Source organism: Peribacillus sp. SRI_006, assembly GCF_057586375.1.
The window spans coordinates 346,028-461,370 of record NZ_JBYCZT010000001.1 but is presented as its reverse complement, the minus strand read 5'-3'; the positions used below and the strand labels follow the sequence as shown (position 1 = coordinate 461,370).

Genomic DNA, 115,343 nt, shown 5'->3' with positions numbered 1-115,343 from the left:
GCGAAACACTCGGCGTTGAAGAACGCGGGCGTTATTATGAAACCAGCGGTGCCCTAAGGGATATGGTCCAAAACCACCTGCTGCAAATGGTGGCCTTACTTGCAATGGAACCCCCGATCGCTTTGACGACTGAAGAGATTCGAAGCGAAAAAGTACGGGCATTGCGTTCACTTCGACCAATGAAGGTCGACGAAGTCAACCAATACTTCGTTCGTGGCCAGTATGGTGAAGGAACGATAGACGGTCAAATGCTTCCGGGCTACCGAAATGAACATAATGTAAATCCCGAATCCAACACAGAGACCTATGTTGCGGGTAAATTGATGATTGATAACTTCCGTTGGGCCGGTGTTCCTTTTTATATCCGTACCGGTAAGAGAATGGATGTCAAATCAACGAATATCGTTGTTCAATTCAAAGATATTCCAATGAATCTGTATTATAAAACGGAAGAAACGCTGAACCCGAATCTTCTCGTCATCAATATCCAGCCTGACGAGGGTATCACATTGTACTTAAATGTCAAAAAATCCGGGACGACATCCAATACAAAGCCAATGAAGCTGACCGTCTCGAACAAAGGGATCGAACACATCAATTCTCCCGAGGCATATGAAAAGCTATTGTTTGACAGCATGCGCGGGGATGCTACAAACTTTACGCACTGGGACGAGGTTGCCCTCTCATGGAAGTTCGTCGATACCATTTCCAATGCATGGGAAAATACTAAAGACGAGTCTTTCCCTAACTATGAAGCGGGATCAACAGGTCCACTTGCATCCGATGAACTTCTGGCGGAAGATGGACATATTTGGTGGCAAGTCAAGAAAAACGAAAATAATAATTGAAATGAAAAAGGGATGCAGATTTGAATCTGTATCCCTTCTTCTTCATGAAACACTCTTCCTCAGCAATTTATTCCGGATAATATGAAACAATTGCTTGGACTTGGACATTTCTTCCTCTTTTTCTGAATTAAGCCAAAATGAAACACCGGATTCTAAGGCAATGAAAAATAAAAAAATGGCTAAAGCCCACCAGATGATGAACATAAAGTCCTCCGCTCCTTCTCTCTTCCTACCTACTGTATCCTACGGTCCGCCCATCTCTTTCAATGTTTATATTCCTTTTTCCACAGGTGTTTAAACCTAAAAAGCAGGAATGAATGTCATACATCATACTACGATTTCCCTAAAAAAGGTAAATTAATTGGAACTATTTACAACTAGTTCGTTTTTACTATTTTCACCTTATCTATAAAGAATGGTAAGCCTTTGCTGAGGATACACTAAAAAAGGTGCTTAGTGACAGTACCGCTAACTTCGATGTGGAGGGATTAAACGATGGACATTCGTGAAGGGTTAATTCCAACAGCGTTGGGCACAGCCGTGACAGCTGCGGGTTATGCAATGAAGCAGACCCGGGGTTCAAACAAAATGGTAGCTAATACGGTTTTTGGTTTCGGTTTGGCACATGTTGTATTAGGGGTCATTGATCTTGTAGAGCATCGGAGATAGTAATAAAAGGGGGCGCCAAGCGCCCCCTTTTTACATGAAACAAAAAAGCCGGCTTAAAGGGGATCTCCTTTAAGCCTGGCTTGAACTTTTTATTTTTCCATCCATTCGGTATGGAACGTTCCTTCTTTATCAATGCGTTGGTAAGTATGAGCTCCAAAATAGTCACGCTGAGCTTGAATCAGGTTGGCTGGCAGCGTTTCTGTACGATAGCTGTCGAAATAGGCAAGTGCCGATGACAAGCAAGGAACCGGGATTCCGTTCATCACAGCCGTTGATACTACCTCACGTAAAGCTCCTTGGTAACTTTCGACGATCCCTTGGAAGTAAGGATCTAGAAGAAGATTGTTCAAGTTCGCTTCACGATCGTACGCTTCCTTGATTTTTTGGAGGAATTGTGCACGAATGATACAGCCGCCACGGAAAATCATCGCGATTTCCCCATATTGCAAGTTCCAGCCATTTTCTTCTGATGCTGCTTTCATTTGTGCAAATCCTTGTGCATATGAACAGATTTTGCTCATATAAAGTGCTTTACGGATACTTTCAATCAAAGCCTTTTTGTCGCCTGTAAATGATTCGGTTTTTGGACCGCGAAGGATTTTACTCGCTTCGACACGCTCGTCCTTGATTGCTGAAATAAACCGGGCAAACACGGATTCCGTAATGATTGGAAGCGGAACACCAAGATCAAGCGCACTTTGACTTGTCCATTTACCTGTACCTTTTTGGCCAGCTTTATCTAAAATGACATCGACCATCGGCTTGCCGGTTTCTTCATCATATTTTTTGAAAATATCAGCAGTAATTTCAATTAAATAGCTATCAAGTTCCCCTTCATTCCATTCAGTAAAGACTTCATGGAATTCTTCAGCAGATAGTCCAAGGAGATTTTTCATAAGGAAATAAGATTCGGAAATCAATTGCATGTCCCCGTATTCAATACCATTATGTACCATTTTAACATAATGACCTGCCCCATCCGGTCCGATATACGTGCAGCAAGCATCACCATCGACCTTAGCTGAAATATCCTTCAAAATCGGTGCTACAAGTTCATATGCTTCTTTTTGACCTCCAGGCATGATGGAAGGACCTGTTAGAGCTCCTTCTTCCCCACCTGACACGCCTGTACCGATGAAATGGATGCCAAGTTTGCTTAACTCCTCATTGCGGCGTTGAGTGTCCTTGAAGAAGGTATTCCCTCCATCAATAACGATATCACCTTTTTCAAGCAACGGTTTTAATTGCTCGATTGTTGCATCCGTTGCGGCTCCGGCTTTAACCATCAATAAAATTTTCCGTGGTGTTTCCAAAGAATTGACGAATTCTTCAAGCGTATAAGCGGCTGTTACGTTTTTGCCTTCCGCTTCCTTCATCATCTCGTCCGTTTTTGATCCTGAGCGATTATATACGGAAATTGAATATCCCCTGCTTTCAATATTAAATGCAAGGTTCTTGCCCATTACGGCTAGTCCGATAACGCCAATCTGCTGTTTTGTCATGATTCATCTTCCCTTCTCTCTATCTTTACACAGCTTGTACGCTATTCTTTGTCAAAAGAAGGATCATTCCTCCTGGATTGCTCAAAGAAATCTTTGCTGAAGCTAGTGTCTGTTCCTATTGAACGTTTTTTCAAGGGTAATCCCTTTTTAATAATATTTTCTCCGTACTTATTTTGCAAGTGTTCCATCGCATCATACAGAGGTTCTTTTTCTGCATCCTCTTGAAAGGAGAAAATATCCAGTTGCTTGAAGGCCGACTCTTTTTCGATGACATCATAGGCTGTGACACCAAGAAGCCTGATTCCTTCCCCATTCCAATTTTTCATGAAGAGATCGATAGCTTCATCCAAAATATCCTTTTTTTCAAAAACTGGATTTGGAACCGTCCTGCTTCTCGTAATTGTCCGGCGGTCTTTGTAACGGATCGTCACACCTATTTTTTGACCAAGGAGGCGTTTATTTCTCAAGCGGACGGCAACTTTCCCGGAAAGCTTTTCCAATACACCGATCAATTCTTTTTGATTGGCGGAGTCATGCGGAAGAGTTGTCGAGTTCCCGATGCTCTTATGCTCAAAAATCGCTTCGGGATCCACTACCCTTGGGTCAATTCCATTAGCCCTATCTTTCAAACGGATGCCATTGATCCCAAGAAGCTGTTTAAGTTGACTATCATTGGCGTGTGCAAGGTCCCTGATCGTCATGATCCCGATAGTTTGAAGCTTTTCCGATGTCTTATCCCCGATGCCATGCATTTCGCCCACTTGTAAAGGCCAGAGCTTTTCCGGAATGTCCCGTTTCCTTAATACGGTGATCCCCATAGGTTTCTTCATATCAGAAGCCGTTTTGGCCAAAAATTTATTAGGGGCAATCCCGATACTGCAAGGGAGATCCATCGTATTAAAAATTCTTTCCTGAATGCTATTGGCTATATCTAAAGGCGAACCCAATTCGGCGCATTCACTGATATCCAGATACCCCTCATCAATCGAAACCGGTTCAACCATCTCTGTATATTGCCTCAAAACATCGAAAATAGCCAGTGATGCCTTTCGATAGCGCTCGAAATTCGGTTTCTGAATGACTAATTGCGGACATAATTTTTTCGCCTGCCAAATCGGCATGGTCGTTTTAACCCCGAACTTCCTCGCCTCATAGCTACAGGTGACGATTATGCCCCTTCTCTCTTCAACATTGCCTGCAATGGCAAGCGGTTTGCCTTTCAATGAAACATCATATGACATTTCCACTGAAGCATAGAAACTATTCATGTCTACATGGAGAATGACCCTGCCATTTTTGGGATACATGTCCTTCATGTTTGACCGTCACATCCTTGTAAAAATAAAAAACATTTCTATTAAAGTATCCCTATTTATCTTTGGTAACCACACTGAAAGATGCTTCCACTCCAAGAAAAACAGCCATCATATCATTGATGACTGTACATATATCCTTCAATACTTTGAACATCTTGACCTATTATGGGTGATTATTCCCCTGAAACTTCTTTGATGATAGTGATGACCATTTCAGCTAGCTTCGTTAATTCCTCAACTGGAATTCTTTCATTCGTAGTATGGATATCTTCATAGCCCACTGCGAGATTGACAGTAGGGATGCCAAAGCCTGCAATGACATTTGCATCGCTTCCACCGCCGCTTTTAACCAGCTCGCATGGACGGCCGATTTTCTCTGCTGCCTTTCTTGCGATTTCGACAACATGGTCACCAGCACCATATTTAAAACCAGGATACATGACGGTAACTTCAACTTCAGCACGTCCGCCCATTTCAATGGCTGCAGTCTCGAAAGCCTCTTTCATTTTCGCTACCTGTATTTCCATTTTTTCAGGGATCAAGGATCTTGCTTCTGCAAGGATTTCTACATGGTCACAAACAATATTGGTTTGCTGTCCCCCCTGGAAACGTCCGATATTGGCTGTCGTTTCTTCGTCGATTCTGCCTAATGGCATTCTAGAGATTGCTTTGGCTGCGATCGTAATGGCCGAAACGCCTTTCTCTGGAGCGACACCAGCGTGAGCAGTCTTGCCTAAAATGGTTGCGGACACTTTCGCCTGAGTAGGTGCAGCAACAACCACATTGCCCACTTTTCCATCACTATCAAGTGCAAAACCGAATTTAGCCGTTACAAGGGAGCGATCCAATGCCTTTGCCCCTACCAAGCCAGATTCTTCACCGACTGTAATGATGAATTCAATTGTACCATGTTCGATATTCTGTTCTTTCAACACTTTAAGCGTTTCTAACATGACCGCTAATCCAGCTTTGTCATCCGCCCCTAATATGGTCGTTCCGTCTGACACTATGTATCCATCTTTGATGGAAGGCTTGATTCCATTACCCGGTACAACCGTATCCATATGGGAGGTGAAATAAATGGTATCTACGCCTTCTTTCGTTCCTTTTAAAGTACATACTAAATTCCCTGCACCATGACCGGTGACTGCTGTTGTATCATCTTCAAAAACTTCTACACCAAGTGCCCCGAATTTTTCTTTCAGCACTTTGGCGATGGCTGCTTCATTTTTCGTTTCGGAATCGATCTGCACCAATTCCATAAATTCATTAACTAAACGTTCTTCATTAATCATAAAATAAAACCTCCAAAAAAGTTTTCCTCTTCAATTATACTTCTAAAAGCGGTGCCCCGGCAAATAATGTGGCATGCTGGTCCTAAGACCGTTTTAAAAAGTGAATGATGACTTATTTCAAAATGATATCTTCCCCCGTATGGAAAAGAGCCCAAAACAGATCGTTAGGGCTCCTGGCAAAGATTGATCACAACGGGATATTACCGTGTTTTTTCCATGGTCGAGTTTCTTTTTTGTTGCGTAGCATATCAAGAGATTGAATGATCTTAATCCTGGTTTCACGGGGATCGATAACATCATCCACCATCCCAAGACTTGCGGCGACATATGGATTGGCGAACTTCTCACGGTATTCTTCAATTTTAGCTGCTCGTGTCGCTTCCGGATCTTGGCTATTTTGAATTTCACGGGCAAAAATGATATTTGCCGCTCCAGCAGAACCCATTACAGCGATTTCAGCATTCGGCCATGCAAACGTAAGATCCGCACCGATGGATTTACTATTAAGAGCCACATAAGCACCTCCGTATGCTTTTCGCAGAATGATCGTCAATTTAGGTACTGTTGCTTCCGAATAAGCATATAGCAGCTTTGCACCGTGGCGAATGATTCCGCCATGTTCTTGTTTAACGCCGGGGAAAAACCCTGAAACGTCTTCAAACGTAATAAGCGGAATGTTAAACGAGTCACAAAAACGAATAAAACGGGCAGCTTTATCTGATGAATCTATATCAAGCCCCCCTGCCAATACCTTTGGCTGGTTACAGACAAGCCCCACTGATTTCCCTTTGATCCGCGCCAAGCCGACCACTATGTTTTTCGCAAAGCCCTCTTGCACTTCCATAAAGGAATCCTCATCGACAACCTGCTCCAATACTTTCCGAACATCATATGGCCGGATCCCTTCATAAGGGACTACATCCGTTAAGTCCGGCCGGTAGTCATCTCCCTCATCCGCTTCCAAAACCGGCGGCTTCTCTTCATTATTTTGTGGAAGATAGCTCAGGAGCCGTCTAACGTCTGCCAAAACTTGCTCCTCAGATGCTCCTTTGAAATGGGCATTACCGCTTATGGTATTATGTACAGCCGCTCCGCCCAATCCTTCGGATGAAATCTTTTCGCCTGTAACCGTTTCAATGACTTTAGGACCTGTTATGAACATTTGGCTCGTTTTTTCAACCATGAAGACAAAGTCGGTAATGGCTGGGGAATATACGGCTCCGCCTGCACAAGGTCCCATAATAACCGAAATCTGTGGAATGACCCCTGAATATATGGAATTCCGGTAAAATATTTGGCCATATCCGTCAAGCGAAACTACGCCTTCTTGAATTCGCGCCCCGCCAGAATCGTTTAAACCGATGAAAGGGGCTCCATTTTTCGCTGCCAAATCCATAACATTGGCAATTTTCAGGGCATGCATTTCACCGAGTGCACCGCCAAAAACAGTAAAATCCTGTGAAAACAGATAAATGTCGCGGCCGTTGACCTTTCCGTAACCGGTGACAACCCCTTCTCCCGGCCCTTCTTCCTTTTCCATGCCGAAATTGGTATTACGATGTTTGATAAAAGGATTAAGCTCGATGAAAGTACCTGGATCAACTAGAAGTTCAATTCTTTCCCTTGCCGTAAGTTTGCCCTTTTCATGCTGCTTATCGATTCTTTCTTCACCGCCGCCCATTTCCACTTTTCGGCGTCTGTCATATAGGTCATTGATCGTATCATAAATGTCTGTCATTTCTGCTCCTCCTTTGATAATGCTTGTTCACAAAGCTCATATAATACTCCCGCGGTAGACTTTGGATGAACGAAAGCAACATCAGCATTGTGCGCTCCCTTTCTTGATGAATCATCAATCATGCGCAATCCAGCTTCTTTGATTTCTTTTATTCTATCTTCGATGTCATCGACGCCTAGTGCCACATGATGAATCCCTTCACCGCGTTTTTCGATGAATTTGGCGATTGGGCTTGCAGGTGACAACGCTTCCAACAATTCCAAACGGGTATTGCCTGCCAGGATGAAGGCCACTTTCACTCCTTGGCTCTCCACTGTCTCGATTCCTTCAAGTTTCAATTTCAACGTTTCCGTGTAAAGCGGCAAGGCTTCATCTAGTGACTTGACGGCAATACCAATATGATCGATATTTTTAATCATCATAAAAACCCCCATGCTATGTATTATTGGATGACTCCATTAAAATACTACTAATCTTGCATTAAAGCCTTTTAAGATTCGGAATAATATGAACATTATACTTTTACTTGTTTCTACTAAATGTTCAAGTTAAAATAAAATCAATCAAACTGTATTAAGGGAGAGAGCATATGGGAAACAGGAAAATCAGAAAGATCGTCGTGTATTTAATGCTTATCTCAATGTTATTAATGAGCTTATTATCAGGGATCGCATTTCTTTTGTAATAGACAACGTATTGGGGAGGGGAGCAAAAAGCTTCCCTCTCTTTATTTTATCGCTCCATTTTTCTTAGCCAGCGTTTTGAAATCCTCGTTCGATAGGGTGATCAACACCTTAGTGCCGATGGGGACTTTTTCGTACAAACGCTCCACATCGGATTTATGCATCCGTACACAGCCATTTGAAATATATTCACCAATCGATGATGGCTGATTCGTACCATGTATGCCGTATATCCTCCCATCGGTATTTCGCGCATCGAATCCAATCCACCGCGACCCCAAAGGGTTCCTGGGATCACCGCCAGGAATATTCTTTTTCCGGTAATATGGATTGACCGCTTTCACTTTGACCGTGAAGATCCCTTCAGGTGTCAGTTCCTGACTCTTTCCCGTACCGACCGGCAGAATCTCCTTGACCTCGTTATCATCAATGAACGCCAATTTATTGTTGGCTTTATTGATGATGATAAATGGATCGCCAGGCTTAACCGATTGAGGCTGGGCCTGTACCTGTAACGGCCACAAAGATAGAATAAGCAACAAAGAAAGGATCCATTTCATTTGTATCATTCCTTTACTTTTTTGCTTAGTTTAAGCCAAGTGCCTCTTTTTCATTCGGTTGCCGGTCAGCTTGGGTAATCCCTTGAAGGAATGCTTCAACAATAAATAGCGCTCCATTTCCTTCATGAGCTGCAGTAATGCAGCCCTGGATTCGAACTCTTCACGTGTCTGCGGCAGTGGCATTCCCCTAAAATGAATCTCCATTTCTTCAAGCTTCCTCAGATAAAGGATGGCCGTATTTTGTGGGTGGACGTTTTCTGCCAAATCTTCTATAAAATCAGCCACTATCCCGCTTTGCTTGACGACCAACGGAATATTCGTGACCAGGGGAAGAATTCGTTCAATTATTTCAAATTGCTTTTCACGCATTTTGAAATAATGGTAATACAGGTCTTCTTCCCTTAAGAAATGATTTTCCACGTCCCTGAAGGCAAGGCTCTTGGCTTGATTAAGAAGGTTGGCTGTTTCGGTGATTTCCTTACCATCCCATGTGTGATCATTATCCCTCAAATAGCGGACAATTCCCATCAAGATCGCACTGAAGTTCGTTTCGATACTTTCCTGATAGGCCAGCAGTTTGTCATCGACACTGGGCATGTACAGATTCATGACAAGTGCCACTCCGACTCCCACTGCAATTAATATCGTTTCATTGATCAGCAGGGAAAAAGTGATGTCACCGGACCCGTATAGGTGCATGATGATGACGCTGCTCGTCACGATCCCCTCATTAATCTTCAAGGCAACAGCCGTTGGAATGAAAATCAAGAGAATCAAACCTATTATCAGCGGATGGAATGCGATGAACTGAAATAATAGGGATGCATAGGCCATTGCGATCAAACAAGCTAAAAACCGGTGCCAGGAGGCATACACCGACTTCTTTTTTGTAACTTGGATGCATAAGATCGCAATGATTCCCGCGGCAGAGAAATATTCGAGATTAAGCATTTGTGCAATAATAATTGCCAGGGTGGCCCCCAAAGCAGTTTTAATCGTCCTGTATCCGATTTTAAACATTGTTATGTATCACCTGGCTCTTTCTCCATCTATTATAATACTATCAGGAAATCAGAAATTTTTACAGTCCTTTGCGAGTTAAATTCCCAATTTTTCTAAATACACGCACGCAAAAATACATTATAGGAAAAAAATAAAAAAGGTAACTAAACGTTACCTTTTTTCACAATTATATACTATTTGCTTTAGCTTATAAAACTTTTTCCAAGAAGTCTTTTGCACGCTGGCTTTTCGGATTGGAAAAGAAATCTTCCGGAGCACTTTCCTCAACGAGCAGACCCCCGTCCAGGAATAGTACTCGATCGGCCACTTCTTTGGCGAAGCCCATTTCATGCGTTACAATCAGCATGGTCATCCCCGTATGTGCCAGTGACTTCATAACCTCGAGCACTTCTTTTACCATCTCGGGGTCAAGCGCTGAAGTCGGCTCATCGAAAAGCATTACTTCCGGGTTCATTGCCAATGCCCGTGCAATCGCGACCCTTTGTTTTTGTCCGCCTGACAGACGATTCGGATAAGTCGATTCTTTATCGGCCAAACCGACTTTAGTCAACAGCTCACGAGCTTGTTTTACAGCCTCGGCCTTTGATAATTTTTTCACCTTCATAGGTGCATATATCAGATTCTCCAGTACGGTTTTATGTGGAAATAAATGAAAATGCTGAAATACCATTCCGACATTTTCACGCACTTTCATGATATTGGTCTTTTTATCAGTGATGATTTGATCTTTAAACCTGATTTGACCATCAGTTGGAGTTTCAAGCATATTGATGCAGCGCAAGAAAGTTGATTTTCCCGAACCGGATGGACCGATGATCGCTACCACTTCACCCTGTCCTATCTCGGTGCTGATTCCCTTTAAAACCTCGAGCTTACCATAATTTTTTTTGAGTCCATCAATTTTAATCACTGCGTCTCATTCTCCTTTCAATCACTTTGCCTAAGATGGTGAGAATCATGACCATCACATAATAAATGAGACCGGCAAATAAAATCGGCTCGAAGAATTTATATGTCTCACCGCCGACAATATAAGCACGGCGCATGATATCCCCTAATCCAATAATTGTGACAACGGCTGATTCCTTCGTTAAGGAAATCAATTCGTTAACAAGGGATGGCAGGATGTTCTTGATGGCCTGCGGAAGGATAATATTAAGCATCATCCCTGAATAGGGAACCCCAAGTGCAAGTGCAGCCTCTCGTTGGCCTTTATCGACCGCTAAAATGCCTCCCCTGATAATTTCAGAGATATATGCAGCTGAATTTAGCCCGAATGCTAAAAATGCTGCTTGGAACGCTTCGATTTGAATCCCTAATATTTGTGGTGAACCAAAATAAATCAGCATTAATTGCAGCACCAAAGGGGTACCGCGAAAAATGGATGTATAAAAGTCAGCAATCCAATTCAATGGCTTGATTCTGCTGATTTTAAGTATAGATAATAATATTCCCAAAACAAATCCGATTACTGCCGCTACCGCTACAACCTTTAATGTAGTCGGCATACCCTCCAGGATATATGGAAGGGAAGGCATAATCCTTTCAAATTCCAGATTCACTCCATTCATCCTCTCTTATGAAGGCCGTTATCTTGGGCCTTCCTCCTGCTTCATTTTATTAACAATAAAGCGCGGAAAAACGTTCAGAAGGCATTCTGAACGCTTTTCATCTCTCTGTTTTATTCAGTTTCACTGCCACCGAACCATTTTAATATTAATTTTTCCATTTCACCATTTTCCATCATTTTTTTCAACTCGGCATTGAATTCTTCAGTTAACTTGCTTCCTTTTTGGAAAGCGATTGCCGAACCGGCATCTTGATCACCAGACTTGATCAAATGGCCAACCAATTCTTTATTATCTTTCAAGTAGCCTTTTGCAACAGTATCTTCCATGATCACGGCGTCAAAACGTCCTGTTGACATTTCTTGAACAACCTCAGGAATACGATTCCGTTTTTCAACTTTCATCCCGATATCTTGGGATTTATTCAAGTCATTTGCCAATGTCTCCTGAATGGATGCAAGCTGTACGCCTACCGTTTTCCCTTTTAAATCTTCAACAGTTTTGATTTTACTGTCCTTTGTGGTGATGATCATGTTTTTAGCTGTATAGTAAATATCACTGAAATCGACTGATTGCTCACGTTTTTCTGTTGGAGTCATTCCGGAGATAACGAAATCGACCGATTTATTTTCCAGGGCAGGTACAAGACTATTAAAGTCAATGTCCTTCACTTCGACCTCATAACCTAATTTTTTTCCGATTGCTTTAGCGATATCAATGTCAAATCCTTGGATTTCATCACTTTTAGATGTTTCAACAAATTCAAATGGCGGATAATCCGCAGATGTTCCCATTACCAGGACCTTCTTGTCTTCATTGTCAGCTGTGTTCTTATCTTCTTTCTCTGATGTTCCGCATGCCGCTAAAATACCTACTAATAAAATAGAAGTAAGCAACAATGCTAACTGCTTTTTCAACTTCATTATTATTCCTCCAAAATGATATTTTCAATTCTCTTGTTATTAAATTAGGTTAGTTTAATTTCGAATAACTAATATTCATACACTAATGTGTATTTTAACACACTCTAATAATTATTCAATAACGTAAATAATAGATTCATTTTTCAGAATATTATCATAATTCCACATCTGGGCTTCGTGCTTTCTCATCAAAGGTAATATATCCGCCTCCATATCTATCTTCTTTCCCAAAAGTTCCTGACTTATGCAATTTCATGAATAAAAAAACCCACCGATTGGGCGGGTTCAGACTGTAGACAAAATTCGAACAAAAGCCAGTTTTCATATAGTTTTTTTCTTAAAAAAGTATTTCTATTGATTCCAGAAATCCGCTCCCTTTCCGCCGACTGTCTGCCAATGCCTCATTAAAGCAAGCACCTAAAGGGGCATAAAAGCAAATTATCCGGGAGGGCTGTCGTAATCGCGGCATTCCAATTATGATTTAAAGTAATAACCACCTATGGTGATCTAGCCTTGTTTGAAGATTCTGTTCAGGATGAGATCATTCCGAATCTCTTTTTGTCGACAAACTAAAACCCGCCGATTGGGCGGGTTTTTAGTTTATCGATATGGATTAAACTTCTTCGCAATATTGATCGAAGTAGTCTTGTAATTTTTCTACTACAGACATCGGGTGGTGCCCTTCAATTTCATGGCGTTCTATCATGGTGATGATTTTTCCATCCTTCAGCAATGCAAATGATGGGGATGACGGCGGATATCCTTCGAAATAATCACGGGCTTTTTCCGTCGCCTCTTTATCTTGCCCAGCAAAAACGGTTACAAGCTGATCTGGGCGTTTATCATTATGGATTGCATGAGCAGCTGCAGGTCTAGCTATTCCCCCAGCGCAGCCACAAACGGAGTTTACCATAACAAGTGTCGTTCCTTTTTGCGCAAATACTTCCTCTACTTCTTCGGGAGTGGTCAGTTCTGTATATCCAGCAGTCTTAATCTCATCGCGAGCCTGTTTGACTACGTCGTTCATTAAAAAATTAAAATCCATATTCATGGCATTTGCTCCTTCCAAGTTTTCTCTTCAATCCTATCATAACAATTGCCTCTTCGTGATTCAATAAATTTACCTGTTAAAACCGCATAATCCGTTCCGAACATGTTTAAAACGAAAGGGGAGCGGGAATCATGTGTGTAACAACAAGACTTACAAAAGGATGGGGCAGGCGTGGGAATAGATCCATGCCTGCCCCATCCCATTTATTTTTCATTAGACTTAAATGTTTCTGCAAAAGATTGAAAGGCCTGCTTAACAGCAGCAGTGACCGTTTTATTCCCTGACATCACTTGATTCTCGAGCATAGGGAGAAGACTCTTGACGGTTTCATTTTTATAAAACATCGTTTTAAGCTGGTGATCGATCAATGAATAAAGCCATTCCCTAGATTGCATTCTTCTCCGTTCTTGAAAAACACCCGATTCCTTGGTCATTTGGGAAAATTCATTCAATACATCCCAAAGCTCAGGAATTCCTTTACCAGTTAGGGCGGAACAAGTATATGCCTTTCCTGCCCAACCCTTTGTGGCTGGCTGAAGGAAGTGCAAAATTCTGCTATATTCGGATTTCGTCCTAATCGCCAGGGGGAGGTTCTCGCCGTCGGCCTTATTGACAACAATTCCGTCCACAAGTTCCAGAATCCCTTTTTTCATCCCTTGCAATTCATCTCCGGCACCCGTTAGGACAAGGAGCATGAAGAAGTCGACCATACTTCGAACTATAGCTTCACTCTGCCCGACCCCGACAGTTTCTATCAGTATCACATCAAAACCTGCCGCTTCACAAAGCAACATCGTTTCCCTCGTTTTGCGGTGAACCCCGCCAAGAGTTCCTTCGGATGGTGAGGGTCTTATGAAGGCATGGGGGTTTCTAGCCAGTTCCTCCATCCTTGTCTTATCGCCCAGTATACTTCCGCCATTGACCGAAGAGCTTGGGTCGACGGCTAGAACGGCAACCTTATGGCCCCTGTCACATAAGTAGGTTCCGAACGTCTCGATGAAGGTACTTTTCCCGGCACCGGGCACTCCGGAAATCCCGATTCGCATTGAGTTCCCTGTATGAGGAAGGATGGCTTGCAATAATTCCTGTGCATGATCCAAATGGTGGGATGCATTGCTTTCAATCAATGTAATCCCTTTGGCTAGCTTGGCCCTGTCCCCTTTTATGATTCCCTCTTTAAGTTCATGGACCGGTATGTTTACATTATGTTTTTTGACGAATTTGCTTTTTGAAGGTTTGTTTTGGCTGGCTGCTAATTCCACACCTGGCTTTAATGAGGAAGCAAAACCTTCCTTATTGTTAAGATCGACCCATTCCGGCTTCTTGTCTTCACTCATTATTGGGCCACTTCCTCATATCCGAGGCGATTGTATATTTCCTGAAGCACTTTCTTTGCTGCCTGCGGAATGACCGTCCCAGGTCCAAAAATGGCTGTAGCGCCATTTTCCATAAGATAATCATAATCCTGTGCAGGGATGACGCCGCCTACGATCACTATGATGTCCTCTCGTCCCAAGTTCTTCAGTTCCGTCATAAGCTGCGGCAACAATGTTTTATGGCCGGCAGCTAGGGAACTCATTCCGACTACATGCACATCATTTTCCACGGCCTGGATGGCGGTTTCTTTCGGTGTTTGGAATAATGGACCGATATCGACATCATAGCCTAAATCCGCAAACCCCGTTCCGACTACTTTAGCTCCGCGATCATGACCGTCCTGGCCCATTTTAGCCATTAACAAACGCGGTCTTCTTCCTTCATTTTCAAGGAATTCTTCCGTCATGCGGACGACTTCCTCAATTTCCGCTTCTTTTGAGTAAGCCGAGCTGTATACGCCGCTGATAGAACGGATCGTTGCTTTGTGACGTCCAGCCACCTCTTCGATCGCATCGGAGATTTCCCCTAATGAAGCCCGTACTCTTGCTGCTTGCACAGCCAGTTCAAGAAGGTTACCCTCTCCAGTTCTGGCCGCCATTGAAAGCGCTTTAAGAGCTTCATCCACCTTTGCCTGATCACGTTTCGCCTTCAATTCGCTCAATCGCTTAAGCTGACTTTCGCGAACTGCTGTATTGTCAATCTCCAGTATTTCAATCGGATCTTCTTTTTTCAACCGATACTTATTGACGCCTACGATCGTTTCATCTTGAGAATCGATTTTAGCCTGACGCTTTGCAGCGGCTTCCTCGATCCTCATTTTTGGAAGGCCGGTTTCAATTGCCTTCGCCATTCCTCCCAGACCTTCGATTTCCTCTATGTGAGCCCAAGCCCGTTCGATCAATTCATTAGTGAGCGATTCTACATAGTAAGAACCTGCCCATGGATCGATTACTTTTGTGATTCCGGTTTCCTCCTGCAGATAGAGCTGTGTATTACGTGCAATACGTGCCGAGAAATCCGTTGGCAGGGCAATGGCCTCATCCAATGCGTTCGTATGGAGCGACTGTGTATGTCCAAGTGCAGCCGCATGCGCTTCAATAAGGGTCCTTGCGACATTGTTAAACGGATCCTGCTCGGAAAGGCTCCAGCCGGAGGTTTGGGAATGAGTCCTCAATGCCATCGCTTTATTATTTTTCGGTTCGAATTGTTTCATCAGTTTTGACCAAATGAAACGAGCCGCCCGCATTTTCGCCACTTCCATGAAATAGTTCATTCCTACAGCCCAGAAGAATGACAGGCGTGGTGCAAATTTATCGATATCAATGCCTGCTTTCATTCCGGTACGTGCATACTCAAGCCCATCCGCCAACGTATAGGCAAGTTCGATATCAGCCGGCGCCCCCGCTTCTTGCAGATGATAACCGGAGATGGAAATGGAATTGAACTTGGGCATATATTTGGAAGTATACTCAAAGATATCAGCTATGATTTTCATGGACATTTCAGGCGGGTAGATATACGTATTCCTAACCATGTATTCCTTTAAGATGTCATTTTGAATCGTGCCTGAAAGCTTATCCTGTGTTACGCCTTGTTCTTCAGCTGTCACGATATAAAACGCAAGGATCGGTAATACTGCACCGTTCATTGTCATTGACACGGACATCTGATCAAGCGGAATGCCGTTGAACAGGATCTTCATGTCAAGAATGGAATCAATGGCAACTCCCGCCTTCCCCACATCACCGACAACGCGCGGATGATCGGAGTCATAACCGCGGTGTGTAGCTAAATCAAAAGCAACTGAGAGCCCTTTTTGCCCCATCGCCAGATTACGTCTGTAAAACGCATTGGATTCCTCAGCAGTCGAAAAACCTGCATACTGCCGTACCGTCCAAGGACGATTGACATACATCGAAGGATAGGGACCCCTTGTAAAAGGAGCGATGCCTGGCACACTTTCCATATGCTCCAGGCCGCGAATATCTTCCTCAACATAAAGCGGCTTGATTTTTATTTGTTCATTGGTTTCAAACAGAAGATCCTCAATGTTTTTCCCAACGGCCTTTTCGACTTCCTTTTTCCATGCTTCCACTGTACCTTTCATCTCGGACTTAGCAGGATTTATAGCAGAAAAATTCGGTTTTTTCATTTCAGTTCACCCCTAGCTTCTGCAATAATTCAAGTAAAATGGATATTGCATTCATTTTAACATGGATAAAATCTTTGACCCCGGCTTCTCTTAGTGTAATCTCCAATTCTTCTTGCTGCTTGCCGGCACTATAAATAGTGATTTCAGGGAATTGCTTTTTAATTTCTTTGATGATGACTGGCGCTAATTCCGAATAGTCACCATCACTGCCGCAAAGACAATAGATTGGGAGCTTGGTCGCAGCTACATAATCGATTGCTTCCTCAACGGTTTGACATCCCTTACTGCCGATTGTTTCAATACCACCTGCTGCCGCAAGACTTTGAACGAAATCTGCACGAGGTTTATAGGATTTGAGATTTATCAAATTAATTAAACCGATAGTTGGAGCCATTCCGCTTATTCCTTTAAACTTTTCACTGCGCAGTCTTATCTGTTCGAACTGACTGGATACCCGTTCCAATTCAAGTGGGGTAATGCCAACCGGCTTCGCAACTTTCATATACGACACATGTTTATCCTTTGTGGTGTTTTTAATCTTATCAGCGGGATTCGGATATACATTCGTTCCGATGATACTTTCTTTTCTGAAAGCCGCATTTTGAACTCTTTCTTGGTAAACTTCAGCTATTTCTTTCTGAAGGGTACCTTGTTTAATTAGCTCCAGAATCCCTCCAGCTGCATCGATTTCAAGGAATTTTGCCCAAGCCTTTTCAGCCAATTCATCCGTTAGTTGCTCAACATACCATGAACCGCCAGCAGGATCGACAACTGTTGTAATATTTGTTTCTTCTTTTAAAATCAAGTGAGTATTACGGGCAATTCTTTCTGAAAACTCATCGGTTTCACCGGTTGCGTGTGTAAATGGATGGATTTGAAGATATTGAATGCCTCCAATAGCTGCTGCAAAAGCTTGGTTCGTGGTCCGAAGAATATTGACGTGCTGATCATATAGCGTTTCCGTCAACTCGGAAGTTACGGCATGTATCGTCATTTTAAAATGGTCCGATGCTGTATCGAAAGCTTCTGCAAGACCTGCCCAAAGCCTTCTGGCAGCCCTCAGTTTAGCGATGGACATGAAGTAATTAGAATCCACTGCAAACGAGAATACTATTTTTTCGGAAACCGCAGCAATAGAAAGCCCTTGCTTTTGCCCTTCCAATAGATATTGGACGGCTGCCGATAATCCGTAAGCTATTTCTTGTACGGCATTGGCTCCTCCATTATGGTAGACTGCCGTATTAATCAAAACTGTTTTTAAATCACTGCCTACCTTCTGATAATCCTGGATCGTCTTCAGCCATTCTGCAAAATGGTTATCCGTATCTTCTGGCAGCTGACCGCAAATGAGCCATTCTGCAATTGGATCTTCAGCAATGACGCCTGTCAATTGGGTATTTTGTGCTTCGGCAACAGCTTTGAATTGAGGGAATAATTCTTTTTGTTTCCCCTTAAGGTCAATGAAAACCGGCATTTCTTTTAATGGGATTTCCTTAAACAATGTTTCAGCCCTTGCTCCCCCGGAAAGCAATCGTGCAGGGTATGCCACGACATTTTGACCGCGTTTGAATGCAGCCCTCATCTTTTCATTTGCTTCTTCAGCCGTGATACCGCTTACAGGTTGAACGGCAAGCCAAGGTTTGTCATGATATCCCGTTGGGGACGTTCCTCGGGTGAAAGGGAAAAATCCTGGCAATTCAGCTACTTTTTCCGTTGATTCCGCCTTTTCTGTATAGAGTGGATATAAAGCGATGCCCTCATATGTATTCGTTTTAAGCTTTTCTACACTTTTCCCTTTTAAACTTGCTTCCGCAGCTTCTTTCCACTCTTCAAAAGAAGGCTTAGGAAAGGTTATGTTTTTTACATCTTTCAGTTCCATCTGTAATCGCTTTCTTATCCTCATACGCCCTGTTCCTTCATTGGGAGAACGAACGCTCAGTCAGTTTTGGATAAGAAAACCACCCTCCCGTCAATTTGATCTGGATTATACTAACATTCTACCATAATTTTCTTGAAATTTAAGACAATAGAAATTAGCAAACCTGTTATTAGGGAAATCACTAGCCTATTTTGCCTCTTCACATCAAGTACAGCCCCTGACCTGTATTAGAACAGCCCTTAATAAAATAATAGCAAAAATAAAATTTTTGTCGATGTTTTTCTACGGAAAAGCGAAGTGCAAAAAAAAAAGGAAGGACCTTCCGGCCTTCCTTTTCTTCATTTTAGTATATGGGAGTGTTGTCTTTGGAAATCTTTTCGATGATTTCTTTAACCCTCGCGAGGAATCGTCCGCATACCAGTCCGTCCAAAACACGATGATCAAGTGATAAACAGAGATTCACCATATCTCGTACTGCAATCATGTCATTAATGACCACTGGACGTTTTACAATCGTTTCAACCTGTAAAATGGCTGCCTGTGGATAATTGATGATTCCCATTGACTGGACAGAACCGAATGAGCCAGTGTTATTAACAGTGAACGTACCACCTTGCATATCCTCTGCTTTTAACTTACCTGACTTCACTTTGGATGCAAGTTCCTGTATTTCCCTTGCTATACCTTTGATTGATTTTTCATCTGCATTTTTAATGACCGGAACAAATAGGGCATCTTCAGTTGCAACGGCTATCGATATATTGATTTCTTTCTTTTGTACGATTTTTTCGCCGGCCCACATCGAATTCAGTTCTGGAAATTCCGTAAGGGCTTGAGCAACCGCTTTTACGAAAAAGGCAAAGTAAGTTAAATTATAGCCTTCTTTTTGTTTAAAATCGGATTTTAGATTATCACGCAACTTCACCATATTGCTGGCGTCAACTTCCACCATCGTCCAAGCATGCGGAATTTCGTGCTTACTTTTCAACATATTGGACGCAATTGCCTTACGGATGCCGGTGACCGGTATTTCCTTGTCACCAGCCGCAGTCGGCACGTTTGTTACAGGACTTGTTTGACGATTGACTTGAGGGGCGATCTCTTCAGGAGCCGCATCGTAAATTGCGGAAGGCTCATCCGCCTTAGGAAGATTCCCTGATTCAACAAGTTTCAGTAAATCTTTACGGGTGATCCGTCCCTCATTCCCCGTTCCTTTAACTTTTGATAGATCGATTCCATGCTCCTGGGAAAGTTTTAACACAGCTGGTGAATAGCGAGCTTTCCTTGATGGTTCTGCCGCTTGCTGTACATCTCTTATAACAGGTGCATCAACTTTTTCCTCATTATGAGAAATTTGCCCAGCATTTTCATTATCCGTCTTTCCCGTTTCAACTTCAATCGAGCAAATGACTTCTCCGACTGCCAATGTTTGATTCTCATCCGCTTTCAATTCCTTGATGATGCCGGTGAAGGAAGAAGGAACCTCAGCATTTACTTTATCCGTCATCACTTCAGCTAGCGGGTCGTATTTCGTGACATGATCTCCAGGCTTCACAAGCCATTTACTGATGGTTCCCTCTGTGACACTTTCGCCTAGTTGGGGCATCTTCATTAATTCCATAGCCATAATTCGTTCCTCCTTCTTAACAGTCATTAATACTCGGCCAATTCCCTCATTGCTTTTTCCACTTTATCGGGATTCACCATGAAATGTTTTTCCATCGTTGGCGCATAAGGCATGGCAGGTACATCCGGGCCGGCCAATCGTTTTACAGGGGCATCCAAATCAAAAAGGCAATGCTCGGCAATTATGGCTGCGACCTCACTCATGATGCTTCCTTCTTTATTATCTTCCGTAACCAGTAATACTTTCCCCGTTTTAGAAGCTGCTTCTATGATGGCATCCTTATCCAAAGGGTACACGGTACGCAAGTCAAGAACATGTGCAGAAATTCCATCTGCAGCTAATTTTTCTGCTGCCTGAAGGGCAAAATGCACACAAAGGCCATAGGAGATGACTGTAATGTCTTCCCCTTCCCTTTTCACATCCGCCTTACCGATTGGAAGTACATAATCTTCAGTAGGCACCTCACCCTTGATCAAGCGGTATGCACGTTTATGTTCAAAGAAAAGCACTGGGTCTTCATCGCGAATGGCAGCTTTAAGCAAACCCTTCACATCATACGGAGTGGAAGGCATCACAATTTTCAAGCCCGGCTGATTGGCAAAGATCGCTTCAACCGATTGCGAATGATAAAGAGCTCCATGAATTCCCCCTCCATATGGAGCACGGATTACCATAGGACAGCTCCAGTCATTATTGGAACGGTATCTGATTTTGGCTGCCTCTGAAACGATTTGGTTAATGGCTGGCATGATGAAATCAGCGAATTGCATCTCAGCTATCGGCCGAAGCCCATACATGGCGGCTCCAATTCCAACTCCTGCGATTGCAGATTCTGCGAGCGGGGTATCGATGACCCTGTCTTCACCGAATTGGTCGTATAAACCATTAGTGGCTTTAAAGACCCCACCTTTTTTTCCTACATCCTCTCCCAATACGAATACACGGGAATCTCGTTCCATCTCTTCCCTCATTGCCATTGTCACGGCATCTATATAAGAAATCACTGGCATTCTATTACCCCCTTACTTTTGTGCATACACATGATTCATAGCACTTTCAGCCTTTGGATATGGAGCATTTTCAGCATAATCGGTTGCTTCGTTGACTATCTTCATTACTTCATCATTCATTTGTTTCTCAAGGTCATCATCCATGATTCCCACTTCTTTTAAATAGGCTCCAAACGTCATTATGGAATCCTTCGTTTTGGCTTCGGCCACTTCGTCCGCCGTCCGGTAGCTTCGGTCATCATCATCACTTGAATGTGGTGTGAGCCTGTATGAGACGGTTTCCACTAGTGTAGGGCCTTCTCCCCTTCGTCCACGGTCAGCCGCTTCTTTCACCGCAGCATACACGGCCAATGGATCATTGCCATCCACCGTTATTCCAGGCATCCCATAGCCAATCGCCCTGTCGGAAACATTTTCACACGATAGCTGTTTCTCTATAGGAACGGAAATCGCATATTTATTATTTTCACACATGAAAATGACCGGTAGCTTATGCACACCTGCAAAGTTGGCCCCTTCATGAAAATCGCCCTGATTGGATGAACCTTCCCCAAACGTTACGAAAGTCACCAAATCCTTACCTTCCATCTTCCCTGCAAGGGCAATTCCGACTGCATGCGGGACCTGTGTCGTTACAGGCGATGAACCAGTGACGATCCTATTTTTCTTTTGACCAAAATGACCTGGCATTTGGCGCCCGCCGGAATTGGGATCTTCCTCTTTCGCGAAACCTGAAAGCATCAAATCTTTTGCGGTCATTCCGAAGGTAAGCACCACACCTACATCCCGGTAATAAGGCAGTACATAATCCTTTTGCCGATCAAGCGCAAACGCTGCCCCAACCTGTGCAGCTTCTTGCCCCTGGCAGGAAATCACGAAGGGAATTTTCCCGGATCGGTTTAGAAGCCACATGCGCTCATCAATTCTGCGGGACAAAAGCATTGTCCGGTACATATCTAAAACCGTTTCCTCATTTAAGCCTAATTGTTCATGACGTTTTTCTACCATCATAAAACCTCCTGACCTTATTCTTTAAGAATGTATGGCACGTCCATCGACAGCAAGGGCCGCCTCCCCGATTGCTTCGGAAAGACTTGGGTGCGGATGAATTGTCTTGCCTATCTCCCAAGGTGTCGCATCAAGCACTTTTGCAAGTCCAGCTTCTGAAATCATATCCGTAACATGTGGCCCGATCATATGAACGCCCAGTATATCATCCGTTTTCTTATCGGCGATGATTTTGACAAAACCATCCGCTTCCCCAAAAACAAGGGCCTTACCGACTGCACGGAATGGGAATTTCCCTATTTTAAGGTCATAGCCTTCCTTATTTGCCTGATCTTCCGTCAAACCGACACTTGCAGCCTCAGGGCTTGAATACACACATTTAGAAATGAGCGAATAATCCAGCGGTTCCGGTTTTTTGCCTGCAATATGTTCAACGGCCGTAATACCTTCATGGGAGGCAACGTGTGCCAATTGCAGACCGCCGATACAGTCACCGATCGCATAGATATGTGATTCCTTCGTTTGGAAGAAGTCATTGGTTTCAATAAAACCTTTTTCTTTCACAATCTCCGTATTTTCAAGGCCGATCCCTTCAACATTTGCTGACCTTCCTACGGAAACCAGCATTTTTTCAGCTGTGAATTCCTCTACCGAACCTTTGACTTCAGCAGAAATGGATACTGACTCACCCGTTTTCAGGGTTTCAGGCAATACCTTGGCACCTGTAACGAATTTGACGCCTTTTTTCGTTAGGAGACGAAGCATTTCACTGGAAATATCATGGTCTTCTGTCGGGATGATTCTATCTGCATATTCCAGTACTGTCACTTCCACACCAAAATCATTGAGCATCGAAGCCCATTCAATGCCGATAACTCCACCGCCTACAATAATCATCGATTTTGGCAGGCTCTCAAGCTTTAGAGCTTCATCCGATGTAAGCACCATTTCCCCATCAACCGCTAAACCAGGCAGTGTCCTCGGACGCGAACCGGTTGCAATGATGACATTCTGGGGAATGAGCATTTCATTTTCACTGCCATCATTCATTTCCACGGAAATTGTCCCAGGCATCGGTGAAAATATAGAAGGACCAAGTATACGCCCTAACCCTTCATAAACCGTTATCTTTCCTTGTTTCATCAAGTGCTGAACTCCTTTATAGAGTTGATCGACCACTTTAGTCTTTCTTTCCTGCACTTTAAGGAAATCTACCTTTACATCCCCGGTAACAATACCGAATTCCTCACTTTTCACTGCAGTCTGATAAACTTCCGCACTCCTTAAAAGTGCTTTCGAAGGGATACAGCCTTTATGTAAACACGTTCCGCCGAGCTTGCCTTTCTCCACGACAGCCGTTTTCAATCCTAATTGAGCAGCCCTTATTGCCGCCACATACCCGCCTGTTCCTCCTCCGAGGATAACGAGGTCAAATTCTTCAGCCAAAACCACTCCTCCTCACAAATACATACAATTTGTCACCATTTTTACTTGCCCTATGTTTATTACGTTATCCATGTTGAAAATTCCTGTGTTTATTTAAAAAAACACAGGAATCTAATCTTGTAAAATTACATTCATTTTCTTCCATTCAGGATATGTTTTTCATTTTGCAGGAATTGGCTCCTTGAATTCCTCATGCGAGCAATTCGCTCCTCTGCCATCCTATCCGCTGCTTTATAAGTTGGGATTTGATCACGTTTTGCAATCTCGATGACTCTTTCAATTGTATCATAAACCGTTTCCACTTTCTTAAGGGCTCTTTCCCGATTATACCCTAAAAGCTCATCGGCCACGTTTATGACTCCCCCTGCATTAATTACATAATCAGGAGCATATATAATCCCTTTTTCATGAATTTGATCGCCATGAACAGTTTCCTTTAATTGATTATTCGCAGCACCTGCAATGACCTTCGCCCTGATTTGATTGATTGTTTGATCATTTATGACAGCCCCTAATGCACAAGGTGCATAGATATCACATTCGACTCCATAAATTTCATCTGGATTCACTGCAGTCGCCCCAAAGGACTCAACCGCACGGGCCACGCTTTCTTTATTGATATCCGTAACGATAAGCTTGGCGCCCTCCTCATGAAGATGACGGCATAAGTTATAAGAAACATTCCCGACGCCTTGGACAGCAACCACCTTGCCTTCTAAGGAATCAGTTCCGAATGCCTCTTTTGCAGCAGCCTTCATACCGCGGTATACGCCATATGCCGTTACTGGGGAAGGGTTACCCGAAGAACCGAATGCAGGGGAAATCCCCGTGACAAAATCCGTCTCCTCATGAATGAGATCCATATCCTCAACCGTTGTACCTACATCTTCAGCTGTTATATAACGGCCATTCAGCCCTTGGATATACCTTCCGAATGCACGGAACATTTCTTCATTTTTATCCTTACGCGGATCGCCGATGATGACTGTTTTCCCCCCGCCTAAATTCAAGCCGGCAGCGGCGTTTTTATATGTCATTCCTCTCGAAAGCCTTAAGGCATCTTCAATGGCATCTTCTTCAGATGCATACGTCCACATCCTTGTGCCTCCAAGCGCAGGCCCTAATGTTGTATCATGAATGGCAATAATCGCTTTCAAACCCGATTGTTTATCCTGACAGAATAGCAGTTGCTCGTAATCATACTTCTCAAGATATTTAAAAATTTCCATAAAGGAATCCTCCCTAGATGTTTTAATACATGTCAGATATGAGACTAATGAATTTCTCCTCATTCTTACTTGTTCTTACGTTCGTTTTAAATAAAATCCGCTACTCACATGATATTTTCCCCATGGGGAATGGTTCCCTTGAAAAACCCATGCACCTTTAAATATGCAAATAACATGCCAATAAAATACATAATCAACATCTTTTTATCCAAAAAAAGGACATGCTGGTTAATATGTCGGGCAACTATAGCCTATAACAAATTCAAAAAAATTTCATGTCAGAAGTGGAGTCTCGCTTAAATTAAAATAAATCAGAAAATTCCATGCATTATTTTTCATAGTGTGCAAATAATTGCACGCAAAATTTTTCACAGTTTTAGTTTTTCCATTTTATAATATAGATTTCTAACTGAAATCCCCAGCGCTTTTGCCGTAAGTGTTTTATTTCCCTTGTGGGTATGGAACGCTTGCTCAATGATTTCGGCTTCATACTGGTCTATTATCTCCGAGAGCGGTTTCCCCGATACGTAGCCGGAAGGCTTCATTAATAATTTCTCTTGATTTAATGGAAGCTCTTCGATAAAATCCGGGATATGATGGATATCAATGATTGTCTCGTTCAATTTCATGAAAATGATTGCCCGTCCTAAGATATTTTCCAGTTCCCTCACATTTCCCGGCCAGTTATAGATTTGCATCTTATGTATAGCTGCTGCTGTAATTCCCTCTATGCTCCGTCCATACTCCTGATTGATTTTATTAATCAAATGCTCCGCCAATTCTCTCAAATCTTCTTTTCTCTTTCTTAATGGAGCAATGAAAATAGGCATGCGGTTCAGCCTGAAATATAAGTCTTCCCTGAATGATCCGTTTGCGATCGCCTGTTCAAGATTGATGTTCGTAGCGGCTATGACCCGGACATTGATGGGGATCGGCTTCGTCCCCCCCACCCTGACGATTTCCTTTTCTTGTAAAACCCGCAGTAATTTAGCTTGGATGTTGGCTGGCAATTCACCAATTTCGTCCAAAAAGATACTCCCTTGATTTGCCTCTTCAAAAAAACCGACCTTTCCGCCCCTGCTTGCCCCGGTAAAGGCTCCTTCATCATAACCGAATAGTTCACTTTCAAGTAATGATTCCGAGATGGCCGCACAATTTACCCGAACGAATTTATTGAACTTCCTATCGCTCGCATTATGGATGGCATGTGCAAATAACTCTTTTCCCGTCCCTGATTCCCCTCTTAATAAAACAGTAGCAGGTGTTCTAGCCGATAATTTCGCCTGTTCAATGGGAAGCTTCATCTCTTCGGAAGCCCCAATTATATCATCAAAGGAATATTTGGCCTGCAATGTTCGGATGATCTGTCTTGCCCGATTAAGTTCGTGGGTCAAGGCTTGAATTTCCGATACATCATGAATGACGCCAACACTTCCTTTCAGGCACCCATCCACGATGATTGGAGCAACATTCACGATCACTTCCTTGTGTTTTGGGCCGACACGCATATTGACACCACGAACAGGTTTTTTTGTCTGAAGCACTTTCATATGCATACTTTCGCCTTCGTAAATATCGATGGAAGCCGGTTTACCGATCACTTGGGTCTTTGTTAAGCCAGTGATTCTTGTATATGCCGGATTGATCAAAAGCCCCCTTCCTTGATCATCCACAACAGATATGGCTTCATCACTGGATTGAATGATTGCCTGGAGCATCGTCTGTATCTCTTTTAAATCAGTGATCTGCTCCGCCAATTGCACAGCTTCCATCTTATTCCTAAACACGGCAAAAGCCCCTATGATTTCCTTATCGGCATTCACCAGCGGTATCCTTGTCGTTATGAGTTCCATCCCATTGCCAAGGGTGATTTCCTGATTCACTTCTTTTTGGTTCGTTTGCATCACTCGCAGCAATCCTGTTGATGGGATGAAATCTTTGATCTGTCTCCCAATTACATCCTCGCGCTTTGTGTCTGATGCACGTTCCGCACTATCATTGAACATGATGATGAATCCTTCATGGTCAATCACCACCATCCCTTCACTGGTCGTATTAAGGATCAAATCCATTTTTGCGGAGGTATTCTCCAATTTACTTATTAAACGATTTTTCTCTTCAAACAACTTAGTCATAATGAGGGCGACACTTCCAGGAATGAGAATCGTTTGTTCGCCCATGTCCCTTTTTATCTTTTTATAGACAGACGGGTCACCGGTCGTATCAAATATGATGTCCAAATCCCACTTCAATCCCATGCTCCAACTAGTCACGGTAGGAATCCTCCGTTCCTTCGCAGCAAGCATCCCTTCAGCGGATTCATTCGTATCAGCCATACAAACAATGGAGAATACTTCACTTTCCGATAGGAGTTTCAACACGGTCGTCCCTCCCACTCCTCCCCCTACTATCATGACCTTTTGCATCAGCCATCCCCCTTAAGAAATAATTACCCCTTTAAATAGATCATTCCCTGCAATTTTTTTCATACTCCACACCATTTTACCATATCGGCCCCCATTAAAAACAGCCGCCAACTCCCAGTCATTATCTAGATTCCCGTTACTTGACAAATAATTTATATCCTTTATCATTTTTTAAAGATGGAATTTTCGGAAGGGATTTGACTGCATGAAACGTTTAATCGCTTTTTTGATTCTTTTTATACCCGGTGCCTTTGCTGCCTATGGCATAAAAATAATGAGGGACATGGTATTCGGTATTTTACAGCCCCCCTATCCATTCCTTTGGCTGCAATTTTTAATAGGACTGCTCATTACGATAGGCGGAATAGCCTTTATCGCCGGCTTCGTCCTACATCGAGATCGAAAACAAAATAAGGTCCAGAGCAGGTTCAATAAATTTTAAACGCAAAAAGAAGGTGCCTTGTATGGCACCTTCTCAGTTTGTAGACAAAAGGGGGTCGGAATTAAAAAATTCTGAACCCCTTTTGAAATTCCCTTTAAATTTTCGCCTAAAGTTAAGAGATTGGGGCTCTACGAGCCCACATGTTAGGCCATTTTTGGACCTCGCCATGTCCAATTGGCCATCTTCTTTAAATTAATGGCAGCGAAAGTAAGCATCGCCTGCATCAAGTCCCCTTAAAGTAGTCCAACGCATACCATGCTTTTCTTTTGCATCTGCGAATACACGCTCAATCGTTTCTTTACGTTTTGCACATATAGGTTTTACATCTTGATGGTGACGCAGATGATCTGCTTCTTCCACACGTGTTTGCCAGATATGCCTTGTCACCACTTTTTGACAGTCTTTGCTTTCTGTACACCGAGATAAAAATGAGCATGTTGTACAAATTTGTTTTGGCGATTTGTACTCGCGATAGCCCTCTTTATTTGTTGTTGAGTACTTTAAAGTTTCGCCCGAAGGTCAAAGGTAACAATCAAAATGTTCATCGGATACATAGTCCTGTTTGCGGAAAAATCCTTCTTTGGTGCGAGGACGTGTATAAGGTAAAGCCGGTATGATTTCTTTGTTAAATAGGTAGCTTGTAATCGCTGGTGTTTTATAAGCTGCATCTGCGGCAACGGCTTCCGCTTTTCCAACTTTCTCAATCACTTGTTCAACTAGTGGCTCTAAGATCTGACTGTCATGTATATTTCCAGGTGTTACAATCGTTCCCAATACAAAACCGTTGCGGTCTGCGGCCGCGTGGAATGAATAGGCAAACTGTTTTGTTCGTTCATCTTTCACATAGTAGCCACTCTCAGAATCCGTTGTACTTTCTTTAATCTCTTTGGTCTCTTCTTTATCAAATTTATCTAGTGGAAAAGGCTTTTTTCCATGGTTTTCACGATCTTGATTGATTTCTTCTTGAAGACGTCCTTGATACGCTCGTGTTTCTTTACGAACGATTTTCTTATTTCCGTTTATTCGCACTGGCTTTCACATGTGTGGAATCCACGAAAACGTGTTCAGCACTTATTAACTTTTTATTAGCAGCTGTCATTAATATGCAAAAGTTGTTCCATCTAAAAGGTAAGACAAAGTTGATTGGAGCGGGTGTTCGAGACTCCTGCGGGAAAAGCGCGTCTAGGGGAGACCCCGCAGGCGAAAGCCGAGGAGGCTCCACGACCGCCCGCGGAAAGCGAGTGCCTGGAGTGGAAATCAACGTCCAAATAGACAAACTCGATTTTCATCGAGTTTGTCTATAGTCTGAGAAGGTGCCTTGTATGGCACTTTCTTTCTTTATCTTGACTTCAATTCTTCTCTTATCCGTACCGCTGCTTTGGGGAAATCGGTTATGATGCCGCTGCACCCCAATTTGAATAACCGCTTCATCTCGGTTTCTTCATTAATGGTATAGGGCCTTACAGGAACACCCATACTAACCGATGATTGAATGAGTGCATCAGGGGCAGCCCGGATATTTGGGTGAATTGCACTTCCGCCTATTGCCTTGGCATATATCCACGGCATGTATAGGCCATCCCTATATAGCGGTGCCGTTTCCAATTCTGGTGCCAATCGATGACAATTGACCAAACTGTAATGATTGAAAGAAGAAAGGATTATCCTTTCCTCCATTTCGTAGGTACGGATGAGCCGGATGACTTTCTCTTCCAAGCCTGGATACAGAAAAACCGTATTTTTCAATTCAATATTGCAAAAAAGCTGATTATCATTAAGCCAAATAAACAGTTCTTCAAGCGTGGGAATCTTTTCTTCACCAAAATTACCCTTATGGGTTGCGGAAGCATTAAGGGTTTTCAACTCCTTTAATGTCCGGTCTTTTACATACCCCGAGGCATTCGTGGTCCGATCGAGCTTTTCATCGTGGATGATGACCACTTCTCCATCTTTCGAGAGCTGGACATCCGTTTCAATTCCGTCCGCACCGACACGGGCAGCTTCCTTGAACGCCGACATCGTATTTTCCGGATGAGTTCCTGCAGAGCCTCGATGTGCAAAGATTAAGGTCATGATGAAACGCCGCCTCTCTCAAAAATTGTTATACACCGATTTTATGAACAGAAACAGCAAATTATTTTCATCTAGATCAATTCTACAATCAAAACGCAGGTGATTATTTTCTGCATAGAAGGTTCCTTTCCTCAAATCACTCCATTCCCTTTTACTATGTGCCGCTTTTTAAACCAAACAAAAACGCCTTTTATTTATGGGATTTGCTGCAAAATCCAATAAATAAAAGGCGTTTAATTTTTTTAACCGGCGTAAAAAGATTTGAAGTTGCCGATTAGAAAAAATCACGAAGCAACTTCTTCCTGTCCTTTACCTCCAGACGGAGAGTTCCTATTTATATTTAGCGGCTCTAGCCTTTATAAGGTCAATAGTTACCCTGAGTCTTAACAACCGGTATTACCCTACCCCTGTCAAGAAGCTTTATGTTCGAGGCGCAGCTTATCGGCAACCATGGCAATGAATTCGGAATTTGTAGGTTTTGCCTTTGTCATGCTTACGGTATAGCCGAAAAGAGATGATATGGATTCTATATTTCCACGGCTCCAGGCCACTTCAATCGCATGCCGGATAGCACGTTCAACTCGGCTGGCCGTAGTATTGTATTTTTTTGCGATATCCGGATATAAAACTTTGGTGATGGAACCCAATAATTCTATATCATTATATACCATGGATATGGCTTCCCTTAAATACAAATAGCCCTTAATATGTGCAGGCACTCCGATCTCGTGAATGATGCTTGTGATGCTTGCATCAAGGTTCTTCGGTTTGGATTCATTTTGGGGACGATAGCTAAATTGACTATGATTTTTTAAAACCGCCTGCCCTTTACCGCTTACCTGACGGATGTGATTGGCCAGATTTTCCATATCAAATGGTTTCAGGATGAAATAAGACGCACCCAAATCAACTGCTTTTTTCGTAACATCTTCTTGACCAAAGGCAGTAAGCATTATCACATTAGGCATGGCACCCCGTTTTACTTCACGAAGTTTCTCAAGTACACCTAACCCATCTAAATGAGGCATAATAATATCGAGGATCAAAATATCCGGATCAACGCTTTCTAGCATACCCAGGCAATCTTGACCGTTATGTGCCACCCCAATCACTTCCATGTCTTCCTGTGCAGAAATGTATTCTTCCAGAAGGCCAACAAGTTCTCTATTATCATCTACAACGCACACCTTAATTTTTTTCACGCTTGATTTCCTCCTCAACTACAATTGGTCTTTTTTTCTATATGACTAAATTCTATTGTAATTGAACTTTTCGACAATGGAAACTAAATTCCTTTTATTTTTGAAAAAATATAAGGAATTCAATATTATTCTCCGGATATCTCTTGTTTTCGACTTCGTTTGCTATTGGAATAAACCGTTTGTCGAAAAATCTTCATATCGTTTTCATTTTATCACATCGTTCCAAAAAAACCTCTATTTTTTGAAGAAATCAAAATTAATTCCGACCTAAACCTATGCTAATCATAATTTTCCATTAAAAAGGGGCATCCAAAAGGATACCCGGATTCTTAGCTTGCCTTTTCATAATTATCTTTGTCGTATATATTTATACCGGCTTCGTTTAACATCCATTCGATATGGACTCCATACCCACTTGTAGGATCATTAACGAATACATGGGTGACTGCACCGATTAATTTCCCATTTTGAATGATAGGACTGCCGCTCATACCTTGAACGATCCCACCCGTTTTTTGAAGCAATTCTTTATCCGTCACTTTTAAGACCATTCCTTTGATTGCAGGAAACTTCTGTGGGATGGAACTGACGATTTCGACATCGAATTCCTCCACTTCAGAACCATTCACCACTGTAAGGATTTTTGCTGGCCCTTCCTTTACCTCATGGGAAAGGGTGATGGGGAGTGGTTTGTCGTTAATTCCATTTTTAAAATCTTGATTTAATTTCCCAAAAATGCCAAAGGGACTATTACGATTGATATTTCCTATTTTTTCTTTATTGGAAGAAAAGCGTGCCAATTTTTCTCCCGGATCACCATTGCTTCCTTTTTCGATGGATGTGACCGTCGATTGAACGATCTGTCCGTCCTTAACAACAATCGGCTTTTTTGTATCCATATCGGATATGACATGTCCCAACGCCCCATATTTTTTTGAATCCGGGTGATAAAACGTCATCGTTCCGATGCCAGCTGCCGAATCACGGATATACAAACCCAATTTGTAAGTTCCTTCATTCTTATCTTTTAGCGGGAATAAGGTACTATGAAGCACTTTATTATCACGGTTAATGACAATTTTCAACGCCTCACCCTTTTCACCTGCCTGCTGAACAAAAGGGGTTACATCCCCCATCTTCTTTATCGTCTGACCATTGATTTCTGTAATAATATCACCGATTTCAATTTTCGCTTTTTCTCCCGGTGATTTTTTCCCCTGCGCCGTATCAATAAGATGATGACCTACTACGAGCACCCCAAGAGTATTAAGCTTCACTCCAATGGATTGGCCTCCAGGCATGACCCTAAAGTCTTTTAACACCCTGATGTCGACCTTTTTGGCAGGCAAGCCTGCTACATCGAGTAACACTTCATTCGTACCTGGTTTCTCGGCACCAAGCGTAATCGAAGCTTGTTCATCATGAAGCGAAATTCCATCACTGGATCCCGAAGTTTTTGCAGAAACAGGCAATGATTTGGAAATACTATATTGACTTCCTTCAAATAGTACAAGATGATTTGGAATTAAAAAATATTCACGAGATGGCTGGTATAACCCTAATGTTAATAGCGAAACAAGGAGAATTCCACCGATGATCCTGTTTATCCATATAAATTTCAATCCATTCACTCTCCTCGCTCTCTGAAACTTTATGGCTACACCTTTAATTTAGCCCTCATGACAGTCATTTATAACAGGTGCAAAAAATAAAAGCTATCCGTTTTTGGATAGCTTTACAATGAATGCTTATGATAAGTTTAAATAATCTTCTTACAGGCCCATCAAGATGTAATCTTCAGCCTTTTGGCCAGCTGGATTAATTCATTGGCATGTTGTTTCGTCAAGTCCGTAATCTCTACTCCCGAAATCATCCTGCCAATTTCTTTTATTTTTTCAGTTTCAATTAGCGGCTTGACCGAGGTATTCGTGCGTCCGGCCCTTACATTTTTCGCTATGAAAAGGTGAGTATCCGCCATGGCTGCCACCTGTGGCAAATGGGATATGCACAAAACTTGTGATCCAGTTGCCACTTTATAAATCTTTTCGGCAATGGATTGTGCAACCCGTCCGCTCACACCTGTATCCACTTCATCAAATATAATCGACGTTATCCCTTGATGCTTGGAGAAAATGCTTTTCAAAGCCAGCATGATCCTTGACAGTTCTCCACCAGATGCGATTTTAGAAAGAGGTTTTAACGGTTCACCTGGATTGGTGGAAATATAAAATTCCATTGAATCCAGCCCTGACTGATTAATGCCCCTATCTGACAATTCATCGAAAGTATAGGCTGTCTGAAGGAAATGAGGTTCAAAAATTGTTTTTTCCATATATAGATCCTTTAATTCCTGATGAATCTTTTTGGTTAGCTGCTGAGCGAATTTCTGGCGAAGTTCAGACAGATTCTTTGCTTCGACGATAAGATCTGCCTTGATGGATTTCATTTCCTTTTCAAGCTTCGCGATATGGGTTTCCCTATTTTGCAGCTTTTCGACTTCTTCTTCAATTGCGGCCCCATATTCCAGGATTTCCTCGATGGTCCGTCCGTATTTACGCTTTAGTTGATTTATTTCATTAAGTCGACTTTCAATGAATTCCACACGTTCTGTATCATAATCCAAAGAGTCCAATTGGTCCCGGATGTTTGACACAGCCTCTTCGAGCAGGAAGTAGCTATTTGAAACGGTTTCAGAGCTGTGCTTTAAACCTTCATCAAGCCCTGCCGCTTCCTCCAAATTATTCATGGCTACGGAAAGCCAATCAATTGCATGCTGCTCACCATTTAAAGCATTATAACTGGTTTGCAGCGCTTCATGGATTTTTTCGAAATTATTAATTTTCTTCCGTTCTTCCATCAATTCTTCATCTTCGCGTAATTTCAAATCAGCTTTTTGGATTTCATCGGATTGAAACTGGATCAAATCAAGGCGGTGGACCATTTGCTGTTCATTTTGGCTCAAACCATTCAATTGTTTAGAAGCGGTTTCATATCGTTTATATAGCTTTTGGTATTCAGTGAGTGCAGATGCGATTTTTTCACCGCCGAATTGATCGAGCAGCGGAAGATGGAGTCGTTCATCCATTAATTCCTGATGTTCATGCTGACCATGGATGTCTATCAATGTTCGCCCTATCTCACGTAAAGTGGAAATCGTCACCAGCTTCCCATTTACCCTGCAAACGCTTTTACCGCTTTGTGAGATATCCCTTCGAAGTATCGCCATCCCATCATTCATATCCAGGCCAAACTCTTCCGCTTTGGCAAAGACCGGGTGTTTTTCATCTTCAATTTGGAATAATCCTTCTATTTCAGCCTTCGACTCACCATGCCGAATGAACTCTGCAGAACCACGTCCCCCAACCAAGAGATGAACGGCATCTATTATGATTGACTTCCCTGCCCCTGTTTCTCCTGTCAAGACCGTCAAGCCTTTCTCAAATGAAACGGACAGGCTGTCTATGATCGCAAAATTCCTAATCGATAGTTCTGTTAACAAACTAGATCACCTCACAACATTATTAGAGCATGTCCAAGAATTTGCCGGAAATGATCTTTGCATCTTCCTCGGAACGGCAGATAATTAAACATGTATCGTCGCCGCCGATCGTCCCGAGTATTTCTTGCCAATTTAAATTATCAATCAATGCACAGATGGCCTGGGCATTACCCGGGAGCATTTTCATAACCAGCAAATTGTTGGCTGAGTCAATGCGTACAAAGGCATCGACAAGGATTCTCTTTAATTTTTGAAGTGGATTGAAACGTTGGTCGGCCGGCAGACTGTATTTATACCTTCCATCCGTTAAAGGAACTTTTACAAGGTGAAGCTCTTTAATATCCCTTGAAACGGTGGCTTGAGTTACATTGTATCCAGCTAATTTCAATTCTTCAACTAACTCATCCTGTGTTTCGATATCATTATTCGTTATAATGTCCCTTATTTTTATATGTCGTTGTCCTTTATTCATAAGTAGAAGCACCTCTTCTCAACTGTTGCTCATTTAATGGTAATGGTATCACTTTCAATATTAATGTTATCGGATTTTTATGCAATTGTACAACTTTTTTCTCTAAAATGAATACAAGTCTAATTTTTGCACTTACCTATTTTATGTATCCACTCAATTCCATGACGACAATGCATAATCAAAAAGCTCCTTTAGCCAACCATTCAGCCAAAGGAGCCATACAAAGTTCTAGCTATTCTTTTTTAAATTGGGCATGGGCCTCTCCAACGATGTCATCAACCGTTTTCGAAAGCAATAATGCTCCATCTTCCTTCGGCCCTTGCCAGTGTAAGTGAAGTAAAAATTCAATATTTCCATCACCGCCGGTAATCGGTGAGAAGGAGGCATCCTTAATATCATAGCCTTCCTTTAAAGAAAAAGAAATGATCTTATCCAACACTTGTTTATGGATTTTGGGATCACGAACAATCCCCTTTTTACCCACTTGATCCTTCCCGGCTTCGAATTGCGGTTTAACCAAGGCAACGACATCACTATTCGGGACGAGCAAGGTCTTTAGTACCGGTAAAATTAACGTAAGCGAGATGAAGGAAACATCAATGCTTGCGAAGTTTGGCATCTCCCCGTCGAGATCGGCGGGTGTAACATAACGGAAATTGGTTCTTTCCATTACTTTTACCCGCTCATCTTGCCTAAGCTTCCAGGCAAGTTGATTATAGCCGACATCAAGCGCATAAGACATTATGGCGCCATTTTGCAAAGCACAATCCGTAAACCCGCCAGTTGATGATCCGATATCAAGCAGTATTTTTCCATTCACTTGTAAATCGAATTCCCTTAATGCCTTCTCAAGTTTAAGACCGCCTCTTGAAACGTAAGGCATGACTTTTCCTTTGATCGTGAATTCTAGATCGACCGGCACTTTTTCCCCCGGTTTTTCGTATCTCTCTTCATTCGCGTAGACAAGGCCTGCCATAACCATACGCTTCGCTTTTTCACGTGTATCGGCCAAGCCTTGTTCTACAAGTAATACATCCACTCTTTCTTTCATCACTTTCATATTTTCAGGCCCTTTTTTCTTTTTTGGGTGTTATCATTTTAATCTTTTTGATGGCTGTATCAGTCGTCAGACCGATTTCTTCAAGAAGTTCATCGACGCTTCCATGTTCAATGAAATAATCAGGTATCCCCATTCGATCTATAATTGCCCCATAAAATCCTTGATCATGAGCATATTCAAGAACAGAACTACCAAAACCACCTTGAAGAACCGCTTCTTCTATTGTCAGGATTGGCATTTTTTCACCAAGGAGACTGCTTAGCATGTTCTCATCCAAAGGCTTAATGAACCGGGCATTGACCACCTTCACTGAATAATCCTCTTTCTCGAGCAGTTCTGCCGCTTCAAGAGCCATGGGAATCGTTGTGCCGAAAGTTAAGATGGCAGCATCCGTTCCTTCTTTAAGAACTTCCCACGAACCGATCGGAATCTGCTGTAATTCAGCATCCATCTCTACTCCCCAACCATTCCCACGAGGGAAACGCATGGCAATCGGACCATCATTATATTTTAAGGCCGTATTGACCATATGCTGGCCTTCGTTTTCATCTTTCGGCATCATCAGCACCATATTCGGTACGTGGCGCAAGAAAGCAATGTCGAAAACGCCTTGATGCGTTTCACCATCGGAACCAACCAATCCGGCACGATCGATTCCTATGAATACGTTCAAATTTTGACGGCAAATATCATGCACCACCTGGTCATAAGCCCTTTGCAGGAAGGTTGAATATATAGCCAGGAATGGTTTCATTTTTTGCGTTGCCAATCCGGCTGCAAAAGTTGCAGCATGCTGCTCGGCAATCCCTACATCATAGAAACGCTCTGGGAACTCTTGAGAGAAGCCCACCAATTTCGAACCTACGGGCATTGCAGGTGTAATCGCGACAATCCGCTCATCGTCACGGGCTAGCCTGCTGACAGTATCGCTTACGAGAGCGCTCCAAGCGGGACCCTTACTAGGGGATTTCACGAAATCACCTGTCTCGATCTTATATGGGCCAGTCCCATGCCAGTTCCCGGTTGTGTCCAACTCGGCAGGAGAATATCCCTTGCCTTTTTTCGTGATGACATGCAGCAGGACCGGTCCCTTCGTTTTCTTGGCATATCTTAAATTCTCAAGCAATTCTTCATAATTATGTCCATCTACTGGTCCAAGATAAGTGAATCCGAGTTCTTCGAAAAAGATTCCTGATACCAATAAATATTTCATGCTATCCTTCAAACGTTCAGCTGTAGCCGCAAGTTTACCACCGACTGCAGGAATTTTTTTCAAAAGCAGCTCCAATTCATCTTTTGCCCAGTTATATTTACCTGCTGTCCGCAATCTTCCCAATATCGTGTGTAAGGCACCTACATTGGGGGCTATGGACATTTCATTATCATTCAGGATAACGATCATGTCCTTTTTTTCATCACCGATATGATTCAACGCTTCAAGCGCCATCCCCCCTGTTAGGGCACCGTCTCCGATTACAGGCAAAATAAAGCTGTTTTCCCCTTTGATATCACGTGCAGCCGCCATCCCCATTGCAGCTGAAAGGGAAGTCGAACTGTGACCGGTTTCCCAAACATCATGGGGGCTTTCAATCATTTTAGGAAAACCGCAAAGACCTTTATATTTCTTTAAGGTGTCGAACTCTCCTGCTCTGCCAGTCAGGATTTTATGGACATAGGATTGATGTCCGACATCCCATAAAATTTTATCATTCGGACTGTCGAATTCTTTATGCAAGGCTATAGTCAACTCGACGACACCTAAATTGGGACCAATGTGCCCACCGGTCACCGATAATTTTTCCACAAGGAATTTCCGTACTTCCACACTTAACTCGACAAGTTCTTCATTATTCATCTTCTTCAAAAAAGAAGGGTCTTTTATAGATAGAAGATCCAAACAGGACCACTCACTTTCTGTCATTTTCGGTGGTTAGCATAAACAAAGCCTCATGAAAGAGGGCTATGGAAGACTTGACCGAAAAATTGGTTTTAAGTTAAAAAATAGCCGCCAACACCCAGGTGATTTCGGCGGCTTATTATACCTATTTTATCACGTATCTCAATTAAAAAATTCATTTTGATTTTCACATATTTTTGCACAATGAGTATACCACAAAACCTCAATTGATAACAAATTTAGCCACAATCAATGATTACGGTTCGCAATTAAATCAGTTAGTTCATTCAACAAACCCGTTTGTAAGGTTGTTTTTCCTAAAGCGGCATGGGCAAGTTCTATATGATGTTCCAACTTTTGCTTTGCCCCTTGAAGGGTTAGTAAAGAAGGATATGTGCTTTTATGATTCCCCACATCACTGCCAACCGGCTTGCCGATCAACTCGACTGACCCTTCAATATCCAGAATATCATCGCGAATTTGAAAAGCAAGCCCCAGGTGGTATGCAAAGTCACGTAAATGCAGTTGCTGTTCTTCACTCGCCCCTGCTAATATAGCACCGGAAAGGATGCTTGCAGTCAATAACTTCCCTGTTTTATGTTCATGTATATACTCCAATTCCTGAAGGGTCAGCTGTTTATTCTCACCTTCCATATCGGCAACTTGCCCCCCAACCATTCCTTCGGCTCCGGCGGACTTCGCAATTTCACTTACAAGGTTCAGCTTCATTTCAGCCGTGACCTCGGGATTGGTCATATCCGTCACCAATTGAAAGCTATAAGTAAGAAGTGCATCACCTGCCAGTATGGCCACCGCTTCACCGAACACTTTATGATTCGTCGGTTTTCCGCGGCGGAGATCATCATCATCCATTGCCGGAAGGTCATCATGAATCAAAGAATATGTATGAATCATTTCAATGGCAGCCGCTGCAGGAATCCCTATCCTCAAGCTTTTTCCAAATGCCTCCAAAACCGCAAAGACCAATAATGGGCGAATCCGTTTACCCCCTGCCTGCAGTGAATAGATCATGGCTTCTTTGACTACTGCCGGGGCTTTAAGTTTATTGACATATTCGACGATTTCCCGTTCTATAATTGCCTTATATTCATTAGAAAACATTTCAAAGGACGCCGTACCCATGTCATTCTTCCTCCTGTACAGCAAAGTTTTCAAGTTCCCCATCTTCGCGTAAAATTTGAGTCAACTGATCTTCAACAGCCTTAAGCTTTGAATGGCAAAGCCTTGATAAATCCATCCCTTGTTTATATATCGAAATGGCTTCTTCCAAGGGCACATCGCCTTCTTCCAACTGCTCTACAATTTTTTCGAGATTCTCCATCGCTTCTTCAAATGTAGCTTCCTGTTTTTTTGTCATGATTCAATCCGCTCCTTAATTTCTTTAATTTCACATTCAAGAGTTCCATCTTTTATCGAAACCGCTATCTTATCCCCTTTTGATACTTGCTGTGTACTTTTTACTAATGTCTCATCCTCAGCAAAAACCAATCCATAGCCCCGTTCCATGATTTTTAGTGGACTGAGAGCAGATAAAGTGGCTGTAATATGGACGAACTGCTGAGATTTATGCCGATAGATGGCTTCCATGGCCCTCCGTAAAACCTTTGCATGCTGCTGCAGTTCATCTTTCGCATTTTTCACCGCTTGTTCAGGATGCTGCTTTTTCAAAATATCGTTCAGCTGATTCAGCTCATCTCTCTTTTTCATGAAATATCGCGTGCTGGTCCTCCCTAGCCTGTCCATCGTCTTGTCTAGTTGTTCCAGCTTCTGTTCGTACATTTTATGTGGGTAACGGAAGGCATAAGACCTCTCCATCCTGGTCAAACGGGTTCGTTCAAAATTCACTGCTTCTTGAATGGAGCGGGTCAATCGATTCTTGCGGTTCATCAGGCGTTCGAGTATTTCATTCAAGTGAGGAACCGCTAACTCTGCTGCACCAGTCGGTGTAGGAGCACGCATATCGGCGACAAAATCAGCAATCGTAAAGTCGGTTTCGTGACCGACAGCAGAAATTACAGGTATATCGGAATCATATATAGATTCAGCCACTATCTCCTCATTGAAGGCCCATAGTTCCTCGATCGACCCGCCGCCCCTTCCGACAATGAGAACATCGCTTTCCGCCCTTGCGTTCGCCATGGAAATTGCCTTGGCAATCGATTTAGCGGCATTATTCCCTTGTACAAGTGCTGGATAAACGATGATCCTGGCGATCGGATATCTCCGCTTGATGGTTGTCAGGATATCTCTTAATGCAGCTCCGGTCGGCGAAGTTATGACCCCTACAGACTTAGGGTACTGCGGGATCGGCTTCTTGTGTTCGGCCAAAAACAAGCCTGCCCCCTCCAGCTTTTTCTTCAGCTGTTCATAAGCAAGATATAAATCCCCCACACCATCAGGGGCCATGCTTTTCACATAAAGCTGATACTGTCCTCCAGCTTCATATAATGATATATCACCCTTAACAAGTACCTTCATGCCATTTTCAGGAAGGAATTTCATGCCTTTATTATTGGCGGCAAACATGACGGAGAGAAGTCGTGCCTTCTCATCCTTTAAAGTAAAATACATATGTCCGCTTGTATGTTGTTTAAAATTTGAAATTTCACCTTTTATGTATACATTTTGCAAATGGGGGTCGGCATCGAACTTCCTTTTGATGTACTTCGTTAAAGCCGACACACTCAAATATTGTTGGTTGCTCATATAATGTCTCCTTCCGATGGAAATCGGATATAAAGAAAACTCACCTATAGATTATCATAAATCCATGAATGGAAAAAAAGCGGTCTCCCGTTATTATAAAACAAGAGGTCCGCTTCTTTAAAATAATTTAACGTTTTTTTCAGCTTTTTAATGCTTGCTTGTTTGATTCAAGAGCTTTTTGAGCAGATTTGACCGTATTCTTCATAAGCATCGTAATCGTCATGGGACCAACGCCTTTAGGAACAGGTGTAATGTATGAAGCCTTATTTTTCACTTCATCAAACGCCACATCACCGCAAAGCTTCCCTTCATCATTCCTGTTCATTCCGACGTCAATGACGATTGCGCCTTCTTTAATATGGTCACTCGTGATCGTGTCCCTCTTTCCGACCGCTGCCACAACAACATCGGCTTGCTTGGTATAATAAGCAAGATCCTTTGTCCGTGAATGACAGTATGTAACGGTTGCATTTGCGTTTAAAAACAATTGTCCGGCTGGTTTTCCGACGATATTACTTCTCCCTACGATGACAACATGCTTACCTTCAAGGTCATAGTCGATATACTCAAGCATCACCATGACGCCGTACGGAGTACAAGGTAAAAATGCATCTTGTCCCGTCATCATCCGCCCAATATTAATCGGGTGGAATCCATCTACATCCTTTTCAGGGGAAATCGCTTCAATAATCGCCTTTTCCTGAATATGTCCAGGCAAGGGCAGCTGCACCAATATACCATGAATGCTGTCATCCTGATTTAATTCAGCAATGCTCTGAATTAATTCCTCCTGAGAGAGATCCGCAGGCTTTTTAATTAGTACGGAATGCATACCCAAGTCCTCACAGGCCTTTTGCTTATGGCGCACATAAGTTTGAGATGCTTGATTGTCACCCACCAGGATTACAGCTAAACCCGGAACGACATTTTTTTCACGTAACTGTTGAACTTCCTTACTGATTTCCTGCCTAACTGACTCTGCAATTTCTTTACCATTAATGATTTGAGCTGACATTTGTTTATTCCTCCCAAGTTAATTTTGCTAAAGAAATTGCTGAGAGAATCCTTGTTCAAGGCTGCAGCTTTAGCTGCCGCTTTTCACCTTCACTTTGGATAAAACGGCATTTACAAAGCTGCTTGATTGATCATCACCGAATTTCTTAGCAATTTCAATAGCTTCATTCATTGCAACACTTACAGGAACATCTTCACTGTGAACCATTTCATAAACCGCGATCCGCAGTAAATTCCGATCAATGTTCGCCAGTCTTTCCAACGTCCAATTCTCTAAATTGTCCCTGATCATTCCATCAATTTGTTCACGATTTTCCGTTATCCCCATTACTAATTTCTTGAAATAATTATCAGTGGGAGCACCATCCAGTACGCTTTCCATTGCTTCTTCTGCATTCGAGTTGGCAATATCTATCTGATATAGTGCTTGAAGGGACTTTTCACGGGCTTCTCTTCTTTTCATAATCTTACTCCTTTTACATCTACTATTATATATGAAAATGCTAGAACAAACGAACATTAAATAACATTTTTTCAAAAATATTAAGATTCTCGCCATATTTTTTATAAAAACAAGCTAAATCCCACTAAATTAAAGGCCAAAATATTCAATATCTTGATTCAAGATTACATCTCAAGATTACTTTCCATTTAAACGGCCAACACAGTCCCATACTTTTTGAAAGTGTCAAAAAGCTCTTGCCTAGCTTTCATGCTCATATTTCACCTTTTACACTCTAACAGAAATCACCCTTGAATTAAAGGGAAATTTCCAGACACCGCCTTATTATGTTCATTTAAATTTAATATTATAAGCAGGCTCCAAAAACGGGTATCTTGGAGTTTACTTTCAAAAAAACAAAAACCCGGCTTTTTGCCGGGTTTTTGCTGGTGTGAATCGAATGAAGCCCACTTACACTTCTTGTTCGTAATCCGCTTCTTGTTTAGCGTTTTCAAACGCAATGCCCACTACATGAATGTTCACTTCGCCAGCGTCGATAGCGGTCATATTCAACAAAGCTTCACGAATGTTATCTTGCACTTCCTGAGCAACTTTCGGAATTGAAACACCAAACTTCATGACACAATAAAGTTCGACTTTGATGGATTCTCCCGTTAAGTCCACTTTAACACCTTTACCGTGGTTCTTTTTACCAAGCTTTTCAACAACACCCGTAGCGAAATTCCCACGCATATGTGCAACACCTTCAACTTCCGATGCAGCGATACCCGCAATCACCTCTATCACCTCAGGCGCAATCTCAACTTTGCCCAGCCCACTATTATAATCATTCATTTCGAGTAATTGGCCTTCCATTTCACTCATTCAAAAGCACCTCCTGTCTTCCTTTACATTATGAGTTCATTACATCATATATTTCAAGGAATTTGGTATTAAATTCCCCGGAAACAAATTGTTCATGCTGAAGTAACTTAATATGGAAAGGAATTGTGGTACTGATCCCTTCAATGACAAACTCACCCAAGGCGCGTTTCATCTTCTCGATTGCCTCTTCCCTAGTCGGTGCATGGACAATCAATTTAGCGATCATGGAATCGTAATACGGCGGTATCGAGTACCCAGGGTATGCCGCAGAATCCACACGAACCCCGTAGCCGCCTGGAGGTAAATACATTTGAATCTTACCTGCGGAAGGCATGAAATTCTTTTCTGGATTTTCGGCATTGATCCGGCATTCGATAGACCATCCGTTATAAGTGACATCCTCTTGCGAAAGCGATAGTTTGTTGCCTGAAGCAACTTTAATCTGTTCTTTAATCAAATCCACGCCCGTTACCATTTCTGTAACTGGGTGTTCAACCTGGATACGTGTATTCATTTCCATAAAGTAGTATTTTCTATTCACATAGTCATAAATAAATTCTACTGTTCCGGCTCCTGAATAGTTTACGGCAAGTGCAGCCGTCACAGCGGCCTGCCCCATTTCCGCACGTATTTCACCATCCAACGCCGGTGACGGGGTTTCTTCAACAAGTTTTTGCAAACGTCTTTGAACCGTACAATCACGCTCACCTAAATGGATGGCGTTGCCATGATTATCTGCCATGACCTGTATTTCAACGTGACGGAAGTCCTCGATGAACTTTTCAATATACACGCCAGGATTCCCGAATGCCGTCGCGGCTTCCTGTTGTGTGATGTTAATGCCCTTAATGAGATCTTCTTCCGTCCTTGCGACGCGGATACCTTTACCGCCTCCGCCTGCAGTAGCTTTGATGATGACTGGATAGCCCATTTCATTAGCTAGTGCTACACCCTCATCCGTATCTTTGATTATGCCTTTAGAACCTGGCACGATCGGTACACCAGCTTTGCGCATGGTTTCCCTTGCTACGTCCTTTGTACCCATTTTATTGATCGCTTCAGGGCTAGGACCGATGAAAATGATATTGCATTCACGGCATAGCTCGGCAAAGTCGGCATTTTCAGCTAGGAAACCATATCCCGGATGAATTGCATCGGATCCCGTTTTCTTGGCAGTGCTGATAATGTTGGTTTTATTTAAATAACTTTCTTTTGATAATTTAGGACCGATGCAATATGCTTCATCAGCAATTTGAACATGTAATGCTTCTTTATCTGCTTCTGAATAGACAGCAACAGTCTCGATTCCTAACTCCTTGCATGCCCGGATGATACGGACAGCAATTTCCCCGCGATTGGCAATTAATACCTTTTTAATCATTTAGAAACAGCTCCTCATTCCGGCTTTACTAAAAATAATGGTTGACCATATTCTACAAGCTGACCTTCTTTTACAAGGACTTCAACGATTTCACCGCTTACTTCAGCTTCGATTTCATTGAAAAGTTTCATGGCTTCCACGATGCAGACGATGGAATCCCCCGTTACTTTATCGCCTGCTTTTACGTATGCAGGTGAATCCGGTGCAGGAGATTGGTAGAATGTCCCTACCATAGGGGAAGTGATTTTATGTAAATTTTCCTGTTCAGTGACGGCTGCAGCCGGTTTTGCAGGTTCAACAGCTTTCGGTACTTCAGGGGCAGGGGCCGCTGCGGGCTTGACCTCTACAGCTGCATTGGCTTGAACAACATCTGGAGCAACTGCTGCTTGGTGTAATACTGTACCCGTTTCGGTTTTTTTCAATTTAATTTTCGTTCCTTCATTTTCGAAAACGAATTCACCGATATTTGATTGATCGACTAACTTAATAATTTCACGAATTTCTTGCACTTTCATTTTGTGGCACCCCTTGTCTAATTTAATATGAGTTTGTGAGGCAATAATATTTTATGTAACCCTACCCTTAGCTTATCCTACTTTGTCCAATACTGCACAAAGTAGCCGCTTTCTTTACGCGAATGCGAATAAACTGACTACAAACCCCATCTGTATTATAACAGATATTTCACTTTCTCAAAATATTGTTTCCCTAAGAAAATTGAAAAGTTTATGACCAGCTTCTAACATCATACAATATTAGCTTATACAAATTCAATGATAGATTAATTGTTACTGAATATCCATACTTCCATCTTACACCTTTATTATAATATTGTGAATATATATCAACTTGGGCACCTTAACGCTTGCTCTTTAATTTTGCATTTCATTCCTGGAAAACCAGCCATAATATCCATTGTAATTACTTTTCTAGAATATTACGGATGATCATTATCACCATTTCTATTTGAGTTCCTGATTCCAATCGACATAAAAAAGCTTTTCCTCTAAAGTTTCCAGGTTTGTGAGATCGTTTAAAAAATCATAATAAAAAAGCCTCCCATTTTTTTATTAAGGGGGCTTTCAAATTTTTATGAGGTTGAACTGTTCTGTATCAGTCACTTTTTTCTGTATGTGTGTTTACTTTTCCGGTTGGAAATCGACCACTACATTTTGTGCATCGCTCACTTCTTTCCTTACGAGGCGAATAATGTTATTTGCCTCTGTTTTCGTTTGTTTATCCGCCTTGACACTCACCTTAACATCCGTCCCGTCAACCCGGACCAGTGCGGCATTGTAATCCATGGCAACAATTAAGTTTTCGATGATATTTTCTTTCACTTTCGTTTCACTTAATTGTTCGATTTTTGCATAAGCCTCGTCTCTTTCTTCAGCTGATAGTTCTGTGTTGCCCATCTTTGCAGTCAATTCTTCATTCAGCTTCGCCCGTTCATCTTCAATCTGCATCCTTAACGATTCGAACTCATCTCCAGATGCAATGGTTACAGAGGAACCTTCTGTATTTTTGGAAGTTTCTTTTTCACTTTTGTTTTCCCCTTTTGTCTCTGCTTTGTTCTCTGTTTTATTTTCTTCCTTTTCCATTTGCTCTGTTGCCGTCATATCGGCGGCATTTTCTTCAGGAGCGGTTAAATAATAGACTGAAAGCACAACGACCAGACTTAGCATAGTCAATAACCAAACGGTTTGTTTTTTTAATAACATGTAGATTTTCCCCCTTATTTTTTAGGCATGACAGAAACCCTGTGACTCGGTACATCAAGTGAGCGTGTGACAGCCTCGATGATCCACTTCTTTATTTGAATGTTTTCGGCCCCTTTTGCGACTACCAGGACTCCTCGTACACTAGGTTTTTTCGTTTCGGAAATGATCGGTCCTTCTTTTTCACCGCTCTTGACCAAAACTAGCTGTTCATCAACGGATGTGTCTTCGACCGTCCTTTTGCCGCCTTCCTGGTCGGTTTCTTCAGTGACTTGTTTTTGGGTGACTTTATTTCTTTCATATACTTTTTTCTCGGATGCATCGACGTAGATTACGACTTTCACATCCTGGACGCCTGCGATGGATTCTAGTGCTTCCTTCATTTCATTCTGTAGATATATTTCATAGTCTTTTGTAGTCTTGAATTCTGATTTCTTCTGGCCGAATGTTTCAACATCCCCATCTTCTTCCTGCTGTTTATCATTATTGAATACAGTCGTCACTTCAGATGTTTGTCCCGTCTTGTTGGTGGTTAACAAATTCCCGGCCATCATGATTCCCGATCCCAAAAGGACAACGATTAGAGCATAGACATACAGGGAAGGTTTTTTTTCCTTAGGCTCTTTTTGGTCAGGGTCTTTATTTAATAGTTTTTGCAGCCAGGATAATGGACCTTTGTCTTTGTTCAATACTCAGTCACTTCCTTTCCCCGGCGATTTCAATGATCTCTTCATCAACAGACCAACTTGTTGCCAGAAACCTTTTGACAGCATCCAGATTGGCATCATTAGAAGTGGATGGGCTATCTGTATTGATATCAACCTTCGCTACTGCCTCTATCTCCGAGTTTTCTTTCCCTTCTGCCTTTTCCAATGAGATGGTTATGTTCTGCAGATCATCAACACCCGGCTCTTCCTCATTCTTGACCCCTACATCAATTGAACTAATCCTCATGTTATAATCCGCCATCAGCTCCTCTTCCACTTCTGCCTGTAAGTCAACAGCCATTTGTTTTAAAATATATGCACCCTGGGTAGCTTGTATTTCTTTTTTCTTCATTTCTGTCAAATTTCCTAAATCTTTTTTTTTCTGATCCTCAAATTCACTAGTGGCCGCAGTGAGAATATCATCGAAATCCTTATTGAATAATCCCAATATAGGAGTGATGATGATTGCAATCAGTAAAAGCCCGATAACCATTTTGGCATACTTCTGTAAAGCTGAATTCGGCAGAAGCATATCGATCACAGTAGCCAGCAGTACAAATATGATGATGTTGGATACCCAGCCAGCTAAAAAGCTCACCAAGTCCTCCTCCTTTCTAACGAACCATCAGGGTAATGTTTCCAGAGGCGATGATTACCGTGATACTTAAAAAAAACATGAGTGAGACAATGGCCAATGCGGCGAAAATATAAATCATGCTTTTACTTATGATGTCAAGGCATTTTATTACAGGTCCTCCGCCCAGCGGCTGCAAAAGACTCGCTGCCAATTTATAGACAAAAGAAATCATCAGGATTTTTATGGCAGGAAATGTGGTAATGAGCAAGAGAATGATGACGCCTGACAATCCCACTGTATTTTTCAAAAGGACGGAGGCACTAATGACCGTATCCGTTGCATCGGTAAACATGCGCCCTATGACCGGTATAAAGTTACCTGTCACGAATTTGGCTGTCCTGATCGTCACTCCGTCAGCTACAGCTGAGGATGCTCCCTGAACGGAGATCACACCAAGGAATATGGTCATGAATGCTCCAAGGATCCCGATGGCAAAATTACGGAGAAGTTGTGCCAGCTGTGTCACTTTGTAATGTTCGGTCAACGTGCTGACTATGCTTAAAATCGCTGCAAAGAATAATAACGGAAGGACGACGAACTGAATCAAGATGCCGCTTGTATTCATCAAAAACATCAATACCGGATGAAAGAAGGCTGCCGATACAAGTCCGCCTGAAGCAGCTATCAATGCCAAGAGTAAAGGGATGAGCGCCATTAAAAAGGAAATCATCAAATCTATCGTATCTTTTGTATATTCAATCGCCACATGAAAACTGTTAAGTGCCAAAATGATCAGCACCATATAAACGATTGCATAAGCGACCTTACTTACGGAGCTTTGCTCGAACGCATTCTGCAAAGACTGGAGGAACATGCTGAAAACGGTTAATAAAATGAGTGACCCCAGCAGCTTTCCATTCACGAGCAGTTCATGAAAAATGAATTTTGTGATTCCCTTTATCCATTCATCAAATGAAAATTTCTTATCGCCGCTTACAAAATCCATGAAGCTCCCTTTCTGGCTTTCCGGTAAGAATCCTCCATATTCCGTAACGATGTCATCCCAATATTGTTTGAGCTCATCGACGCCCAGCCTTTCTATTTGGGCTTGTACCAGTTCGGACTGCATGATCGGCTCTTGATCAACTTCACCATTTTCTGGATTCTCGGCAGCTTGTCCAATAGATGCATGCAAAAAAAAGAGTAAAACGAATAGTATGGATAAGTAAGGCATCCGCTGCTTCATACATTCACCTCATTGACTAGGAGTAATCCATTAACTTGGGAGCATCTGTAGAATCGTTTCGATAATGACGGTCAAAATCGGAATCGCCATGGCAAGAATCAAGATTTTTCCGCTCAATTCTATTTTGGAAGCGAGCGAACCTTGCCCTGCATCTTTTGTAATTTGGGAAGCGAATTCTGCAATATAGGCAATTCCGATTATTTTTAAAATGGTCTCTAGATACACGGTATTTACATTCGCATTAACTGCAATTTTTTCTAACATTAGAATGATTTCGTATATCTTGTCAGCTAAAAAAAGAAAAATGGAGCATCCTACAAAAACAACAAGCAGGAATGCTAAATTTGGTTTTTGCTCTTTGACGATCAGTGCCAAAAAGGTGGCAACTAGGGCAATGGCCACGATTTTTATGATTTCAATCGCGAATCCCTCCCTTACTGAAATAGAAATACAGATTTAATTTTTTGAAATAAATCCTCTACTACAGAAGCAACCATGAATAAAATATAGATAAATCCGAAAAGTGTCACCCACTGGGCATATTCCTTCTTCCCAACCTGATCGAGTATCGTGTGAAGAAATGCCACGACAAGCCCCACACCCGCTATTTTAAATATGATGTCCACGTCAATGCCCATTTTCATTCCCCCCACATATTCCTACATCAGCAAGATGATCAATAATAGCCCTGATAAAAAACCAAGACTTTTCATCATTTTTTCATATTTCCCCTGGCGGTCGAGTGCATCGGTTTCTTCCCGTTCCAGATGTGCCATCGTTAGCATGATTTGCTTTTGCTGATGATATTTATCGCTTTTCCCAAGCGTCTCCCCAAACTGTGAAAGAATCTCGAATTCTCCCTGTTTTAAAGCAAGGGATTGCCATATTTTCTTCAAACTATCATCCCATGCTTCTTTGACGGTGGTTTCACCTGACTCGAGCCGATTTGCAAATGTATCGAAAAAGCTGGACAAAGGTTTGGCCATCTGTTTAGAAAGTTTCCTTGCCGCTTCTTTCAAAGGTGTATGACCGAACATGATTTCAGCTTCAAGCGATTGCATGGCGACTTTCAGCTGTCTCAGTTGACGAGGCCTCATACTTAATTTTTTCGCCGCTTCAAAACCTGCCCAAGTCGTCGCTATCATAATTATCGCTGCTCCTATTAACTTAAACATGCGGGTTCACACTTTCTCCCAAGTAAATGGGAACCCCTGCTGCATCAAGGACTTTGTAGCCCCTCCTACCGGATTTACTTCTTTTTAATTCAATAAAGCGTTCAAAGATGTTTTGCTTTAATATTTCAGCGATAATGGGTCGCTTCTTGATTTCATCCAGTGTATGGCCATGCGTGGTTATCATGAGTTTAATACCTGCATTCACGGCTTCCAGCACAGCCTGCGTATCCGCTTCCCTGCCTATTTCATCCACGATCAATACATCCGGGGACATCGAACGGATCATCATCATCATCCCTTCCGCTTTAGGACATCCATCGAGCACATCAACCCTTGTTCCGAATTCGAGCTGCGGCACTCCATGCACACATCCGGCAATTTCTGAGCGCTCGTCCACTATCCCCACCTTTTGAGGGGCAATGCCGAGTTTTTCATTACCACTGGATATCATTCTTGCAATATCACGTAATATGGTCGTTTTTCCCGTTTGCGGAGCACCGATCAACATGGTATGCTGCCATTCCCCGTCATATAAATATGAAGTGAGAGGTTCAGCTGCACCTATTTTTTCACGTGCAACCCGAATATTGAATGAGGAAATATCCCTGATCGCTTTGACCGAACCATTTTCCAGGATCACCTTGCCAGCAAGCCCCACCCGATGTCCGCCCGCTATGGTTATATATCCTCGCTTTAATTCTTCCTCAAGCGTATATAACGAAAATTGACCTATATTATTCAATAATTGATCTGCATCCGAATGGGTCACTTCATAGGAAAAAAAGTATGGTTCCCCCCCTACAATGACCTCAAGCGGCCTGCCAACCCGAATTCGCAGTTCTTCCATCCTATCGATCACCATCGGTGTCATACCGCGGAGTTGCTCGTATAAACTTTTCGGTAAAAAAGAAAGAATCGTTTCCATTTTGACAATCCTCCTGTATACACCACTTTCAATAAAATATATGCCGACAAGCACGCAATGATGACAGGCTATTAAAGAAACGGACCATTTATTGATTTTTTATAACTTCCTGGATCTAAAAAAGACCGAGAAATTAATCTCGGTCTACGTCTTAGTTGATTTCAGAAATCCGCCCCCTTTCCGCCGACTGTCTGCCAAGCCTCCTCGGCGCAAGCTCCTGTGGGGTCTCGGCTAGCCAGTTATTCGGCAGGAGTGCCGCAGATTTCTTCAATCCAGTGAGGGTTCCACTCCATAAAAAAGTAAAACATGAAGGGTAACCAAGTCTTCTTATAAAATCATGGTTTGGGATGAGACCATACGGACCTTCCAGACTGGGAACTTGAGGAGATGAGGATGCTTTTTAAACATGATCATGATTCGATCAGCATAACTTTAGACCAACTGGTGCCAGCTTGTAAAATGGAGATTAAAGAGGAATATCGTGTGTACAAATCATCCAATTGCATTTGTGCAGGACTCGTTCATCTTTATCACAGTGTTGTACAGAAAGTAAGGACCTTCAGAAAGTGGTGGCACTCCATATTGGCAGGAATATACGGAAGAAGCAGATCATCTGCGTCATCATGAAGTCCAATCCCATAAAAAATCAAAAAGGTTTCGGAATGAAACCATTCCGAAACCTTTTTGTCTGCAATTTGAGGCCGAGATATTAATCTCGGCCTTCTTTCATTTATGCACGTGATACGTAAGAACCTTCATTTGTATTGATCAATAGTTTGTCACCTTGGTTGATGAAAAATGGCACTTGAACCGAAAGGCCTGTCTCAAGTACGGCTGATTTCGTGCCGCCTGAAGATGTATCGCCTTTAATTCCAGGCTCAGTCTCCGCCACTTCTAGTTCCACTGTGTTTGGAAGTTCGACACCAAGAGTTTCCGCTTGGAAAGTCATGATATGTACTTCCATATTTTCCTTTAGGAACTTAAGTTCACGTTCAATGCTTGAAGCCGGCAGCTCGATTTGGTCATACGTTTCGTTATCCATGAATACATGGCTGTCTCCACTTGCATAAAGGTACTGCATCTTGCGGTTTTCGATATGTGCTTTAGCAACTTTTTCACCAGCACGGAATGTTTTCTCCTGGATTGAACCCGTACGAAGGTTCCGAAGTTTAGAACGTACAAAAGCTGCACCTTTACCAGGTTTAACGTGTTGGAACTCGATAACCTGCCAAATTCCATTGTCTACTTCAATCGTAACACCCGTGCGAAAATCGTTTACAGAAATCATAAATTTGTCCTCCTACATGTACATGTTTACAGAATGATTAACTCTTTAGTTGAATGAGTAAGTGCTTCGTTACCGTCAATTGTAACGATTGTATCATCTTCAATCCGCACTCCGCCTACGCCCGGTAAATAAATGCCCGGTTCAACGGTTACAGCCATACCTGGTTCTAAAATGATATCAGACCTAAAGGATAATGCTGGACCTTCATGAACTTCAAGGCCGATTCCATGTCCGGTCGAATGTCCAAAATACTGCCCATATCCCTTTTCTTCAATTAGATTTCGAGTTAGTGCATCCGCTTCCCTGCCAGTCATACCGGGTTTGATCCCAGCCATTCCTCTCAGTTGAGCTTCTAAAACAATGTCATAAATATTAATAAGTTCTTCACTTGGCTTGCCAACCGCTAATGTCCGAGTGATGTCAGACACATACCCGTTATAATATGCCCCGTAATCCAATGTGACAAAATCGCCTTTTTCGATGATTTTATCAGTAGCCACTCCATGCGGAAGTGCGGACCTTATGCCGGATGCTACTATAATATCGAAGGAAGAAGAAGTTGCCCCTTGTTTCCTCATAAAGAATTCAAGTTCATTGGATACATCCAGTTCCGTAATCCCTGGACGCAGGAAATCCAGAATATGCGTAAACGCAGCATCAGCAATAGCAGCCGCTTCCTTTAATATCTTAATCTCTGATGAAGTCTTTATCAAGCGTAAATTCTCAATAACCCCAGACACCGGCAAAAGTTGGCCATCAATGGCCGCTTCATAAGCTTTATATGTAGCATAAGTCAGGTGCTCTTGCTCAAAACCCAGCTTGCCGATATTCATCGCTTTAGCCTGCTTGCCGACTTCTTCCATGATGGTTCCTTTGTGTTGAACGACTTCATAGTCCGGTGCCTGCTTGCCCGCTTGTTCCACGTATCTGAAATCAGTGATGAATTTAGCTTCTTTTTGGGAAATGAGGACAACGCCTGCACTTCCCGTGAAGTTGGTCATGTATCGGCGGTTATATGTACTGGTGATCAAAAAACCATCAATGCCCACCTTTTCCATCGAGGCTCTTAAGTGCATTAGTTTATTCATTTAATTTCCCCCTTTGCAATCTTTGTGATCGCCTGCAACGCCAATTCATAACCGTGTATCCCCAAGCCGACAATCTGTCCCGCCGATACCGCAGCGGTCACTGATTCATGTCGAAAGCTTTCACGGGCATGTATGTTCGAAATATGCACTTCCACCACTGGAACATCAATTCCGGCTATTGCATCACGAATCGCATAACTATAATGAGTAAAAGCCCCAGGATTAATGATAATCCCGTCGATCCCATGATCCTCTGACCAATGGAGCTTGTCGATAATCGCTCCTTCATGGTTAGTTTGAAAAGAGGTTAATTCCACATTTAACCCTTGTGCTTGCAGCATTAATTGCGCTTCCACATCCGCAAGCGTCGAGGATCCATAATGCGCAGGTTCCCGCTTCCCCAAGCGATTTAAATTCGGACCATTGATTAGTAAGATTTTTGTCATCATCAAACACCTGCTCATGTTAAAAGATTGCTTTCCATGAACATTCTATCATAATTCCAAATTGTCTTACTACTTTTTTACAACCAAGAAGCAATCAGCTTTCCGATTGCTTCTCGGCCTTGTTTTTATGGCGTATATATTCCTGATGATCATATGATATAGAAAACCCTACAAAAAGACCGTATATAATAAAAATGCATACACTTGTTATAACCGTATTTGCTGACATTTTATAAAAGGTTGGCAAATCGATGAACATCGGTTTCAGGACAAATACAAGTAAAGCCCAGCAGACCACCCCCAAAAAAATACCCGGAAAAATACTCTTCATCCTTTTAAAGAGACTATAGTATATAAAAGCGATCCCCACGGATAGAATTCCGAATAAAATCATGGTCATTACCGTACCGAGCCAATGATCGATCCAGGTCATATTTGACCACGAAGTCAATATGAATTTTGGGCTAAAATCCATAAAGTTAACATAATGGGCTAGGATTCCGATAAAACTGGCTAAAGCCCCCCCAACAAAACCGACAGCAAGTACATTGTAGATTAACATGCTTTGATATTCCTGTTGAATTTGTCCATTTTCATTAGAAGACATATCAAACACCTCCGCTACGTAGTATGCCCTTTGTTAAATAGAACTATTTTTTTTTATTATTGGGGAGGAGAATCACTAGAGGTTTTGTGATTAATTCTGTATGATTAAATCATAAATAATCTGCTTTTTTCAGAGGAAAATCCCCTTCCTCTGTTGAAATTTATAATGTACACAGGATAATACCTTCCTGTGATTCAACATTCAAAAAGCAATTGTAAGGGATAAAGCTTCCATTCCATTTTGGAGGACCGCCTTAAACCCTTGTGATGCTTGATAATACACATGTTAGCACCCATGAGAGAGCTACGTGAATAACTATTAGGTTGGTGTAGAAATGTCTGAGGTTCAAAAACCCGTTTATGGAGGGCAGGCTGTAGTGGAAGGCGTCATGTTCGGTGGCAAACATCACACAGTCACTGCGGTACGCCGCAAAGATTCGACGATTGTATATTATCATCTGCCGCGTGAATCGAAACCTGTTGTAAACCGCTTAAAAAAAATACCGTTTCTACGGGGTATCGTATCACTGATTCAGTCAAGTGCCACCGGTTCGAAACATCTTAACTTTTCAACTGAACAGTATGAAGAAGAAGAAGACGGGGAAAAACAGGTCGAAACGAAAAAAGAGACGAAAGACCCCTCTAAATTAAGTCTTTGGCTAGGCGTTGCCGTGATCGGTGTGATCTCCTTCCTATTTGGGAAATTGCTTTTCACCTTGATTCCCGTCTTCCTCGCAAAATTGACAGAACCCATTTTCAGTGGCCATACGGCTCAGGTATTAGTGGAAAGCTTGTTCAAGCTGATCTTACTGCTCGTATATATTTATGTAGTTTCCTTGACGCCATTGATCAAGCGGGTCTTTCAGTATCACGGAGCAGAGCATAAGGTGATCAATTGCTTTGAAAGCGGAAAAGAATTGACGGTTGCAAATGTGCAGGCAAGTTCCCGCCTTCATTATCGCTGTGGCAGCAGTTTTATTTTATTTACCGTCATTGTAGGGATGTTTGTCTATCTTCTTGTACCAATAGATCCGCTATGGGTTCGTGTCGTCAATCGCATTTTGCTTATCCCCGTCGTGCTCGGCATAGCATTCGAAGTATTGCAGTTGACTAACAAAGTAAGGGACACACCCATCCTGCGTTACCTTGGCTATCCCGGCCTTTGGCTTCAGTTATTGACAACCAAAGCCCCTACCGATGATCAAGTCGAAGTCGCATTGGCATCCTTCCAAGAACTGTTGAGGATGGAAAAAGAGACCGAAAAAGGTTTAGAATCGGATGTAATTGTGTAAAACATCTATACACATTTTGATGATGAAAAATCATATACTAACTAAATGAATGATCTTCATTTTTTCAAATATTTTACAATTAGAATGTTTAAAATAAGCTAAAAATGCTTATGATGCTCTTAAGGAGGTGTCTTTGTTGAAACGTTTCATATCTTTCATGATATACGGAATCATCGCCCTCGGAGTCCTCGGACTATTGAGCCGACTGTTTAATGACCCGATTGGCTTTTTTAGAAACATTCTCATAATAGCCATTGTCGCAGGGATTATTTATATGATTTATACCGGATTAACAAAGGGAAAACCAGTTAAGAAAGAGCAGCAAGCATTCCGAAAGGCTGCCCGCCAATCGAAAAAAAGGCTAAAAAACCGAACTTCGAAAAAAGATAATGTGGCTAGCTTCTCTGCAGCAAAATCATCAAAGAAAATAAAATGGAGAAAGAAAACGGATAGTCACTTAACCGTCATCGAAGGGAAAAAGAATAAAAAGAAAAATCGGGCTTCTTTTTAAGAGCCCGATTCAGTTTGTAGACAAAAGGGGTTGGAATTAAAAAATTCCGAACCCCTTTTGAAATTCCTTTGAAATTTTGACCAAAGGATAAGAGATTTGGGCTCTTCGAGCCACAATGTTAAGCCATTTTAGGACCTTGCCATGTCCAAGTGGCCATCTTCTTTATATTAATGGCAGCGAAAGTAAGCATCGCCTGCATCGACAATTTTTTAAGTCCCCATAAAGTAGTCCAACGCATACCATGCTTTTCTTTTGCATCTGCGAATACACGCTCAATCGTTTCTTTGCGTTTCGCATATATAGGTTTTACCTCTTGATGGAGGTAGCTTATAATCGCTGGTGTTTTATAAGCTGCATCTGCGGCAACTGCTTCTGGTTTTCTAACTTTCTCAATCACTTGCTCAACATGTGGCTCCAAAATATGACTGTCATGTGTATTACCAGGTGTTACAATCGTTCCCAGTACAAAACCGTTGCGGTCTGCGGCCGCATGGAATGAATAGGCAAACTGTTTTGTTACAGGTCTGTATCTTTAAAGCGTCGTTCAAATTTTTCCCGAACTTGGAGTAGGAGGTACTTTATCATGGAAACCATAGCCTAAGAACCAACAGTAAGCCATATTTGTTTCAACTTCTTCAATCGTTTTACGCATGGAACGAATACCGAAGGTTTATTGAATGAATGTCAGTTTAACTAAAATAACTGGATCAATACTTGGGCGTCCTACCTCTGAATACATGTCTATCACCAAATCATAAATGAAAGTGAAGTCAATGGAAGCCTCCATTTTACGAACCAAATGATTCGCCGGCACCAGTTGATCTAAAATAATCATTTCAAGTTGATCTCGCTGAATAGAATTATGTTTCGAAAGCATCCTTATCACCTCAAGTTTTAATAGTTCTATTTTAAAACAAAAAAGACTGTAGGCAAAAGGAGTTTCCATCTAAAATTTTAAACATAGTTGATTGGAACGGAAGGTGCGAGACTCCTGCGGGAATAGCGAGTCTAAGGGAGACCCCACAGGCGCAATTGCGCCGAGGAGGCTCCCGGACCGCCCGCGGAAAGCGAGTGCCTGAAGTGCAAATCAACGTCCAAATTTGTACAAGCCAAAAAAAATGTAGACAAACTCGATTTTCATCGAGTTTGTCTACAGTCTGAATCGGGCTTCTTTTTAAGAGCCCGATTTTTTATTTAACATCAATAAGTCCATTTTTTAAGGAATTCTTTCGTACACTGCCTGCCGTTATTGATCAATTCACCCTTTTTTTCATCATTCAAATTAAAATCCATTGCAGAAATTCCCTTCATCGGGATGAATACAATATTATGGACGTGTTTCTTGGAAATATACCTAGCATCATGGGCATCTTTCATCGTTTTGAATAGTGCGGAGAACAATTCAACCGCATTATCCACCTCATGCGGTTTCCATATCTCATCGACGCTTAACCGCAGGCCAATGACCGGTCTTTCCTTTCTAACATGATCTGAATTGAATAACCACATTGGAAAATTGCTTAACACACCTCCATCAACAAAAAGGAACTTGCTTTTTCCGACATTAAGTTTGACTGGCTCAAAGAAATACGGAATGCTGCAACTCATTCTTACTGCCTTTGCCACTGGAAAAGTGCTCGGGTCTATTCCATAATTAGGCAAATCATCAGGCAGTACGACCAATTTCCCATTTGAAATGTCAGAGGTTATGATACGGAGTGATTTCGGCCGAACATCCTTAAAGGTGACTACATTCCTTTCGGCAAGTTTACCGGCGACCCATGCTTCCAAGGCGTTGCCTTTATAAAGGCCCAGTTTCCAGTATAAAAGAAGCCATTTGGCAAATGGGATAGGCAAAAGACCACGCCTTTTATCCAGCAGGCCGCTTAAATCTATATCAAGAAAAAACTTTTCCATTTCTTTTCCCGTGTACCCAGCCGCTACGAATGCTGCAATTATGGATCCTGCACTCGTCCCTGCTGTTCGATGGAATTCAAATCCCTTTTCTTCTAATTCCTGCAGGGCTCCCACTAAACCATAGCCTTTAATCCCGCCTCCGGAAAAAACGCCGTCAATAATCATAGCTGCCCTCCCCTAATCCGGTCTTTACATTTCTAAGCAGGATTAGAGCGATTTATGACAGTTTCAAAAAGAAAATTGCCTTGTTTCAGGTAAAATACTGAATTTCCGCTTTCGGGAATAATTCCGCTATATACCCACGAATGGTCGTTTCCAGTTCTGCCGCTTCCTCGTTTTGATAAACATATTTACCAATTCCATATCGGCCCCATTTATATTTACGCTTCGTTTCGTCCAGTTCCAATTTTGTTTTCGGATAGTTTTTTTGTATCACTTTTTTTGCTGGACCAGTGAACCGATGCTGGATTAATTCGAAAGTCAAGTCAGGGATATCCACCCCTTTTAAGGCCTCACTCAACCGTTCAAATAATTCATGGTAGCCCTCCTTCCATGCTTCATGACGGTATATTGGAGCTACGATAAAACCCAGGGGATATCCGGCACCTGCCACTTTACGCGCCGCTTCCATCCGTTCTTCGAAGCTCGAAGTCCCGGGTTCGAAATTTTTTATCACATAACGTGAATTTATACTGAAGCGAAATCTCGTTTTTCCATTATGTTCAGCATCCAACAGATGATCGACATGATGGAATTTAGTGACGAACCTAAGAACCCCATATTCACTTTTCCCAAAATACTCTATGGCCCTTTTTAACGAATGTGTCAAATGATCAATTCCGACGATATCTGATGTACAGGCTGCCTCAAAACGGGTAATTTCAGGCTTTCTCTCATTTATATATTTTTCGGCTGCCTCGAAAATCTCGTCAAGATTCACATATGTCCGAATATATGGCTTTGATCCGAGTGTCGTCTGTAAATAACAATAGTGACAATGCCCCATGCACCCTGTAGCAAGAGGGATGGCATATTCAGCAGATGGCTTTGAAGAATCGAATTTCAATGTTTTTCTGATTCCTATCACGAGTGTCGATTTGGCGACACGATATTTTTGCAGATCATTTTCTCCAGGAAGATCCCTAATTTGGTTATGCGATGTGGTCTCACGGATTTCAATGTTCAAATCTTCGAATTTCTTCTTCAATTCCCGGCCAAGCGGGTATTCCAATGCCCTTGGCTCGATATATACTAACTGTGGCATAAATGGTTTCATTTCGATCTCCATTCTTTTTTCGATTTGTTCATACTTTCAATCGAACTACACAATCTAATTGATAAGGATAGTTTTTCTTTATTCTTTTATCCTCATGATTGTTTTTACTTGGAAATTCAAAATGAAGGAGATGCGATATGGCTAATAAACGAGACTTCTTGACAAATGGAATGGGAAAACAAACGATCACCGTTCAAACAGATAATAAATTTCCAAATCCAAGGAATATACCGGGAGACTCTGTCGATGAATTTTCAGTATTGAAAGATGGCAACCAATATCTAGCCGAAAAGGAAATAGGGCAGCAAAATGAAAATGGTTGATTGAACGTGAAAAGAAGACCGAATTTACAATGATTCGGTCTTCACCTATTGGTATATAATTGAACAGACTGTCACTGCCCTGGATTAATGACTCTAAAAAAAGCCGTTAAGATAGCTTTGCAGCATACTTAACGACTTCCTTTGCATCAGCTTATAGCCCGCATTTCAATTGCGCTCCGCAATTCGTGCACGTATTACATCCGCCCATTTCCTGAACTTCACCCTTACGGCATACGGGGCAAGTGTTACCCACTTCCGAACCAATTGTAACATTCGTCGAACGCAGCTCATTTATCGTATCGACCAATACAACTTTTTTCTTTTCTTCCACATTTGTCAATTCATCCATTTCAAGCTGCTCGTCCATTTGGTTTTCTTCCGCTTTGAGCGTAAGGACCTGACTGTCACGGCTGCCATCCACATATACCGTTCCGCCTTTTGCTCCGCCTTTGTATAGACGTTCATATACCTTTTCAACTTGTTCGACAGTATATCCTTTTGGAGCATTGACCGTCTTGCTGATCGAGCTGTCAATCCAGCGTTGAATGATGCATTGAACATCAGCATGTGCTTCTGGAGCTAATTCCATAGCGGAAATGAACCATTTTGGTAGCTCTTCTGTATCGGCTTCTGGATGGCGATCCAAGTATTCCTGTACAATGTCAGCCTTAACTTCAATGAATTTACCAAGACGGCCGCTGCGGAAATACGTGAAGGAGAAATACGGTTCAAGACCTGTTGATACCCCAACCATCGTTCCTGTACTTCCCGTAGGAGCCACTGTCAATAAATGAGAGTTACGGATACCATGTGCAGCAACACTTTCCCTGATATCTTCCGGCATTTTTTCCATAAATCCGGTTTGTGTGAAACGTGTTCTAAGCTCATTGGTTTCTTTGTCCGTTGACCCGATCAGGAATGGGAAACTGCCTTTTTCTTTAGCAAGTTCCACCGAAGCCCTGTAAGCTGTGGTCGCAATCGTTTCAAAAACCTTGTCAACCAGGATATTTCCTTCTTCAGAGCCATATTCCGTTTCACAGTAGATCAACAGGTCATGCAGACCCATTACACCGAGTCCAACCCGTCGCTCGCCCAGTGCCTGTTTTTTGTTTTCATCCAAGAAATAAGGAGTTGCGTCAATGACATTGTCCTGCATGCGCACACCGACTTCAACTGTCTGCTTAAGTTTCTCGAAATTAACCGTTTTGCTTTCTTTATCAGCCATTTCAGCCAGATTGACAGCAGCAAGGTTACATACTGAATATGGGGCCAATGGCTGTTCTCCACAAGGGTTCGTGGCTACAACCTGTTGACCGTATGCTTTGGCATTCGTCATTTCATTTGCATTATCGATAAAGAAAATACCTGGTTCAGCAGAATATGTTGCACAAATGTTTATTAAGTTCCAAAGCTCTTTAGCCCGGATTTTACGGTAAACACGGACTTTATGACCCATTTTCTCCCATTCGCGAACATCGCCGACATTATGCCATTCTTCATTGTAAATGGCCATTTCTTCGGCATTATAGCTTTCAACATCAGGAAAACGCAATTCATATTCCGCATCTTGTTCAGCCGCTTCCATAAATTCCTTGGTCAGGCAAATGGAGATATTGGCTCCAGTCAAGAAATCCGAATTATGGACACTGTATGTTCCGCCTGTACGGATCTTTTCCTCTGCATCCCTAATGATTTTCTCGCTGAACCCGCCTTGGCCAGGAATCTCCTTATAATTGATGATCCCTTGATACATAGCCGTTTCCTGTTCCGTGTGCGGCGTGAATTTCAATTTATCCGTGGCATATTTCTTGATGGCTTCATCTTTGGTGTTTTCCACTAGGTAACGCAAAATCCTTGGATTTTGCATTTTGGAAATGATGAACTCTGCAATATCGGGATGCCAATCAGCAAGCATGATCATTTGCGCGCCTCGTCTGCTGCCGCCCTGTTCAACAAGATGCGTCAGTTTTGCAATATCGTCAAGCCATGACACTGAACCCGAGGATTTTCCATTTACCCCTTTTGCCAGAGTGTTTCTTGGACGCAGTGTCGATCCGTTCGTACCCACTCCGCCGCCGCGGCTCATGATTTCCATCACTTGTTTCCTATGTTCTGAAATACCTTCACGTGAATCCGGTACGAATGGCATTACATAGCAGTTGAAATAAGTAACATCCGTATTGGAACCTGCACCGTATAATACTCGGCCTGCCGGGACGAAATTAAGGTTCTTTAATTCTTCATAGAATTTATTGAACCATTCCGTTCTTTTTTCTTCCGTGGTTTCCACTGATGCCAATCCCGTTGCATTACGTTTCGCAATTTGTTCATAGTATATTTCAAGAGGCTTTTCGATTATATCCAACGGACGGTTTACAATTCCCGTCTCGACTTCTTCCGGATTATCCAATACGCCACGGAATTCTTCATCCACCAATACCTTGGCTTTTTTGGTTTCCCAATCAATTTCAACGATGTAACCGAGACCCCTTGCCGGGAATTTCGGATCTTCCTTAATCGTCAACACGACGAAATCGCCTGCCGAGAGTGTGATTTTTTCAGTATCCTTAAAAGAATAGCGGTCAAGCATGACTAGACGGGACACTCCCTTATGCGCCATTTTCATATCAGCAGTTACAGGGTGAACCTGGGGAAATAAAGAAATATCCTTATTCAACCTTTCTAGATCAACCTTTAAAGCTTCTTTTATTACAACCGACATAATTCCCTCTCCTTTATATGTTTCATGATCCGTTCTTGCTGCCGCAAAAATCCTTATGTAGCCTTACATGTCCGTTTCGCTTAACAAGTACCCTAAATTTATCATAGCGAAACTCAAAAATCAACATATAGTGTCGTATTAAATATTTCAACTACTATATATTGTGTTTGTTTTGAATAACTTTTAATTTTGTCAAACGTTAAATCAATTAATATAGTTAGCAAAAGGGAGGAAAATGTCGATTTATAATAATTTTTCATCAGATTTCAATTAATTTGGACCTTGCTTTTTCCCCATCCCTTTTAGGGCTTATCCCTGCAAGGGATGTGTTATTCGGTCAAACAAATCTGAAAAAACTTTTTATTATCCACTCTAATTATGCTTCCTCTATCTCATGAAATTCCATTCATCGCTTTCATATTTGCTTTCTGCAATTGCCTTCACTTCCAGCAATTGCTTTTCGGTGAGGACATATGGCTCTAAATCGACCGAAAGTCCTTCGGCAAAACCTTTTTCGAAAGCTTCTTTCGCTTCAGGGATGGTTATCTTTCTCCCGGCAATGTCATTCATGGCCACAGCTTTGTTTTTTAAGTTTTTTTGCATTCTCTCTTTAACCCTGTCATTTGAGAATTTAAATACGCTAAAGAGCTTATCATCATCAAGCTCAAGCAAAATGGACCCGTGCTGAAGGATGACGCCTTTTTGCCTGGTTTGAGCGCTGCCAGCGACCTTCCTGCCCTCAACGACCAGTTCATACCAGCTAGGTGCATCAAAGCAGACGGAAGACCTGGGCGATTTTAAAGCCGCTTTTTCCTGTTCGCTTCGAGGCACGGCAAAATAAGCATCCAATCCAAGATTCCTGAACCCCATCAATATTCCTTCAGAAATGACACGATAAGCTTCAGTAACGGTTGTTGGCATTCCCGGATAGGATTCTGGAACGATTACACTATAAGTCAATTCATGTTCGTGCAGTACCGCTCGTCCTCCTGTCGGCCTGCGAACAAAACCAAGGCCCTGCCTTTTGACCTCTTCCAGATCAATCTCCGCTTCTGCCTTTTGAAAATAACCGATCGACAATGTCGCTGGATCCCAGCCGTAAAAGCGTATGATCGGCGGAATTTCCCCTTTGCTTTGCCAGTTTAACAGGGCTTCGTCCAGCGCCATATTAAAAGCCGGTGAACAATACCCCGAATCTATAAAACCCCATTTTTCTTTAGTCATCCTTACCCCTCGTTTCGATAGACGTTTTTCAATGCCCCACAAAAAACTCACATGTAGTAGTTTAACAGACTTTAACACTCTAAAAAAGAAAGTGCTATCAAGTCATGAAGAATTTGATGAAAATTCTTTTTGATTATTGGGTAAAGCAATTATATAATAAAGATTGTCTGTATTCGTTAAGGTAGAAGGGAGTTTTTATGTTTGGAAATATTATATACACTGCTCATCATCCTCGGAGTGGTTATTGCGTATTCACTTTTTAATTGGTACCGCCAGCGTAAAATCGTTAAAACACTAACACAGGACGAATTTATCGCCAACTACAGAAAAGTGCAGCTAATTGATGTGCGGGAACCGAATGATTTCGAAAATGGTCATATCTTAGGCGCAAGAAACATCCCTATGACTCAAATGAAAACCCGCTTGGTCGAAATTAGGCCGGACAAGCCTGTATATTTGTACGCTCAAAGCGAAATCATCAGCGGCAGAGCTGCAGCCATGCTATACAAAAAGGGCTACAGGGAACTTTTTCACTTAAAGGGCGGTTTCAAGATGTGGACCGGGAAAATCAAAGCAAAGAAATAAGACCCATCTCGGCATGGGCTCTTTTTAATTCCATAGCTCAAGTAAAAGAAAGTCAACAGTTGGACTTTAATGGAATCTTACATAAACATGAAAAATCCCCGCCGGAAGGCAGGGATTTTTTTAAGTGTAAGCTACTAATCTAGGCTTGATAACGCAAAATGGGTTTTCTTGCAGCAAGTGTTTCATCAAGCCGCTTTATAACGGTTGTATGCGGAGCTTCCTGAACGATTTCCGGGGTTTCTTCCGCTTCCTTGGCAATCTGGATCATCGCGTCGATGAACGCATCCAGCGTTTCTTTTGACTCGGTTTCAGTCGGTTCTATCATCATTCCTTCTTCCACGTTCAACGGGAAGTAAATGGTTGGAGGATGATACCCGAAATCCAGCAATCTTTTAGCTATATCGAGCGTCCTTACCCCCAATTTCTTTTGCCGGCGTCCGCTTAATACGAATTCATGCTTACAATGACGATTATATGGTAAGTCAAAATAAGGTTCCAACTTGCGCATCATATAATTGGCATTGATGACCGCGTTCTCTGTGACGGCTTTAAGGCCATCAGGACCCATTGAACGAATGTACGTATATGCCCTCACGTTTATTCCGAAATTACCATAATAAGGTTTCACCCTGCCAATGGATTGCGGACGATCATAATCAAGGACGAATTGCTCGCCTTGCTTGACTATAAGAGGTTTAGGCAAGTAAGGAATCAAGTCGGACTTCACACCTACAGGACCAGAACCCGGGCCGCCGCCTCCATGCGGGCCTGTGAATGTTTTATGGAGATTTAAATGAACCACATCAAAGCCCATGTCACCCGGTCGTGCTTTTGATAGGACTGCATTCAGATTCGCTCCATCATAATAAAGCTTCCCACCTGCGTCATGGACAAGTTGTGCCATTTCCAAAATATTTTCTTCAAACAATCCCAATGTATTGGGGTTCGTCAGCATCAAGGCCGCCGTATCCGGTCCGACAACACGTTTTAAATCTTCAAGGTCGACTAACCCATTTTCATCGGACTTCACTGTAATCGTTTCTAGTCCGGCAACAGTGGCAGAGGCAGGATTCGTACCATGGGCCGAATCAGGTACAATCACTTTCGTCCGTTCTGTATCGCCATTCGCTTCGTGAAAAGCGCGTATCATCATCAATCCTGTCCATTCACCGTGGGCACCTGCTGCAGGCTGTAATGTCACTTGGTCCATCCCGGTGATTTCCGTTAAGTGTTCCTGCAAATCAAATAATAGTCCCAATGCTCCTTGTACAGTAGCGGGATCTTGATATGGATGGATATGGGCAAAACCGTTGAAACGTGCCACATTTTCATTTATTTTCGGATTATATTTCATCGTGCATGAACCCAGCGGATAAAAACCCGAATCCACCCCATGATTCCGTTTGGAAAGTGCAGTATAGTGACGCATGATATCCAGTTCGGACACCTCAGGAAGCTTTGCCTCTTCTTCACGGATGTAGTCGGCAGGAAGAATTTCTTCGAGCGGAATAGTTGCAACATCCATTTCTGGCAGACTGTACCCGATCCGGCCGGAAGTACTGATTTCAAAAATGAGTGATTGATCTTGATTATTCATGTTGATCCCCCAATTCCTGCGCAAGTGCATCAATTTCTTCTTTTGTTCTTAGTTCAGTTACCGCAACCAGCATATGGTCTTTCAATTCAGGATAAACCGTCCCTAAATCGAAGCCGCCGATCATCCCTTTTTCAAAAAGGTTTTTATTGACCTCTGAAAACGGAGCAGGCAGTTTAATGACAAATTCATTAAACGAAGGACCGTCGAATATCACTTCCACCCCTTTTGCCATAATTGCTTTTTTCGCATAATGTGCTTTTTGAATATTTTGCACGGCCATTTCTTTGACACCCTTTTTCCCAAGCGCGGTCATTGCAACAGAAGCGGCCAAGGCATTCAAAGCTTGATTGGAACAAATGTTGGATGTGGCTTTGTCACGGCGAATGTGCTGTTCACGAGCTTGAAGCGTCAGGACAAACCCTCTTTTTCCATTCTCATCGACCGTTTGACCAACGAGTCTGCCCGGAACTTTCCGTACAAGTTTATTAGTAACCGCAAAATATCCACAATGAGGGCCACCGAATGCCGCTGGAATGCCGAATGGCTGAGCATCCCCCGTTACGATATCTGCACCGAGTGCACCAGGGGATGTCAAAGCTCCCAATGCAAGCGGATTACTGGAAACGATAAACATGGACTTGACGCCATGAATGATTTCTTCCATTTCTTTCAATGGCTCGATCCGGCCAAAAAAGTTCGGGTATTGCACGATCACTCCTGCAATGTCATCATTCGCCAATTCCCTTAAAGCAGCTAAGTCCGTCACACCGTCTTTATGAGGAATTTCGATCACTTCCACGCGTTGCCCTTTTGCATATGTCTTCACAACTTCTCTTGATTCAGGATGAACGGTTCCTGAAATGAGAATCCTCTTCCGCCTTGTCTGTCCTGAAGCAAGCATCGCTGCTTCAGCCAGCGCCGTCCCGCCGTCATACATGGAGGAGTTAGCCACATCCATGCCCGTCAATTCACATATCATCGTTTGATATTCAAAGATTGCTTGAAGCTCGCCCTGTGAAATTTCAGGCTGATACGGTGTATACGCCGTATAAAACTCAGAACGGGAAAGAACATGATCGACGATGACCGGCGCATAATGGTCATAGACACCCGCACCAAGGAAGGAAGCATAATTTTTAAGGTCCGCATTCTTTGCAGCAAGCCTTGATAATTCTTTCATTAATGCAGGTTCCGATTTAGCAGGCTTGATATCGTATTCTCCTTGAAAACGAACGCTTTCAGGGATATCATTGAAAAGTTCTTCAGCAGCGGATACCCCTATCGCTTCCAGCATTTCTTGTTTATCTTGCTCTGTCATGGGTAAATAACGATGTTTCATCTAATGACCATTCCCCTCTATTTACGTGGTTTTTTATAAAAAGGTGTTTGTATTATAACGGCTTTCAAACGTTTGGAACGGATTTCCACTTCGACTTCCGCATCCAGCACCGAAAATTCCTTATCGATAAGTACCAATCCAACGTTTTTCTTCAATGTTGGCGATTGGGTACCAGTCGTGACCTCGCCAATGACTTCATCACCGCTGTAGACCTTATACCCATGACGTGGAATGCCACGGTCAATCATTTCAATTCCCACAAGCTTCCGGGGAGCCCCTTTCTCCTTTTGCTCAGCAAGAACGGCTTTCCCGAAAAAATCAACTTCCTTATCCACTTTTACTGCAAAACCAATCCCGGCTTCTATCGGGGTGATGTCCGCCGAAAGCTCCTGCCCATACAGCGGCAGTTTCGCTTCAAAACGCAGGGTATCACGAGCGCCTAAACCAATCGGCTGAACCCCCTCTTCCTTACCGGCATCCATAATCGCCTTCCAAAGGGCAGGGCCATTTTTACTGTCGCTATATATTTCAAAACCATCTTCACCAGTGTATCCAGTACGGGATACCAGCGTGGAGATACCGTTAATCATGACATTATCCTTGAACCTGAAAAATCCAATTTCACTTAAGTCAGTACTTCCGGATAGTTTTTGTAATATCTTCTCTGCAGCTGGTCCTTGAAGTGCCAGCTGTGTATAGTCACTTGATACATTCGTAATTTGGGCATCTTCCGTTAAATTCGCTTGAAGCCAATTGAAATCTTTTTCTGTATTCGCTGCATTGACCACGAGCAGATAGTCGTCCTCAGCCCTTTTATACACGATAAGATCATCAACCGTGCCTCCGTTTTCATAACACATGGCGGTATATTGGGCCCCGCCCTGTTGCAGCTTTGATATATCATTTGTCAGCATCTTCTGTAAAAAGGAAAGGCTCCCAGGCCCCTTAACATCGACTTCCCCCATATGGGAAACATCAAATAACCCCGCTTTTGTCCGTACGGCTTCATGTTCATCCTTTATACCCGAAAATTGGACAGGAAGTTCCCAGCCGCCAAAATCAATCGTTTTACCTCCGTATTCACGATAAACCTCAAATAGTGGTGTTCTTTTTAAATTGGTCAAAAAATGACCCCCTTCAGATTTTTTTAAAAATTAATTGGCTTCATTATCAAAAGCTTCTTGTCATTACGCATCAGATACAAGCTGATTCATGATGTGAAAAAAGCACAAAAAAGGACAGAGAAAGCCCGTTTGAGCTTTTTCTCTGTCCTGAAACCTGAAAGTTTACCTATGTAATAGGTTTTCCCCTTTGGTGGCCGTCCCATAACGGGCGGCGCTCTCCAGAGTTGCGTCCAATAAGAGTTCTTTTGCCTGAGAGATTCACTGCTAAGTTTGCTCCTTCGGCGCTACATCCGTAGTCTCTCCCCTTATCTTCACCCGCATATAAATGGTCTACCATTGAAAGGAAGCCGATAAGCCCCAAGCATCGGTAAAACCTTTGAGCATAAATGGAATGCATTCTCTGCCAATTCTCCTAAAACTTCAGAAACCGTTTGACTGATCTCCTTCAGTAATCTTGGATAAATTAGGAGCCTATAGCCCATACTAAGAAAACGCGAACTGCAAAATCGATGTACAAACATTCTTTGTAGCGTTTGGAAATTGGAATTTTCTAAATATACTTATATCCTACCCTAAGAAACTTATCTCTGCAATATTTTTTGAAAAAGAAATATTTTTCTTACTTCACATATGAAATGTTCGGGTTTTGACCTTATATTAAGGAAATTATGATTTAAGAGGGAGTTATTTCTATGAAAATCAATATATCCTTCAATTCTGAATGGAATGACGAGTTTCTGCAAAAGATGGAAAATGACGGTCCATGGGGAAATTGGGAGCTTTATAAGTTGGCGGTTCAAATGGAGGAAAACCTTATCATCCCTGATTTTGAAGGTTTACAGGCGCCCAAGCATCTTCCTCAGCTAACCCCGCTTCCCCATCAATTGGAAGCGGCGAAGCAAGTAGTGGAAAAGATGAATGGAAAAGCCATTTTGGCTGATGAGGTAGGGCTGGGAAAAACAATTGAAGCAGGCTTGATCCTAAAAGAGTATATGATTAGGGGCCTTGTAAAAAAAGTATTGATCCTTGTTCCGGCTTCCCTTGTCACACAATGGGCATTTGAATTGAATACCAAGTTTCATATTCCGGCAGTCGTTCAGAGAAAAAGTTATGTCTGGGACTCCTGTGATGTAGTCATTTCATCCATTGATACAGCGAAACGCGCTCCACATCGAGATATCATCTTTACTCAGGAATATGACTTCATCATTATTGATGAAGCTCATAAACTTAAAAATAATAAGACGAAGAACTATGAATTCGTCCAAAATCTGAAAAAGAAATTTTGTTTACTCCTGACAGCCACTCCGATTCAAAATAAAGTCGAGGAGATATTCCACCTCGTTTCGTTATTGAAACCGGGCCACTTGGGAAATGCCTCACTCTTTTCGGAAAAGTATAAAGGGAAAGGCCGGAACATAACAGAAGATGAACACCTAAAGGAACTGGTCAACACTGTCATGATTCGAAACCGGCGGGCCGATACTGGCATTGAATGGACAAAACGGCATGTGGAAACCATCACCATTGAATTTTCTCCAACGGAACAAGCATTGTATGATGCTGTTTCCAAATTCAAGCCAATTTCGGATGGATCAAAAGGAAGCGCCTTTTCGGCTCTCACTCTCCAAAGGGAAGCATGCAGCAGCAGAGAGGCTGTCTTTTATACATTAAAGAATATGAGGGATAAATACGATCAGCCTTCCCCTGATTTTTTGGCAAAGCTTGATGATTTATTTACTAAAGTGAATGAAACGGTCCAGAACTCAAAGGCTGAAAAAGCTTTGGAACTGATCAAGAAAATTGATGACAAAGTGATTATCTTTACGGAATATCGTGCGACTCAATTATATCTCCAATGGTACCTACAGCAGAATGGAATTTCTTCTGTTCCTTTCCGAGGCGGTTTTAAGCGTGGAAAGAAAGACTGGATGCGTGAATTATTCCAAAAGAACATTCAGGTATTAATCGCAACAGAAGCTGGCGGGGAAGGGATAAACCTTCAGTTTTGCCATCACTTGATTAATTTTGACCTGCCCTGGAACCCAATGAGGCTTGAACAGAGAATTGGACGGATTCACCGCCTTGGTCAGGAAGAAGATGTGATGATTTATAACTTTGCCACGAAAAATACAGTTGAAGAACATATACTGAAGTTACTATACGAAAAAATAAATTTATTTGAAAAAGTAATCGGTGAATTGGATGATATTTTAACCAAACTGGATATTAACAACATTGAAGAATATTTAATTGATGTGGTCGGCGAGTCCAAAACCGAAGGCGAAATGAAAGTCAAGATGGATAATTTTTCATCGTTGATCCAATTCGCTCAATCAATGAAGGAAGGTGAGGTTCATGCAGCAACGGGAAATTCATGATTTTTTAATCACTTTCTTTAAAGCCAATGAGTGTGAAATACTGGATAATGCACCAACCCACCTTACAGTGCAATTGACGATTGAGATGGATAAAGAATTAATGAACAGACCCTTTTATTGGCATTATCTAGAAAAAACAGGAGGTGTTCCGAACCCGGCACAAATCACTTTCATTACCGATCCAGAACAAGCTCCATCCGATTTAAAGGGAGAAATGATTCATTTTGGCTCCCCTCGTCTTCACCAGATTATTCAATCAACCAAAAAGCTGGCAGGGTATACTAGACTTTTTGAGAATACGCCTCCATCAAAAGGCAGAAATAATCCTTTGTTTCCTTGGCTGACCCTGAATGTGAAAATATCCTATCAATGCGACCGCAAAAAAGATACTTTCATGTCAATCGGACTGAATTTAATCTCGGGTGAAATAATGGAAGGGTTTCACCATCGGGTTTTACCGATTAACGTCACCCCGAAAATACCGGATTATTCCTTTACGCTTTCACCTCTGATCATGCCCAAGAGTGGATTGGCAAGACTTGATACATACATCAGAACCAGTTTCGAGGATGATGACCATTCCTGGGCGGAGGAAGCAATGCTGCGCTGGCAGAATGACTTGAATTTATTGGAGCATTTTTACAAGGATATGGACGAAAAAAGTGAGAGCTATTATACCGAAAAAGAAGCACTAAAAGCACAATATGAACCCAACATCAGAATATCCATCATCAACGGAGGATTATTTTACCTTTCAGATAGGGCGTTGGGATAAGTTAAGAATAAAAAAACAGATGTCCAAGTTTAGGACATCTGTTTTACTTTTTGATCGTTTTCCTTATAAACATCGACAAAGCAAAAGGGACAATGCCAAACCAATGTGACATACCCTGGTTTTTATCCTCTTTTCTGTGAAGGCGTTTTTCTTTTCGTTCTTTTTTCGTCAGATTGAAATACTCGACAAGCTGCTGCGTCAGATATTTAATATAAGCGTTTGTAGACATATAAAATCATCACCCTACGCAAAGTATGTCCGGTTTACGCTTATTTTATTCCTTTCCTTGCTCCCTTCACCGTAAACCTGTCGCGTTCCCTAATAAAATGGTGTTGATTTTGCTATTACACAGCTTGCTTCTCCAACCATTCTTTCACTTCCCCCGCTTCTTTATCGTATTGAATGATGACCCTGCCCTCTCGATCATTTTTAGTTTTGGAAGAAAACTCGATATAGACGTAAGGACCTTCTTGCTTCATTAAGGAATATCGCACCACACCATTGGGATATGATATTTCCCCCTGGATGATTTTCGGAATCTCTTCGCCCCACTCTGCCGTCACATCCTTGATGGCTAGATGGACAAGATGGTCGGCCACAAGCGACTCTTCCACTTCTTTATAAAACTTTTTATCAATGATAAACTGGTCGATCATTAGTATCGTGAACATGATGAAAACACTCGCCACAATCATGACCATCGGGAAAACGACTCCTTTTTGATTATTCATCAATTTTCGTATCATTCCTAAAGAAAGGATGAAATCTTCGACTGAAAGTAGTCCCTGCTTTATCCGTTATATTTATAACAATGACACTGCCATCCTTATTGACCTGGAATTCCGAAATGTTCTGCAAGATGACCTCATGCCCCATACCATCCACTCGTCTTCGGACCTTGTCTTCATATTGTTCCAGCGATGCTAATTGTTCACCTGAAAGCAAATATAATTTATTTCCCATTACATCTTGTGCTTTGGAACTCCGGACCTCCTGCTTCACTTGCATGGTAAAGACCTCCCACTCCTTAGGATGCAATTTATCAACGGACCTCATCTGGGTGTTAATGATCGAGAAGAGCTGCAGAACAAAAAGCGACGTCGTCATTAAAATCAATAAAGAAAAAAGCAATTCGATCATCGTAAAGCCATCATTTTTTCGCAGCATCACAAATGGATTCCCAATTACCCGTTTCATGTTCATAGCGTACACACCCTTCAATCATTCCCGGGAAATCCCCATGGTGCTTCCAAAACAATTCATAGCTTCTTTTTTTGTAAATGATTTCCTGATCAACTGCTTGAATCTCCCCATCCATGAACGCCGTCAATCTTTCATATAATAAATGGTGGGCTTCGGTCCTTACGGGAATATCTTTCCGCTGCGTCAATACCTCTTCAAGAATTGGTAAAATGGCAAGGGCCAGTAATATACAAATAGAAAATGCGGCCATCAGCTCAAGGTAGACGTACCCTTTACAATTTCTCAATCCGGAACCTCCCTTTACCGATATTGAGGACCAGCTTGTACTTTCCCTTTGAGGTATCAATCATAATCGTTCCGGCTTTGGATGCATTTCCATATTGATTAAAATGAAAGCTGAACCCCAAAGTGCCGCTTAAAAACTGGATATCCTCTGGTATGCTTCTCTCTAAAACGATCCCCTCCTTATAAGACGAAACGGTATAAATCTTTTCGGTATTATCAATATGGAGGTAAATCAAGCTCTTATGACTGATGGCATACTGTTGAGCATAGAAAAGATCTTCATGAAATTGTGAAAGAAAAAGCCTATTTTCCATTCCTTTAGTGAAGCTGGGATATAGATTAGGACCAATGGAAATTAGGAGTACAAAAATAGCGAGGACAATAAGGGTTTCAGATAGTGTATACCCACCATCTGAATGCCGTATATTCACTTCTCTCCTACTCAACGACCGTTATCTTTCCTTTACTATCCAAACTAATTTCATTCCCATTAGGGCAGGATGTCTGTTTGAGGTAGCCTTGACTTTCCAATTCACCGATACTTTCGGGCAGTTTAGCATTATCGATTTCATAAGCCTGCACCTGTGCTTGGGCCATCTTAACGAAAGCTTCACATCCTTTAGACTGGATTGTGGATTGGTTTTTCGTGATATTGGGGATTGTTATAATCAAAAGGATGGATATCACCAGTAAAACAATAAGCATTTCTATTAGGGTAAAACCACGTTCATTCATCACTTTCTTCAACATATCATCATGCTCCTAAAAGCATCTGAATACCAGATGACCTTCGGGCATTTTCACCTCCGGAATACAAAAATGAAATCCTATAAACCTTCGAGCAGTGAGAACATCGGCAGCAAAACCGCCAAATAAATGGACACGATCAAAAGACCTATCAGTGAAAACATTAGAGGCTGAATGATTTTCAAGATTGCATTCATTCTCTCTTCAATTTTCTCCAGTATAAAACGACTGTAATGAAGTAACTCGGCATCAAGTCTGCCGTATTTTTGACCATTTGCAGCGACGACCGGTAAATTCCCATCAAAATATGGGAGCTCCCGAAAAATCATTTCCAGTGATCTGCCCTCGATCAGATCATCCTTGATGATATTGCAAAGTTTTTGGTAAAAAGGCTGCTGTTGATTTATCGAGAATAATTTGATGCTATCGTTAATCGATAGTCCTCCGGAAAGCAAGCCACTGAATTGGCTTGCAAAAAAATAAGTTTCGTATAATTTGATGAACCTCCCGAATATCGGAATTCCCATCAAAATCCTTCGCTGCCTTAATGGGCATAATCCATTGAACCAAAATCGTTTGAGTGCATACAAGAATAGGAGCAATCCGAGTAATAAGAAGGGTAGTGCTGGAAGAATGAACGTGGAGGCTGACATTAATCTTAAGAGAATATGCTGATCGACATCCATCGTGAAATAGATGGTCTGGAATTGGGGAAGGAGAACACTCTGAAGAATATAAAAAACGATGCTTACAAAAAAGACTAAGAATACGGGATACACCATTAACTTTTTTACTTTATCCATATCCTCGATTCTTTTCTTCCAATATCGCCCACCTTCTTTCAACGCCCGTTCCAGGTCGCCATATTGTTCTCCATAAAATATATAACTTACAAGCTGCGGATGAAAATTAAGATGGGTCAGCACCATGTGCAACGGGTAGCCGTTCCTTAAATCGGCTATAGCCTGAGTGAAGTCTTCCGCTTTCTTCTTTGATTCCTGAAACTCAAGAAAATGTAAAGCTTCCGCCAAAGGATAACCATGATTCAATAATTCACCTAGCTTCGAAATAAAGACCGCCTGCTCTTTTACCTTCCATTTACTTTTTGGTTTCATGGTAGACCAGCCGTTCATATTCCTGAGATCCCACATAGCCCATCGCAACCGCTTTTCCGATTTCATCCTTTAATTGGCGGTAGCTGACCGTTGCCATTTCTTTTTCATCTCCCATTATCCGGAGAACTTCAGCCAGGCTTTTTCCATATAGCAATTCATATACACTTGCCCTTTTATTCCTAGCAGTCATTTTGCAAGCTAAAGCACAGTCCCCTTTACACGGAAGACATCGTAATTCAACCAGCCGCTGCGCTGTCACGCCAATCAAAGTCTGTTCAACCTCAAGTAAGCTGACACCAAATTCCAGTAATCTGGAGATGGCGCCCTGGGCGTCCCTCGTATGCATGGTCGTTAGTATCAAATGACCGGTTAATGCGGCACGGACTGCGATTTTGGCAGTTTCTGCATCCCGGACTTCCCCAACCATGATCACGTCCGGGTCATGCCTCAGAACAGCTTTTAGGCCGACTGAATACGTAATGCCCGCCTTTTCATTGATTTGGACTTGCAATACCTTTTCGGATACATTTTCAATGGGATCTTCAAGTGTAATGATATTTCGATTGATCATCTCATGGGCGTGGTGAAGCAGGGAATATAGTGTCGTGGTTTTCCCACTGCCGGTCGGGCCGGTAAATATGAGCATGCCATGGGAATGCTTCAAGAGTGCAATCAATTTTTGAACGGTGTTTGGAAATAAGGATAACTGTTCTAGAGGAAGGATATTCTGTTGGGGTATTAAGCGGATGACCAAACTTTCGAGATGGGCAGTGGGTAAAGTGGAAAGGCGGAGTCCGACCACCTGGTTAGCCAAATTGATGGTGATGGCACCACTCTGGGGCCTCCTTTTCTCCCCTATATCCATCGAGGCAAGGAACTTCAAATGGGCGATCAGCCTTTCAGCTTCAAAGAATGATAATGTTTCCTGGGGAACAAGCTTATTGTCTATTCTGAATTGGATGTGAGGCCCCTCTCCGCGAAAAAAAATGTGGATATCCGATGCCGATTCCACGATGGCACGGGTTAGTATTTTTTCTGCGGTCTTTTCAATCGATATCAATTCATTCATCACCTCCTATGTTTCTTGTTTTATTGATTCGACAATCCACGACAAATTCCTGCTTCAGAATAAAAAAATTCCCGAAAAACTTCGAGAATCATCTCACATGCTTATTTTCAACTCAAGTCTCCGGGAAACCAAATTTCTTAATGCATCTACATTATGGCCAATCACCAGTTTTTCCCCGTCTATGAGAATGGGCCTTCTTAATAACTTCGGTTCTTTTGTTAATAATTGGATGACATCAGAAAGCATCATTTCGTCAATATTAACTTGTAAGTCTTTGTAAGCTTCACTTCTTGTCGCCAAGACTTCATCAAGTCCCTCCGATGTCAATTCAAGAATTCTTTTTAACTCTGCTACAGTTGGAGTCTCTCTGAATAAATGTCGCTCATCGAAGGAAACTTGATTGGCGCTTAACCATTTTTTTGTTTTGCGGCAAGATGTACAGCTTGGATACGAAAAGAAAGTTAACTGTGCCATACTAATCACTCCCCGTTCACATTTTGTATACATTTATAGTTTATACAATTATTGTACAACGTTTGTATAATTAATGTATACATATTTGTTTTATAAAACCGATTTAAATGTGAACGTTTTTTAAACTAAAGAGTGTTTGCCCTTTCCCTTATTCCATTTTTTTCTGCCTGCATTATAATGGACATAGGTAAACTATGGAATAGCAGGAGGGTGTAATGGAACAAACGTTAAAAATAACAAACGTGTTAGCTGATCCCACCAGATATTATATATATCAGCATATAGTGAACAACCATGGTGATGTATCGGTACAGGAAATCGCCGATTCATTCAACATCCATCCAAATGTTGCCCGTCTACATTTGTCAAAACTTGAGGATATCGATATGTTGACCTCGATTTCCCGAAAGACCGGGAAAGGCGGCCGCCCAAGCAGACTTTATCGATTATCTGACAAAGTCATACAGCTTCATTTTCCATATAGGAACTATCAGCTGCTTGCAAAGATTGCCGTCCAGTCGATGATGACTTTAGGGGAACAAGGAAAACAGGCTCTTTATGAAACGGGAAAAGTATTCGGGGAGGAATTAATCAATCAGCAACTTGCCCTGAACTCGACATCGATCGATCGGCTTGCTTTTGCGGAAAAAGTCAACATGCTTAAAAATGCGGCTACCATTGCAGGGTTATCTCCTGAAATACAAGCAAGCGAAGAAGAAAATAAAATATCCTTCCGTATCTTCAATTGCCCGTTTAAGGAAGTTACTGAAGTCGAGCCAGGAACAATCTGCTCCATGCATAATTCATTTTTAAAAGGTATGTTCGAAGCCTTGTTTGAGAATGTCACTATTGTGGAAATAGAAAATATGATGTCCAATTGTGCAGCATGCTCATACCAGGCTTCGGTTCTCACATAGAAACAAAAGGCATCCTTTACATTACCTTACAATTTCATTTATAATTATTTAGAATGTACACGACTAGACATAAGGAGGGATTCGGATGGAACGCATGTTCAGAGTATGTGGATTTTGGACAGGAATTATGGCCATTTTCTTTTATCTTGGCCATATGCATCAAACGTCTTTGCTTTTCTTTGCACAAACGATCTTTTTTGTACTTTTAAGTTATTTGAAATTATCCGAGCGCATGTATATCTATGTTTTCGGCGCCTATCTTACCGTTTTCTTTGCAGGATTTTCCTACTGGAGCGTATTTATGATGACTCCGGGTGCTGCGCATTAAGAACAAGCAATATTACATAACCCATGAATTTGGATTCATGGGTTTTTACTTGTCACCATTCAGGAAAAATCCTTACATCATCTGCTAAATTCTTCGATTGAAGCAACACTTTGAAATGTTCACTAAATCCCCCAGGAACGATCAGCCCCCGGATTGCCCGATTACGCTTTGCCGTTTTCGAGAATGGATCAGTTCCTTGATGGTCCTTCAATTCCTCTAGTATCCCTGCTTTAAGCAAGAATTCATTTTGAAGAAAAAGCCCTCGATTGGAAAGATCCTTTCTTTTTCCAATCTCGATTAATGTGTCAAAATGGATATGTGTCGTCAGATCCATATCACCAGGATACATAAGTGCATCTTTAATCATTTGATGCCGATAATAGCCCCTCAAGCTCCCTTGAAGATGAGCAGGCTCCTTCCATTCCCTATCGGTATAGCCATAATCGATTGTAAGGAGAATACCCGATTCGATACAGGAAACGATCTTTTCATATTCACGGATCATGTTTAGCGGAACTTCGTATCGTTGTTTTTCATTTAAGGTGATTTTTCGTTCAGTAAGGTAAGAAAGAATGTCAGGGTTGTCCAAAGGTTCTCTCTCTTCTACCAAATCTCCTTCCTTTTCAGTGACGAATACCTCTACCAAGGCTCCCTTATACTTTTCAATGACATACACAGGCAACGCGTCGAAAAGTTCGTTTGAAAAGACGATTCCATTTACATTCGTCCATTTATCTAAACTGGCAGCAGAAACTGCCTGTTTGAATATCCCTAAGCGTTCATGCTGAATCTTTCTATGAAATGGACTGCCATCCACAAGAACATAAGTTAAAGAGTCCCATATCTGCGGCTCCGTTTCTTTTATGTAAACGAGGATGTCATACGCCAGTTTACCGTCCCCTGCGCCGACCTCGATGATTCTTGGTGAAACTCCGCATCTTTTTATCAAATATACGAACCATCTCGCCAGTGATCTCCCAAATGCATCCCCAACATTGCCGGACGTATAAAAATCCCCTTTTGGGCCAATCTTCTCTTTTGCGCGTGCATAGTAGCCTATTTTTGGCGTATATAAAACAGCATCCATATAGTCATTATAGGAGATTCTTTTTTGCGGGCTTCCTGCAATCAATTCCTTTAAATGATTTTTCAACACAACAGCCTCCGTCTCCATGATTTTCCATCTTATTATAAAACACAGTAAATAAGTTTTTTTAACGACATTCATATAGAAAACAAATTTAAAGTTCACAAAATGTTCAATTTTCATCTCGCAGTTATAACAGTGTATCTACTAAATGAATTTCATAGGAGGTTCAAAAATGCACATTGGGGAAGACCCTGTTTTTTTATATTCAGTATAGTTCCGGAATTGACCCATTTCAATATTTTTACATATTTAAGAACTTAAAAAACAGGTGCCATAGCGGCACCTGAAAAAGTAATTATCTCAAAAAGGGATTGGTATTCTTTTCATCCAGAATCGTCGTGACAGGGCCATGACCTGGAAAAACGATAGCATCATCAGAAAGTGTCAGCAGCTTCGTTTCAATGCTATTTAAGAGCACTGACTCGCTTCCGCCTATTAAATCGGTTCTGCCAACGCTTCCTTGGAACAAGACGTCCCCAGAAAAGAGGAGACGTTCGTCCTTCACATAATACGAAACGCTCCCTGGTGAGTGTCCAGGGGTTTCGAATACTTCGAAAGTGAATCCTCCAATCGTAAGCTCTTGCTCATTTGCCAAGATGTGATCGGCAGGCTTCATTCGCATTGGATTTTCAGGGAACCAGTTTTGAGAACCATTCAATGCGGGATCAAGTAGCCACTTGGCCTCTTTTTCATGAATATATGCAGGGATTCCATAATGATCCCGAACAGCATCCAGAGCACCGATATGATCAAAATGTGCATGTGTCAATAAAATCGCTAAAGGCTTTAAATTTTTTGTTTGTATGTACTGTATGATTTTCTGTGGCTCTTCACCCGGATCGAAAATGATGCAATCCTGTCCATCGGAAACTACATAACAATTCGTTTGCAGCGGGCCTAGAGGAATTTGTGTCCATTTCATTTCCATCAACTCCATTATGATTTTCTATCTTTATCTTACACTAATTAAGCTGCTAATGTTAATCCAGTTTACTCATGTCATAGAAGTGTCACCTATTAAGCCTCGACAAATAATTGAAAAAATATTAAGATATTAACAAATGCAATCTTTTCTACATATTTTTGGTAGTTGCTTTATTCTCTGGGTATATTATTAGGGATTAGGTATTCATTATGAAAAAAGGGGGTTTTGACATGATATTAATGGTTGTTTTCGGACTTGTGGCTATATTAGGAGTAGCAGCTGTGTTTACCTCATTAAAAAAGAGAAACTTCTTAGGATTCATTTTTGCAGCCGGCAGTGCGGTCGTGTTTGGCTGGTTCACTGTCATGACTGTCATCAACAGCGGTTTTCCTGTTGCCCATTGAAGAAAAAAGCTCGCCATCCGGCGAGCTTTTGTTTTAGGTTATCATGTTTGTTTGAACAATCTTTGTATTTGATGGGTTTTCATATCAATGATTTTCTCAAATTGATATCCATATAAGCAGAAGTTGCCATCAAGCGAACAGCTTAATGGTTCATTTTCCATGTCCTTCATCAATTCTTCTTGTGTGCCTTTTTCCCAATTAAATTTAGTTAAGGTAAACCTTCCCTCATATTGGTCAGCATCTTTTGATTCATTAGGAATAAACGTTATGAATTCCTTGTTTTTTTCAATGAAATCATAGGATGGAATGACCCAATCTGAAAAGCTTTTCAATAGTGGCACGGAAAAAGAGTGGATCGGCTTGTTTGTTGGATCATAAAATGCATATGTACCCCGATCTTGTTTTTCTGTCTCCACTTGAATCGTCATCAGCGCTTGCTTCACTTTTTTAAAGTGAATGACATCGAGCATAAGGCTGTCTGCCCCATCCCCATGCAGCGCTTTTCTTTCTAGGGGAGCCGTCAAAGCAGGTTCTTCTTTGTCCCAATCCAAAAACATCAAGTCATTTTCACTTGCCCATTGAGCAAAGGGCTGTGGAAAGTCCAGGGTTTCCATAGTTTGTTCATCTGGATTCAATACATAACTGCTGTATGTCCAATCTTCATAAAAGCTCGATACAAACAACCGGCCATCTTTAAATGAATTCCACTCATAAGCTAATTCATAGGCTGGGATTGCCACGGAATACAGTGGATTCCCCGTTTTATCGAGTATTGTGATTGATGCTTTATCCGAAGAGGTAAAGGACGACAACAAAATATGCGTACCAGACGGACTGATCGATACTTCAGAAAACGCAAAAGCCGGCTGATAGAAAACGGAAGTTTCATTCGTTTCCAAATTCCATGCCATCAACTGGGATAATTCATTACCATCCCGCTTCACAGAATATAAAATGGTTTTTGAATCCAGCCATCCAAAAATGGCTTCGATTTTTTCCGTTTCTGCGGTCGGGACCTTTAAATTGCTTACTGAAGTTTCCTGGTTAGATTGGGAGTGTTCTTTTTCCGTATCATTTACGGGTTTACTAAGGTCCTTGGAAGGCTCACAAGCCGAGATAAGAAGGATAGTGGAGATAAATAATGGGACGAAACACAACATCTTACAAATGGAAAGCCGCATACAAAGTGCTGCTTTGGATACTTTAATCTCCACACACCTCCCACTTCAAAACTAAAACGCCTGGCATATGTGAGCGAGACATTAGAAAGAGAGTAAGGATTAACCAATCGAGTCCTTACTCCCTTTCATTATAAAGTAAAAAAGAGAAAATGTGGCGGATAATGATCTTATATTTTTTTGGAAGTATATTCCTTAGGGGGAATGCATCACATATATAGTCCTGCCATCAAAATCTTGACGGAATCTTCATATATACCAGGCAAATGGGATAGCGGAAGCGGATTGATGCCCTTTCCCAGTTCGATTGTGAATCCACCGCGTTTGAATTCCTGAATGAACCAATCTTTATACCCAGCATGGCTGTCAACGTATTTTACGGCCCGATACCCGCTGCGCTCCTCAAACTCTCTCGCAACATTCGCTGCCTGTTCAGGTTCATGTCCCTCATATCCCCAATAGAATTCTTTTCCCTGGGTGTGAAGTGCAAGCACTCTTTCAAAATTCCGTCTTATTGCCAGCTCCTTCATGGCCAATGCTTCTGGTTCTGATAACGCGGTTTCTCCTGGAAAATCCCTCGGTGCAGGGGCTTTTGGAATCTTTCTGCGCTTTTCAACCTCCCAGTTAGCAGGATATTGGTTATTCAGGTCTACACCGCGGATATTGGCTTTCCAAGCATAAAAGGCAGGATTGCCATTATTTATTTTTAAAACATCAACCTTCCCCTCTGCCGCCTCCTCCCCCTTTAGGACAAGGTCGACTCCATCCGGATTCACCATTGGAACGATCGAAATGGACATATCCCGGTAGTACGGCATACAGTCCATTCCGCAAAGTGTACGATCATTCGTTACTGCCAGCAGAAAATCATTCAGCCATTTCATCAAAACAGCCGTAGTGATCCATTCATTAGCGTGGAATGAACCGTTATAATGTATGATCTTTTCACCTTGACCGATTCTTACCTCAAGGAGTTCTTTTCCCAGCACACTCTTTCCGACCGATTCAACCTTAATAAAGGGGTAATGACAAGATAGAACATCAAGATCGTCAAGAAGTGATTGATATTCGTAGGGCTTGTCGGTGACTATCACGGGATTCATCACCCGGACGGGTACCGAAAAAGGCTTTTGTCCATCTTGATTCAATAATACTATCCCATCGATTGGCAGGTGATATTGTAAAGCGATTTCAGCAAAATCGATATCTAACCGGGACTCTTGCTGAACAATGTATCCAGGTATCTGTACTTCGATGCCATTTGGCAAAACTCCGCCAGTAATGGCCGGATTGGCATCCTCAATCAAAACCCGGGGAATTTGGAACAATTGACTGTAATATGCCAAATCATCCCCGCTTCTGCTCACAACTTTCATTCAGCCTCCGCCCCTTTCATTGTTTTATCTTTATGAAGGGAAAAACAGAAAGATGTTCAGGAAGTCTCTTGTTTCATAATTGTAAGGGGTACTGATTTCCCTGAAAAAGCGAAAAAACCTGGATTGCGCCAAGTTTCAGGTTGTAGACAAAAGGTTAAGAGATTTGGGCTCTTAGAGCCACTATGTTATGCCATTGTAGGACCTTGCCATGTCCACGTGGCCATCTTCTTTAAATTAATGGCAGCGAAAGTAAGCATCACTTGCATCGATAATTTTTTAAGTCCCCTTAAAGTGGTCCAACGCAAAGTTGAGAAATGAAGGTATTTTATCATGAAAACCATAGCCTAAGAACCAACGTTAAGCCATATTTGTTTCCGTTTTAAAACAAAAAAGACTGTAGGCAAAAGAAGTTCTATCCAGATTTTTAAACATAGTTGATTGGAACGGAGGGTGCGAGACTCCTGCGGGAATAGCGAGTCCAAGGGAGACCCCAAGGTGCGCCGAGGAGGCTCCCGGACCGCCCGCGGAAAGCGAGTGCCTACGTTCCAATCAACGTCTAAATTTGTACAAGCAAAAAAACTGTAGACAAACTCGATTTTCATCAAGTTTGTCTACAGTCTGAAACCTGGATTGCGCCAGGTTTCCTTTTTCAAGGCTGCTCATAAAATCGGAGCAAATCCCCGTAAATGATTTTGTCGGAGTAATCAAGCTCCTGCTTTGCCTTTTCCAAATACTTCTCACATGAATCCTTTGCAGTCGCCGCGCCGGTGTTTTTATCATAGCAGGTATCCATCGTATAGAGGTAATCCTTCGTGATGAAACTGCTATCGCGAAGAACGGTGAACTCTAATTTCTCTTCGGAAAATAGATCTTTGCCGAATTCAATATAATCATCATTTTCAATTCCCAATAAATGAAGAAGAGTCGGCCTTACATCAATTTGGCCGGAAACGGTGGAAATCGTTTTTCCCTTCTGCCCGGGGACATGTATGATGAGCGGGACACGCTGAAGCTGGATCGATTCGAACGGAGTAATTTCCTTCCCAAGGAACTGGCTCATGGCAGAGTTGTGATTTTCAGAAATTCCATAATGGTCTCCGTATAGAACAATGATGGAAGCCTCATATAATCCATTACGTTTCAAATCGCCGATAAACTGTTTCAAGGCTTCGTCGGTATAACGTACGGTCGGAAAATACTGATTCAATGTTTTGGAATTCGAATCGTAAGGTTCCAATGTCCGGTCTTCTTCATTCAAAGTGAATGGAAAATGATTGGTTAACGTTATGAACTTGGCATAAAAAGGCTTAGGCATCCTCTTCAAGTGAGAAATTGATTGTTTGAAGAACGATTTATCATTCAAACCCCAATTGATGGAATTCCCTTCAGACACTTTGTATTCATCACTATCATAAAACCGTTGGTACCCAAGAGAATCGTACATTATATCACGATTCCAAAAGCTTTTATTATTGGCATGCAAGGAAGCCGTATAGTACCCTTTTTCCGTTAAGATTTCAGGTGTGGCTTTGTATTCATTTTGGGCATGAGTGAAAAATACTGCACCTCTACCTAAAGGATAGAGGGAATTCTCAATAATGAATTCTGAATCGGATGTTTTCCCCTGGCCGGTTTGGTGATAAAAGTTATTGAAATAATAGCTATCTTTAATGAATTGGTTCAGAAAAGGAGTGATTTCTTCCCCGTTGACAGTTTTATTGATGACAAAGCTTTGAGTGGATTCCAATGATATAAGAATCACATTTTTGCCTTTTGCCAGACCATAAAGTTCATCATTAACTTCTTTTTGATTGGCACGGACATAATTTTCGATTTCCGACAATTCACTGCCATCGGCAAGTGCACGTTGAGCTGATGATTTCGTCTGTAATATTGCATCATAGAGGTGATAATGGTACGTACCGATATTCTTAACGAGGATTTCGCGGTCAAACGTTCTTGTCAGGAGTTCAGGACGCGCCGCTTCCGCTAAAGCTAAGTTAAAAAATGTCACTCCTAAAGCCATTAACAAATAGAATTTACGGTCCTGGGGATTGTAACGACTTTCATGGAATGCTTTTGGTTTGTATTTCAGCAGAAGCATCAAGCACAGAATATCGGCAAAATACAATAGATCACTCGGATTGATCAATTCATGTACACTGCTTCCAAGGTCGTTCATATTGCTCGTTTGAAACAGAACGGGAATGGTTAAAAAATCATTGAAAAAGCGAAAAAAAACAAGATTGGCAAAGAGGACGAAGGTGATGAAAAAACTCATGATCAATAAGTATGCAGTCCGTCTATTTTCTTTTAAAAATAGATTCACGCCAAGTGTAAGTAAAAGGAAACTGACAGGATTGATGAATAGTATGAACTCCTGGATCCAATTATCAATATCTATCTCAAAACTTGTTTTATAGGCGATATATGTTTTAAGCCAAAGTGAAATCAATACGACCCAAAACAATGAATATCCCTGTTTTTTGAAGACCCTTTTCAATCCTGGTCCCTCCTCATCGAAGAAGCGCTGGATCAGCGATCCAGAGCGCCTCAATAATGGGTCATGGTTCTCCCCCTCAAAAAGGGGGAACTATCTTTGAAGATTCCATCTTTTTTTCTTATAACCCCAGATTGCCAGAGGGCAGCATGGAATCGGAATCACGTATTCATTTGGCTTTTAATGAGCCAGGCTGCACCTATTACCCCTGCATCATTGCCTAGAGTGGCCAGGCTGATTTTCGTTGATTTACTAACCCGTTTGAATGCATACTTTCCGAATGCAGAACGGACAGTATCAAGTAAAATGTCTCCCGCTTGTGAAACGCCGCCGCCAATGACGATTTTATCTGGATTCATGACATTCCCAACATGTGATAGTGCCAGCCCCAAGTAATTGCCTACCTTATCCACCACAGCTTTGGACAAGGGATCACCTGCTGCGGCGCATTGGAATAACAGTTTGGAAGTAACCGTATTCCCCTCTTCTACTTTCTGCTGAAGCAATGACTTTTCATCGGCGGCATTCAAGGCTTCTAAAGCCATACGGACGATTCCCGTTGCCGAAGCAACCGTTTCCAAACAACCAGTCTTGCCGCAATTGCATGGTGCCCCTCCGTCCGTTACGACCGTTATATGGCCTACTTCCCCAGCAGCTCCACTGGTACCATGGACGATTTGGCCATTATGGATGATTCCGCCTCCTACACCCGTTCCCAAAGTGACACAAACGAGGTCTTTGGCTCCATTACCGGCACCTTTCCACATTTCTCCCAAAGCTGCCATATTGGCATCATTATCGATCACAGCTGGAAGAGCTGTCTCCACCTCCAATAAATCTTTTAAAGGATAGTCCTTCCAGCCAAGATTGACGGCTTCATATATGGAACCGTTAACAAATTTCACAGGACCGGGAGCACCCATTCCTATCCCTACTATCTTACTCTTCGGTTCATTAAGTTCCACGAGCTTCGCATCAATTGCTTTGGCTATGTTAATCGTAATGTATTTTCCCTTTTCGGAGATATCCGTGCTGATTTCCCATTTATGAATGATTTCTCCGTACAAATTGATTAAAGCCAGTTTGGTAGTTGTACCGCCTAAATCCACACCCATCAGCCACTTTTCCATCATTCTCACCTTTTTTATCAATTTTTTTTCTGTTTTTCCCTTTCAAGAGACGATTGCTGCCTGATTAAAAGAATCGCCATTTGATAATCTTTCGTATCCATCATCTGCATACGGTGGAGTTCCCTTATTTCGGCCTCCATCAGTTCAAGCTCGGCTAAGCGATCGCCAATATAGATAAATGTACCAAATCTTTTCAAGTATTGTTGAAGATCATAATATGTTTTCATAGTAAACCTCTTTACTCTTTTCTTTAGGAAAGTATATCGAATCAGCACCTCTGTAACAAGCGCCCATTTCCTCTTTTGATAATTTCCCCATCCCCCTCATACATGTCCAACTGTATTCATATGATGAAATATCAAGAATGTGGACTCCTTTGATTGATTTAACAGCTTAATGTTTTTAAACCATTCATCACGCGTGAAAACGGAGGGGAAAAATGAAAGTACAATTGAAGTATACCGTCTTTTTGGTTTTAACCACCATTTTTGTCATCCTTTATTTATCAAATCATAAACGGACAGAGGAAACCATCATTTTTTTTCCCATCGATTCCTCGCTCCATTTTGAACATGCTTCCACCCATCTGACACCAAAGGGAACCGGGGATTCCACCTATACCATCACTTGGAGGGTGGATTCTACGTTGGACCAGCCTGCTTACTTACGTCAGGACGTATCGCTTTTATACAAAAATGGAAAATTGGCAGGGGCTTTAAAAAATTGGCGCCAAAATAAACAAGAACTCTCTCAAAAAGCGAAATATAAAGAATCCGAGAGTGGGCGTTATGAAGCTGTAACGTTTCATTATGCCGAGGTTCATCCAAGTGACACCATTTTCACCAGTGCCCAGCAGCTCAGTAAAGATAAACTCTATACAGTAACGACACCGGTTTTTCAATTTTTCCACCGCCCCCTTTCAGAAGAACAGATTCAGTGGAAAAAAACGCTGGACGGCTTGACAGATCAAACGGTTCGAAATGGTTTGGAGAAAGCCGGGCAAGCCTTTCAGGTCAATCTTGATCAGTACAAAATCATTTCTTTAACAGATCTGCCTTCAAAGAAAAACCAATGGCTTGCTGCCTTCCCCCAATTCAAACGGGAAGAAATTGTGGGAAAACTATGGGAAGGACTATACAAAAATTATGTGTTGGGAGTAAAAAAGGAGGATGGCTCCACTGTGAGTCCACAAGGTAGCACCATCCCCCTATTGCTTATGGCGAAGAATCAAAGGGAAATACTTGTCTTGTTTACCCTGAAAGACGGTACTCCAATCATGCTGCGTCAAGAGTTATAGTTGCTTTTCGATTTCTTCCAGTAGTTTAGTGTATGACTTATTATCCGGGGCAAGCTCAATAGCCTTATCAGCTTGCTCTTTAGCTTGGTCGAATGATTTGAGATTCATGTAGACCAAAGCAAGATTGTAATGGGCTTCATGCAATTCCGGATTACTTTCAATCGCTTTTTCATAATAACCCTTTGCCTTGTATATGTCCTTTTTATCAAAAGATAAATTTCCGAGCATAAAGAGCGATAGCGGTGCATCAGGATTTGAATCCACATATTTGAATAGCATCTCTTCCGCCTTATCCTCTTCATCATCATCAATATACTTTTGGGCCATCATTGCCATGGTATTATCATCGATAGCTGCACTTTCCTGATGATTGAAACCAAATTGCAGCAGGGAATAGGTCAGTATTACCGTCCCGATCAGAAAAGCCAGCTGCCGAAGGATATTCTTGGATTTTGGCAGATGGACCACTCCAGCAGCCAAAAACCCACCGATCAAACCTCCGATATGCCCTGCATTGTCAATTCCCGAAACGCTGAAACCATATATTAAGTTAATGATGATCAACACGATCACCGATGAGCCCATCGAGCGCATGAATAATTTCGGATAGACGATGCCAAAGTACAAAAGTGCCCCAAAACAGCCAAAAATGGCTCCGCTCGCTCCTGCGGAAAGGTTCGGGGTCATGATGAAGCTGCCTAGAGTTCCAGCGAAACCAGCGAATATATAGATGAAAAGGAACCTGGCATTACCGTAAATCCTTTCAACTTCAGCACCAATCAAATACAGCGAAAATGTATTCATCAGTAAATGAATGAACCCAATATGGACGATCATCGGTGTAAAGAACCGCCACCATTCCCCTTGGATGATATAAGGGGAAAATTTAGCGCCAAACTCAATCAAAGTCTTGGAATTGGTGCTGCCCCCATTAAACTCCATCAAGATGAACACTGCTATTTGTACCGCCATGAATATATATGTAAAGAATGGCTTATTGGCATTTTGAAATACCTTCTGTTCGGCCTTAGCCTTTTTGACTGACTCCGAGATGGCGTTCTTCTTTACTTCAAGAACCTTTTCCTCATCTATTTCATTTTCCTCAAGAACTTGAATTGAAAGTGGTTTTTTCAAAACATGTTCAAGGTTTTGCAACGAATCATGAAAGTTCTCACAAGTTAGAAGGAACGTGTTGACATCCGTCTTTTTAAAGGAGGCCACCCGTGAACTAAAGTCATGATCATCGACCGGGGCGAATTTACTAACATAGATACTTAAAATGTTTATGGGCTTTTTGTATAATTTCCTTCTGATTCTTTCCCCATTCTGCAATGTTCGCTCGATATCGCGTTTCAGCCAATTAGCCCAATCCAAATCATGGCGGATGAGTCTTATGACTGGAAACTCCTTATTCTTATCGCTCTCAAGCCAAATCTCCTGATGGTTTTCCGTGACTGTGATCATTCGATAATCGTAATGGGCAGACAACTCCCTTATGGTTTCCCAAAAAAAATAATCCTCTTTAAATCCCAATGCCTTCCCCACTTTCCAATGAAACTTAAGCTTCTAAAATTCCTGTTCTTTAATTAAAACTATAGACGAAATCATGTAAAAAGTAAAAAGGAGACTGTTTCCCCGCTCCTAAAAATAAAAAAGGAACCCTCGGTCAGGTTCCCTTTTCAAGATGCCGGCATCCTCATTTGGTCTGAGTGAACATGCTTTGCATCATTTTATCCCTGAACATTGGCATATCCAAGGATTTAGTCACTAGAAATCTTCTCAGTATGCCGTTGGACAGCGCAACATTAATCAGGCGGTACCGGTTTTTGTAACCAGCATAAACAGCTAAACCAACCAAGAAGATTTGAATAATTAATCGAAGCATAACAATCCCTCCTATCAATAGTGTGATACAGGATAGGATTTTTATGAGCTAAAAGTGATAATTAATGAACTTCTTCTTAATGGGCGTACGTGCGTATAACCTTGGATGGGGTAATGAGTTTGCCCACCGCTAGATCATGTACCTCTATCGGGAGTTCATCCATTAATTGGAACTCATATGTAAGGGCCAATGTATCTCCTCGGTAATTAGATAGGAAACGGTCATAATAACCCCCTCCAAAGCCTAGGCGATACCCTTCCTTGGTAAAAGCAAGGCCGGGTACGATCAATGCGTCCAATTCCTCTTTGCTGGCCTTGGCTGTTTCAGCCACTGGTTCCAGCAATCCGTAATAAACAGACTCGAGCTGATTGAAGGACGAAATTTTTTTGAATTCCATTGTCTTTTTTTCGGGATCACATTTTGGTACAGCCACTACTTTTCCTTCGCTCCATGCTTGTTCGATGATCCGTACCGTTGGGACTTCAGGCGGAATGGAGATGGTGATGCCAATGGTATCAGCATTTTTCCATTCTTCCAAAGCGAATAAGTTTTCAGCGATTCTGGTGGATAGTTCTTCATGTTCCTCTTTAGTCAGCTGCATTAAACGGGACCTAACTTCTTGACGGAGCTTATTCTTGTTTTCTCTCATCTCTTCCGACTCCTTTAGTCTACTTCTATCATTATCTCATAATATTTGTCCATTTACGAAAATACGGTGTCGGAAATCGCCGAATCATTCGTGCATTCTGGTGAAAATATTCACTAAAGGAAAGAGAGAAAAGAGGGACTTAAAAAAATGCATAAAAAAAACAACAGGAAAAATCCTGTTGCTTACTTTGTTTCACGGTGAGTCGTGCTGCGTTTTTCTCTTGAGCAGTATTTTTTAAGCTCAAGACGGTCTGGATTGTTACGTTTATTTTTTTTAGAAATATAGTTACGGTCTCCACATTCAGTGCAAGCTAATGTAATATTTACGCGCATTGTGTATTTCCCTCCAAACATATTGACATTTTCACATAGGACTTTTCTATAATATCATTATTCAATGCGAATTGCTAGTATGTTTTTCGGGAAATCCTACATTACTTTTTCGTATTCTTAATTGTTTACGTTTTGCATCGTCAGGAGGAGTTGATTATTTATAACTTTCGCTTCTTCTTTCGTATCAGCATGAATGACCCAAGCCACAGCTTCCACACATTCTTTCGGTAAGATTTCCGTTTCTAGCGTAAACACACTGGTAACTTCCCCTTTGGCGAGCGGTGAATAAGCCAGGAGACCTTCTTTCAATGATTTGAAGCATCCTTCTTGATAAAGGCTTCCCTTACCTTGGATGCAATATTGAGAGATGCTTTTCCCTTTCACCAATCCCCCCAATAAGGCAATCGATTGAGGGGCTACATGTAAAATCGCCCGTTCATTCGGGCTGTAAAAAGCCACCGCCTGCCTTTCGAAAGCGTTTTCATAGTGAAAAAACACTTTTGGCCGCTTGGTCTCGAATGAGGTATTCCTGATCGTGAACTTCGAAAAGGTCACCTGCCCTTGGGTATACGTCTGTGAAAGTGTCCGGATCTCTCCATTAGGATGACTCATCATATCCTCCTCAGGATACCAATCAAAACTCTCATCCATCCATAATCCAGCCTTTAATCCCTTACGAAATAATTCCTGGTTATCCTGTGGCATATACGCGGATAGCGAATTCATATAATCATCCCTTCCCCTTCTTTTATCTTTATATTACTTATCGTTAGGCGCTGTCAGTGAAACTATCCACTTTAAATTCTGCACACCATTTTCTTATAGGATCATTGATTTTTAATAATTCAAAATATTTTGTTTTTTCGATTTATTCTATCTTTATGTTAGCACTGAATTGGCTGATGGACAATAAACACATTTTGTCGAATTTTATGTACGTTATCTTTCAAAGGTTTTTTTCCCATTTTCATGCCTAATTTTTTTCCATCAACGACGGTCACATCGCTTTTCGACAATATTTGAAAAAAAACAGACAATAAATGAAGTTTACTGCCTACTTCCGAAAATATAAAAATATGAAAATCCCCAATTTTTTTCGAATATGCGTAAACTATAAGTATATTGTCGAAAATTATCTTCTAAGGTGAAAACATGGAAACACTTATCTTCTCATCATTTCCTTTTTCGGTAAGGCTGTTTTCACATACTTTGTTGCTATTTACCAGGTAGTGAGTTGTGGTTGATTTCCCCTCCAGATGCTCGCTTTCCTTGGTGCGGGCGGTGAGCCTCCTCGGCGTAAACGCCTGTGGGGTCTCACCTGTCCCGCTGCTCCCGCAGGAGTCTCGCACTTCCGCTCCATTCAACCTTAAATAGTTTCGTTTAAAAACAACAATCTTTACGAAAAGAGCCTTCTTGAAGAGGAATTCGTTATCCAGGACGACCCTGTTCCCTCTGTAAAGGATCAATCAACTGTCACTTCCAATGATATCGAACCCATACATGAGATTCTAAAAAGCCAGGTTCTATCTTTATATAGTCAAGGTCTCACTTTGGACCAGATCGCTAGACAATCCTCGTTAACGAAGGAACAAACCATTTCAGTGATCGAGCAGCAAAGATTGCGGGGTGAATGAACATGAATAAAGCAAGACTGCAAGGTCTTTCCGCCGGCATCATTTTTACAACAACAATCTTTGCTGCCTTTTATTATGGCACCGATAAGTTCGAAGGCACCACTCCCACTGCGGAGGAAGCTAAGGAATTGCTCGTAAAGAAGGGATTCGTCGTTACACTTCCTACCCAGGAAGCTAAAAAGACCGTCCAACCAAAGGATCCGGATAAGGTTTTAATGGAGAAGGAAGCTTCAACCTATACAATTAAAGTGAAAACAAATATGACCACAGCCGAGATTGCCGATCTCCTTTCCAAGGAAAAAATCATCGATGATGCTGCTGAATTTGAAGCTTACCTGAATGACCGGGATTTCTCGAAAAAAATACAAATCGGCGAGTTTGTTGTTACGAATAATATGACATATAGACAATTGGCCAATACATTGACACATTAATGAATAAGAGAGACTTTTAAATGGACTATGTCCGAGAAAAAGCCTCTCTTTTTTCAATTAGGATAGGTTCATTCATTCCTGCTGATATATCTCCCTCTTACAAGGAAGTAAATATTCTCTGCGATATTCGTTGTATGGTCCGCTGTCCTTTCTAAATATCGAGCAATTAGGGAAAGCTGCGTAACCTGCTGAAGGTTTTTTTCATCTGAAAGGCGTAGGAGACTTCGAATCATTTCTCCATAAAAACGATCAACCTCATCATCCATTTCAATGATTTCTCTTGAAAGAACAACATCTTCCTTCTCAAATGCTTCTATTGAAAGTCGAATCATCTTTAATGTAATATCATGCATCTGCTTTAATGGTGTTAAAGGTAGAATAAATGGCTGGTCACCGATTCGGATCGCCGATTTGGCGATATTCACACCAAAGTCTGCCATCCTTTCAATATCCGAGGCGATTTTTATGGCTGCAATGATACGCCTTAAATCAATCGCAACCGGCTGTTGCTTAGCAATCAGTAAAATCGCAAAGTCATTTATTTCCTCTTCCAGTAAATCAGCTATTGTATCATCATCAATAACTTCAAGAGCCTCATCTACATTATTGCTTTCCAGTGCGGCATATGATTTTGATATGGCACCTGAAGCTAAATTAGCCAACTTCACGATTTTCTCTTGCAGCTCTTTCAATTGAAGCTCGAAATTTTCACGAACGATCATTATCGCATCTCCTTTTCTCTTAACCGAAACGTCCGGTAATGTAATCTTCTGTTCTTTTATCATTCGGATTAGAGAAGATGGTATTTGTATCAGAATATTCGATGACTTCCCCATTTAAGAAGAAGGCTGTTCTATCAGAGATACGTGCTGCCTGCTGCATGTTATGGGTAACGATGATGATGCTGAAATCCTTTTTCAGTTCCTGGACCAATTCTTCTATTTTCAACGTTGATATCGGATCAAGGGCAGAAGTAGGTTCATCCATTAGAATGACATCTGGTTCGATTGCCAAACATCTGGCAATACAAAGGCGCTGTTGCTGTCCGCCTGAAAGTCCATATGCATTTTCATGCAGACGGTCTTTCACTTCATCCCAAATCGCTGCCCCTTTTAAACTCTTTTCGACAATCTCATCAAGAATTTTTTTATTTTTAATTCCATGGATCTTTGGTCCATATACAACATTTTCATAAATGGATTTAGGAAAGGGATTAGGCTTTTGGAAGACCATCCCCACCTGTGTCCTTAAATCTTCCACCTTATAGGACTGATCAAGGATATTCCTGTTCCTATATTTAATCTGTCCTGTCGTTTTCACATCCGGGACTAGTTCTATCATTCGGTTCAATGTTTTAATGTAGGTGGATTTCCCACATCCTGAAGGCCCTATGATGGCCGTCACTTCATTTTGGTGCATATCCAGATTAATATTTTTCAAAGCATGGTTTTCTCCATACCATAAATTAAGATTGGATGTTTCATACACCTTTTCCGACAAGGCAGCTGATCCGACATTATCGATTTCGATAGCCGGTGACTCTTTTTCTCTCGTTAAGGTCATATTCATGCTTCCTTCCTCCTATCAGTATCTTTTCTGGAATTTATTTCGAATTATAACGGCTATTGAATTCATGATTATTAACAGGATGAGTAAAACGATGATTCCCGCTGCAGCAACCTGCTGGAATTCCTCCTGCGGACGAGATGTCCAATTATAGATTTGCATTGGCAGCACTGTAAATGTATCCATGACCGTTTGAGGTAAGAAGGCGATGAACATTGGAATGCCAACCACCACCAATGGCGCCGTTTCACCGATTGCCCGTGACAAAGCAAGTATTCCTCCAGTTAAAATGCCAGGTATCGCAGCAGGCAGGACCACTTTCAAAATGGTTTGCCACTTTGTTGCACCCATTCCAAACGAAGCTTCCCTTAAATCACGAGGTACGGCACGTATGGCCTCCTGGGCAGCGACTATGATGACCGGGAGAACGAGGAGGCTCATGGTCAGGCCCGCTGCCAATATGGACCGGTCCAAGGCAAGAGCACGAACGAAAACCGTTAAGCCCAGTAGTCCAAATACAATTGACGGGACACCTGCCAGATTGGAAATATTCACTTTGATAAAAGTGGTGATCCAATTCTTCCTCGCATATTCCTCTAAATAAATGGCCGTTCCAACACCAAGCAGCAGGGAAACCGGGGCCACCACTACCATCAACCATATTGAACCGATCAGCGCTGCCTTTATACCAGCTTCTTCAGGTTTCCTGGAAGCGAAATTCTGAAGGAAATCCCCATTCAGACTACCAATTCCTTGAGTGAATATCCGATAAAATAAGATGGCCAATACGAGGAGGCCAACCAATGTTGCCAAGAAGAATAATCCTTTACAAATCGTGTTAACTGCAAGCCTAGCAGGCATTTTTTTTGCAACATGACTTTTGTTTATCAGTTTCATGACTTAATATTCCTCCCTGAACTTGCGAGAGATGAACTGCGCCAGTAAATTCATGACAAGCGTAAAGACGAACAGTGTCATTCCAACCGCATATATGCTGTAGTAAATCGTTGTCCCATACCCTGCATCCCCCGAACTGACCTGAACGATATAAGCGGTCATCGTTTGAATCGATGAAGTGACATCCATGCTCATATTTGGGGTCGAGCCACCGGCAACACTCACAATCATGGTTTCCCCGATCGCTCTGGATAAAGCAAGAACGATGGATGCCACAATTCCAGAAATGGCTGCTGGCAATACCACTTTAATTGTCGTTTCAAGTTTCGTTGCTCCTAAAGCATACGCACCTTCGCGAATCGACTTCGGCACTGATACCAGGGCATCTTCTGACAAAGAAGCTATCATCGGCATGATCATGATACCTACGACGATTCCAGGACTCAGGGCATTGAACATGTCAAGGGAAGGAAATAAATCCCGCAAAACCGGTGTTACAAAAGTTAAGGCAAAAAAGCCATAAACGATAGTAGGAATCCCAGCTAAAACTTCTAAAATCGGCTTGATGATTCTCCGTGTTTTCTCTGATGCATATTCACTCAAGAAAATGGCTGTTGCAAGTCCTACTGGAACTGCAACCACCGCTGCTATGACTGTTATCTTCAACGTTCCAACAATAAGGGGCATAATCCCATAGGAAGGTGCAGATGCAAATGGCAGCCATTTAGCTTCCGTAAAAAATTCGACGATGGATACTCTGTCAAAAAAGATGAATGTTTCAAATATAAGGGTCAGGATGATCCCGATTGTAGTAAAAACGGAAATTGCCGCCGTAAGGAACAAAAGTTTAGGCATGACTTTTTCCAAATTGATTTTTTTCTTACTTTTCTTTTCCAGAATCATTTGCTGTACAGAATAGGTTTCTGTTTTTCTAAGTTCCAACTTGCATCCTCCATTTCAGACACGCAATATTTGGAATTACAAGCTGTTACCCCCGCCTCAATCGAGTCAAGGCGGGATTTCAATAGCCTGTAATATCTTTTATTTTTCCAATTCTTTTAATTTATCAAGATCTTTCTGGTACTCTTCTTCCGGCAGGCTGATATAACCCACTTCTTCTGCAAGCTCTCCTGCATTTTCAATGACGAATTGAGTATAATCTGCAACTTGTTCTTTTTCAGCTACCGACTTATTAGCTACATATGTGTAAAGTGGACGTGACAATGGTGCATACTCCCCACTTTTAATTGTTTCATGCGTTGGCTCTACAGCACCTTTGCCGTTGTCGATGGAAATGATCTTTAACTTATCTTTATTTTCAGAGTAGTAGGCATAACCGAAGAATCCAATCGCATTTTTATCGCCTTCTACACCTTGTACAAGAACGTTATCGTCTTCTGAAAGCGTAGCATTTTCCACCATTGGTTTTTCTTCAAGGATCACTTCATTGAAATAATCATATGTTCCAGAATCTGTTCCCGGAGAGTAGAATTTAATTTCTTCGTTCGGCCATTCAGGACGTATATCAGACCATTTCTTCACCTTTCCATTATCAATCCACAGTTTTTGAAGTTCTTCAACTGTTAGTGAATCGATGAAATCATTATCTTTATTGGCAACGATTGAAATACCGTCAAATGCCAGTTTCAATTCTGTATATTTAACACCCTTTTCATCAAGTAAGGCACTTTCTTCTTCTTTCACCGGGCGGGATGCATTGGCTAGGTCCGTATCACCAGCGATGAATTTCTTGAATCCCCCACCTGTTCCTGACGATCCCACTGAAACCTTCACATCAGGCTGTGTAGCCATATATTCTTCCGCAACTGCCTCCATGATCGGAAAGACCGTTGAAGAACCATCCGTAATAACTTCTCCCTTGAGTTGATCTGAAGCCGCTTCATTTCCTTTACCGCTGTTTGAAGTATCATTAGATCCACATCCAGCTGCCACTGCGATTACTCCACCCATTACTGCGGTCATAGCCATAAATTTGAAACGTCTCATTTGTAAATCCCCCTAAGAATTTTATATGAATATTTTGTCCTACTCTCACATCATACTTTCAGACTGTAAATTCCGTTTAAAGCATTTGTAAATATTGAGTAAATAATTGTGTGCTTATTGTAAAGATGTAAGAACAGTGCTGATCCCTTTCTTAAAATGCAAAAAAACACGTTTCCGGTTTTACCCAAAAACGTGTTTTTAACCTTTTATTATTCATTTTCCTGGCTTTTTCTAACTTCAGCCTGGTCCTTTTGAACGTCTTTACCATTCTCCACCTTCAAATCGGTCGAGGTTTCGGTATTTTCCTTATCCTTCTTAGCCCGTTCTTTTTTCAGTTCGAAATAAGTATCCATAATTTCTTCACCTATCTCTTTACTCATGCTATGGCCTGAATGTCCTTGGTATGCCCACGGTACAACGACCGCAAAAGCGACCTCCGGATTTTTGGCTGGGGCATAGCCAACAAGCGTGATGTTCATCGTTTCTTGGGGCTCGCTATAATCCAACCGGTTCGGGCCGTCATAGAATGCTTCCGCCGTCCCGGTTTTAGCTGCCACTGTATACGGTTTATTCCCAAAATACTTATAAGCCGTTCCGCCTTGTTCCATCGCAACTTTATCGAAACCGCTCTGAACACGTTCAATCCACTCTTCCTTCATATCAAGACGATTAAGGACAGTCGGTGAAACGTCTTCGGCAACAGGTCCCAATTGCTCATTATTATCAACAGGATCACGGATTTCCTTAACCATATGCGGCTTCATGCGGTTACCGCCATTCGCAATGGCAGAAACATATTGCGCGAGCTGCATTGGTGTGTACGTATCATACTGTCCGATAGCAAGGTCAAGCAGCTTACCTGGAGATGTTTCGGAACCTTTGAACCCGCTCATTTCATTCGGGAGATCAATCCCTGTACGGACTCCCAAGCCAAACTGGGCAAATGAATTCCGCATGGTCGAAAAGGCGCTAGAACTAATATTCAATGGCTCATTCGGCACATAATGCGCACCTGCAATATTAATGGCCGTCCTGAACATATAAACGTTCGAAGATACCTTCAATGCTGTCAAATCATTAATGTTCCCGAAGTTACTATATGAACCTTTTGCTGGTGTACCTTTGATTTTCAGTTTCGTATCATAAAAGTACGTACCCGGCTGGATCGCACCTTCATGATAACCGGTTAAAACGGTAGCACCTTTAACCGCAGACCCCATCGTATAGGAAGTCGTGATATTTCCTAATGCGAAGTCCTCAATGGAGGATTTCCCTGTTTTTGGATCTTTCTCATATTTCTTGCCAGCCATCGTCAATACTTCTCCTGTATCGGGATCCATCATGACGACAAAGGCCCTGTCCAAGAATTTGGTGTTACCCATTTTTTTCTTGGCAATCAATTGCTTTTCAATGATTTCCTCTGTTGCAAGCTGTAAATCCATATCAACTGTCAATATAAGATCTTTTCCTCGCGAACCTTCGGTAACCACTTCGGAATCGACGACATTTCCTGATTTATCGGTCACATTCCTTACTTTCGCTTTCTGCCCTTGAAGGATATCTTCATATTGCGCCTCAATATAGCTCTTTCCTACACGGTCATTCCGGCTGTAATCACGTGCAAGGTAGTAGTTCAGGCTTTCACTAGGCAACCCTTCTTCGGATGAGGAAACTTTACCCAATACAGATTTAAGTGTTTTATTATATGTATAAAAACGATCCCAATCTGTAGATATATCGACCCCTGGGAGCGAATCAAGGTTTTCACTCACCTTGGCGAATTCTTCTTTTGTTACTTTCTTGTTTTTCACAATTTGCGGGGTAAGGGCATATCCGCTTGCAAATTCCCTATAGATGGCAAGGACCTCCAGATCATTTTCCGAAAGCTTTGTTTCTTCATCAGTAATCCGATCAAGCTGAAGCTTATAAAGATCACTTTCTTCCATCTCGCCCTCTTCCACTTTTTTCCGTTCTTTATCCGTAATCTTTTTCTCGGCCAGCTTCGGATTCTTCAAAATCCAAAAATCCTTTTTATCGCGCTCAGTCACTTTGTTTGGTTCCTTTTCGATCAACTTCGCGAGTTTCTCAGCCGTTTCCACCATTTCTGTTTGTTTCGTACCTTGCTTTCGTGTATATGTAATTGCATCCAGTGGTTGGTTATCGACCATAAGTTTTAAATTACGGTCATACATTTTCCCACGGGGCACCGAATTATTCACGGTCACTTCCTCTGTTCTTTCAATCTCACGCCGGTAATCATCACCATAAACAATCTGTACAACACCCAAGCGTAAAATTAAAGCGGAAAACAAAACAAACACTAAAAAGAAAAGAATATTCAATCTGAAAGGCACATGCGTCTTTTTCTTTTTCTTTTTATTCACACTAAGCCACACATCCTTTTTACATAGTCATAATAGGTCCTATACCATTCTATAGAACATTTATATTTTTTTCTACCTTAGTGTTCTAGAAATATTAAACATCTAACGAACTTTACATAAAAAGTGACTTACGGCTCATATATCCTAAATCCGTAAGTCATGTATATTGAAAAAAGGCCTCTAAGGCCTCTTTTCAATCTTGGTCAATGATATCGATTTTCCGTACAAACCAATATATCACGGTATGCCCTGCCCCGACGATCAACAGATAAACCGGCAGTAATTGCTTTAGGTCGAATAACATGACGGAAAGTATGAAACCTGATATGGATACAATCCTTCCAATATGAACGAACAATTCCCGGACAACGATATATTCAATCCTCATTTCCGCTGCTTTCCAAGCCCGGCCTATAATATCATAAGTCAGAGATATATATGGGACCAAAAGAATTGGATATGCGGTAGCGACAATTGCCCCATAAATGAGAAGCTTCCCGAATGTGATATCAAATGCAATCAATAAGACCCCTGCATACAACAGGATTCCTCCAATAAGTATCGCCTTTTTGCGCATCGGCTGTTTTATATATCGTGAAGCAAAAAAATACGCAACGAATGATATGGCCGAATTTAACAGACCATAGCTCCCTAAGGCAAGTTCACTATCCGTCTGAATGAAAACGGTAATCGAAATGATGAACATGAATGTGCCCTCTCGTATCCCTTGAAAAAAGTGAGCACGAGTGATCAAGAGCCAATTCCGATTATTTTTCCGTTCCTGCAATATCCTAAAGAAGCAGTACCTGCCATGAGCCGGACGTCTTTTTAACGAAAAGCTAAGAAAAACCGCAATGGAAAACAATAGCAAAGACAGCCCGAATACAATGGAATATCCCGTGAATTTCTCAAGCCTCGAAATGATGAACCCTGAAAGAATCGGGCCGACCATTCCCCCAATGGATGATAAAATCCCTAAAAATCCATTGAAGAAATCCCTGGTTTCCGGTTCAGTTATTTCAAAAGTCAAGACATTATAGGCAAGCCAATAAAACCCATAACCGATTCCTAACAGCCCACCAAGCAACCAAAGGAAATCCGTTGCCCGTGTGCCGACCAATAGGACCGATAAATAAAACAGGGCCAAAAAGATAACACCCAGTCGCAAAACAATGATTCGGTCAACCTTTTTCGCGAGCCTGCCGGCAAAGACAAAAGTAAGCGGTTGAAAAAGCACCACGGTTAGATTATATACGGCAATATCAACTATTTGACCGGATTGTTTCCACAAGTACACATTAACGAATGTATTGGATAAAGCAATACTTAGGCTGTACAGCCCGCCAATAAACAAAAGGAGGTGCAAATCCTTCTTCCCGCCCGCTTCACCCAACCATCTCTCTAAAATACCCATTGTTTTAACTCTCCTTTAAATTCCACTCTAGTGTTTGAAAAAACAAAAGAATTTATGTAAAAAAAGGTAAAGAAAACTCTTCGATTGGCGAAGACAGAGAAGTAGTTGCCCTTATACTGTTTTCCTTAAAAGCTCTCTCAAATAAAATTAAGAACAGTATAAAGAAAACTCTTCGACTGGCGAACCAGGATGGCGAAGACAGAGAAGTAGTTGCCCTTATACTGTTTTCCTTAAAAGCTCTCTCAAATAAAATCAAGAACAGTATAAAGAAAACTCTTCGACTGGCGAGCCAGAATGGCGATGACAGAGAAGTAGTTGCCCTTATACTGTTTTCCTTCTGAACTTGAACAGTAACAGTATAAAGAAAACTCTTCGATTGGCGAGCCAGGATGGCGATGACAGAGAAGTAGTTGCCCTTATACTGTTTTCCTTAAAAGCTCTCTCAAATAAAATTAAGAACAGTGTAAAGAAAACTCTTCGATTGGCGAGCCAGGATGGCGACGACAGAGAAGTAGTTGCCCTTATACTGTTTTCCTTAAAAGCTCTTTCAAATAAAATCAAGAACAGTGTAAAGAAAACTCTTCGACTGGCGAGCCAGGATGGCGATGACAGAGAAGTAGTTGCCCTTATACTGTTTTCCTTATAATCTTTTCCCTTTACATCAAGAACAGTATAAAGAAAACTCTTCGATTGGCGAGCCAGGATGGCGATGACAGAGAAGTAGTTGCCCTTATACTGTTTTCCTTAAAAGCTCTCTCAAATAAAATCAAGAACAGTATAAAGAAAACTCTTCGATTGGAGGGCCAGGATGGCGATGACAGAGAAGTAGTTGCACTTATACTGTTTTCCTTAAAAGCTCTCTCAAATAAAATTAAGAACAGTATAAAGAAAACTCTTCGATTGGGAGACGAAGGGGATGTTCATGAATTTGGGGTGTTCACTCGTGAATTCGGACTTTCACTCGTGTATTTCGAGTTTTCACTCATGAATTGGGGTGTTTACTCGTGAATCGTTGCTTTTATTCGTGAATTTTGAGCTTTTACTCGTGAATTTTGAGCTTTTACTCAGGAATTGGAGTGTTACTCGTGATTTTTGGGCTTTTACTCGTGAGTTTTGGGCTTTTACTCGTGAATTTCGGGCTTTTACTCGTGATTTTTGGGCTTTTACTCGTGAATTTGAAGATTTTACTCGTGAATTTATGCGTTCTCGTGAATTCGGAGATTTTACTCGTGAATTTATGCGTTCTCGTAAATTCGGAGCTTTTACTTGTGAATTTCTTTCATTTCTTTTGGGCGAAACAAGTAATACGAGTTGCCTTTATTTGTTTTTCTTTAATATTCCGGTTCGGATAAAAGAAACCAAAAAAAAGACGGGATTCCTTTTTACAAAAGGAATCCCGTCTTTTTTAATTACAAATTATTTTGCAGCGCTGTAACGTTTTGCAACTTCATCCCAGTTTACAACATTCCAGAAAGAATTGATGTATTCAGGACGGCGGTTTTGGTAGTTTAAGTAGTAAGCATGCTCCCAAACGTCCAATCCAAGTAGCGGTGTTTTACCTTCTGATAATGGATTGTCTTGGTTAGGTGTACTTGTTACTTCCAACTCGCCATTGTTGACTGCAAGCCAAGCCCAGCCAGATCCGAAACGAGTAGTAGCCGCTTTAGCGAACTCTTCTTTAAAGCTGTCAAAGCTTCCGAATTTTGAAGTGATGGCATCCGCTAATTCACCAGTTGGTTGTCCGCCGCCGTTAGGTGAAAGGATTTCCCAGAATAAAGTGTGGTTAGCGTGTCCGCCACCATTGTTGCGTACAGCTGTACGAACAGCTTCAGGTACTGCGTCAAGGTTAGCGACGATTTCTTCTACGCTTTTGCTTAGAAGTTCTTGGTTGCCTTCAAGCGCATTGTTCAGGTTTGTCACATATGTGTTGTGATGTTTAGTGTGGTGAATGTTCATTGTTTCTTTGTCGATGTGTGGTTCTAATGCATCATATGCATACGGTAATTGTGGAAGTTCAAAAGCCATAATAAAATTCCTCCCTATGTAAGCTGTTTTTTTGAGGGCTTCAGTTCTCGAAAGATACCTAAAGCTCGCTAGCAATAGAGTATCAAATTTTTGTAACCGTTTCAAACCATATGCCTCAATTTTTCATTTTTCGATTATTTTTCCTATGAGAATACCACGAATATAAAATATCCTATCATCAGAAGCTGAATGATGCCTTTTGTGATTACGCTGCTTATAAAGCCTACAACGGAACCTAGGCCGATTTTGGAAGCAGTAACAGGGTCTTGTTTATGTACCAGGATCTCTGCCAGGAATGCCCCGATGAATGGACCTATCAGAATTCCGACGAATGGAATCACGAATGGCCCGACCAGGAGCCCAATCGTACTGCCCCATATCCCCGCTTTCGTGCCGCCATATTTTTTGACCCCGACCATGTTGGCAATATAATCGGCTGCGAATAAAAGGATGACGAATAAAATTTGGACCGTCCAGAAAAACCAGCCAAAAGGTTCAAAAGAATAAAAAAGTCCATATAACAATATCCCGCCAAAAATGAACAAAACACTTGGGATGATTGGAAAAATCAGACCGACAAATCCCATTATGAACATGAGGGTGATTATTATCCAAAATAGTGTGTCCATATCTCAAAAGCCCCTTTCTCATTTAATTTATAATTTGATTTATCTCTCCATAATTACCTCATTACTGTTGTTTGAAACCAATGAAGCTGAATACAGGTTGTTTTATTTTTCCCATATAGTTAAAATTGGTTAGGAATCTTATATAGATAGGTGCTGAAAACATTGAACATATTCAAACAACTATGGGTTAGCATATTTTCCCCTAAAGATATCGCTTCCTTTCAAAACCAAGGTATCGGGAAAACGATTTTATACGTTTTCTTTATAAGTCTCATCGCCTTTCTCCCTTCAGCTTTTTATTTCGGTACAATGATAGTTGACGGGATAGATGCCATGCACGAAACAGTATCCGAAGACTTACCGGCATTTGAAATCAAAAATGGCACGTTGACGACTGAAGAAGATGAGCCATTTAGCCTGAATAAAAACGGATATCAAATTTTTGTGGATGGCACGGGAGCCTTGACCCCGGAAAAGGTAGCTGCAGAAGCTGATGAGGCTATCGCACTTTTGAAGTCTGACCTGGTTTTCGTATCCGGAGGCAATGTGCAATCCTCTCCTTATTCAGTTCTGGAGGGAAATAATCAGGAAATATCCACTTGGCTTGATTCAGTTGAATCTGTGCTGCCGATCATCATTCCATTGCTTCTACTCATATTATACCTGTTTACTGCTAGCGGAATCTTCATTAAAGTGACAATCATTGCTGCTTTTGGTCTTTTTTTCAAGAACGCTCTTGGCCGTCCACTTTCCTACAGGCATCTTTGGAGAATTAGTGCATACAGCATAACTCTTGCCACCATTTTCTTCACCATCATGGATGCTTTTCAAGCAGTTGTACCATTCGCTTCCATCATTAGCTGGTTTGTGACCTTGATGATGTTATATTTATCCATTAAAGAAACATCAGCCAATAAGATGGGAAATTGAGGTTAAATAAGATCCGGACCCACCTCGGTCCGGATCTTTTTGCTTTTGCACAAAACCGGGCAATCCTTGCCATTCCCTCGTATGACTACAGTCATCATTTTTTATATCTACTTAATTCGACAAGATACTCACCCAGTTATTACTATACTTATGATTGAAATAGGATTTAAGAGGGGATAGACGTGAAGGAGAGTCATATTGATGTACAGTGGTTGTTACTCATATTGGAGGCAAAAAAGAGTGGGCTGACCCAAAAGGAAATTCGCTCCTTTCTCAGCAATCATTCAACTATTAAGGATGTTACTCAACTGAAATAGACAATTTGAATGGCCACTCTCACATTCCATTTGAAAAATCGCCCATTTTTAGGCATATTTTTTGCCCCCTCCAAGTATAGATGAATTAAAGACAAGCTTGGGAGGATGGAAAATTGAAACGGCTACTGCTTTTTATCTCATTCTGTTTCACTTTATTTATTATATATTTTGATTTGACTACGGGTACCCTGCCGGCTTCCCATCCACCTGCCTCTACAGGCGAACCGGCCGTGCCTGCCAGCCAGCCTGCATCCGCACCATCTGCCGCTTATAAAGAAATCACCATGCAACCCGGGGATACCTTACTCTCCATCGTTGAAAAGGAAAAAGGCAAATCCAATCACCCAATCGAAACGATCATCTCTGACTTTCAAAGTTTGAATGAGGGATTGAAGCCCGAAAATATGCAGATTGGCAAAACTTATAAAATTCCCGTTTATAAATAACTTTCATATGGGGATTAGTGCCTTCACAAACACAATTAAGGGGATTTCCAAACACCAAAAACTCCCTTAAATAGGAAATGTCACTTATTGAAAAAAGATTATGCGTCCTATTTCCTTGTCAAGCGGTAAGTACATTGATACAATATTTCAGAGAAACAATTTAAAAATCAAAACTGATTTTTTCCTAAAGGAGAGAATTCCACTTGAGTGAAATCATACATCGCACCAAAACGCGGCCAATTAAAGTTGGAAACTTAACGATTGGCGGCAATAATGAAGTTATCGTACAAAGCATGACAACAACAAAAACACATGATGTTGAAGCAACGGTTGCAGAAATCCTTCGTCTTGAAGAGGCGGGATGTCAAATCGTACGCGTCGCCTGTCCGGATGAAAGGGCAGCTGACGCAATCTCTGAGATAAAAAAACGGATAAACATCCCTCTTGTAGTCGATATTCATTTCGATTACAAACTTGCTCTGAAGGCAATCGAAGGCGGCGCGGATAAAATCAGGATAAACCCTGGTAATATCGGACGCCGTGAAAAGGTTGAAGCAGTCGTGAAAGCTGCGAAGGCTAAAGGAATACCAATCCGCATCGGCGTCAATGCTGGTTCTCTAGAGAAGAAAATCCTCGAGAAATATGGCTACCCGACTGCTGATGGAATGGTGGAAAGTGCTTTACACCATATCAAGATCCTAGAAGATCTGGATTTTCATGATATTATCGTTTCGATGAAAGCTTCCGATGTGAATTTAGCAATCGAGGCATATGAAAAAGCTTCAAAAGCATTCGATTATCCTTTACATCTTGGGATCACGGAATCAGGTACACTGTTCTCCGGAACCGTAAAAAGCGCCGCCGGACTAGGTGCCATCCTAAGTCAGGGTATCGGAAGCACGATTCGTGTTTCCTTAAGTGCCGATCCCGTCGAAGAGGTGAAGGTGGCAAGGGAACTCCTAAAAGTATTCGGCCTTGCTTCCAACATGGCCACTTTAATTTCCTGCCCAACTTGCGGTCGAATCGAGATTGATTTGATTTCCATCGCCAATGAAGTTGAAGAGTACATCCAGACGGTTAAAGCACCAATCAAGGTATCAGTGCTTGGTTGTGCGGTAAACGGCCCTGGAGAAGCCCGTGAGGCTGATATCGGCATAGCCGGCGCCCGCGGTGAAGGTTTACTGTTTAGAAAAGGTCAAATCGTACGTAAAGTGCCTGAGGAGACGATGGTCGAGGAACTGAAAAAGGAAATTGACAAAATCGCTGAAGAGTACTATGAAAAACAAAGAGCCGAAGCTGCTGCAGCAGCATTACTAAATAAATAAAACAAAGAATCCCGAATTTTCATTATCGGGATTTTTTGTTTTTTATCATTTGAAAAACCCTTTGATGTAAATGACATCAAAGGGTTTAACGATGCTAAAAGAACGGGGCGATAAATATGCCAACGATGATGGAGACAACACCTATGCCGATGGCCCAAGTACCCAGGTTCGATCCCCGGCTTCTTGCCACTATACCTACAATGATACCCACAATCCCTAAAATGAAAGGCATCATGAATAACGATAAAATGGAGATGATCAATGCTATGACACCTATCGCTTTTCCTCTTGATGCCACATTCCCCAAACCATTCTCCTCTGCGTTCTCATCATTTTTATATGACCTGATTCGCTGAGGCGGTGTTGAAATCTCGGCAGACGTTTCTTCCTGATAACGGTTATCCATATTGGTTATGGTCTCACCGCTCTCATATCGTCTGTCATCTTCAGGTTTATCTTCATTATAATACCGCTCATGATGCTGATCATCCACAACGGATGGTTCACTGCCCTCTTTCGTCAATTGCATTTCATCGTCAATACTGGAGTATTGATCTTTTTCCATTCGTGCATCCCTCACTTTCGTTTGTGAAGCATTTATAGTGTATGTAAAAATCGCAGGAACCCATCGTGAAAATGGTTTCATGTCTTGGAAATAAATACGGGTTTTTACCAAAGCTATGATGGGATATGTTACACTATTACAAGTATTGAAAATGAGGAGAGATTCATCATGAAAAAACGTTTTGGCATCGATATAGACGGGACTGTCACAAGACCTGATTCCATGGTTCCCTTTTTAAATAAAGCATTTCAACTGAATTTAGCATATGAAGACATAACCGAATATGACTTATTGCCTTTCGTGAATGTTCCAAAAGAGGATTTCACTAAATGGTTCATCGAGACCGAGCCGCTCATCTATTCCGAATCATTATTGGCTGAAGGTGCAAAAGATGTATTGGAAAAATGGACAGAACAAGCCAACCTTTATTTCATCAGTGCCAGGAGCTCCCGTTTATTGGATGTAACGAAGAATTGGTTCACGAGTAATCAAGTCCTATATGATCATATAGAGCTTGTAGGTTCACACGATAAGATTGCTGCAGCCAAAAAATTCGAAGTCGATCTCTTTTTGGAGGACAAGCACGATAATGCAGTGGCGATTTCTGAAGAGTGTAAAATACCCGTGATTTTATTTAATACCCCTTACAACCAAGATCCCGTGCCTGAAAGGGTGATTCGGGTCAACAATTGGCAAGAAGCCTCTGCCTGGGTGAATCAATGGATGTCAGGGGAACCGGCAACTATAAAATGAGACAAGAAAAAACCATTGACTTGAGGTCAATGGTTTTTATGCTTCCAAAGATACGCTGCATGCAGGACAGCGTCCGTAAATTTCAAATTTATGCCCCGAAACATCGTAGTCCTTCAAGCTTTCCTGAAGTTCCTGCATCGGGCACAATTCAATTTCTTTCGTTTTTCCACAGTTCAAACAGATGAAGTGGTGATGGTGGGAAGAATGACCGCATGTAAAACGAAAACGCTTTTCCCCTTCCAACTCGGTCGCTTCAAAGATGCCCAGTTCGACAAATAATGAAAGATTTCTGTAAATCGTATCGAAGCTTAAACCTGGATAATCCTGTTTCATATTCTCCAATACATCTTTGGCTGTTAAATATTTATCGCTGGAAGAGAAAAGCTGAAGCATTTCTTCCCTCTTTCCTGTATGCTTAAAACCTTTATCTTTTAAAAGTTGCATGGCAGTAGTTACGTTCAAAATACATCACCCCATCTATCGATTTTTCCACTTATCAAACAAAATTGACAAGATGAGAATTAGTACAGCTATTATTACAATGGTCCCGCCGGGAGCGAGGTCAAGGTTGTATGATAAGAATAATCCGCCTATGACGGAAACTTCACCGAATAATACCGAATAACCAATCATCTGCTTAAAGCCCTTGGCAAAGCGGAGACTGGCTGCTACCGGGAGCGTCATGAGCGAAGAAACAAGTAATATGCCAATGATTTTCATGGAAGCGGCAATAACCAATGCGACCATGACGATAAAAATAAAATGAATCGCTTTATAAGGGATTCCAGACGCTTTGGCATGCTCTTCATCAAATGATAACAGAAATAATTCTTTATACAATAAAGTGAGCATCAAGGCTACGACTAGCCCCACTGCCAAAATGACGTACAAGTCCGCCCGGCTGACGGCACTGACACTGCCGAATAAATAACCATATAAATCCGTATTGAAACCATCAGCAATGGATATGAAGATGACACTAAGACCCATGCCGCCGGACATAATGATCGGGATTGCAAGCTCTTGATAATGCTTGTACACCCCTCTTAATTTTTCGATGAATAATGAACCACCTACAGAAAACGCCATTCCAATATAAAGTGGATTCAATCCTGCTAAAGATAGAAAGCTCTTCTGCAGCAATAAACTGAACGCTATACCAGCAAGCGCTACATGACTGAGCGCATCGGAAATCATCGACATCCGCCTTACCACGACAAAAACGCCCACTAATGGCGCAATCGCTCCGATGATGATTCCGGTCAAGAATGCGTTCTGCAAAAATTCAAATTGCAATATCCCCGATATCATTGGGCTATCCTCCAAAACATATTAATGATCATGATTTAAAAATTGGACTCCATGTCCATAAATGGACGAGAGTTCACCTTCATCCAACTCATTATATTCACAGGCATCCCCATGAAAATGAAGCTTTTTATTCAAGCAGGCGACATGTGTGACTTTATCGGTCACAGTACCAACATCATGGGTTACTAAAATCAGGGTTATTCCTAATTTTTTATTCAACATCTCAAGCATTTCATAAAATTGGTGGACGTTTTTTGAATCAACGCCAACAGTGGGCTCATCCAATATCATCAATTCCGGCTCGCTGACCAGTGAACGGGCAATGAATACCCTCTGCTGCTGGCCTCCGGACAATTCCCCGATATTGCGGTTTTGATATTCCAGCATGTCCACTGATTTCAGAGCCTTCTTCACCTTTTGCTTATCCTCTTTGCCAGCGAACTTAAATAAGCCTATTTTTTTGGTCAAACCGCTCTGAACCACCTCAAATACAGTGGCAGGGAATCCTGAGTTGAAGGAATTCGCCTTTTGGGAAACGAACCCGACCTTTTGCCAATCTTTAAAGCGCCGAATGTCTTCACCGAATATTTCAATTTTCCCCTTTTGGAGCTTGAACAGACCAAGCAGCAACTTCAAAAGCGTTGATTTACCGGATCCATTCGGCCCGACGATAGCTAGGAATGCCCCTTTGGGAATTTCAAGCGAAACATGTTCCAGTACCAGATCTTTTGTATATTTGTAAGATATATCTTCAAATTTAACTATGGGGTTTACTACATTATCCAAAGAGATCACCTATTTTTTAAGAATCATTACGATTAACAATCGTTAGTATAAATCAAAGAAGTCCAGATGTAAAGAATCCGGTCCTCCGAACAAGTCCCGATATGCCTTGAATCACAAAAAAATGTTATCTGAACCAATTTCGTAATCAAACAAAGTTTCATGTTCACATACATCCACTTCCTTCATATGTTTTAACAAAGGAGGAGATCGTTTGAAATTATTTGAAATGATGGTCAATCATAAAATCAATAGTATACGCCCAGATGAACTGCTTTCCCTTGCTAAACAGCATAAGGTTTCACTCACCCAAAAACAAGCACAGGATATTACTGCACTTCTAGCCGGTAAAAATATTAACATTTTTGATATACGTCAAAGACAGAACGTACTTGGTCAAATTACAAAAGTTGCCGGAGCAAGCACGGCCAGGGAAATAGAATCCCTCTTCAACAACCTTACATCCAATTTTTAAAGATTCCAAGCCTGCTGACGACAGTCTTTATTTGAGCATACTTAATCCAAATGCAAAATGAAAGGACGATTCATCTTCATATCGATGAATCGTCCCTTTCTATTTGTGATTATTGGAATCTGATCTTTTCCAATAAATCTTCTTCAAATTGTTTATTCTTGAACATATCAATTTCGAATTTATATGGGGCCTTTTTGTCTTTTTTGTCTTCCCCTACATAAGGTGTTTCCAGGATTTTAGGAACAGAGCTTAATTGCGGATGGTGGACAATATCATTCAAAGCCTTAAAACCAATATAACCGAAACCAATGTTTTCATGGCGGTCCTTACGCGTGCCGCGTTCGTTTTTGCTATCGTTTATGTGAAGTACCTTGATTCGGTCAACACCGACCACTTTATCAAATTCATTCAGTACTCCATCGAAATCCTCGATGATATTATATCCGGCATCGTGAGTATGGCAAGTATCGAAGCAAACCGATAATTTTTCATTATGGGTCACACCATCAATGATCATCGCCAGCTCTTCGAAAGATCTGCCACATTCGGAACCCTTACCCGCCATCGTTTCAAGGGCAATCTGAACTTTATCGTCGGCAGTCAGCACTTCATTCAAACCTTCGATGATTCTCTTGATTCCCAGTTCGCTTCCAGCACCGACATGCGCACCTGGATGAAGTACGATCTGCCTTGCGCCAATCGCTTCGGTCCGATCGATTTCACTGCGTAAGAAGTTGACTCCAAGTTCGTATGTGGCTGGATTCGTGGTATTTCCTATATTAATGATATACGGAGCATGGACGACGATATCACTGATCCCATTTTCCTCCATATGCAATCTTCCGGCTTCGATATTTAAATCCTCGATTTTTTTACGTCTTGTGTTTTGAGGGGCCCCTGTATAGATCATGAATGTATTGGAGCCATACGAAGCCGCTTCCTGACTCGCAGCAAGAAGCATGCCTTTCCCGCTCATTGAAACATGCGATCCAATCTTCAGCATCTGATTTCTCCCCTATTTCTTTCTCTGTATACGACGTTCGCGTTTTTTAAAGTTTTCCACATCTCGTTGAATTTTCTTCTTGTATCCTGGCTTGACTTTAGTTGGCTTCTTAATGTGCCTGCTCGCTTTAACATCGATATCAGATTTTTGTTTTTTACGGTTTTTCCGTTTATTACGTTCGTCGATATCAACCCAATCACCGTTTTGGATATCGGCATCACGGAACTCGATGCCCATTTTTTCAAGGCGGTTCAATGCATCTTCATCGGAAGTATCGTAAATGGTAGTGGCAATGCCTGAATATCCTGCACGAGCCGTCCTGCCCGTCCTATGGATATAAAAATCCAAATCTGAAGGCAATTCATAGTTAATGATATGACTTACACCTTCAATATCGATTCCACGGGAAGCCAGATCAGTCGCAACGATGAATTGATACTCCAAATCATTGATTTGCTTCATCATTTTTTTACGCTCACGAGGCGTTAAATCCCCATGAATTCGGCCGACATTCAACCCTTTTTCGATCAAGGAATTAGCCACATGGTCCGCCATTTTCTTTGTGTTCGTGAAAATGATCGCCAAATATGGATTATAACGAACGATGATGTCATGAAGCAACTGCTCTTTGTTCCGGTGGCGAAGCGGTACGAGAACATGTTCGATTTTCGAAGCGGTCGCCTGCTTGGGATTCACCTGAACATACTTTGGATTCTCCATATATTTATTCAAAAACGGCTTCAATTTTTCTGGGATGGTTGCCGAAAAGACAAGCATTTGAATTTTTTCAGCCATACGTGATGCAAATAAATCGACATCTTCTATGAATCCCATATCTAGCATAAGATCCGCTTCATCGACTACAAGCATTTTTGCTGTATACACCTGTAATGCCTGGGCTTCAACCAAGTCCTTGATCCGGCCCGGCGTACCAATTACCAATTGCGGCTGTGTCTTCAATTTATCGATCATTCGCTGTTTATCAGTACCACCGATGAAACAACGGACTTGAATCTGCTCATCCTCAGGGAAATGGTCAGCAATTTTCAAAGCTTCTTTGTAGATTTGGTTCGCTAACTCACGGGTTGGTGCGGAAATAATCGCTTGAACCTCATTTTTACCAGCATCAAGCCTGTTCATGATCGGCAGCAAATAGGAATGTGTCTTTCCTGTACCTGTCTGCGACTGTCCAATTAAGCTACTTCCCTTTAAAAGCGACGGAAGCACGCGCTCTTGAATTTCCGTCGGCTTATCGAACCCTAAAGTACGAACCGCATCTAGAATGTAGCTTTTCAAATTAAATCGTTCAAATTGATTTTGTTTCATCAAAAAACCCCTTTATCCTGTCAGTCATAAGACATGTCCTGTTATTATAATAAATTTTACACAAAAAGCGCAAGCGCCTGGGTTGCTCGTGAAGAAAATAGGGATTGCCACATAAGGCGCTTTTTGCCTTGTGAGGGCAATCCTCTTTTTCACATCGAGCTAGGCGCTGAAGCTGGATTACACAAAAAGCGCAAGCGCCTGGGTTGCTCGTGAAGAAAATAGGGATTGTCCCATAAGGCGCTTTTTGCCTTGTGAGGGCAATCCTCTTTTTCACATCGAGCTAGGCGCTGAAGCTGGATTACACAAAAAGCGCAAGCGCCTGGGTTGCTCTTGAAGAAAATAGGGATTGTCCCATAACGGGCAGGTCATCCACCTTTTCCAATATACCCCCATTCTAATCACAAAAGCGCATGCGCTGAGGTTAGTTCTCTTAAAATGGACTCTTGCAAACGAAAAGCCCCTGTCCTGGTCATAGCGTATCCCCCGCAGACATGGAGCTAAAAGACTACCGTTACCATCTTACCTTCTTTCCGGTTACTTCACAACTGCCCAGTCACTCTTTCCTCAAACCTTTTTTGTCGAGTTGCATAATTTATATAGAAGATTACACCAGCATATAATATTCTTAGGAGGTGAAACCTATGTTCCCAAATAGAAATCGTCAACCCGGACCCGCTTTTCCGCCACCCAATGGCCGAAGGAGGCAGCAGCCCCCTGCTCCATTCAGGCAGTCACCGCAAATTCCCCATCCTTATCAGCAGATGCAGCGTCCGATGATTCCAAACAGACCGCAGGTACCACAGGGACCTCAAGGTTTCCACGGCCCATTCAACCAACAGCAGCGGCAGGAAATGCCGCCAGCAAAGAAAGAAGGGTTATTGTCAAAAATACTCGGTAAGTCGAAACAAAAAGCAGCTTCTCCGAATTTGTTTGCGCCAGCGGGTTCCACTAACCAAAGTTCTTCAAGAAGGAGCGGAGGCGGTATCTTAGAAACATTAAAAAACCCCGATTCCCTTAATAATATGCTTTCCAACACGCAAAAGGTGTTGCAAGCGGCGGAACAATTCACGCCTATGGTGGAACAATACGGTCCAGTGATTAAAAACCTGCCTTCCATGTGGAAAGTTTTCCGAAGCATATCATCAGCCGATGAGACCAAGGACGACGGAGCTTCCGTTGAAAGCGGGCCCGCGGTTGAGGCACAAGAAAACAGTGAAGTAAAAACGGTTTCGAAGAAAAAAGAAAAAGCTATAGAAGCTAACCCCACTGCGCCAGTTCGTCCCGAAACCAAAAGGAAGAGATCTTCAGGTCCCAAGCTTTATATTTAAAGGCTACAAAAAAATTACCAATAACTGATTTTATGTAAATATGATGTTTTGTAATATCATCTATGGTCTTATATAATAGAAAGGTATAAAAAGTGAGAGTTTCTTGCCTTGAAGGAGGACACATAGATGAAAGTGATTAAAATTTCCCCGCGCGGCTATTGTTATGGCGTTGTCGATGCCATGGTCATCGCCCGAAATGCGGCTTTAGATAAAACCTTGCCACGTCCCATTTACATTTTAGGAATGATCGTGCATAACAAACATGTGACGGATGCGTTTGAAGAAGAAGGCATCATCACGTTGGACGGCAGCAACCGCAACGATATCATCGAACAGGTGGACAGCGGAACCGTCATCTTTACTGCTCACGGCGTTTCGCCTGAGATCAGGAAGATCGCTGAGAAAAAAGGGCTTGTGACGCTTGATGCAACATGTCCCGATGTTACCGCAACACATGACTTAATTCGGGAAAAACAAGCGGAAGGCTATCAAATCATTTATATTGGCAAAAAAGGCCATCCGGAACCTGAGGGTGCTGTCGGAGTTGCTCCCGATGTCGTTCACCTGGTTCAAAAGGATGAAGATGTGGAAGCCTTGACTTTGAATAGTGATAAGATCATCGTCACCAATCAAACAACGATGAGCCAATGGGATGTTTTGGATATCATGGATAAGGTCAAGGAAAAGTTCCCACATGCCGAAGTCCATAAGGAAATTTGCTTAGCGACACAAGTTCGCCAAGAAGCCGTTGCCGAGCAAGCTGGCGAAGCTGATGTTTTAATCGTTGTCGGAGATCCTAAGAGTAATAATTCAAACCGTCTTGCACAAGTGTCCCAAGAGATTGCCGGGACGAGAGCTTATCGAATCGCTGACATTTCCGAGCTGAACCTTGAATGGCTAAAAGATGCAGAAACGGTTGCCGTCACTTCGGGGGCTTCTACACCAACTCCTATCACGAAGGAAGTTATCGCATTTCTAGAACAATATGAAGAAAATGATGAATCCACTTGGAATACCGAAAAGAAAACGCCATTGCATAAAATTTTACCTAAAATTAAAGTGAAGAAATGATTGCACAAATACAAAGGCAGCCACTAAGGCTGCCTTTTTCGTGTTATCAAATAAAGCGGAATGGGTCTGTATTCAGCCTGGATGGAATGAATTCCACATCAAAGTTCTTTTCGCGGCACGTTTTTTCAAGGAATCGTGCCACCCCTTTTTTCATCACCTTTTCAACATTGTGGCCGGGATCGACGATATTCAGTCCAATCATCATCGCGTCATGGGCTGTATGGTAATACATATCACCTGTAACGTAAACATCGGCACCCTTGAATTTTGCTGTCGTAAAGTATTTATTGCCGTCTCCGCCCAACACGGCCACTTTTTTTATCGGACTTTGCAGATCTCCCACGACACGCACCTTTTCAACATCGAGTGTCCGCTTCACATGTTCGGAAAATTGTTCAAGCGTCATTTCTTCGGCAAGTACACCAATCTTTCCTAAGCCAAGTGACTCCCCTTTATTCTCCAGTTTATATATATCGTGAGCAACCTCTTC

General features: G+C 41.8%; 119 protein-coding genes, 3 pseudogenes and 2 riboswitches (2 of these 124 running past the window's edge). Of the genes and pseudogenes, 26 read left to right on the top strand and 96 right to left on the bottom strand.

Annotated elements, in window-relative coordinates; translation table 11 throughout:
- Positions 1 to 848, top strand: the 3' portion of a protein-coding gene (gene zwf, locus AC2YHV_RS02260) for a glucose-6-phosphate dehydrogenase (RefSeq protein ID WP_487372493.1). Its footprint begins 649 nt before the window's first position; 848 of the gene's 1,497 nt are visible here — the last part of the coding sequence; the start codon falls outside the window, past its left edge; its stop codon occupies positions 846 to 848.
- 42 nt (positions 849 to 890) lie between these two features.
- Here the strand turns inward: zwf and AC2YHV_RS02255 are convergent, their stop codons facing one another.
- Positions 891 to 1,052, bottom strand: a complete 162-nt coding sequence (locus tag AC2YHV_RS02255) for a hypothetical protein (protein WP_156500280.1) — start codon at positions 1,050 to 1,052, stop codon at positions 891 to 893.
- A 291-nt stretch (positions 1,053 to 1,343) separates the two neighbouring features.
- Between AC2YHV_RS02255 and AC2YHV_RS02250 the strand changes: the two genes are divergently transcribed.
- The gene (locus tag AC2YHV_RS02250) at positions 1,344 to 1,517 is read left to right on the top strand and encodes a hypothetical protein (protein ID WP_034308217.1); all 174 of its coding nucleotides are present in this window, start codon (positions 1,344 to 1,346) and stop codon (positions 1,515 to 1,517) included.
- A gap of 89 nt (positions 1,518 to 1,606) precedes the next feature.
- On the opposite strand, the gene gndA is transcribed toward AC2YHV_RS02250, so the two are convergent.
- The 5 genes from gndA to mce form a co-directional block, all read right to left on the bottom strand.
- Positions 1,607 to 3,019, bottom strand: coding sequence for an NADP-dependent phosphogluconate dehydrogenase (gene gndA, locus AC2YHV_RS02245; RefSeq protein WP_063575705.1), 1,413 nt, complete (start codon positions 3,017 to 3,019; stop codon positions 1,607 to 1,609).
- A gap of 41 nt (positions 3,020 to 3,060) precedes the next feature.
- A complete protein-coding gene (locus AC2YHV_RS02240; RefSeq protein ID WP_053535660.1) occupies positions 3,061 to 4,335 on the bottom strand; it encodes a DNA polymerase IV in 1,275 nt (424 codons plus the stop codon).
- 173 nt (positions 4,336 to 4,508) lie between these two features.
- Positions 4,509 to 5,630, bottom strand: coding sequence for a tripeptidase T (locus tag AC2YHV_RS02235; RefSeq protein WP_048678525.1), 1,122 nt, complete (start codon positions 5,628 to 5,630; stop codon positions 4,509 to 4,511).
- Positions 5,631 to 5,817: 187 nt separating this feature from the next.
- On the bottom strand, positions 5,818 to 7,368 hold the full coding sequence (locus AC2YHV_RS02230; protein WP_063575704.1) for an acyl-CoA carboxylase subunit beta: 1,551 nt from the start codon (positions 7,366 to 7,368) through the stop codon (positions 5,818 to 5,820).
- Complete coding sequence (gene mce, locus AC2YHV_RS02225; RefSeq protein ID WP_034308227.1) at positions 7,365 to 7,790, bottom strand: methylmalonyl-CoA epimerase; 426 nt, start codon at positions 7,788 to 7,790, stop codon at positions 7,365 to 7,367. The genes AC2YHV_RS02230 and mce overlap by 4 nt, the downstream gene beginning before the upstream one ends.
- Before the next feature lie 167 nt (positions 7,791 to 7,957).
- On the opposite strand from mce, the gene prli42 reads away from it, so the two are divergent.
- Entirely contained in the window at positions 7,958 to 8,053 is a 96-nt protein-coding gene (gene prli42, locus AC2YHV_RS02220; protein ID WP_156500278.1) for a stressosome-associated protein Prli42, read from the top strand.
- A 42-nt stretch (positions 8,054 to 8,095) separates the two neighbouring features.
- Here the strand turns inward: prli42 and AC2YHV_RS02215 are convergent, their stop codons facing one another.
- The 15 genes from AC2YHV_RS02215 to AC2YHV_RS02145 all read right to left on the bottom strand — a co-directional run bounded on the left by AC2YHV_RS02215 (position 8,096) and on the right by AC2YHV_RS02145 (position 27,330).
- Positions 8,096 to 8,611, bottom strand: a complete 516-nt coding sequence (locus tag AC2YHV_RS02215) for a L,D-transpeptidase (protein ID WP_057278778.1) — start codon at positions 8,609 to 8,611, stop codon at positions 8,096 to 8,098.
- A gap of 30 nt (positions 8,612 to 8,641) precedes the next feature.
- The gene (locus AC2YHV_RS02210) at positions 8,642 to 9,631 is read right to left on the bottom strand and encodes an aromatic acid exporter family protein (RefSeq protein ID WP_057278779.1); all 990 of its coding nucleotides are present in this window, start codon (positions 9,629 to 9,631) and stop codon (positions 8,642 to 8,644) included.
- 190 nt (positions 9,632 to 9,821) lie between these two features.
- Positions 9,822 to 10,544 carry an amino acid ABC transporter ATP-binding protein gene (locus AC2YHV_RS02205; protein ID WP_034308235.1) on the bottom strand — a complete coding sequence of 241 codons (723 nt, stop codon included), beginning with the start codon at positions 10,542 to 10,544 and terminating at the stop codon, positions 9,822 to 9,824.
- Complete coding sequence (locus AC2YHV_RS02200) at positions 10,537 to 11,196, bottom strand: amino acid ABC transporter permease (RefSeq protein WP_057278878.1); 660 nt, start codon at positions 11,194 to 11,196, stop codon at positions 10,537 to 10,539. The genes AC2YHV_RS02205 and AC2YHV_RS02200 overlap by 8 nt, the downstream gene beginning before the upstream one ends.
- A 119-nt stretch (positions 11,197 to 11,315) precedes the next feature.
- On the bottom strand, positions 11,316 to 12,119 hold the full coding sequence (locus AC2YHV_RS02195) for a transporter substrate-binding domain-containing protein (RefSeq protein WP_170946886.1): 804 nt from the start codon (positions 12,117 to 12,119) through the stop codon (positions 11,316 to 11,318).
- Between the two features lie 619 nt (positions 12,120 to 12,738).
- Positions 12,739 to 13,176, bottom strand: a complete 438-nt coding sequence (locus AC2YHV_RS02190; RefSeq protein WP_034308239.1) for a BrxA/BrxB family bacilliredoxin — start codon at positions 13,174 to 13,176, stop codon at positions 12,739 to 12,741.
- Positions 13,177 to 13,379: 203 nt separating this feature from the next.
- Complete coding sequence (meaB, locus tag AC2YHV_RS02185) at positions 13,380 to 14,513, bottom strand: methylmalonyl Co-A mutase-associated GTPase MeaB (RefSeq protein WP_487372492.1); 1,134 nt, start codon at positions 14,511 to 14,513, stop codon at positions 13,380 to 13,382.
- Positions 14,513 to 16,705 carry a methylmalonyl-CoA mutase gene (gene scpA / locus AC2YHV_RS02180; RefSeq protein WP_440438914.1) on the bottom strand — a complete coding sequence of 731 codons (2,193 nt, stop codon included), beginning with the start codon at positions 16,703 to 16,705 and terminating at the stop codon, positions 14,513 to 14,515. Before scpA ends, meaB begins: the two co-directional genes overlap by 1 nt.
- A gap of 1 nt (position 16,706) precedes the next feature.
- Positions 16,707 to 18,608 (bottom strand): methylmalonyl-CoA mutase family protein, encoded by a 1,902-nt coding sequence (locus tag AC2YHV_RS02175; protein WP_487372491.1) that lies wholly within the window; start codon positions 18,606 to 18,608, stop codon positions 16,707 to 16,709.
- A gap of 319 nt (positions 18,609 to 18,927) precedes the next feature.
- The gene (locus tag AC2YHV_RS02170; protein ID WP_487372490.1) at positions 18,928 to 20,211 is read right to left on the bottom strand and encodes a dihydrolipoamide acetyltransferase family protein; all 1,284 of its coding nucleotides are present in this window, start codon (positions 20,209 to 20,211) and stop codon (positions 18,928 to 18,930) included.
- A gap of 26 nt (positions 20,212 to 20,237) precedes the next feature.
- A complete protein-coding gene (locus AC2YHV_RS02165) occupies positions 20,238 to 21,221 on the bottom strand; it encodes an alpha-ketoacid dehydrogenase subunit beta (protein ID WP_053535667.1) in 984 nt (327 codons plus the stop codon).
- A gap of 12 nt (positions 21,222 to 21,233) precedes the next feature.
- Positions 21,234 to 22,229 carry a thiamine pyrophosphate-dependent dehydrogenase E1 component subunit alpha gene (locus AC2YHV_RS02160; protein WP_063575699.1) on the bottom strand — a complete coding sequence of 332 codons (996 nt, stop codon included), beginning with the start codon at positions 22,227 to 22,229 and terminating at the stop codon, positions 21,234 to 21,236.
- A gap of 24 nt (positions 22,230 to 22,253) precedes the next feature.
- Positions 22,254 to 23,675: a dihydrolipoyl dehydrogenase gene (gene lpdA / locus AC2YHV_RS02155; protein ID WP_063575698.1), complete on the bottom strand. Its 1,422-nt coding sequence runs from the start codon at positions 23,673 to 23,675 to the stop codon at positions 22,254 to 22,256.
- A gap of 131 nt (positions 23,676 to 23,806) precedes the next feature.
- Positions 23,807 to 24,904, bottom strand: coding sequence for a branched-chain amino acid dehydrogenase (gene bcd, locus AC2YHV_RS02150; protein ID WP_048679307.1), 1,098 nt, complete (start codon positions 24,902 to 24,904; stop codon positions 23,807 to 23,809).
- A 368-nt stretch (positions 24,905 to 25,272) separates the two neighbouring features.
- Positions 25,273 to 27,330, bottom strand: a complete 2,058-nt coding sequence (locus tag AC2YHV_RS02145) for a sigma-54 interaction domain-containing protein (RefSeq protein ID WP_487372489.1) — start codon at positions 27,328 to 27,330, stop codon at positions 25,273 to 25,275.
- Positions 27,331 to 27,535: 205 nt separating this feature from the next.
- Between AC2YHV_RS02145 and AC2YHV_RS02140 the strand changes: the two genes are divergently transcribed.
- Complete coding sequence (locus AC2YHV_RS02140) at positions 27,536 to 27,772, top strand: DUF2627 domain-containing protein (RefSeq protein WP_034308264.1); 237 nt, start codon at positions 27,536 to 27,538, stop codon at positions 27,770 to 27,772.
- 143 nt (positions 27,773 to 27,915) lie between these two features.
- Here the strand turns inward: AC2YHV_RS02140 and AC2YHV_RS02135 are convergent.
- The 24 genes and pseudogenes from AC2YHV_RS02135 to spoIIIAA form a co-directional block, all read right to left on the bottom strand.
- A pseudogene (locus AC2YHV_RS02135) lies at positions 27,916 to 28,844 on the bottom strand (transposase); the annotation flags it as partial.
- 266 nt (positions 28,845 to 29,110) lie between these two features.
- The gene (locus AC2YHV_RS02130; protein ID WP_191928966.1) at positions 29,111 to 29,845 is read right to left on the bottom strand and encodes a glycerophosphodiester phosphodiesterase; all 735 of its coding nucleotides are present in this window, start codon (positions 29,843 to 29,845) and stop codon (positions 29,111 to 29,113) included.
- A gap of 410 nt (positions 29,846 to 30,255) precedes the next feature.
- Positions 30,256 to 31,047, bottom strand: coding sequence for a sporulation transcription factor Spo0A (spo0A, locus tag AC2YHV_RS02125; protein ID WP_034308269.1), 792 nt, complete (start codon positions 31,045 to 31,047; stop codon positions 30,256 to 30,258).
- A 329-nt stretch (positions 31,048 to 31,376) separates the two neighbouring features.
- A complete protein-coding gene (gene spoIVB / locus AC2YHV_RS02120; protein ID WP_063575695.1) occupies positions 31,377 to 32,669 on the bottom strand; it encodes a SpoIVB peptidase in 1,293 nt (430 codons plus the stop codon).
- Between the two features lie 161 nt (positions 32,670 to 32,830).
- Positions 32,831 to 34,546 (bottom strand): DNA repair protein RecN, encoded by a 1,716-nt coding sequence (gene recN, locus AC2YHV_RS02115; protein WP_487372488.1) that lies wholly within the window; start codon positions 34,544 to 34,546, stop codon positions 32,831 to 32,833.
- 22 nt (positions 34,547 to 34,568) lie between these two features.
- Positions 34,569 to 35,018 carry a transcriptional regulator AhrC/ArgR gene (gene ahrC, locus AC2YHV_RS02110; protein ID WP_034308279.1) on the bottom strand — a complete coding sequence of 150 codons (450 nt, stop codon included), beginning with the start codon at positions 35,016 to 35,018 and terminating at the stop codon, positions 34,569 to 34,571.
- A 232-nt stretch (positions 35,019 to 35,250) separates the two neighbouring features.
- A complete protein-coding gene (locus AC2YHV_RS02105; RefSeq protein ID WP_057278791.1) occupies positions 35,251 to 36,078 on the bottom strand; it encodes a TlyA family RNA methyltransferase in 828 nt (275 codons plus the stop codon).
- A gap of 4 nt (positions 36,079 to 36,082) precedes the next feature.
- Positions 36,083 to 37,975 carry a 1-deoxy-D-xylulose-5-phosphate synthase gene (dxs, locus tag AC2YHV_RS02100; RefSeq protein ID WP_057278879.1) on the bottom strand — a complete coding sequence of 631 codons (1,893 nt, stop codon included), beginning with the start codon at positions 37,973 to 37,975 and terminating at the stop codon, positions 36,083 to 36,085.
- A gap of 249 nt (positions 37,976 to 38,224) precedes the next feature.
- On the bottom strand, positions 38,225 to 39,118 hold the full coding sequence (locus AC2YHV_RS02095; RefSeq protein ID WP_057278792.1) for a polyprenyl synthetase family protein: 894 nt from the start codon (positions 39,116 to 39,118) through the stop codon (positions 38,225 to 38,227).
- A 1-nt stretch (position 39,119) separates the two neighbouring features.
- Complete coding sequence (locus AC2YHV_RS02090) at positions 39,120 to 39,353, bottom strand: exodeoxyribonuclease VII small subunit (RefSeq protein ID WP_034308286.1); 234 nt, start codon at positions 39,351 to 39,353, stop codon at positions 39,120 to 39,122.
- Positions 39,350 to 40,702 (bottom strand): exodeoxyribonuclease VII large subunit, encoded by a 1,353-nt coding sequence (gene xseA / locus AC2YHV_RS02085; RefSeq protein ID WP_057278793.1) that lies wholly within the window; start codon positions 40,700 to 40,702, stop codon positions 39,350 to 39,352. Before xseA ends, AC2YHV_RS02090 begins: the two co-directional genes overlap by 4 nt.
- A 139-nt stretch (positions 40,703 to 40,841) precedes the next feature.
- On the bottom strand, positions 40,842 to 41,717 hold the full coding sequence (folD, locus tag AC2YHV_RS02080) for a bifunctional methylenetetrahydrofolate dehydrogenase/methenyltetrahydrofolate cyclohydrolase FolD (protein WP_034308293.1): 876 nt from the start codon (positions 41,715 to 41,717) through the stop codon (positions 40,842 to 40,844).
- 69 nt (positions 41,718 to 41,786) lie between these two features.
- Positions 41,787 to 42,179, bottom strand: coding sequence for a transcription antitermination factor NusB (gene nusB / locus AC2YHV_RS02075; RefSeq protein WP_034308295.1), 393 nt, complete (start codon positions 42,177 to 42,179; stop codon positions 41,787 to 41,789).
- 450 nt (positions 42,180 to 42,629) lie between these two features.
- The gene (locus tag AC2YHV_RS02070) at positions 42,630 to 43,034 is read right to left on the bottom strand and encodes an Asp23/Gls24 family envelope stress response protein (RefSeq protein ID WP_222620245.1); all 405 of its coding nucleotides are present in this window, start codon (positions 43,032 to 43,034) and stop codon (positions 42,630 to 42,632) included.
- Between the two features lie 37 nt (positions 43,035 to 43,071).
- A complete protein-coding gene (accC, locus tag AC2YHV_RS02065; protein ID WP_487372487.1) occupies positions 43,072 to 44,424 on the bottom strand; it encodes an acetyl-CoA carboxylase biotin carboxylase subunit in 1,353 nt (450 codons plus the stop codon).
- Between the two features lie 14 nt (positions 44,425 to 44,438).
- Positions 44,439 to 44,939 carry an acetyl-CoA carboxylase biotin carboxyl carrier protein gene (gene accB / locus AC2YHV_RS02060; protein ID WP_034308306.1) on the bottom strand — a complete coding sequence of 167 codons (501 nt, stop codon included), beginning with the start codon at positions 44,937 to 44,939 and terminating at the stop codon, positions 44,439 to 44,441.
- Between the two features lie 624 nt (positions 44,940 to 45,563).
- Positions 45,564 to 46,145 carry a SpoIIIAH-like family protein gene (locus AC2YHV_RS02055; protein ID WP_057278796.1) on the bottom strand — a complete coding sequence of 194 codons (582 nt, stop codon included), beginning with the start codon at positions 46,143 to 46,145 and terminating at the stop codon, positions 45,564 to 45,566.
- 14 nt (positions 46,146 to 46,159) lie between these two features.
- A complete protein-coding gene (spoIIIAG, locus tag AC2YHV_RS02050) occupies positions 46,160 to 46,831 on the bottom strand; it encodes a stage III sporulation protein AG (protein WP_048681803.1) in 672 nt (223 codons plus the stop codon).
- A 7-nt stretch (positions 46,832 to 46,838) separates the two neighbouring features.
- Positions 46,839 to 47,447, bottom strand: a complete 609-nt coding sequence (gene spoIIIAF, locus AC2YHV_RS02045) for a stage III sporulation protein AF (protein WP_034308312.1) — start codon at positions 47,445 to 47,447, stop codon at positions 46,839 to 46,841.
- Positions 47,448 to 47,463: 16 nt separating this feature from the next.
- Positions 47,464 to 48,672: a stage III sporulation protein AE gene (gene spoIIIAE, locus AC2YHV_RS02040; RefSeq protein ID WP_034308314.1), complete on the bottom strand. Its 1,209-nt coding sequence runs from the start codon at positions 48,670 to 48,672 to the stop codon at positions 47,464 to 47,466.
- Positions 48,673 to 48,702: 30 nt separating this feature from the next.
- Positions 48,703 to 49,083 carry a stage III sporulation protein AD gene (spoIIIAD, locus tag AC2YHV_RS02035; protein ID WP_223255841.1) on the bottom strand — a complete coding sequence of 127 codons (381 nt, stop codon included), beginning with the start codon at positions 49,081 to 49,083 and terminating at the stop codon, positions 48,703 to 48,705.
- A gap of 23 nt (positions 49,084 to 49,106) precedes the next feature.
- Positions 49,107 to 49,310, bottom strand: a complete 204-nt coding sequence (spoIIIAC, locus tag AC2YHV_RS02030) for a stage III sporulation protein AC (RefSeq protein ID WP_034308319.1) — start codon at positions 49,308 to 49,310, stop codon at positions 49,107 to 49,109.
- A 21-nt stretch (positions 49,311 to 49,331) separates the two neighbouring features.
- Positions 49,332 to 49,847: a stage III sporulation protein SpoIIIAB gene (gene spoIIIAB / locus AC2YHV_RS02025; protein ID WP_063575693.1), complete on the bottom strand. Its 516-nt coding sequence runs from the start codon at positions 49,845 to 49,847 to the stop codon at positions 49,332 to 49,334.
- Entirely contained in the window at positions 49,840 to 50,772 is a 933-nt protein-coding gene (gene spoIIIAA / locus AC2YHV_RS02020; RefSeq protein ID WP_057278798.1) for a stage III sporulation protein AA, read from the bottom strand. The genes spoIIIAB and spoIIIAA overlap by 8 nt, the downstream gene beginning before the upstream one ends.
- A gap of 393 nt (positions 50,773 to 51,165) precedes the next feature.
- On the opposite strand from spoIIIAA, the gene AC2YHV_RS02015 reads away from it, so the two are divergent.
- A complete protein-coding gene (locus AC2YHV_RS02015) occupies positions 51,166 to 51,399 on the top strand; it encodes a hypothetical protein (protein ID WP_487372486.1) in 234 nt (77 codons plus the stop codon).
- A 103-nt stretch (positions 51,400 to 51,502) separates the two neighbouring features.
- On the opposite strand, the gene efp is transcribed toward AC2YHV_RS02015, so the two are convergent.
- The 4 genes from efp to AC2YHV_RS01995 form a co-directional block, all read right to left on the bottom strand.
- Positions 51,503 to 52,060 carry an elongation factor P gene (gene efp / locus AC2YHV_RS02010; RefSeq protein WP_034308328.1) on the bottom strand — a complete coding sequence of 186 codons (558 nt, stop codon included), beginning with the start codon at positions 52,058 to 52,060 and terminating at the stop codon, positions 51,503 to 51,505.
- Between the two features lie 26 nt (positions 52,061 to 52,086).
- Positions 52,087 to 53,148 carry a M24 family metallopeptidase gene (locus AC2YHV_RS02005; protein ID WP_057278800.1) on the bottom strand — a complete coding sequence of 354 codons (1,062 nt, stop codon included), beginning with the start codon at positions 53,146 to 53,148 and terminating at the stop codon, positions 52,087 to 52,089.
- Positions 53,145 to 53,594 (bottom strand): type II 3-dehydroquinate dehydratase, encoded by a 450-nt coding sequence (gene aroQ, locus AC2YHV_RS02000; protein ID WP_048677783.1) that lies wholly within the window; start codon positions 53,592 to 53,594, stop codon positions 53,145 to 53,147. Before aroQ ends, AC2YHV_RS02005 begins: the two co-directional genes overlap by 4 nt.
- Positions 53,595 to 53,688: 94 nt before the next feature.
- Positions 53,689 to 54,201: a YqhR family membrane protein gene (locus AC2YHV_RS01995; RefSeq protein ID WP_057278801.1), complete on the bottom strand. Its 513-nt coding sequence runs from the start codon at positions 54,199 to 54,201 to the stop codon at positions 53,689 to 53,691.
- A 334-nt stretch (positions 54,202 to 54,535) separates the two neighbouring features.
- Between AC2YHV_RS01995 and AC2YHV_RS01990 the strand changes: the two genes are divergently transcribed.
- The gene (locus AC2YHV_RS01990) at positions 54,536 to 55,492 is read left to right on the top strand and encodes a DUF1385 domain-containing protein (protein ID WP_063575690.1); all 957 of its coding nucleotides are present in this window, start codon (positions 54,536 to 54,538) and stop codon (positions 55,490 to 55,492) included.
- A 136-nt stretch (positions 55,493 to 55,628) separates the two neighbouring features.
- Entirely contained in the window at positions 55,629 to 56,003 is a 375-nt protein-coding gene (locus tag AC2YHV_RS01985) for an SA1362 family protein (RefSeq protein WP_048677789.1), read from the top strand.
- Positions 56,004 to 56,121: 118 nt separating this feature from the next.
- Here the strand turns inward: AC2YHV_RS01985 and AC2YHV_RS01980 are convergent.
- The 3 genes and pseudogenes from AC2YHV_RS01980 to splB form a co-directional block, all read right to left on the bottom strand.
- A pseudogene (locus tag AC2YHV_RS01980) lies at positions 56,122 to 56,880 on the bottom strand (transposase).
- Positions 56,881 to 57,203: 323 nt separating this feature from the next.
- Positions 57,204 to 58,085, bottom strand: a complete 882-nt coding sequence (locus AC2YHV_RS01975; protein ID WP_057278803.1) for a patatin-like phospholipase family protein — start codon at positions 58,083 to 58,085, stop codon at positions 57,204 to 57,206.
- 85 nt (positions 58,086 to 58,170) lie between these two features.
- The gene (splB, locus tag AC2YHV_RS01970) at positions 58,171 to 59,196 is read right to left on the bottom strand and encodes a spore photoproduct lyase (protein ID WP_487372485.1); all 1,026 of its coding nucleotides are present in this window, start codon (positions 59,194 to 59,196) and stop codon (positions 58,171 to 58,173) included.
- A 137-nt stretch (positions 59,197 to 59,333) separates the two neighbouring features.
- On the opposite strand from splB, the gene AC2YHV_RS01965 reads away from it, so the two are divergent.
- On the top strand, positions 59,334 to 59,519 hold the full coding sequence (locus tag AC2YHV_RS01965; RefSeq protein WP_048688331.1) for a hypothetical protein: 186 nt from the start codon (positions 59,334 to 59,336) through the stop codon (positions 59,517 to 59,519).
- A 151-nt stretch (positions 59,520 to 59,670) separates the two neighbouring features.
- Here the strand turns inward: AC2YHV_RS01965 and AC2YHV_RS01960 are convergent, their stop codons facing one another.
- Both AC2YHV_RS01960 and AC2YHV_RS01955 read right to left on the bottom strand, forming a co-directional pair.
- On the bottom strand, positions 59,671 to 62,241 hold the full coding sequence (locus AC2YHV_RS01960) for a vitamin B12-dependent ribonucleotide reductase (protein WP_098866541.1): 2,571 nt from the start codon (positions 62,239 to 62,241) through the stop codon (positions 59,671 to 59,673).
- A gap of 387 nt (positions 62,242 to 62,628) precedes the next feature.
- Positions 62,629 to 63,465 carry a lipoate--protein ligase family protein gene (locus tag AC2YHV_RS01955; RefSeq protein WP_048688324.1) on the bottom strand — a complete coding sequence of 279 codons (837 nt, stop codon included), beginning with the start codon at positions 63,463 to 63,465 and terminating at the stop codon, positions 62,629 to 62,631.
- A gap of 201 nt (positions 63,466 to 63,666) precedes the next feature.
- Between AC2YHV_RS01955 and AC2YHV_RS01950 the strand changes: the two genes are divergently transcribed.
- Positions 63,667 to 64,050, top strand: a complete 384-nt coding sequence (locus AC2YHV_RS01950) for a rhodanese-like domain-containing protein (protein ID WP_034308355.1) — start codon at positions 63,667 to 63,669, stop codon at positions 64,048 to 64,050.
- 139 nt (positions 64,051 to 64,189) lie between these two features.
- Here AC2YHV_RS01950 and gcvPB read toward each other — a convergent pair whose 3' ends face one another.
- From gcvPB to gcvT, 3 genes are read right to left on the bottom strand one after another with little or no spacing between them, the layout of a single operon-like run.
- Positions 64,190 to 65,647: an aminomethyl-transferring glycine dehydrogenase subunit GcvPB gene (gene gcvPB / locus AC2YHV_RS01945; protein WP_057278806.1), complete on the bottom strand. Its 1,458-nt coding sequence runs from the start codon at positions 65,645 to 65,647 to the stop codon at positions 64,190 to 64,192.
- Positions 65,640 to 66,986: an aminomethyl-transferring glycine dehydrogenase subunit GcvPA gene (gene gcvPA, locus AC2YHV_RS01940; RefSeq protein WP_187049738.1), complete on the bottom strand. Its 1,347-nt coding sequence runs from the start codon at positions 66,984 to 66,986 to the stop codon at positions 65,640 to 65,642. The genes gcvPB and gcvPA overlap by 8 nt, the downstream gene beginning before the upstream one ends.
- 17 nt (positions 66,987 to 67,003) lie before the next feature.
- The gene (gene gcvT, locus AC2YHV_RS01935; RefSeq protein WP_063575687.1) at positions 67,004 to 68,110 is read right to left on the bottom strand and encodes a glycine cleavage system aminomethyltransferase GcvT; all 1,107 of its coding nucleotides are present in this window, start codon (positions 68,108 to 68,110) and stop codon (positions 67,004 to 67,006) included.
- A 140-nt stretch (positions 68,111 to 68,250) separates the two neighbouring features.
- A riboswitch (glycine riboswitch) is annotated at positions 68,251 to 68,334 on the bottom strand.
- A 3-nt stretch (positions 68,335 to 68,337) separates the two neighbouring features.
- A riboswitch (glycine riboswitch) is annotated at positions 68,338 to 68,425 on the bottom strand.
- Positions 68,426 to 68,802: 377 nt separating this feature from the next.
- Between gcvT and AC2YHV_RS01930 the strand changes: the two genes are divergently transcribed.
- Together AC2YHV_RS01930 and AC2YHV_RS01925 are read left to right on the top strand one after the other, a co-directional pair.
- Positions 68,803 to 70,491, top strand: coding sequence for a DEAD/DEAH box helicase (locus AC2YHV_RS01930; RefSeq protein WP_063575686.1), 1,689 nt, complete (start codon positions 68,803 to 68,805; stop codon positions 70,489 to 70,491).
- Positions 70,469 to 71,266, top strand: a complete 798-nt coding sequence (locus tag AC2YHV_RS01925; protein ID WP_063575685.1) for a YqhG family protein — start codon at positions 70,469 to 70,471, stop codon at positions 71,264 to 71,266. The genes AC2YHV_RS01930 and AC2YHV_RS01925 overlap by 23 nt, the downstream gene beginning before the upstream one ends.
- Positions 71,267 to 71,309: 43 nt before the next feature.
- Here the strand turns inward: AC2YHV_RS01925 and AC2YHV_RS01920 are convergent, their stop codons facing one another.
- From AC2YHV_RS01920 to AC2YHV_RS01880, 9 genes are all read right to left on the bottom strand, one after another.
- Positions 71,310 to 71,495, bottom strand: a complete 186-nt coding sequence (locus AC2YHV_RS01920; RefSeq protein WP_057278811.1) for a YqzE family protein — start codon at positions 71,493 to 71,495, stop codon at positions 71,310 to 71,312.
- A gap of 115 nt (positions 71,496 to 71,610) precedes the next feature.
- Positions 71,611 to 71,997 (bottom strand): competence type IV pilus minor pilin ComGG, encoded by a 387-nt coding sequence (comGG, locus tag AC2YHV_RS01915; RefSeq protein ID WP_053535692.1) that lies wholly within the window; start codon positions 71,995 to 71,997, stop codon positions 71,611 to 71,613.
- Positions 71,990 to 72,469, bottom strand: a complete 480-nt coding sequence (gene comGF, locus AC2YHV_RS01910; RefSeq protein ID WP_487372484.1) for a competence type IV pilus minor pilin ComGF — start codon at positions 72,467 to 72,469, stop codon at positions 71,990 to 71,992. The genes comGG and comGF overlap by 8 nt, the downstream gene beginning before the upstream one ends.
- The gene (locus AC2YHV_RS01905) at positions 72,417 to 72,755 is read right to left on the bottom strand and encodes a hypothetical protein (protein WP_487372483.1); all 339 of its coding nucleotides are present in this window, start codon (positions 72,753 to 72,755) and stop codon (positions 72,417 to 72,419) included. The genes comGF and AC2YHV_RS01905 overlap by 53 nt, the downstream gene beginning before the upstream one ends.
- Positions 72,742 to 73,185, bottom strand: coding sequence for a competence type IV pilus minor pilin ComGD (gene comGD / locus AC2YHV_RS01900; protein WP_034308382.1), 444 nt, complete (start codon positions 73,183 to 73,185; stop codon positions 72,742 to 72,744). The genes AC2YHV_RS01905 and comGD overlap by 14 nt, the downstream gene beginning before the upstream one ends.
- 7 nt (positions 73,186 to 73,192) lie before the next feature.
- Complete coding sequence (gene comGC / locus AC2YHV_RS01895; protein WP_057278814.1) at positions 73,193 to 73,504, bottom strand: competence type IV pilus major pilin ComGC; 312 nt, start codon at positions 73,502 to 73,504, stop codon at positions 73,193 to 73,195.
- Positions 73,505 to 73,581: 77 nt separating this feature from the next.
- A complete protein-coding gene (gene comGB, locus AC2YHV_RS01890) occupies positions 73,582 to 74,616 on the bottom strand; it encodes a competence type IV pilus assembly protein ComGB (protein ID WP_063575682.1) in 1,035 nt (344 codons plus the stop codon).
- Positions 74,600 to 75,685, bottom strand: coding sequence for a competence type IV pilus ATPase ComGA (gene comGA / locus AC2YHV_RS01885; RefSeq protein ID WP_372464768.1), 1,086 nt, complete (start codon positions 75,683 to 75,685; stop codon positions 74,600 to 74,602). Before comGA ends, comGB begins: the two co-directional genes overlap by 17 nt.
- Before the next feature lie 93 nt (positions 75,686 to 75,778).
- Entirely contained in the window at positions 75,779 to 76,159 is a 381-nt protein-coding gene (locus AC2YHV_RS01880; RefSeq protein WP_487372482.1) for a Spx/MgsR family RNA polymerase-binding regulatory protein, read from the bottom strand.
- A 215-nt stretch (positions 76,160 to 76,374) separates the two neighbouring features.
- Here AC2YHV_RS01880 and AC2YHV_RS01875 point away from each other — a divergent pair, with 215 nt between their 5' ends.
- Positions 76,375 to 77,076, top strand: a complete 702-nt coding sequence (locus AC2YHV_RS01875; protein WP_034308391.1) for a helix-turn-helix transcriptional regulator — start codon at positions 76,375 to 76,377, stop codon at positions 77,074 to 77,076.
- An 85-nt stretch (positions 77,077 to 77,161) separates the two neighbouring features.
- The gene (locus tag AC2YHV_RS01870) at positions 77,162 to 77,404 is read left to right on the top strand and encodes a DUF2626 domain-containing protein (RefSeq protein ID WP_034308393.1); all 243 of its coding nucleotides are present in this window, start codon (positions 77,162 to 77,164) and stop codon (positions 77,402 to 77,404) included.
- Between the two features lie 52 nt (positions 77,405 to 77,456).
- On the opposite strand, the gene AC2YHV_RS01865 is transcribed toward AC2YHV_RS01870, so the two are convergent.
- Both AC2YHV_RS01865 and AC2YHV_RS01860 read right to left on the bottom strand, forming a co-directional pair.
- Entirely contained in the window at positions 77,457 to 78,557 is a 1,101-nt protein-coding gene (locus AC2YHV_RS01865; protein WP_487372481.1) for a class I SAM-dependent methyltransferase, read from the bottom strand.
- Positions 78,558 to 78,849: 292 nt separating this feature from the next.
- Positions 78,850 to 79,476 carry an MBL fold metallo-hydrolase gene (locus AC2YHV_RS01860; RefSeq protein WP_487372480.1) on the bottom strand — a complete coding sequence of 209 codons (627 nt, stop codon included), beginning with the start codon at positions 79,474 to 79,476 and terminating at the stop codon, positions 78,850 to 78,852.
- Between the two features lie 233 nt (positions 79,477 to 79,709).
- Between AC2YHV_RS01860 and AC2YHV_RS01855 the strand changes: the two genes are divergently transcribed.
- Positions 79,710 to 79,883 (top strand): DUF2759 domain-containing protein, encoded by a 174-nt coding sequence (locus AC2YHV_RS01855; RefSeq protein ID WP_034308396.1) that lies wholly within the window; start codon positions 79,710 to 79,712, stop codon positions 79,881 to 79,883.
- A gap of 41 nt (positions 79,884 to 79,924) precedes the next feature.
- Here AC2YHV_RS01855 and AC2YHV_RS01850 read toward each other — a convergent pair whose 3' ends face one another.
- The 6 genes and pseudogenes from AC2YHV_RS01850 to AC2YHV_RS01825 all read right to left on the bottom strand — a co-directional run bounded on the left by AC2YHV_RS01850 (position 79,925) and on the right by AC2YHV_RS01825 (position 86,294).
- Positions 79,925 to 81,097: a YqgU-like beta propeller domain-containing protein gene (locus AC2YHV_RS01850; protein WP_363929035.1), complete on the bottom strand. Its 1,173-nt coding sequence runs from the start codon at positions 81,095 to 81,097 to the stop codon at positions 79,925 to 79,927.
- A gap of 173 nt (positions 81,098 to 81,270) precedes the next feature.
- Entirely contained in the window at positions 81,271 to 82,437 is a 1,167-nt protein-coding gene (locus AC2YHV_RS01845) for a M14 family metallopeptidase (RefSeq protein ID WP_057278819.1), read from the bottom strand.
- A 185-nt stretch (positions 82,438 to 82,622) separates the two neighbouring features.
- Positions 82,623 to 82,742, bottom strand: a pseudogene (locus AC2YHV_RS01840) (transposase); the annotation flags it as partial.
- 344 nt (positions 82,743 to 83,086) lie between these two features.
- A complete protein-coding gene (locus AC2YHV_RS01835; RefSeq protein ID WP_487372479.1) occupies positions 83,087 to 84,940 on the bottom strand; it encodes an LTA synthase family protein in 1,854 nt (617 codons plus the stop codon).
- Between the two features lie 158 nt (positions 84,941 to 85,098).
- Positions 85,099 to 86,070, bottom strand: a complete 972-nt coding sequence (locus AC2YHV_RS01830; RefSeq protein WP_063575677.1) for an ROK family glucokinase — start codon at positions 86,068 to 86,070, stop codon at positions 85,099 to 85,101.
- A 14-nt stretch (positions 86,071 to 86,084) separates the two neighbouring features.
- Positions 86,085 to 86,294, bottom strand: coding sequence for a YqgQ family protein (locus AC2YHV_RS01825; protein ID WP_034308407.1), 210 nt, complete (start codon positions 86,292 to 86,294; stop codon positions 86,085 to 86,087).
- 212 nt (positions 86,295 to 86,506) lie between these two features.
- Here AC2YHV_RS01825 and AC2YHV_RS01820 point away from each other — a divergent pair, with 212 nt between their 5' ends.
- Complete coding sequence (locus AC2YHV_RS01820; protein ID WP_034308408.1) at positions 86,507 to 87,364, top strand: hypothetical protein; 858 nt, start codon at positions 86,507 to 86,509, stop codon at positions 87,362 to 87,364.
- On the opposite strand, the gene AC2YHV_RS01815 is transcribed toward AC2YHV_RS01820, so the two are convergent.
- The 6 genes from AC2YHV_RS01815 to AC2YHV_RS01790 all read right to left on the bottom strand — a co-directional run bounded on the left by AC2YHV_RS01815 (position 87,359) and on the right by AC2YHV_RS01790 (position 91,696).
- Positions 87,359 to 88,897 (bottom strand): rhomboid family intramembrane serine protease, encoded by a 1,539-nt coding sequence (locus tag AC2YHV_RS01815; protein WP_187049747.1) that lies wholly within the window; start codon positions 88,895 to 88,897, stop codon positions 87,359 to 87,361. The genes AC2YHV_RS01820 and AC2YHV_RS01815 overlap by 6 nt on opposite strands.
- Before the next feature lie 163 nt (positions 88,898 to 89,060).
- Positions 89,061 to 89,249: a hypothetical protein gene (locus AC2YHV_RS01810; protein WP_034308414.1), complete on the bottom strand. Its 189-nt coding sequence runs from the start codon at positions 89,247 to 89,249 to the stop codon at positions 89,061 to 89,063.
- A gap of 76 nt (positions 89,250 to 89,325) precedes the next feature.
- Positions 89,326 to 89,898 (bottom strand): 5-formyltetrahydrofolate cyclo-ligase, encoded by a 573-nt coding sequence (locus tag AC2YHV_RS01805; RefSeq protein WP_413003789.1) that lies wholly within the window; start codon positions 89,896 to 89,898, stop codon positions 89,326 to 89,328.
- A gap of 182 nt (positions 89,899 to 90,080) precedes the next feature.
- On the bottom strand, positions 90,081 to 90,230 hold the full coding sequence (gene rpmG / locus AC2YHV_RS01800) for a 50S ribosomal protein L33 (protein ID WP_028391797.1): 150 nt from the start codon (positions 90,228 to 90,230) through the stop codon (positions 90,081 to 90,083).
- A gap of 117 nt (positions 90,231 to 90,347) precedes the next feature.
- Positions 90,348 to 90,956 carry a hypothetical protein gene (locus tag AC2YHV_RS01795; RefSeq protein WP_057278825.1) on the bottom strand — a complete coding sequence of 203 codons (609 nt, stop codon included), beginning with the start codon at positions 90,954 to 90,956 and terminating at the stop codon, positions 90,348 to 90,350.
- A 413-nt stretch (positions 90,957 to 91,369) separates the two neighbouring features.
- Complete coding sequence (locus tag AC2YHV_RS01790) at positions 91,370 to 91,696, bottom strand: hypothetical protein (RefSeq protein ID WP_487372478.1); 327 nt, start codon at positions 91,694 to 91,696, stop codon at positions 91,370 to 91,372.
- Positions 91,697 to 91,866: 170 nt separating this feature from the next.
- On the opposite strand from AC2YHV_RS01790, the gene AC2YHV_RS01785 reads away from it, so the two are divergent.
- Positions 91,867 to 92,298 (top strand): hypothetical protein, encoded by a 432-nt coding sequence (locus AC2YHV_RS01785; protein WP_487372477.1) that lies wholly within the window; start codon positions 91,867 to 91,869, stop codon positions 92,296 to 92,298.
- 68 nt (positions 92,299 to 92,366) lie between these two features.
- Here the strand turns inward: AC2YHV_RS01785 and phoU are convergent, their stop codons facing one another.
- The 7 genes from phoU to AC2YHV_RS01750 form a co-directional block, all read right to left on the bottom strand.
- A complete protein-coding gene (gene phoU, locus AC2YHV_RS01780) occupies positions 92,367 to 93,020 on the bottom strand; it encodes a phosphate signaling complex protein PhoU (protein ID WP_048682139.1) in 654 nt (217 codons plus the stop codon).
- A gap of 19 nt (positions 93,021 to 93,039) precedes the next feature.
- Positions 93,040 to 93,867 (bottom strand): phosphate ABC transporter ATP-binding protein PstB, encoded by an 828-nt coding sequence (gene pstB, locus AC2YHV_RS01775; protein WP_371748449.1) that lies wholly within the window; start codon positions 93,865 to 93,867, stop codon positions 93,040 to 93,042.
- A gap of 15 nt (positions 93,868 to 93,882) precedes the next feature.
- Positions 93,883 to 94,761: a phosphate ABC transporter permease PstA gene (gene pstA, locus AC2YHV_RS01770; protein ID WP_034308427.1), complete on the bottom strand. Its 879-nt coding sequence runs from the start codon at positions 94,759 to 94,761 to the stop codon at positions 93,883 to 93,885.
- Between the two features lie 3 nt (positions 94,762 to 94,764).
- Positions 94,765 to 95,664, bottom strand: coding sequence for a phosphate ABC transporter permease subunit PstC (pstC, locus tag AC2YHV_RS01765; protein WP_063577668.1), 900 nt, complete (start codon positions 95,662 to 95,664; stop codon positions 94,765 to 94,767).
- A gap of 138 nt (positions 95,665 to 95,802) precedes the next feature.
- Positions 95,803 to 96,768 (bottom strand): PstS family phosphate ABC transporter substrate-binding protein, encoded by a 966-nt coding sequence (locus AC2YHV_RS01760; protein ID WP_057278828.1) that lies wholly within the window; start codon positions 96,766 to 96,768, stop codon positions 95,803 to 95,805.
- A 209-nt stretch (positions 96,769 to 96,977) separates the two neighbouring features.
- Positions 96,978 to 99,152, bottom strand: a complete 2,175-nt coding sequence (locus AC2YHV_RS01755; RefSeq protein WP_487372476.1) for a peptidoglycan D,D-transpeptidase FtsI family protein — start codon at positions 99,150 to 99,152, stop codon at positions 96,978 to 96,980.
- A gap of 193 nt (positions 99,153 to 99,345) precedes the next feature.
- Entirely contained in the window at positions 99,346 to 100,566 is a 1,221-nt protein-coding gene (locus AC2YHV_RS01750) for an MFS transporter (protein ID WP_063575671.1), read from the bottom strand.
- 690 nt (positions 100,567 to 101,256) lie between these two features.
- Between AC2YHV_RS01750 and AC2YHV_RS01745 the strand changes: the two genes are divergently transcribed.
- Both AC2YHV_RS01745 and AC2YHV_RS01740 read left to right on the top strand, forming a co-directional pair.
- Entirely contained in the window at positions 101,257 to 101,574 is a 318-nt protein-coding gene (locus AC2YHV_RS01745; protein WP_487372475.1) for a hypothetical protein, read from the top strand.
- Between the two features lie 37 nt (positions 101,575 to 101,611).
- The gene (locus tag AC2YHV_RS01740) at positions 101,612 to 102,001 is read left to right on the top strand and encodes a hypothetical protein (protein ID WP_487372474.1); all 390 of its coding nucleotides are present in this window, start codon (positions 101,612 to 101,614) and stop codon (positions 101,999 to 102,001) included.
- On the opposite strand, the gene sodA is transcribed toward AC2YHV_RS01740, so the two are convergent.
- On the bottom strand, positions 101,983 to 102,591 hold the full coding sequence (gene sodA, locus AC2YHV_RS01735) for a superoxide dismutase SodA (protein WP_034308436.1): 609 nt from the start codon (positions 102,589 to 102,591) through the stop codon (positions 101,983 to 101,985). The genes AC2YHV_RS01740 and sodA overlap by 19 nt on opposite strands.
- A gap of 143 nt (positions 102,592 to 102,734) precedes the next feature.
- A complete protein-coding gene (locus tag AC2YHV_RS01730) occupies positions 102,735 to 103,220 on the bottom strand; it encodes a DUF456 domain-containing protein (protein ID WP_048677991.1) in 486 nt (161 codons plus the stop codon).
- A gap of 162 nt (positions 103,221 to 103,382) precedes the next feature.
- Between AC2YHV_RS01730 and AC2YHV_RS01725 the strand changes: the two genes are divergently transcribed.
- The 4 genes from AC2YHV_RS01725 to ispG all read left to right on the top strand — a co-directional run bounded on the left by AC2YHV_RS01725 (position 103,383) and on the right by ispG (position 106,238).
- Complete coding sequence (locus tag AC2YHV_RS01725; RefSeq protein WP_487372473.1) at positions 103,383 to 104,150, top strand: DUF1189 domain-containing protein; 768 nt, start codon at positions 103,383 to 103,385, stop codon at positions 104,148 to 104,150.
- Between the two features lie 182 nt (positions 104,151 to 104,332).
- The gene (locus AC2YHV_RS01720; protein WP_223255837.1) at positions 104,333 to 104,467 is read left to right on the top strand and encodes an anti-repressor SinI family protein; all 135 of its coding nucleotides are present in this window, start codon (positions 104,333 to 104,335) and stop codon (positions 104,465 to 104,467) included.
- Between the two features lie 113 nt (positions 104,468 to 104,580).
- Positions 104,581 to 104,913, top strand: a complete 333-nt coding sequence (locus tag AC2YHV_RS01715; protein WP_057278832.1) for a type IV pilus assembly protein FimV — start codon at positions 104,581 to 104,583, stop codon at positions 104,911 to 104,913.
- Positions 104,914 to 105,125: 212 nt separating this feature from the next.
- Positions 105,126 to 106,238, top strand: a complete 1,113-nt coding sequence (gene ispG / locus AC2YHV_RS01710) for a flavodoxin-dependent (E)-4-hydroxy-3-methylbut-2-enyl-diphosphate synthase (RefSeq protein WP_187050875.1) — start codon at positions 105,126 to 105,128, stop codon at positions 106,236 to 106,238.
- A gap of 94 nt (positions 106,239 to 106,332) precedes the next feature.
- Here the strand turns inward: ispG and AC2YHV_RS01705 are convergent, their stop codons facing one another.
- Positions 106,333 to 106,803 carry a DUF4190 domain-containing protein gene (locus AC2YHV_RS01705; RefSeq protein ID WP_268563537.1) on the bottom strand — a complete coding sequence of 157 codons (471 nt, stop codon included), beginning with the start codon at positions 106,801 to 106,803 and terminating at the stop codon, positions 106,333 to 106,335.
- Positions 106,804 to 106,971: 168 nt separating this feature from the next.
- On the opposite strand from AC2YHV_RS01705, the gene AC2YHV_RS01700 reads away from it, so the two are divergent.
- Positions 106,972 to 107,556, top strand: a complete 585-nt coding sequence (locus tag AC2YHV_RS01700; protein ID WP_034308447.1) for a 5' nucleotidase, NT5C type — start codon at positions 106,972 to 106,974, stop codon at positions 107,554 to 107,556.
- 36 nt (positions 107,557 to 107,592) lie between these two features.
- Here the strand turns inward: AC2YHV_RS01700 and AC2YHV_RS01695 are convergent, their stop codons facing one another.
- From AC2YHV_RS01695 to AC2YHV_RS01685, 3 genes are read right to left on the bottom strand one after another with little or no spacing between them, the layout of a single operon-like run.
- Positions 107,593 to 108,018 carry a Fur family transcriptional regulator gene (locus tag AC2YHV_RS01695; RefSeq protein WP_034308449.1) on the bottom strand — a complete coding sequence of 142 codons (426 nt, stop codon included), beginning with the start codon at positions 108,016 to 108,018 and terminating at the stop codon, positions 107,593 to 107,595.
- Positions 108,019 to 108,033: 15 nt separating this feature from the next.
- Positions 108,034 to 108,867: a metal ABC transporter permease gene (locus tag AC2YHV_RS01690; RefSeq protein ID WP_034308452.1), complete on the bottom strand. Its 834-nt coding sequence runs from the start codon at positions 108,865 to 108,867 to the stop codon at positions 108,034 to 108,036.
- A gap of 21 nt (positions 108,868 to 108,888) precedes the next feature.
- Positions 108,889 to 109,653: a metal ABC transporter ATP-binding protein gene (locus AC2YHV_RS01685; protein ID WP_440438882.1), complete on the bottom strand. Its 765-nt coding sequence runs from the start codon at positions 109,651 to 109,653 to the stop codon at positions 108,889 to 108,891.
- Between the two features lie 211 nt (positions 109,654 to 109,864).
- Between AC2YHV_RS01685 and AC2YHV_RS01680 the strand changes: the two genes are divergently transcribed.
- Positions 109,865 to 110,125 carry a DUF2624 family protein gene (locus tag AC2YHV_RS01680; RefSeq protein WP_034308456.1) on the top strand — a complete coding sequence of 87 codons (261 nt, stop codon included), beginning with the start codon at positions 109,865 to 109,867 and terminating at the stop codon, positions 110,123 to 110,125.
- Between the two features lie 109 nt (positions 110,126 to 110,234).
- On the opposite strand, the gene AC2YHV_RS01675 is transcribed toward AC2YHV_RS01680, so the two are convergent.
- Together AC2YHV_RS01675 and AC2YHV_RS01670 are read right to left on the bottom strand one after the other, a co-directional pair.
- Positions 110,235 to 111,128, bottom strand: a complete 894-nt coding sequence (locus tag AC2YHV_RS01675; RefSeq protein ID WP_487372472.1) for a deoxyribonuclease IV — start codon at positions 111,126 to 111,128, stop codon at positions 110,235 to 110,237.
- A 12-nt stretch (positions 111,129 to 111,140) separates the two neighbouring features.
- Positions 111,141 to 112,454: a DEAD/DEAH box helicase gene (locus AC2YHV_RS01670; protein ID WP_034308462.1), complete on the bottom strand. Its 1,314-nt coding sequence runs from the start codon at positions 112,452 to 112,454 to the stop codon at positions 111,141 to 111,143.
- A 641-nt stretch (positions 112,455 to 113,095) separates the two neighbouring features.
- On the opposite strand from AC2YHV_RS01670, the gene vrrA reads away from it, so the two are divergent.
- Positions 113,096 to 113,782, top strand: coding sequence for a VrrA/YqfQ family protein (gene vrrA, locus AC2YHV_RS01665; protein ID WP_487372471.1), 687 nt, complete (start codon positions 113,096 to 113,098; stop codon positions 113,780 to 113,782).
- Positions 113,783 to 113,908: 126 nt separating this feature from the next.
- On the top strand, positions 113,909 to 114,853 hold the full coding sequence (locus tag AC2YHV_RS01660; protein ID WP_141994477.1) for a 4-hydroxy-3-methylbut-2-enyl diphosphate reductase: 945 nt from the start codon (positions 113,909 to 113,911) through the stop codon (positions 114,851 to 114,853).
- A gap of 46 nt (positions 114,854 to 114,899) precedes the next feature.
- On the opposite strand, the gene AC2YHV_RS01655 is transcribed toward AC2YHV_RS01660, so the two are convergent.
- A protein-coding gene (locus AC2YHV_RS01655; protein WP_098865759.1) for a Nif3-like dinuclear metal center hexameric protein crosses the window boundary here: on the bottom strand, positions 114,900 to 115,343 show its final stretch. It continues 675 nt past the right edge of the window; the window shows 444 of its 1,119 coding nt (coding positions 676–1,119); the start codon falls outside the window, past its right edge — the gene reads right to left on this strand; its stop codon occupies positions 114,900 to 114,902.

Coding starts and splice junctions, on each gene's coding strand:
- AC2YHV_RS02255 (WP_156500280.1), bottom strand. CDS start 1,052: ATGTTCATCATCTGGTGGGCTTTAGCCATTTTTTTATTTTTCATTGCC.
- AC2YHV_RS02250 (WP_034308217.1), top strand. CDS start 1,344: ATGGACATTCGTGAAGGGTTAATTCCAACAGCGTTGGGCACAGCCGTG.
- gndA (WP_063575705.1), bottom strand. CDS start 3,019: ATGACAAAACAGCAGATTGGCGTTATCGGACTAGCCGTAATGGGCAAG.
- AC2YHV_RS02240 (WP_053535660.1), bottom strand. CDS start 4,335: ATGAAGGACATGTATCCCAAAAATGGCAGGGTCATTCTCCATGTAGAC.
- AC2YHV_RS02235 (WP_048678525.1), bottom strand. CDS start 5,630: ATGATTAATGAAGAACGTTTAGTTAATGAATTTATGGAATTGGTGCAG.
- AC2YHV_RS02230 (WP_063575704.1), bottom strand. CDS start 7,368: ATGACAGACATTTATGATACGATCAATGACCTATATGACAGACGCCGA.
- mce (WP_034308227.1), bottom strand. CDS start 7,790: ATGATGATTAAAAATATCGATCATATTGGTATTGCCGTCAAGTCACTA.
- prli42 (WP_156500278.1), top strand. CDS start 7,958: ATGGGAAACAGGAAAATCAGAAAGATCGTCGTGTATTTAATGCTTATC.
- AC2YHV_RS02215 (WP_057278778.1), bottom strand. CDS start 8,611: ATGAAATGGATCCTTTCTTTGTTGCTTATTCTATCTTTGTGGCCGTTA.
- AC2YHV_RS02210 (WP_057278779.1), bottom strand. CDS start 9,631: ATGTTTAAAATCGGATACAGGACGATTAAAACTGCTTTGGGGGCCACC.
- AC2YHV_RS02190 (WP_034308239.1), bottom strand. CDS start 13,176: ATGAATATGGATTTTAATTTTTTAATGAACGACGTAGTCAAACAGGCT.
- meaB (WP_487372492.1), bottom strand. CDS start 14,513: ATGAGTGAAGACAAGAAGCCGGAATGGGTCGATCTTAACAATAAGGAA.
- scpA (WP_440438914.1), bottom strand. CDS start 16,705: ATGAAAAAACCGAATTTTTCTGCTATAAATCCTGCTAAGTCCGAGATG.
- AC2YHV_RS02175 (WP_487372491.1), bottom strand. CDS start 18,608: ATGAGGATAAGAAAGCGATTACAGATGGAACTGAAAGATGTAAAAAAC.
- AC2YHV_RS02170 (WP_487372490.1), bottom strand. CDS start 20,211: ATGGCTATGGAATTAATGAAGATGCCCCAACTAGGCGAAAGTGTCACA.
- AC2YHV_RS02165 (WP_053535667.1), bottom strand. CDS start 21,221: ATGCCAGTGATTTCTTATATAGATGCCGTGACAATGGCAATGAGGGAA.
- AC2YHV_RS02160 (WP_063575699.1), bottom strand. CDS start 22,229: ATGGTAGAAAAACGTCATGAACAATTAGGCTTAAATGAGGAAACGGTT.
- bcd (WP_048679307.1), bottom strand. CDS start 24,904: ATGGAAATTTTTAAATATCTTGAGAAGTATGATTACGAGCAACTGCTA.
- AC2YHV_RS02145 (WP_487372489.1), bottom strand. CDS start 27,330: ATGCAAAAGGTCATGATAGTAGGGGGAGGAGTGGGAGGGACGACCGTG.
- AC2YHV_RS02140 (WP_034308264.1), top strand. CDS start 27,536: ATGAAACGTTTAATCGCTTTTTTGATTCTTTTTATACCCGGTGCCTTT.
- AC2YHV_RS02130 (WP_191928966.1), bottom strand. CDS start 29,845: ATGACCTTAATCTTTGCACATCGAGGCTCTGCAGGAACTCATCCGGAA.
- ahrC (WP_034308279.1), bottom strand. CDS start 35,018: ATGAATAAAGGACAACGACATATAAAAATAAGGGACATTATAACGAAT.
- AC2YHV_RS02105 (WP_057278791.1), bottom strand. CDS start 36,078: ATGAAAGTGATGAAAGAAAGAGTGGATGTATTACTTGTAGAACAAGGC.
- AC2YHV_RS02095 (WP_057278792.1), bottom strand. CDS start 39,118: ATGGGTACGGCGTCCTTTGAAATGTTTTCTAATGAATATAAGGCAATT.
- AC2YHV_RS02090 (WP_034308286.1), bottom strand. CDS start 39,353: ATGACAAAAAAACAGGAAGCTACATTTGAAGAAGCGATGGAGAATCTC.
- xseA (WP_057278793.1), bottom strand. CDS start 40,702: ATGAGCAACCAACAATATTTGAGTGTGTCGGCTTTAACGAAGTACATC.
- folD (WP_034308293.1), bottom strand. CDS start 41,717: ATGTCAGCTCAAATCATTAATGGTAAAGAAATTGCAGAGTCAGTTAGG.
- nusB (WP_034308295.1), bottom strand. CDS start 42,179: ATGAAAAGAAGAGAAGCCCGTGAAAAGTCCCTTCAAGCACTATATCAG.
- AC2YHV_RS02070 (WP_222620245.1), bottom strand. CDS start 43,034: ATGGAAGGCCAATTACTCGAAATGAATGATTATAATAGTGGGCTGGGC.
- accC (WP_487372487.1), bottom strand. CDS start 44,424: ATGATTAAAAAGGTATTAATTGCCAATCGCGGGGAAATTGCTGTCCGT.
- accB (WP_034308306.1), bottom strand. CDS start 44,939: ATGAAAGTGCAAGAAATTCGTGAAATTATTAAGTTAGTCGATCAATCA.
- AC2YHV_RS02055 (WP_057278796.1), bottom strand. CDS start 46,145: ATGTTATTAAAAAAACAAACCGTTTGGTTATTGACTATGCTAAGTCTG.
- spoIIIAE (WP_034308314.1), bottom strand. CDS start 48,672: ATGAAGCAGCGGATGCCTTACTTATCCATACTATTCGTTTTACTCTTT.
- spoIIIAC (WP_034308319.1), bottom strand. CDS start 49,310: ATGGGCATTGACGTGGACATCATATTTAAAATAGCGGGTGTGGGGCTT.
- spoIIIAB (WP_063575693.1), bottom strand. CDS start 49,847: ATGTTTAAGTTAATAGGAGCAGCGATAATTATGATAGCGACGACTTGG.
- spoIIIAA (WP_057278798.1), bottom strand. CDS start 50,772: ATGGAAACGATTCTTTCTTTTTTACCGAAAAGTTTATACGAGCAACTC.
- AC2YHV_RS02015 (WP_487372486.1), top strand. CDS start 51,166: ATGCTTTTTAAACATGATCATGATTCGATCAGCATAACTTTAGACCAA.
- efp (WP_034308328.1), bottom strand. CDS start 52,060: ATGATTTCTGTAAACGATTTTCGCACGGGTGTTACGATTGAAGTAGAC.
- AC2YHV_RS02005 (WP_057278800.1), bottom strand. CDS start 53,148: ATGAATAAACTAATGCACTTAAGAGCCTCGATGGAAAAGGTGGGCATT.
- aroQ (WP_048677783.1), bottom strand. CDS start 53,594: ATGACAAAAATCTTACTAATCAATGGTCCGAATTTAAATCGCTTGGGG.
- AC2YHV_RS01995 (WP_057278801.1), bottom strand. CDS start 54,201: ATGTCTTCTAATGAAAATGGACAAATTCAACAGGAATATCAAAGCATG.
- AC2YHV_RS01990 (WP_063575690.1), top strand. CDS start 54,536: ATGTCTGAGGTTCAAAAACCCGTTTATGGAGGGCAGGCTGTAGTGGAA.
- AC2YHV_RS01975 (WP_057278803.1), bottom strand. CDS start 58,085: ATGATTATTGACGGCGTTTTTTCCGGAGGCGGGATTAAAGGCTATGGT.
- splB (WP_487372485.1), bottom strand. CDS start 59,196: ATGAAACCATTTATGCCACAGTTAGTATATATCGAGCCAAGGGCATTG.
- AC2YHV_RS01965 (WP_048688331.1), top strand. CDS start 59,334: ATGGCTAATAAACGAGACTTCTTGACAAATGGAATGGGAAAACAAACG.
- AC2YHV_RS01960 (WP_098866541.1), bottom strand. CDS start 62,241: ATGTCGGTTGTAATAAAAGAAGCTTTAAAGGTTGATCTAGAAAGGTTG.
- AC2YHV_RS01955 (WP_048688324.1), bottom strand. CDS start 63,465: ATGACTAAAGAAAAATGGGGTTTTATAGATTCGGGGTATTGTTCACCG.
- gcvPB (WP_057278806.1), bottom strand. CDS start 65,647: ATGAATAATCAAGATCAATCACTCATTTTTGAAATCAGTACTTCCGGC.
- gcvPA (WP_187049738.1), bottom strand. CDS start 66,986: ATGAAACATCGTTATTTACCCATGACAGAGCAAGATAAACAAGAAATG.
- AC2YHV_RS01930 (WP_063575686.1), top strand. CDS start 68,803: ATGAAAATCAATATATCCTTCAATTCTGAATGGAATGACGAGTTTCTG.
- AC2YHV_RS01925 (WP_063575685.1), top strand. CDS start 70,469: ATGCAGCAACGGGAAATTCATGATTTTTTAATCACTTTCTTTAAAGCC.
- AC2YHV_RS01920 (WP_057278811.1), bottom strand. CDS start 71,495: ATGTCTACAAACGCTTATATTAAATATCTGACGCAGCAGCTTGTCGAG.
- comGG (WP_053535692.1), bottom strand. CDS start 71,997: ATGAATAATCAAAAAGGAGTCGTTTTCCCGATGGTCATGATTGTGGCG.
- comGF (WP_487372484.1), bottom strand. CDS start 72,469: ATGAACATGAAACGGGTAATTGGGAATCCATTTGTGATGCTGCGAAAA.
- comGC (WP_057278814.1), bottom strand. CDS start 73,504: ATGTTGAAGAAAGTGATGAATGAACGTGGTTTTACCCTAATAGAAATG.
- comGB (WP_063575682.1), bottom strand. CDS start 74,616: ATGAAACCAAAAAGTAAATGGAAGGTAAAAGAGCAGGCGGTCTTTATT.
- comGA (WP_372464768.1), bottom strand. CDS start 75,685: ATGAATGAATTGATATCGATTGAAAAGACCGCAGAAAAAATACTAACC.
- AC2YHV_RS01880 (WP_487372482.1), bottom strand. CDS start 76,159: ATGGCACAGTTAACTTTCTTTTCGTATCCAAGCTGTACATCTTGCCGC.
- AC2YHV_RS01875 (WP_034308391.1), top strand. CDS start 76,375: ATGGAACAAACGTTAAAAATAACAAACGTGTTAGCTGATCCCACCAGA.
- AC2YHV_RS01870 (WP_034308393.1), top strand. CDS start 77,162: ATGGAACGCATGTTCAGAGTATGTGGATTTTGGACAGGAATTATGGCC.
- AC2YHV_RS01860 (WP_487372480.1), bottom strand. CDS start 79,476: ATGAAATGGACACAAATTCCTCTAGGCCCGCTGCAAACGAATTGTTAT.
- AC2YHV_RS01855 (WP_034308396.1), top strand. CDS start 79,710: ATGATATTAATGGTTGTTTTCGGACTTGTGGCTATATTAGGAGTAGCA.
- AC2YHV_RS01845 (WP_057278819.1), bottom strand. CDS start 82,437: ATGAAAGTTGTGAGCAGAAGCGGGGATGATTTGGCATATTACAGTCAA.
- AC2YHV_RS01830 (WP_063575677.1), bottom strand. CDS start 86,070: ATGATGGAAAAGTGGCTGATGGGTGTGGATTTAGGCGGTACAACTACC.
- AC2YHV_RS01825 (WP_034308407.1), bottom strand. CDS start 86,294: ATGAAAACATATTATGATCTTCAACAATACTTGAAAAGATTTGGTACA.
- AC2YHV_RS01820 (WP_034308408.1), top strand. CDS start 86,507: ATGAAAGTACAATTGAAGTATACCGTCTTTTTGGTTTTAACCACCATT.
- AC2YHV_RS01810 (WP_034308414.1), bottom strand. CDS start 89,249: ATGCTTCGATTAATTATTCAAATCTTCTTGGTTGGTTTAGCTGTTTAT.
- AC2YHV_RS01805 (WP_413003789.1), bottom strand. CDS start 89,898: ATGAGAGAAAACAAGAATAAGCTCCGTCAAGAAGTTAGGTCCCGTTTA.
- rpmG (WP_028391797.1), bottom strand. CDS start 90,230: ATGCGCGTAAATATTACATTAGCTTGCACTGAATGTGGAGACCGTAAC.
- AC2YHV_RS01795 (WP_057278825.1), bottom strand. CDS start 90,956: ATGAATTCGCTATCCGCGTATATGCCACAGGATAACCAGGAATTATTT.
- AC2YHV_RS01785 (WP_487372477.1), top strand. CDS start 91,867: ATGAATAAAGCAAGACTGCAAGGTCTTTCCGCCGGCATCATTTTTACA.
- phoU (WP_048682139.1), bottom strand. CDS start 93,020: ATGATCGTTCGTGAAAATTTCGAGCTTCAATTGAAAGAGCTGCAAGAG.
- pstB (WP_371748449.1), bottom strand. CDS start 93,867: ATGAATATGACCTTAACGAGAGAAAAAGAGTCACCGGCTATCGAAATC.
- pstA (WP_034308427.1), bottom strand. CDS start 94,761: ATGAAACTGATAAACAAAAGTCATGTTGCAAAAAAAATGCCTGCTAGG.
- pstC (WP_063577668.1), bottom strand. CDS start 95,664: ATGATTCTGGAAAAGAAAAGTAAGAAAAAAATCAATTTGGAAAAAGTC.
- AC2YHV_RS01760 (WP_057278828.1), bottom strand. CDS start 96,768: ATGAGACGTTTCAAATTTATGGCTATGACCGCAGTAATGGGTGGAGTA.
- AC2YHV_RS01750 (WP_063575671.1), bottom strand. CDS start 100,566: ATGGGTATTTTAGAGAGATGGTTGGGTGAAGCGGGCGGGAAGAAGGAT.
- sodA (WP_034308436.1), bottom strand. CDS start 102,591: ATGGCTTTTGAACTTCCACAATTACCGTATGCATATGATGCATTAGAA.
- AC2YHV_RS01730 (WP_048677991.1), bottom strand. CDS start 103,220: ATGGACACACTATTTTGGATAATAATCACCCTCATGTTCATAATGGGA.
- AC2YHV_RS01705 (WP_268563537.1), bottom strand. CDS start 106,803: ATGGAAAAAGATCAATACTCCAGTATTGACGATGAAATGCAATTGACG.
- AC2YHV_RS01700 (WP_034308447.1), top strand. CDS start 106,972: ATGAAAAAACGTTTTGGCATCGATATAGACGGGACTGTCACAAGACCT.
- AC2YHV_RS01690 (WP_034308452.1), bottom strand. CDS start 108,867: ATGATATCGGGGATATTGCAATTTGAATTTTTGCAGAACGCATTCTTG.
- AC2YHV_RS01675 (WP_487372472.1), bottom strand. CDS start 111,128: ATGCTGAAGATTGGATCGCATGTTTCAATGAGCGGGAAAGGCATGCTT.
- AC2YHV_RS01670 (WP_034308462.1), bottom strand. CDS start 112,454: ATGAAACAAAATCAATTTGAACGATTTAATTTGAAAAGCTACATTCTA.
- vrrA (WP_487372471.1), top strand. CDS start 113,096: ATGTTCCCAAATAGAAATCGTCAACCCGGACCCGCTTTTCCGCCACCC.
- AC2YHV_RS01660 (WP_141994477.1), top strand. CDS start 113,909: ATGAAAGTGATTAAAATTTCCCCGCGCGGCTATTGTTATGGCGTTGTC.